This is a genomic window from Planobispora rosea (assembly GCF_014648175.1).
Classification (GTDB): domain Bacteria; phylum Actinomycetota; class Actinomycetes; order Streptosporangiales; family Streptosporangiaceae; genus Planobispora; species Planobispora rosea.
On record NZ_BMQP01000001.1, the window covers coordinates 172,316 to 285,978 of the forward strand.

At 72.0% G+C, this 113,663-nt stretch carries 101 protein-coding genes and 1 pseudogene (1 of these 102 cut by a window edge); 67 read left to right on the plus strand and 35 right to left on the minus strand.

Annotated features, from left to right (window positions below; genetic code table 11):
• The first annotated feature begins 109 nt into the window (after positions 1–109).
• A complete protein-coding gene (locus tag IEZ08_RS00735; protein WP_068921964.1) occupies positions 110–2,464 on the plus strand; it encodes a polyribonucleotide nucleotidyltransferase in 2,355 nt (784 codons plus the stop codon).
• A complete protein-coding gene (locus IEZ08_RS00740; RefSeq protein WP_068921965.1) occupies positions 2,464–3,774 on the plus strand; it encodes a M16 family metallopeptidase in 1,311 nt (436 codons plus the stop codon). Before IEZ08_RS00735 ends, IEZ08_RS00740 begins: the two co-directional genes overlap by 1 nt.
• Before the next feature lie 464 nt (positions 3,775–4,238).
• On the opposite strand, the gene IEZ08_RS00745 is transcribed toward IEZ08_RS00740, so the two are convergent.
• Complete coding sequence (locus IEZ08_RS00745) at positions 4,239–5,507, minus strand: MFS transporter (RefSeq protein ID WP_189241448.1); 1,269 nt, start codon at positions 5,505–5,507, stop codon at positions 4,239–4,241.
• Between the two features lie 187 nt (positions 5,508–5,694).
• Here IEZ08_RS00745 and dapB point away from each other — a divergent pair, with 187 nt between their 5' ends.
• Genes dapB through IEZ08_RS00760 form a run of 3 tightly spaced genes read left to right on the plus strand, consistent with a single transcriptional unit; the run spans position 5,695 to position 7,126 of the window.
• On the plus strand, positions 5,695–6,432 hold the full coding sequence (dapB, locus tag IEZ08_RS00750; protein WP_068921966.1) for a 4-hydroxy-tetrahydrodipicolinate reductase: 738 nt from the start codon (positions 5,695–5,697) through the stop codon (positions 6,430–6,432).
• A 39-nt stretch (positions 6,433–6,471) separates the two neighbouring features.
• Entirely contained in the window at positions 6,472–6,648 is a 177-nt protein-coding gene (locus IEZ08_RS00755; protein WP_176728414.1) for a zinc ribbon domain-containing protein, read from the plus strand.
• Entirely contained in the window at positions 6,617–7,126 is a 510-nt protein-coding gene (locus IEZ08_RS00760) for a GNAT family N-acetyltransferase (RefSeq protein ID WP_068921967.1), read from the plus strand. The genes IEZ08_RS00755 and IEZ08_RS00760 overlap by 32 nt, the downstream gene beginning before the upstream one ends.
• Positions 7,127–7,195: 69 nt before the next feature.
• Here the strand turns inward: IEZ08_RS00760 and IEZ08_RS00765 are convergent, their stop codons facing one another.
• The 4 genes from IEZ08_RS00765 to IEZ08_RS00780 all read right to left on the minus strand — a co-directional run bounded on the left by IEZ08_RS00765 (position 7,196) and on the right by IEZ08_RS00780 (position 10,994).
• Positions 7,196–8,065, minus strand: coding sequence for a 1,4-dihydroxy-2-naphthoate polyprenyltransferase (locus IEZ08_RS00765; protein ID WP_068921968.1), 870 nt, complete (start codon positions 8,063–8,065; stop codon positions 7,196–7,198).
• A 94-nt stretch (positions 8,066–8,159) separates the two neighbouring features.
• Positions 8,160–8,771, minus strand: coding sequence for a GNAT family N-acetyltransferase (locus tag IEZ08_RS00770; protein WP_068921969.1), 612 nt, complete (start codon positions 8,769–8,771; stop codon positions 8,160–8,162).
• Between the two features lie 101 nt (positions 8,772–8,872).
• Positions 8,873–9,517 (minus strand): CGNR zinc finger domain-containing protein, encoded by a 645-nt coding sequence (locus IEZ08_RS00775; protein ID WP_068928493.1) that lies wholly within the window; start codon positions 9,515–9,517, stop codon positions 8,873–8,875.
• 64 nt (positions 9,518–9,581) lie between these two features.
• Positions 9,582–10,994 carry an aminotransferase-like domain-containing protein gene (locus IEZ08_RS00780; protein ID WP_229802852.1) on the minus strand — a complete coding sequence of 471 codons (1,413 nt, stop codon included), beginning with the start codon at positions 10,992–10,994 and terminating at the stop codon, positions 9,582–9,584.
• A 187-nt stretch (positions 10,995–11,181) separates the two neighbouring features.
• Between IEZ08_RS00780 and IEZ08_RS00785 the strand changes: the two genes are divergently transcribed.
• Both IEZ08_RS00785 and IEZ08_RS00790 read left to right on the plus strand, forming a co-directional pair.
• Positions 11,182–12,072: a DMT family transporter gene (locus tag IEZ08_RS00785; protein WP_229802826.1), complete on the plus strand. Its 891-nt coding sequence runs from the start codon at positions 11,182–11,184 to the stop codon at positions 12,070–12,072.
• A 58-nt stretch (positions 12,073–12,130) separates the two neighbouring features.
• Entirely contained in the window at positions 12,131–13,153 is a 1,023-nt protein-coding gene (locus IEZ08_RS00790) for a hypothetical protein (protein ID WP_068921971.1), read from the plus strand.
• Between the two features lie 91 nt (positions 13,154–13,244).
• Here the strand turns inward: IEZ08_RS00790 and IEZ08_RS00795 are convergent, their stop codons facing one another.
• The gene (locus tag IEZ08_RS00795; RefSeq protein ID WP_141703687.1) at positions 13,245–13,541 is read right to left on the minus strand and encodes a hypothetical protein; all 297 of its coding nucleotides are present in this window, start codon (positions 13,539–13,541) and stop codon (positions 13,245–13,247) included.
• A gap of 159 nt (positions 13,542–13,700) precedes the next feature.
• On the opposite strand from IEZ08_RS00795, the gene IEZ08_RS00800 reads away from it, so the two are divergent.
• The 4 genes from IEZ08_RS00800 to IEZ08_RS00815 all read left to right on the plus strand — a co-directional run bounded on the left by IEZ08_RS00800 (position 13,701) and on the right by IEZ08_RS00815 (position 16,408).
• Entirely contained in the window at positions 13,701–14,657 is a 957-nt protein-coding gene (locus IEZ08_RS00800) for a phosphotransferase family protein (protein WP_068921973.1), read from the plus strand.
• Positions 14,658–14,795: 138 nt separating this feature from the next.
• Positions 14,796–15,311, plus strand: a complete 516-nt coding sequence (locus IEZ08_RS00805) for a MarR family winged helix-turn-helix transcriptional regulator (RefSeq protein ID WP_203863205.1) — start codon at positions 14,796–14,798, stop codon at positions 15,309–15,311.
• Positions 15,308–15,670, plus strand: a complete 363-nt coding sequence (locus IEZ08_RS00810) for a hypothetical protein (RefSeq protein WP_189241451.1) — start codon at positions 15,308–15,310, stop codon at positions 15,668–15,670. The genes IEZ08_RS00805 and IEZ08_RS00810 overlap by 4 nt, the downstream gene beginning before the upstream one ends.
• Positions 15,671–15,934: 264 nt before the next feature.
• Positions 15,935–16,408 carry a peroxiredoxin gene (locus IEZ08_RS00815; protein ID WP_068921976.1) on the plus strand — a complete coding sequence of 158 codons (474 nt, stop codon included), beginning with the start codon at positions 15,935–15,937 and terminating at the stop codon, positions 16,406–16,408.
• Positions 16,409–16,420: 12 nt separating this feature from the next.
• Here IEZ08_RS00815 and IEZ08_RS00820 read toward each other — a convergent pair whose 3' ends face one another.
• Together IEZ08_RS00820 and IEZ08_RS00825 are read right to left on the minus strand one after the other, a co-directional pair.
• Positions 16,421–16,924 carry a GntR family transcriptional regulator gene (locus IEZ08_RS00820; protein WP_189241452.1) on the minus strand — a complete coding sequence of 168 codons (504 nt, stop codon included), beginning with the start codon at positions 16,922–16,924 and terminating at the stop codon, positions 16,421–16,423.
• A gap of 86 nt (positions 16,925–17,010) precedes the next feature.
• Positions 17,011–17,490 carry a GntR family transcriptional regulator gene (locus tag IEZ08_RS00825; RefSeq protein ID WP_189241453.1) on the minus strand — a complete coding sequence of 160 codons (480 nt, stop codon included), beginning with the start codon at positions 17,488–17,490 and terminating at the stop codon, positions 17,011–17,013.
• Positions 17,491–17,597: 107 nt separating this feature from the next.
• Here IEZ08_RS00825 and IEZ08_RS00830 point away from each other — a divergent pair, with 107 nt between their 5' ends.
• Entirely contained in the window at positions 17,598–17,921 is a 324-nt protein-coding gene (locus tag IEZ08_RS00830; protein ID WP_203863204.1) for a hypothetical protein, read from the plus strand.
• Between the two features lie 368 nt (positions 17,922–18,289).
• On the opposite strand, the gene IEZ08_RS00835 is transcribed toward IEZ08_RS00830, so the two are convergent.
• Entirely contained in the window at positions 18,290–18,946 is a 657-nt protein-coding gene (locus IEZ08_RS00835) for a JAB domain-containing protein (RefSeq protein ID WP_068921979.1), read from the minus strand.
• 176 nt (positions 18,947–19,122) lie between these two features.
• On the minus strand, positions 19,123–19,848 hold the full coding sequence (locus tag IEZ08_RS00840) for a GntR family transcriptional regulator (protein ID WP_189241454.1): 726 nt from the start codon (positions 19,846–19,848) through the stop codon (positions 19,123–19,125).
• A 361-nt stretch (positions 19,849–20,209) separates the two neighbouring features.
• On the opposite strand from IEZ08_RS00840, the gene dapA reads away from it, so the two are divergent.
• From dapA to IEZ08_RS00870, 6 genes are all read left to right on the plus strand, one after another.
• Positions 20,210–21,136 carry a 4-hydroxy-tetrahydrodipicolinate synthase gene (gene dapA, locus IEZ08_RS00845; protein WP_068928496.1) on the plus strand — a complete coding sequence of 309 codons (927 nt, stop codon included), beginning with the start codon at positions 20,210–20,212 and terminating at the stop codon, positions 21,134–21,136.
• A gap of 209 nt (positions 21,137–21,345) precedes the next feature.
• Positions 21,346–23,031 (plus strand): ribonuclease J, encoded by a 1,686-nt coding sequence (locus tag IEZ08_RS00850; RefSeq protein ID WP_068921981.1) that lies wholly within the window; start codon positions 21,346–21,348, stop codon positions 23,029–23,031.
• 209 nt (positions 23,032–23,240) lie between these two features.
• On the plus strand, positions 23,241–24,068 hold the full coding sequence (gene kduI / locus IEZ08_RS00855) for a 5-dehydro-4-deoxy-D-glucuronate isomerase (protein ID WP_068921982.1): 828 nt from the start codon (positions 23,241–23,243) through the stop codon (positions 24,066–24,068).
• Positions 24,068–24,823 (plus strand): 2-dehydro-3-deoxy-D-gluconate 5-dehydrogenase KduD, encoded by a 756-nt coding sequence (gene kduD / locus IEZ08_RS00860; RefSeq protein WP_068921983.1) that lies wholly within the window; start codon positions 24,068–24,070, stop codon positions 24,821–24,823. Before kduI ends, kduD begins: the two co-directional genes overlap by 1 nt.
• A gap of 17 nt (positions 24,824–24,840) precedes the next feature.
• Positions 24,841–25,605 carry an IclR family transcriptional regulator gene (locus IEZ08_RS00865; protein WP_176728415.1) on the plus strand — a complete coding sequence of 255 codons (765 nt, stop codon included), beginning with the start codon at positions 24,841–24,843 and terminating at the stop codon, positions 25,603–25,605.
• A 150-nt stretch (positions 25,606–25,755) separates the two neighbouring features.
• Positions 25,756–25,941: a tautomerase family protein gene (locus IEZ08_RS00870; protein ID WP_068921984.1), complete on the plus strand. Its 186-nt coding sequence runs from the start codon at positions 25,756–25,758 to the stop codon at positions 25,939–25,941.
• Positions 25,942–26,043: 102 nt separating this feature from the next.
• On the opposite strand, the gene IEZ08_RS00875 is transcribed toward IEZ08_RS00870, so the two are convergent.
• Positions 26,044–27,540, minus strand: coding sequence for a sodium:solute symporter family protein (locus tag IEZ08_RS00875; RefSeq protein ID WP_068921985.1), 1,497 nt, complete (start codon positions 27,538–27,540; stop codon positions 26,044–26,046).
• 204 nt (positions 27,541–27,744) lie between these two features.
• Here IEZ08_RS00875 and IEZ08_RS40475 point away from each other — a divergent pair, with 204 nt between their 5' ends.
• The 7 genes from IEZ08_RS40475 to IEZ08_RS00910 all read left to right on the plus strand — a co-directional run bounded on the left by IEZ08_RS40475 (position 27,745) and on the right by IEZ08_RS00910 (position 36,020).
• Positions 27,745–29,067, plus strand: a complete 1,323-nt coding sequence (locus tag IEZ08_RS40475; RefSeq protein ID WP_203863202.1) for a pectate lyase — start codon at positions 27,745–27,747, stop codon at positions 29,065–29,067.
• Between the two features lie 118 nt (positions 29,068–29,185).
• Positions 29,186–31,756, plus strand: a complete 2,571-nt coding sequence (locus IEZ08_RS00885; protein ID WP_068921987.1) for a DNA translocase FtsK — start codon at positions 29,186–29,188, stop codon at positions 31,754–31,756.
• Between the two features lie 214 nt (positions 31,757–31,970).
• Positions 31,971–32,729 carry a helix-turn-helix domain-containing protein gene (locus IEZ08_RS00890; RefSeq protein ID WP_068921988.1) on the plus strand — a complete coding sequence of 253 codons (759 nt, stop codon included), beginning with the start codon at positions 31,971–31,973 and terminating at the stop codon, positions 32,727–32,729.
• 69 nt (positions 32,730–32,798) lie between these two features.
• Positions 32,799–34,208, plus strand: coding sequence for a 30S ribosomal protein S12 methylthiotransferase RimO (gene rimO, locus IEZ08_RS00895; protein ID WP_068928498.1), 1,410 nt, complete (start codon positions 32,799–32,801; stop codon positions 34,206–34,208).
• Between the two features lie 25 nt (positions 34,209–34,233).
• The gene (gene pgsA, locus IEZ08_RS00900; RefSeq protein ID WP_068921989.1) at positions 34,234–34,845 is read left to right on the plus strand and encodes a CDP-diacylglycerol--glycerol-3-phosphate 3-phosphatidyltransferase; all 612 of its coding nucleotides are present in this window, start codon (positions 34,234–34,236) and stop codon (positions 34,843–34,845) included.
• Between the two features lie 29 nt (positions 34,846–34,874).
• Positions 34,875–35,414 carry a CinA family protein gene (locus IEZ08_RS00905; protein WP_068928499.1) on the plus strand — a complete coding sequence of 180 codons (540 nt, stop codon included), beginning with the start codon at positions 34,875–34,877 and terminating at the stop codon, positions 35,412–35,414.
• 207 nt (positions 35,415–35,621) lie between these two features.
• Positions 35,622–36,020, plus strand: a complete 399-nt coding sequence (locus IEZ08_RS00910; RefSeq protein WP_068921990.1) for a helix-turn-helix domain-containing protein — start codon at positions 35,622–35,624, stop codon at positions 36,018–36,020.
• A 66-nt stretch (positions 36,021–36,086) separates the two neighbouring features.
• Here the strand turns inward: IEZ08_RS00910 and IEZ08_RS39245 are convergent, their stop codons facing one another.
• Together IEZ08_RS39245 and IEZ08_RS00920 are read right to left on the minus strand one after the other, a co-directional pair.
• Positions 36,087–36,995, minus strand: a complete 909-nt coding sequence (locus IEZ08_RS39245; RefSeq protein ID WP_229802827.1) for a DNA-formamidopyrimidine glycosylase family protein — start codon at positions 36,993–36,995, stop codon at positions 36,087–36,089.
• A gap of 17 nt (positions 36,996–37,012) precedes the next feature.
• Positions 37,013–37,462 (minus strand): RrF2 family transcriptional regulator, encoded by a 450-nt coding sequence (locus tag IEZ08_RS00920; RefSeq protein ID WP_068921991.1) that lies wholly within the window; start codon positions 37,460–37,462, stop codon positions 37,013–37,015.
• Positions 37,463–37,633: 171 nt separating this feature from the next.
• Between IEZ08_RS00920 and IEZ08_RS00925 the strand changes: the two genes are divergently transcribed.
• Positions 37,634–38,812 carry an ROK family transcriptional regulator gene (locus tag IEZ08_RS00925; protein WP_068921992.1) on the plus strand — a complete coding sequence of 393 codons (1,179 nt, stop codon included), beginning with the start codon at positions 37,634–37,636 and terminating at the stop codon, positions 38,810–38,812.
• Positions 38,813–38,933: 121 nt separating this feature from the next.
• Here IEZ08_RS00925 and IEZ08_RS00930 read toward each other — a convergent pair whose 3' ends face one another.
• The 4 genes from IEZ08_RS00930 to IEZ08_RS00945 form a co-directional block, all read right to left on the minus strand.
• The gene (locus IEZ08_RS00930; protein WP_068921993.1) at positions 38,934–40,388 is read right to left on the minus strand and encodes a glycoside hydrolase family 3 protein; all 1,455 of its coding nucleotides are present in this window, start codon (positions 40,386–40,388) and stop codon (positions 38,934–38,936) included.
• A gap of 107 nt (positions 40,389–40,495) precedes the next feature.
• The gene (locus IEZ08_RS00935) at positions 40,496–41,347 is read right to left on the minus strand and encodes a carbohydrate ABC transporter permease (protein ID WP_068928500.1); all 852 of its coding nucleotides are present in this window, start codon (positions 41,345–41,347) and stop codon (positions 40,496–40,498) included.
• Between the two features lie 65 nt (positions 41,348–41,412).
• Positions 41,413–42,423 (minus strand): carbohydrate ABC transporter permease, encoded by a 1,011-nt coding sequence (locus IEZ08_RS00940; RefSeq protein WP_068921994.1) that lies wholly within the window; start codon positions 42,421–42,423, stop codon positions 41,413–41,415.
• Between the two features lie 2 nt (positions 42,424–42,425).
• Positions 42,426–43,751 carry an extracellular solute-binding protein gene (locus tag IEZ08_RS00945; RefSeq protein WP_068928501.1) on the minus strand — a complete coding sequence of 442 codons (1,326 nt, stop codon included), beginning with the start codon at positions 43,749–43,751 and terminating at the stop codon, positions 42,426–42,428.
• Between the two features lie 222 nt (positions 43,752–43,973).
• On the opposite strand from IEZ08_RS00945, the gene IEZ08_RS00950 reads away from it, so the two are divergent.
• Together IEZ08_RS00950 and IEZ08_RS00955 are read left to right on the plus strand one after the other, a co-directional pair.
• Positions 43,974–45,143 carry an ROK family transcriptional regulator gene (locus IEZ08_RS00950; protein WP_068921995.1) on the plus strand — a complete coding sequence of 390 codons (1,170 nt, stop codon included), beginning with the start codon at positions 43,974–43,976 and terminating at the stop codon, positions 45,141–45,143.
• 11 nt (positions 45,144–45,154) lie between these two features.
• Entirely contained in the window at positions 45,155–45,814 is a 660-nt protein-coding gene (locus IEZ08_RS00955; protein WP_229802828.1) for a M15 family metallopeptidase, read from the plus strand.
• A 30-nt stretch (positions 45,815–45,844) separates the two neighbouring features.
• On the opposite strand, the gene IEZ08_RS00960 is transcribed toward IEZ08_RS00955, so the two are convergent.
• The 3 genes from IEZ08_RS00960 to IEZ08_RS00970 are packed head-to-tail and all read right to left on the minus strand — an operon-like array spanning position 45,845 to position 49,576.
• A complete protein-coding gene (locus IEZ08_RS00960; protein ID WP_189241456.1) occupies positions 45,845–47,797 on the minus strand; it encodes a N,N-dimethylformamidase beta subunit family domain-containing protein in 1,953 nt (650 codons plus the stop codon).
• 49 nt (positions 47,798–47,846) lie between these two features.
• On the minus strand, positions 47,847–49,220 hold the full coding sequence (locus tag IEZ08_RS00965; RefSeq protein WP_189241457.1) for a condensation domain-containing protein: 1,374 nt from the start codon (positions 49,218–49,220) through the stop codon (positions 47,847–47,849).
• 59 nt (positions 49,221–49,279) lie between these two features.
• Positions 49,280–49,576 carry an acyl carrier protein gene (locus IEZ08_RS00970; RefSeq protein WP_229802829.1) on the minus strand — a complete coding sequence of 99 codons (297 nt, stop codon included), beginning with the start codon at positions 49,574–49,576 and terminating at the stop codon, positions 49,280–49,282.
• A gap of 426 nt (positions 49,577–50,002) precedes the next feature.
• Here IEZ08_RS00970 and IEZ08_RS00975 point away from each other — a divergent pair, with 426 nt between their 5' ends.
• The 14 genes from IEZ08_RS00975 to IEZ08_RS01040 all read left to right on the plus strand — a co-directional run bounded on the left by IEZ08_RS00975 (position 50,003) and on the right by IEZ08_RS01040 (position 66,961).
• Entirely contained in the window at positions 50,003–51,562 is a 1,560-nt protein-coding gene (locus IEZ08_RS00975) for a class I adenylate-forming enzyme family protein (protein ID WP_229802830.1), read from the plus strand.
• On the plus strand, positions 51,559–53,028 hold the full coding sequence (locus IEZ08_RS00980) for a condensation domain-containing protein (protein ID WP_189241458.1): 1,470 nt from the start codon (positions 51,559–51,561) through the stop codon (positions 53,026–53,028). Before IEZ08_RS00975 ends, IEZ08_RS00980 begins: the two co-directional genes overlap by 4 nt.
• 137 nt (positions 53,029–53,165) lie before the next feature.
• Positions 53,166–53,405 carry a phosphopantetheine-binding protein gene (locus IEZ08_RS00985; RefSeq protein ID WP_068921999.1) on the plus strand — a complete coding sequence of 80 codons (240 nt, stop codon included), beginning with the start codon at positions 53,166–53,168 and terminating at the stop codon, positions 53,403–53,405.
• Positions 53,406–53,410: 5 nt separating this feature from the next.
• On the plus strand, positions 53,411–54,355 hold the full coding sequence (locus IEZ08_RS00990) for a thiamine pyrophosphate-dependent dehydrogenase E1 component subunit alpha (protein ID WP_084779678.1): 945 nt from the start codon (positions 53,411–53,413) through the stop codon (positions 54,353–54,355).
• Positions 54,346–55,335: an alpha-ketoacid dehydrogenase subunit beta gene (locus tag IEZ08_RS00995; protein WP_068928504.1), complete on the plus strand. Its 990-nt coding sequence runs from the start codon at positions 54,346–54,348 to the stop codon at positions 55,333–55,335. The genes IEZ08_RS00990 and IEZ08_RS00995 overlap by 10 nt, the downstream gene beginning before the upstream one ends.
• Positions 55,328–56,560, plus strand: coding sequence for a 2-oxo acid dehydrogenase subunit E2 (locus IEZ08_RS01000; protein ID WP_068922000.1), 1,233 nt, complete (start codon positions 55,328–55,330; stop codon positions 56,558–56,560). Before IEZ08_RS00995 ends, IEZ08_RS01000 begins: the two co-directional genes overlap by 8 nt.
• Before the next feature lie 248 nt (positions 56,561–56,808).
• Positions 56,809–58,857, plus strand: a complete 2,049-nt coding sequence (locus IEZ08_RS01005) for an ATP-binding protein (RefSeq protein WP_268249304.1) — start codon at positions 56,809–56,811, stop codon at positions 58,855–58,857.
• 109 nt (positions 58,858–58,966) lie between these two features.
• Positions 58,967–60,418, plus strand: a complete 1,452-nt coding sequence (locus IEZ08_RS01010) for an FAD-dependent monooxygenase (RefSeq protein WP_189241460.1) — start codon at positions 58,967–58,969, stop codon at positions 60,416–60,418.
• Between the two features lie 96 nt (positions 60,419–60,514).
• Positions 60,515–61,081: a TetR/AcrR family transcriptional regulator gene (locus IEZ08_RS01015; RefSeq protein WP_229802832.1), complete on the plus strand. Its 567-nt coding sequence runs from the start codon at positions 60,515–60,517 to the stop codon at positions 61,079–61,081.
• 103 nt (positions 61,082–61,184) lie between these two features.
• Entirely contained in the window at positions 61,185–63,014 is a 1,830-nt protein-coding gene (locus IEZ08_RS01020; protein WP_189241461.1) for an MFS transporter, read from the plus strand.
• On the plus strand, positions 63,014–64,417 hold the full coding sequence (locus IEZ08_RS01025) for a carotenoid oxygenase family protein (protein WP_229802833.1): 1,404 nt from the start codon (positions 63,014–63,016) through the stop codon (positions 64,415–64,417). The genes IEZ08_RS01020 and IEZ08_RS01025 overlap by 1 nt, the downstream gene beginning before the upstream one ends.
• 59 nt (positions 64,418–64,476) lie before the next feature.
• Positions 64,477–65,034: a hypothetical protein gene (locus tag IEZ08_RS01030; protein ID WP_189241462.1), complete on the plus strand. Its 558-nt coding sequence runs from the start codon at positions 64,477–64,479 to the stop codon at positions 65,032–65,034.
• On the plus strand, positions 65,034–65,405 hold the full coding sequence (locus tag IEZ08_RS01035) for a hypothetical protein (protein WP_189241463.1): 372 nt from the start codon (positions 65,034–65,036) through the stop codon (positions 65,403–65,405). The genes IEZ08_RS01030 and IEZ08_RS01035 overlap by 1 nt, the downstream gene beginning before the upstream one ends.
• Positions 65,402–66,961, plus strand: a complete 1,560-nt coding sequence (locus tag IEZ08_RS01040; RefSeq protein ID WP_189241464.1) for a multicopper oxidase family protein — start codon at positions 65,402–65,404, stop codon at positions 66,959–66,961. The genes IEZ08_RS01035 and IEZ08_RS01040 overlap by 4 nt, the downstream gene beginning before the upstream one ends.
• A 119-nt stretch (positions 66,962–67,080) precedes the next feature.
• Here IEZ08_RS01040 and IEZ08_RS01045 read toward each other — a convergent pair.
• Positions 67,081–67,719, minus strand: a pseudogene (locus IEZ08_RS01045) (transposase); the annotation flags it as partial.
• 175 nt (positions 67,720–67,894) lie between these two features.
• The gene (locus IEZ08_RS01050) at positions 67,895–72,727 is read right to left on the minus strand and encodes an Lhr family helicase (protein ID WP_189241465.1); all 4,833 of its coding nucleotides are present in this window, start codon (positions 72,725–72,727) and stop codon (positions 67,895–67,897) included.
• 248 nt (positions 72,728–72,975) lie between these two features.
• On the opposite strand from IEZ08_RS01050, the gene IEZ08_RS01055 reads away from it, so the two are divergent.
• Both IEZ08_RS01055 and IEZ08_RS01060 read left to right on the plus strand, forming a co-directional pair.
• Complete coding sequence (locus tag IEZ08_RS01055) at positions 72,976–74,313, plus strand: pyridoxal phosphate-dependent decarboxylase family protein (RefSeq protein WP_203863197.1); 1,338 nt, start codon at positions 72,976–72,978, stop codon at positions 74,311–74,313.
• Positions 74,314–74,390: 77 nt separating this feature from the next.
• Positions 74,391–74,879, plus strand: a complete 489-nt coding sequence (locus IEZ08_RS01060) for a VOC family protein (RefSeq protein ID WP_189241466.1) — start codon at positions 74,391–74,393, stop codon at positions 74,877–74,879.
• A 37-nt stretch (positions 74,880–74,916) separates the two neighbouring features.
• On the opposite strand, the gene IEZ08_RS01065 is transcribed toward IEZ08_RS01060, so the two are convergent.
• Positions 74,917–75,132 (minus strand): hypothetical protein, encoded by a 216-nt coding sequence (locus IEZ08_RS01065; protein ID WP_068922003.1) that lies wholly within the window; start codon positions 75,130–75,132, stop codon positions 74,917–74,919.
• A 145-nt stretch (positions 75,133–75,277) separates the two neighbouring features.
• Between IEZ08_RS01065 and IEZ08_RS01070 the strand changes: the two genes are divergently transcribed.
• Positions 75,278–75,472, plus strand: coding sequence for a DUF3046 domain-containing protein (locus IEZ08_RS01070; protein WP_068922004.1), 195 nt, complete (start codon positions 75,278–75,280; stop codon positions 75,470–75,472).
• Between the two features lie 71 nt (positions 75,473–75,543).
• Here the strand turns inward: IEZ08_RS01070 and IEZ08_RS01075 are convergent, their stop codons facing one another.
• Complete coding sequence (locus IEZ08_RS01075) at positions 75,544–75,849, minus strand: hypothetical protein (RefSeq protein WP_141703691.1); 306 nt, start codon at positions 75,847–75,849, stop codon at positions 75,544–75,546.
• Positions 75,850–76,124: 275 nt separating this feature from the next.
• Here IEZ08_RS01075 and recA point away from each other — a divergent pair, with 275 nt between their 5' ends.
• The 3 genes from recA (at position 76,125) to rny (ending at position 80,198) form a co-directional block, all read left to right on the plus strand.
• Complete coding sequence (gene recA, locus IEZ08_RS01080; protein WP_068922005.1) at positions 76,125–77,228, plus strand: recombinase RecA; 1,104 nt, start codon at positions 76,125–76,127, stop codon at positions 77,226–77,228.
• Positions 77,229–77,241: 13 nt separating this feature from the next.
• A complete protein-coding gene (gene recX, locus IEZ08_RS01085) occupies positions 77,242–78,234 on the plus strand; it encodes a recombination regulator RecX (protein WP_189241467.1) in 993 nt (330 codons plus the stop codon).
• Positions 78,235–78,512: 278 nt separating this feature from the next.
• Entirely contained in the window at positions 78,513–80,198 is a 1,686-nt protein-coding gene (gene rny, locus IEZ08_RS01090) for a ribonuclease Y (protein WP_068922006.1), read from the plus strand.
• Between the two features lie 28 nt (positions 80,199–80,226).
• On the opposite strand, the gene IEZ08_RS01095 is transcribed toward rny, so the two are convergent.
• From IEZ08_RS01095 to IEZ08_RS01115, 5 genes are all read right to left on the minus strand, one after another.
• The gene (locus tag IEZ08_RS01095; RefSeq protein WP_068922007.1) at positions 80,227–82,164 is read right to left on the minus strand and encodes a S9 family peptidase; all 1,938 of its coding nucleotides are present in this window, start codon (positions 82,162–82,164) and stop codon (positions 80,227–80,229) included.
• Between the two features lie 257 nt (positions 82,165–82,421).
• Positions 82,422–83,309 (minus strand): amino acid ABC transporter permease, encoded by an 888-nt coding sequence (locus IEZ08_RS01100; protein ID WP_068922008.1) that lies wholly within the window; start codon positions 83,307–83,309, stop codon positions 82,422–82,424.
• Entirely contained in the window at positions 83,306–83,974 is a 669-nt protein-coding gene (locus IEZ08_RS01105) for an amino acid ABC transporter permease (protein ID WP_068922009.1), read from the minus strand. The genes IEZ08_RS01100 and IEZ08_RS01105 overlap by 4 nt, the downstream gene beginning before the upstream one ends.
• Positions 83,975–84,055: 81 nt before the next feature.
• Positions 84,056–84,952 carry a glutamate ABC transporter substrate-binding protein gene (locus tag IEZ08_RS01110; RefSeq protein ID WP_068922010.1) on the minus strand — a complete coding sequence of 299 codons (897 nt, stop codon included), beginning with the start codon at positions 84,950–84,952 and terminating at the stop codon, positions 84,056–84,058.
• A gap of 47 nt (positions 84,953–84,999) precedes the next feature.
• A complete protein-coding gene (locus IEZ08_RS01115) occupies positions 85,000–85,755 on the minus strand; it encodes an amino acid ABC transporter ATP-binding protein (RefSeq protein ID WP_176728417.1) in 756 nt (251 codons plus the stop codon).
• Between the two features lie 319 nt (positions 85,756–86,074).
• On the opposite strand from IEZ08_RS01115, the gene miaB reads away from it, so the two are divergent.
• Positions 86,075–87,598: a tRNA (N6-isopentenyl adenosine(37)-C2)-methylthiotransferase MiaB gene (gene miaB, locus IEZ08_RS01120; RefSeq protein WP_068922012.1), complete on the plus strand. Its 1,524-nt coding sequence runs from the start codon at positions 86,075–86,077 to the stop codon at positions 87,596–87,598.
• Positions 87,599–87,608: 10 nt separating this feature from the next.
• Here the strand turns inward: miaB and IEZ08_RS01125 are convergent, their stop codons facing one another.
• Positions 87,609–88,190 (minus strand): hypothetical protein, encoded by a 582-nt coding sequence (locus IEZ08_RS01125; RefSeq protein ID WP_068922013.1) that lies wholly within the window; start codon positions 88,188–88,190, stop codon positions 87,609–87,611.
• 226 nt (positions 88,191–88,416) lie between these two features.
• On the opposite strand from IEZ08_RS01125, the gene IEZ08_RS01130 reads away from it, so the two are divergent.
• On the plus strand, positions 88,417–89,091 hold the full coding sequence (locus IEZ08_RS01130) for a class III extradiol ring-cleavage dioxygenase family protein (RefSeq protein WP_068922014.1): 675 nt from the start codon (positions 88,417–88,419) through the stop codon (positions 89,089–89,091).
• Positions 89,092–89,143: 52 nt separating this feature from the next.
• Here IEZ08_RS01130 and IEZ08_RS01135 read toward each other — a convergent pair whose 3' ends face one another.
• Positions 89,144–90,067 (minus strand): ribonuclease Z, encoded by a 924-nt coding sequence (locus IEZ08_RS01135; protein WP_189241468.1) that lies wholly within the window; start codon positions 90,065–90,067, stop codon positions 89,144–89,146.
• Between the two features lie 19 nt (positions 90,068–90,086).
• Between IEZ08_RS01135 and IEZ08_RS01140 the strand changes: the two genes are divergently transcribed.
• The 13 genes from IEZ08_RS01140 (at position 90,087) to IEZ08_RS01200 (ending at position 106,897) form a co-directional block, all read left to right on the plus strand.
• Complete coding sequence (locus tag IEZ08_RS01140; RefSeq protein WP_229802834.1) at positions 90,087–90,602, plus strand: methylated-DNA--[protein]-cysteine S-methyltransferase; 516 nt, start codon at positions 90,087–90,089, stop codon at positions 90,600–90,602.
• A 26-nt stretch (positions 90,603–90,628) separates the two neighbouring features.
• Positions 90,629–91,558, plus strand: coding sequence for a tRNA (adenosine(37)-N6)-dimethylallyltransferase MiaA (gene miaA / locus IEZ08_RS01145; protein ID WP_189241531.1), 930 nt, complete (start codon positions 90,629–90,631; stop codon positions 91,556–91,558).
• Positions 91,559–91,653: 95 nt separating this feature from the next.
• Complete coding sequence (locus tag IEZ08_RS01150) at positions 91,654–93,072, plus strand: hypothetical protein (protein WP_189241470.1); 1,419 nt, start codon at positions 91,654–91,656, stop codon at positions 93,070–93,072.
• Positions 93,073–93,096: 24 nt separating this feature from the next.
• On the plus strand, positions 93,097–93,903 hold the full coding sequence (gene dapF / locus IEZ08_RS01155; RefSeq protein WP_189241471.1) for a diaminopimelate epimerase: 807 nt from the start codon (positions 93,097–93,099) through the stop codon (positions 93,901–93,903).
• Positions 93,904–93,988: 85 nt separating this feature from the next.
• The gene (locus IEZ08_RS01160; RefSeq protein ID WP_229802835.1) at positions 93,989–94,747 is read left to right on the plus strand and encodes an SCO6745 family protein; all 759 of its coding nucleotides are present in this window, start codon (positions 93,989–93,991) and stop codon (positions 94,745–94,747) included.
• 124 nt (positions 94,748–94,871) lie between these two features.
• On the plus strand, positions 94,872–97,148 hold the full coding sequence (locus tag IEZ08_RS01165) for an ATP-binding protein (RefSeq protein ID WP_189241472.1): 2,277 nt from the start codon (positions 94,872–94,874) through the stop codon (positions 97,146–97,148).
• Between the two features lie 63 nt (positions 97,149–97,211).
• A complete protein-coding gene (locus tag IEZ08_RS01170; RefSeq protein WP_189241473.1) occupies positions 97,212–97,970 on the plus strand; it encodes an SDR family NAD(P)-dependent oxidoreductase in 759 nt (252 codons plus the stop codon).
• A 109-nt stretch (positions 97,971–98,079) separates the two neighbouring features.
• Positions 98,080–98,442 carry a phosphomannose isomerase type II C-terminal cupin domain gene (locus IEZ08_RS01175; RefSeq protein WP_068922022.1) on the plus strand — a complete coding sequence of 121 codons (363 nt, stop codon included), beginning with the start codon at positions 98,080–98,082 and terminating at the stop codon, positions 98,440–98,442.
• Positions 98,443–98,535: 93 nt separating this feature from the next.
• The gene (locus tag IEZ08_RS01180; RefSeq protein WP_189241474.1) at positions 98,536–101,079 is read left to right on the plus strand and encodes a GcvT family protein; all 2,544 of its coding nucleotides are present in this window, start codon (positions 98,536–98,538) and stop codon (positions 101,077–101,079) included.
• A 91-nt stretch (positions 101,080–101,170) separates the two neighbouring features.
• Positions 101,171–102,382 carry a sarcosine oxidase subunit beta family protein gene (locus IEZ08_RS01185; protein WP_068922024.1) on the plus strand — a complete coding sequence of 404 codons (1,212 nt, stop codon included), beginning with the start codon at positions 101,171–101,173 and terminating at the stop codon, positions 102,380–102,382.
• Positions 102,383–102,428: 46 nt separating this feature from the next.
• Positions 102,429–102,704, plus strand: a complete 276-nt coding sequence (locus IEZ08_RS01190) for a sarcosine oxidase subunit delta (RefSeq protein WP_068922025.1) — start codon at positions 102,429–102,431, stop codon at positions 102,702–102,704.
• Positions 102,701–106,006, plus strand: a complete 3,306-nt coding sequence (locus IEZ08_RS01195; protein WP_203863196.1) for a 2Fe-2S iron-sulfur cluster-binding protein — start codon at positions 102,701–102,703, stop codon at positions 106,004–106,006. The genes IEZ08_RS01190 and IEZ08_RS01195 overlap by 4 nt, the downstream gene beginning before the upstream one ends.
• A 228-nt stretch (positions 106,007–106,234) precedes the next feature.
• Positions 106,235–106,897, plus strand: a complete 663-nt coding sequence (locus IEZ08_RS01200) for an HNH endonuclease family protein (RefSeq protein ID WP_189241475.1) — start codon at positions 106,235–106,237, stop codon at positions 106,895–106,897.
• An 18-nt stretch (positions 106,898–106,915) separates the two neighbouring features.
• On the opposite strand, the gene IEZ08_RS01205 is transcribed toward IEZ08_RS01200, so the two are convergent.
• A complete protein-coding gene (locus IEZ08_RS01205; protein WP_229802836.1) occupies positions 106,916–107,269 on the minus strand; it encodes a PepSY domain-containing protein in 354 nt (117 codons plus the stop codon).
• A gap of 198 nt (positions 107,270–107,467) precedes the next feature.
• On the opposite strand from IEZ08_RS01205, the gene IEZ08_RS01210 reads away from it, so the two are divergent.
• The 3 genes from IEZ08_RS01210 (at position 107,468) to IEZ08_RS01220 (ending at position 110,631) form a co-directional block, all read left to right on the plus strand.
• Positions 107,468–107,851: an STAS domain-containing protein gene (locus tag IEZ08_RS01210; protein ID WP_189241476.1), complete on the plus strand. Its 384-nt coding sequence runs from the start codon at positions 107,468–107,470 to the stop codon at positions 107,849–107,851.
• A gap of 321 nt (positions 107,852–108,172) precedes the next feature.
• Positions 108,173–108,571, plus strand: coding sequence for a response regulator (locus IEZ08_RS01215; protein WP_068922027.1), 399 nt, complete (start codon positions 108,173–108,175; stop codon positions 108,569–108,571).
• Positions 108,568–110,631 carry a sensor histidine kinase gene (locus IEZ08_RS01220; RefSeq protein WP_189241477.1) on the plus strand — a complete coding sequence of 688 codons (2,064 nt, stop codon included), beginning with the start codon at positions 108,568–108,570 and terminating at the stop codon, positions 110,629–110,631. Before IEZ08_RS01215 ends, IEZ08_RS01220 begins: the two co-directional genes overlap by 4 nt.
• A gap of 13 nt (positions 110,632–110,644) precedes the next feature.
• Here the strand turns inward: IEZ08_RS01220 and IEZ08_RS01225 are convergent, their stop codons facing one another.
• Both IEZ08_RS01225 and IEZ08_RS01230 read right to left on the minus strand, forming a co-directional pair.
• Positions 110,645–112,015, minus strand: coding sequence for a sensor histidine kinase (locus IEZ08_RS01225; protein ID WP_189241478.1), 1,371 nt, complete (start codon positions 112,013–112,015; stop codon positions 110,645–110,647).
• Positions 112,012–112,692, minus strand: a complete 681-nt coding sequence (locus tag IEZ08_RS01230; RefSeq protein WP_068922030.1) for a response regulator transcription factor — start codon at positions 112,690–112,692, stop codon at positions 112,012–112,014. Before IEZ08_RS01230 ends, IEZ08_RS01225 begins: the two co-directional genes overlap by 4 nt.
• Before the next feature lie 103 nt (positions 112,693–112,795).
• On the opposite strand from IEZ08_RS01230, the gene IEZ08_RS01235 reads away from it, so the two are divergent.
• On the plus strand, positions 112,796–113,308 hold the full coding sequence (locus IEZ08_RS01235; RefSeq protein WP_189241479.1) for a septum formation initiator: 513 nt from the start codon (positions 112,796–112,798) through the stop codon (positions 113,306–113,308).
• A 2-nt stretch (positions 113,309–113,310) separates the two neighbouring features.
• Here IEZ08_RS01235 and IEZ08_RS01240 read toward each other — a convergent pair whose 3' ends face one another.
• Positions 113,311–113,663 carry the 3' portion of a PepSY domain-containing protein gene (locus IEZ08_RS01240; RefSeq protein WP_189241480.1) on the minus strand. It continues 28 nt past the right edge of the window, so only the last 353 of its 381 coding nucleotides appear in the window; its start codon lies off the right edge, out of view — the gene reads right to left on this strand; its stop codon occupies positions 113,311–113,313.

Genomic DNA, 113,663 nt, shown 5'->3' on the forward strand with positions numbered 1-113,663 from the left:
TTCGATCGAAGACCGGCGCTGCACCTACGGGGAAGCGGCAACAAAGACGACCCTGGCACGACACGCGTGTCCGGGCGGACGCGGGTGACCGACCACAAGGAGGTCCCCCGTGGAGGGTGTCCACAGCAGTGAAGCCGTCATCGACAACGGCTCTTTCGGCACGCGCACCGTCCGGTTCGAGACCGGCCGGCTCGCGCGCCAGGCGGCGGGTTCCGCCGTCGCCTACCTGGACGACGAGACGATGGTCCTGTCCGCGACCACCGCGTCCAAGTCCCCCAAGGAGAACCTCGACTTCTTCCCCCTGACGGTGGACGTCGAGGAGCGGATGTACGCCGCGGGCCGCATCCCCGGCTCGTTCTTCCGCCGTGAGGGCCGTCCCTCCGAGGACGCCATCCTCACCTGCCGCCTGATCGACCGGCCGCTGCGCCCGTCGTTCGTCAAGGGCCTGCGCAACGAGATCCAGGTCGTCGCCACGATCATGGCGCTCAACCCCGACCACCTCTACGACGTGGTCGCGATCAACGCCGCGTCCCTGTCCACCCAGCTCGCCGGGCTGCCCTTCTCCGGCCCGATCGGCGGCGTGCGCGTCGCGCTGATCGAGGGCCAGTGGATCGCCTTCCCGACCCACTCGGAGCTGGAGAACGCCACCTTCGACATGGTCGTGGCCGGTCGCGTCCTGGAGGACGGCGACGTCGCGATCATGATGGTCGAGGCCGAGTCCACCCGCGACACGCTCAAGCTCGTCGCCGAGGGCGCGGTCGCGCCGACCGAGGAGACCGTGGCCGAGGGCCTGGAGGCCTCCAAGCGGTTCATCAAGGTGCTGTGCGACGCGCAGTCCAAGCTCGCCCAGGTCGCCGCCAAGGAGACCGCCGAGTACCCCGTCTTCCTCGACTACCAGGACGACGTCCTGGAGGCCGTGACCGGCGCGGTCAAGACCGAGCTGGCCGCCGCGCTGACCATCGCCGGCAAGCAGGAGCGCGAGGCCGAGCTCGACCGGGTCAAGACCCTGGCCGCCGAGAAGGTCGCCCCCGACTTCGAGGGCCGCGAGAAGGAGGTCGGCGCCGCCTTCCGCTCGCTGACCAAGAAGCTCATGCGCGAGCGCGTCATCAACGAGGGCGTGCGCATCGACGGCCGCGGCGCCAAGGACATCCGCCAGCTGACCGCCGAGGTCCACGTGGTGCCCCGGGTCCACGGCTCGGCCCTGTTCGAGCGCGGCGAGACCCAGATCCTGGGCATCACCACGCTCAACATGCTCCGCATGGAGCAGATGATCGACACGCTGAACCCCGAGCGCACCAAGCGCTACATGCACAACTACAACTTCCCGCCCTACTCCACCGGTGAGACCGGCCGGGTGGGCTCTCCCAAGCGCCGGGAGATCGGCCACGGCGCGCTCGCCGAGCGGGCGCTCCTGCCGGTCCTGCCCACCCGCGAGGAGTTCCCCTACGCGATCCGCCAGGTGTCGGAGGCTCTCGGCTCCAACGGCTCCACCTCGATGGGCTCGGTCTGCGCCAGCACGATGTCGCTGCTGGACGCGGGCGTGCCGCTGAAGGGCATCGTCGCGGGCATCGCGATGGGCCTGATCAACGAGGGCGACCAGTACGTCACGCTGACCGACATCCTCGGCGCCGAGGACGCCATGGGCGACATGGACTTCAAGGTCGCCGGCACCCGGGACCTCATCACCGCCCTGCAGCTCGACACCAAGCTCGACGGCATCCCCGCCTCGGTCCTGGCCGCCGCGCTGAAGCAGGCCAAGGGCGCCCGTCTGGCCATCATCGACGTGATGCAGGAGGCCATCGACTCCCCGGCGGAGATGAACGTCACCGCCCCGCGCATCATCACGATCAAGGTCCCGGTCGACAAGATCGGCGAGGTCATCGGCCCGAAGGGCAAGATGATCAACCAGATCCAGGACGACACCGGCGCCGAGATCACGATCGAGGACGACGGCACCATCTACATCGGCGCCACCGACGGCCCGTCCGCCGAGGCGGCGCGTTCGGCCATCAACGCCATCGCCAACCCGCACATGCCGGAGGTCGGCGAGCGCTACCTGGGCACGGTCGTCAAGCTCGCCGCCTTCGGCGCGTTCATCTCCCTCATGCCGGGCAAGGACGGCCTGCTGCACGTCTCCCAGATCCGCAAGCTGCACGGCGGCAAGCGCATCGAGAACGTCGAGGACGTCATGAACGTCGGCGAGAAGATCCAGGTGGAGATCGCCGAGATCGACTCCCGCGGCAAGCTCTCGCTCGTCCCGGTCGAGGTCATCGAGAAGGAGGCCGAGGCCAAGGGCGAGGCCGGCACCCCCGAGTCGGGCGAGTCGGACGCCGCTCCCGCCGCCCCCACCTCCGCCTCCGCCGCCTCCGCCGAGGACAAGCCCGCCGAGGACAAGCCCCGTCGCACCCGCGTTCGGACCCGCAGCAGCGGCGGCAACCGTGGGGGAGAAGACCGCAACTCGTGATGACCACCACTCTGCACCCCGGCAAGGACGGCGCCGGGGTCGTGCAGCGCACCGTCCTCCCCGGTGGGCTCCGGGTGGTGACCGAATCCATGCCGACCGTGCGATCCGTCGCGGTCGGCATGTGGGTCGGCATCGGATCGAGGGACGAGGCCCCCGAGCACATGGGGGCCTCCCACTTCCTTGAGCACCTGCTGTTCAAGGGAACCCCCACGCGGGACGCCCTGGAGATCTCCGCGGCGATCGAGGGCATCGGCGGTGAGATCAACGCCTTCACCGCCAAGGAGTACACCTGCTACTACGCGCGGGTCCTCGACGAGGACCTGCAGGTGGCGATCGACGTGCTCGCCGACGTGGTGACCTCCTCGCTCATCACCTCCGACGACGTCGAGGCCGAGCGCGGCGTGATCCTCGAGGAGATCGCCATGCACGACGACGACCCGTCGGACGTCGTGCACGAGCAGTTCTCCGCGGAGCTGTACGGCGACACGCCCATCGGCAGGCCGATCCTCGGCACGGTGGAGTCGATCAACGCGATCGACCGCGACCGGATCGCCGAGTACTACCGGACCTACTACCTGCCCACCCGCACGGTGGTGTCGGTGGCGGGCAACGTCACCCACGAGCAGGTGGTGGAACTGGTCGCCGCCGCCTACGAGCGGGCCGGGGCGCTGGGCGGGAACGCCACGCCGATCCCGCCGCGCGTGACCGGCGAGGGCGTCGAGACCCGCTCCGGCATCCGGGTGCTGCACCGCCCGACCGAGCAGGCCAACCTGGTCCTCGGCACGACCGGCATCACCCGCACCGACGACCGCCGCTTCGCCCTCGGCGTGCTCAACGCGGCGCTCGGCGGCGGCATGTCGTCGCGCCTGTTCCAGGAGATCCGGGAGAAGCGCGGCCTGGCCTACTCGACGTACAGCTACACCTCCCAGTACGCCGACACCGGTCAGTTCGGCATCTACGCCGGCTGCCTGCCCTCCAAGATCGACGACGTGCTGGAGATCTGCCGCGAGGAGATCCTGCGGGTGGTCGCCGAGGGCATCACCGAGGACGAGATCGTCCGCGGCAAGGGCCAGATGCGCGGCGGCCTCGTCCTCGGCCTGGAGGACACCGGCTCCCGCATGTCCCGGATCGGCAAGGGCGAGCTCGTCTACGACGAACTGCTCTCGGTCGACGAGGTCCTGGCGCGGATCGAAGCGGTCACCCCCGAGGAGATCACCGAGATCGCCCGCGACATCTTCACCCGCCCTCTGACCCTCGCGGTCATCGGCCCCTACGAGGACAAGGACTTCAGCCGGGCACTGTCCGTCTGACGTCACGGGTCGCGCCGTACCGGCGCCGGTACGGCGCGCAACCCGGGCTGGGCGGGTCCGGGGCAGGGGAGATGTCGTGGCCTCGTGTTGCGGTGGGGTCTTCTGCCGGGGTCATGGTCGTGCTGTGCGGGCGGATCGTCCGGCCGGCCGTCGGGGTTGCTGTCTGGTATCTCAGGCCTCCGGCCTGGCGGGCGCGCGGGGTCCTGGCACGGTCTTACGCCGGCCGGCCAACCCGCCCGCTCCGCACTCCTCGCGCTCCGCCGTACCGGGTGCGGGCCGTAGGCGGGTGACTCTCCGGCCGCCCGGTGATCTCGCCGCGGCTGAAGCGTGAACGCGGGACTGTTCGGAGCCGGGCGCCGTCGCCCGCGGCCACCCTGTCGGAAAGGAGCGCAGGGCGGGCCGCCGTAGCTGCGCCCATCGGACAAAGGCCGGGCCGGAGCGGTCACCGGCCGTCACCGACAGGCTCAGCCAAACGGTGATCTGTCGCAAGGAAGGCGCCAGGGCGGTATGTCCTCGACATCGCGCACGGTACGGAGGGCCGTGCAGACCGGTAGCGGGGACAGAACAATGATCATGGAGGCCAGACAGAGCGTCGGCCGCAGCCCGATCAACTCTCCGAGAGCTCCCCCGAGCAGGGCACCGAGAGGGAACAGACCCATCATGAGAAAGCGCATGGTGGCGTTGGTCCTGCCGAGCATCCGTTCGGGACACAGCCGTTGACGCAGGCTGACGTTGGTGATCGCATAGATGATCTGCCCCAGCTCGCCGGCGGCCGTACCGAGCACGATCAGACCGGCGAGCCCGCCCGGCTGAGCCAGGGGACCGAGCAGCGTGACGGGGCCGGTGACGGCCAGAGACAGCCAGACGATCCTGGCCGAGCCGACGCGCCGGGCCAGGCGAGGCGTGAGGGCGGCACCGAGCATGGCGGTGAGCGCGCCGAGCGAGAGAACGATCCCGACCGCGGCGGCGGACAGACCGATCTCACGGACCATGAAGATGAAGCTCACCGCCGAAGCCATGGCGAAGGAGGAATTGCAGGCGGTGCTGGTGAGGGCGGTGGCGCGAAGAACCCTGGTCCGCGCGACGAAGACCAGGCCCTCCTCGATCTCCGCCGCGAGCCGCGTCTGCCGCGGGGGACGCACCGCATCCGGCTCACGCGTCCTGATCGCGAGAAGTGACGCGGCGGATGCGACGAACGCGGCGGACTGGATCAGCACGACGTTCGCGGCTCCCCACAGCGTGACCGACCAGCCCCCGAGTCCCGGCCCGGCTGCCTGGCCGAGAGCGCGGACGGTCTCCATCGCCGAGTTCCCGGCGAGCACGTCGCCCTTCCCGGTGACGGACGGGATATAGCTCTGGTAGCCGACATCGAAGAAGACCCTGGCGATGCCGGTCAGCAACGATACGAGCACCAGCTGCGCAATGGTCAGGTTCCCGAGCAGCGCTGCCAGAGGGATCGTCGTCAGGAGACCGGCACGCACCAGGTCACTCGTGATGAGGATCGGCCGGCGGCGCCAACGGTCGACCCACGCACCGGCCGGCAGGCCGATCAGTGCGAACGCGATCGTTCCCGACGCGGTGACGAGGCCGAGTTGCAGCGGTGACGCCTGGAGGGTCACGACGGCCAGCAGCGGGATCGCCACACTGCTGACCTGGGTGCCGAGCTGGCTTGTGATCTGTCCGAGGAGAAGAAGCCGGAAGTCGCGGTGCCGGAACGGTGAACCACGGGGCACGGAAGCCTCCAGAGAACCGGTGGGCGGACCCCACCCCGCAGCTCCGAAGGCGTCGCCAGGGGAGGGAGACGTTACCGGCCCTCCTCCAGAGGGTCAAGCCGTACGGCTGACCACAGCCGTACCGGCGCCGGCTCCTTGCCCGGGTGCGCCCCGTACCGTCAACCGCGGACGGTATACCCTGGGGCGCGTGATCAGGGTAGGGGTTCTCGGCGCCCGCGGGCGCGTCGGCGTGGAAGTGTGCAGGGCCGTCGAGGCGGCGGACGACCTGGAGCTGGTCGCGGCCGTCAACAGTGACGACCCGATCGAGCGGCTGGACGGCGCCGAGGTGGTGGTCGACTTCACCCACCCTGACGTGGTCATGGACAACATGCGCTGGTGCGTCGAGCACGGCATCCACCCCGTGGTCGGCACGACCGGCTTCGACGCCGACCGGCTCGCCGCGGTACGCGGCTGGCTGGACGCCAACCCCGGGGTCAACGCGCTGATCGCGCCGAACTTCGGCATCGCCGCCGTGCTGATGATGCACTTCGCCCAGCAGGCCGCCCGCTACTTCGACTCCGTCGAGATCGTCGAGCTGCACCACCCGAACAAGGCGGACGCGCCCTCCGGGACCGCCCGCCGTACGGCCGAGCTGGTCGCCGAGGCGCGGCGCAAGGCCGGGATGGCCGCGATGCCCGACGCGACGAGTTCGGCGCTGGAGGGTGCGCGCGGCGCGGACGTGGACGGCGTCCACGTGCACGCCGTACGGCTGGCCGGGCTGATCGCGCACCAGGAGGTGATCCTGGGCGGTGACGGGGAGATCCTCACCATCCGGCACGACACCATGAACCGGGCGTCGTTCACGCCGGGTGTGCTGCTGGGCGTGCGCCGGGTCCGGGAGGTCCCGGGCCTGACCATCGGGCTGGAGCACCTGCTCGACCTCTGAGGGGCGGAACTCCCGGGACGGGTCGCTCGTCCTGGAAATATGGAGCGTCCCGAACTCGTCTGCCCGCTCTGCGGCAACGCGGAGTTCCAGCAGGAGCACGGCCGGTTGGACAGCCGGTGGGGGGTCACCTCCCACCGGGTAACCCTGATGATCTGCACGCGATGCCGCTATATCCTCCATTTCTATGACAAGCACTCCATCTTCGACTTCGACTGAGGTCCGCTGGGCCGAGGCGGCGGAGCTGCCGGGGCTGGTGGCGGTCGAGGTCGCGGCCGACGGGGTGTTCTCCCAGGTGGGGATCGTCTTCCCGGCGGGCACGACGATGATCGAGGAAGTCGGCGATCCGTCCCGGGTGCTCGTCGCCGGGGACCCGCCGGCAGGGTTCGCCCTGTTCGGCTGGGTCGATGGGAACGTTCACCTCGACCAGCTCGCGGTCCACCCGGACCACGGACGGCGGGGCGTCGGCGGGCGCCTGGTGGAGGCGCTGTGCGCGCACGCGGCGGCGGTCGGGGCGCGGGCCGTCACGCTCACCACCTTCCGCGACGTCCCGTGGAACGGGCCGTGGTACGCGCGGCGCGGTTTCACCGTGCTCGATCCGGCCGAGTGGGGGCCGGAGCTGGCCGCACTGGTGGACCACGAGCGGGAGCTGGGCATCGAGCTCGCACCCCGCGTGGTGATGCGCCGCCTCCTGTGACGGGCGCCGGGCGTCACGGCCCCGGTGACCGGTCGCCGCCGGCCTCGGCACGGGTGGCCGCGGGCGGCTCTAAAGGGCCAGGCCGACGGTGAACAGCAGGCCGAAGACCATCTGCAGGCGGCCGGTCTGCTGGAGCGTGGTGATCAGCGCCGGACCGACGGCGCCCGCCCGGACCGCCCGGACCGGGTCGATCGCCAGCGGCGCGGCGAGCACGCCGAGCGCCGCGAACGGGTGCCAGGGGGCCAGGGCGGGGGCGATGACGAGCGGCAGGATCAGGCAGAGGGCGTAGAGCGTGCGGGTACGGCTGTCGCCGAGGAGGACGGCCATGGTGCGCTTGCCCGCCGGGCCGTCGGTCACGATGTCCCGCAGGTTGTTGATCACCAGCATCGCGCAGGCCAGCAGCCCGACCGGGACGGCGGCGGCCACCGCGGTCCAGGGCACCCGCTCCAGCTGGACGAACGTGGTGCCGGTGACCGCGACCAGGCCGAAGAAGACGAAGACCGAGATCTCGCCCATCGCGCGGTAGCCGTACGGGCGGGAGCCGCCGGTGTAGAACCAGGCCGCGGCGATCGCCGCCGCGCCGACCGCCAGCATCCACCACGCCCGGGTCGCCACGACCAGGACCAGACCGGCCAGCGCGGCGGCCAGGAAGCAGCCCAGCGCCGCGGCCAGCACCTGCCGCGGGGCGGCGGCCCCCGATCCGACCAGGCGCATCGGGCCGACCCGGTTGTCGTCGGTGCCGCGCACGCCGTCGCTGTAGTCGTTGGCGTAGTTCACGCCGATCTGCAGGGCGAGCGCCACGAACAGGGCGAGCAGCGCCCGCCACCACACCGCCCCGCCGTACCCGATGGCGACGCCGGTGCCGACGGCGACGGGGACGACGGCGGCGGGCAGGGTGCGCGGGCGGGCACCGGCGATCCACTGGCTCGGGGTGGCCATGGCGTTGCGGTCTTCCTCTCGGGGGTCCGGAAAGCGGTCCCGGATCCGTCGGGGACAGGGTCTTTCCGGTCCCCCGGAGCCGGGGCGGCCGCTGCTAGCTGATGTCGGTGGCCAGGCGGATCATCCGTACCGGCCGGCCCATGTCGAGGACCCGCTCGGCCCCGTCCTCGCCCCAGCCCGCCGACTCCAGGAACCCGAGCAGCGGGTGGTTGTCGGCGAACACCCAGGTCACGATGGTCCGGTAGCCGTCCTCGCGCAGGTAGTCGACCGTGGCGTTGAGCAGGCGGCTGCCGTGGCCGCGCCGGATGTAGTCGGGGTCCACCAGGAAGGTGAGCAGCTCGGACGCGACGGTGGGGTCGAGATCGGGGTCCTCGGCGGGGGCGTGGGAGGCCAGTCCGACCACGCGCTCCGCGCCCTGCATCGCGGCCAGGGCCTCGATACCGCCGGGACCGAGCGCGGGGAACGCGTCGGTGTCGAGGACGACCTGCTCCACCGCGACAAGCACGCGGTGCCGGGAGGTCGGCGGGGAGACGATCGCCTCGTCCCACTGCCGCCGCCACATGTGTTCGGCGGCCGGGCCGGTCATCTGCTCCAGCGGTCCCTCGGGCAGGAACTCCCGGTAGCCGTGCCGCCAGGCGCGGATCTGGGTGCCCGTCACCGCGTCGACATCATCGTGCCGAGCCGCCCGCACGCCTACGTCTGCCATCTCGGCCCGCTCCTTATCTGCCGTACACCGCCAGGACACGCTGCCCATGGGCCCGTTCCGCGCGAGCGGGCGTCAGGCGGGTGGACCCGTGAGGCAGGCAGTTACACCGTATCGGGGAATCTGGCTCCCAGATGACGCGAACTCGTCTCCGACTGACGTCGCGCCCGGTATGCCCTGGTCTTGGTGCGGTTACCGCAGACCTTCATCGAGCACCAGGAACGCGAACGGTTTTTGGAGGAGTCGAGGAACGCCCACTGGCAGGTGCTCTCGGTGCACACCTTCAGCCGGGGCCAGTTCCCCTCGGCGTGGACCGCCATCACGGCGGCGGCGATCCTGGCCAGTCCGGCGAGGGCTCCCGTCACCGCCGGTTCCAGGGCGGGGGTCTCACCGGTCAGTGTGAGCGTGAGCGGCAGCCGGTCGAGCGCGCGGGAGAAGCGCAGCTCGTCGGCCGCGCCGTTTCCGCCGTCTCCGTTTCCGTCGGCTGTGTTCCCGCCGGTTGCGTTCCCTTCACCGCCGGGGCCGCCGCCGGGGCCGCGGCCGTGGTGGAGGCGGAGGGCGGCGCGCAGCCCCTCGCGCAGATCGACGGCTGTGGCGAGGTCCGCCGCGCTCGCGGTGTCGTCGGGGCCGGTGAGACCGCGCCTGCCCAGCCACGCGACGAGGGCGGCGGGAGAGGGGATCGCGTCGGTGCCGCTCTCGACGTCGTAGCTGTTGACGAAGTCGCACACCAGGGCGGCAGGGCTGATCATCAGGATGGACCACCTCTTCGTGACCACTGTACGCGAGTAGGAGGTTGCTCTCGTCTCGACGCCTTCACACGGGGTTCGACGGTGCTCCCGCAGTGGAGTTCACCCGCTCGACGGCCAGTGCCAGCCGTCTGACCCCCTCGGCCAGCTCGGGAAGGTGGGCCGCCGCCACGTGGGTGAGACGGATCCGGGGGCCGGGCGGCTCGGCGGGATAGTAGATCCGCCCCGGGCTCACCAGGACCCCCTGGCGGCGCGCCTCCTCGACCACGGTCTCCTCGTCGAGGTCCTGCGGGAGCCGTACCCACAGGTGCAGGCCGCCCCGGGGGACGAGGTGGATGTCCGCGGCGGGCACGCGGGCGGTGACGGCGGCGGCCAGGGCGTTCCTGCGGGCCGTCAGCTCGGTGCCGAGCGCGGACAGGTGCCGTGGCCACGCGCCGGAGCTGACGAACTCCAGCGCCGTCTCCTGGAGCGGTCTGGCGACGAAGAACGAGTCCACCAGGCGGCTCGCCCGGATCCGGTGGGCGGCCGGTCCCCGGGCGATCACCCCGGCGACGCGCATGCTCGGGGCCAGCACCTTGCTCAGGGAGTTGACGTGGACCACGGTGCCGTGGGCGTCGAGGGCGACGAGCGGCGGGGGGACGGGCGCGCTCGTGAAGTAGCGCGCGTAGTCGTCCTCGATCACGAACGCCCCCGCCGCCCGCGCCACCGCGAGCACCTGCTCGCGGCGCTCGCGCGTGAGCGTCGCGCCGGTCGGGTTGTGCAGGGTCGGCTGGCAGAGGAAGACCCGGGCGCCGGTGACGGCGAAGGCCTCGGCGAGGAGTTCGGGCCGCACCCCGTCCCGGTCCATCGGTACGGCGGTCGCCCGGAGCCCGGCGGCCCGCGCGGCGGCGAGCGCGCCGGGGTAGGCGGGAGTCTCGACGAGCACGGGAGTGCCGGGAGCGGCGAGGGCGCGGAGGGCGTGGGTGAGGGCCGACTGCCCGCCGCTGACCACGAGGACGTCGGAGGGCGTGATGTCGCCCCCGGCCTCCCGGGCGAACCATCCGCGCAGTTCCGTCAGGCCGGTGAGCGGCGGGAGCGCCCAGACGTCGGGGCGGCGCAGGGCGCGCGTAGCGGCGGCGTTGAGCGCCTTGGACGGGCGCAGGGCCGGGTTGAGATAGCCGCCGGTGAGGGGGACGACGCCGTCGGGCGGGGGTGTGAGCAGGCCGCTCACGCCGGTGTCGTCCACCACCCGGTCGCCCAGCGCGACCGTCTGCCAGGAGAAGTCGGCGGGGCCGTCGGCGCGGGCCGGACGGTGGGCGACGTAGGTCCCGCTCCCCGGCCGGGTCACCACCCGGCCCTCGGCCGCCAGCCGCCCGAGGGCACGGGAGACGGTCACCGGGCTGACGCCGTGCAACCGGATGATCTCCCGGCTGGAGGGGAGGCGGTCGCCGGGCCGGAGCCGCTCGGTCTCCTCGCGGAGGATGGCCGCCAATCGGACGATACTGCTATCGTCATTCATGAGAGATAACGATAGCGCTACTGTGACGGGCCGGATAGCGGATCTCCGGCCCGCTTCCGCGCCCGGTCTTCCCCGCCGCCCCGCTCCGGCGCCATCGGCCCCGGCCTCGGATTCCGCTCCGCACCCTGACGAAGGTTCTCCGGCAGTGGGGAGGACGGAACGGCGAGCGGTGCGGCGAGGGGCGGTCCGGCGGAGAGCGGCGTGGCGGGGGACGGCGCTGGCGAGTCTCGGGGTGCTGGCGTTCTCGGGGTCGTTCCCCGCGACGGTGTTCGCGATGGAGGGGTTCGACCCGTACCTGGTGGCGATCGGGCGGGCCGTACTGGCCGGTGCCATAGCTCTGGTCTTCCTGGCGGTCGCCCGGGCGCCGCTGCTGCCTCCCCGGGAGCGGCTGGGGTCGTACCTCGTCATCGTCGCCGGGGTGGTCTTCGGCTTCCCCGTCTTCAGCGGCCTCGCCCTCGACTCCGGGGCGAGCGCGTCCCACGCCGCGGTGGTCGTCGGGCTGCTGCCCGCCGCCACCGCGGTCTGCGCCGTCCTGCGGGCGGGGGAGCGGCCCCGGGCGCTGTTCTGGGTGTCCTGCGGTCTGGGCGCCGTCTGCGTCACGGCCTTCACCCTCAGCCGGGGCGGCGGCCACGTCACCGGGGCCGACCTGCTCCTGGTGGCGGCCCTGGTCTCGGCCGCCGCCGGGTACACCGAGGGCGGTCGCCTGGCCCGGGAGACCCCCGGCTGGAGGGTGATCTCGTACGCCCTGGTCGTGGCCCTGCCGCTCACCGTCCCGGCGACCGCCGTACTGGCGCTGACCACCGAGGTGCGGCCCGGCGTGGCCTCCCTGGCCGGGTTCGCCTACGCCGGGCTGGTCTCCATGTTCCTCGGGTTCATCCCCTGGTACGCCGGACTGGCCACGGGCGGGATCGCCCGCGCGGGGCAGACCCAGCTCGTCCAGCCGCTGCTGACGCTGTCGTGGGCCTGGCTCCTGCTCGGCGAGCGCTTCGGGCCGGTCACGGTCGCGGGGGCGTTCGCCGTACTGGCGTGTGTCGCCATGACGCAGCGCGCCCGCTCTTGAAAGATGTGACATCGAGGAGCAGTGTGTGAGCTATCGGTGTCACAAAAGGGGTGCAGACATGGCGGACCTGACCATTCCCGAGGGCGGTTTCTGGCCGGCTCCGGAGATCCCGCAGCCCAACATCTACCCGATGGAGTGGCGCGTGGAGACCGAGAAGCTCGCGGCCATCTACGAGAAGTCCAAGCGCATGCTCTGGAACCCGGCCGATCTGCCCTGGGACGGCCTCGATCCGGCCGACTTCACCGTCGAGCAGCGCCTGGGCATCATGTACTGGTTCTCGGTCCTGGCCAACTTCGACGCCTCCGGCCCGGCCGTCTTCGCTCGCGCCACCATCCAGGCCTTCGAGAAGCACGAGGAGGACCCGGTCAGGAAGTGCTTCTTCTCGATCACCCGCGACGAGATGAACCACGAGGAGTGCTGCCAGCGGACCATCGCCAAACTCTGGCCGGGCGGCCCGCTGAACTGGACTCCCGAGACCGATCTGGAGAAGGCGGCACACAACAACATCGGCTGGCTCTACCACAACGGCGGCCGCTACTGGAACGGCTACACCACCGCCGTCGGCAAGTACACGCTGCCGGTGCTGTTCACCAGCTTCATGATGGGCGAGATGGCCGCCTCCACCCTCTTCCGCGGCATGGCCGGAGGCACGCGGCACCCGGTCTTCAGCGAGATGTTCCAGCGCATCGGCCGGGACGAGTCCCGCCACCTGCAGATCTGCATGACCATCCTGGAGAACGAATGGCCCGGCCTCACCGATGACACCCGCTCCCTCATCACCCGCCAGCTCCGCGCCGGGTTCGTCTTCCTCTCCATGATCCTGTGGGAGCCGCCGGGGGGCTTCTGGGAGCTGCCGCCGTACTTCCTGCACAACCACCGCGTGCTGATGGACCACGCCCGCGACGGCGGGCTGGGGGTGCTGTCGTACGAGGAGCAGGCCGAGAACTGGCGGGTGGCCATGGCCCGGGTCCGCGCGATCGTGGAACGCTGGGGCATCGAGTTCCCGGCGATCCCGGAGCTGGACATCGAGGGCGTCGAGGTGGACTTCCTCGACCCCGAGGACATCATCCCGGTGTTCTGACCGCCGCGACTCCTCCGCTTCCTCTGCGCGCGCGGCTTCGTCCTCGAACCCGGCGGGCTGGTCTGTCTGACTGATCCGCCTTCCGCGGCGCTCAGGCGAGGACGCGGACGACGCCGTCGGTGTGCTCGACCCGGTGCCCGGCGCCGGTCAGCACGCTGATCACGGCTTCCCGCACCATGGCGTGGATCCCCGGGTAGGAGGCGGTGCCGTCCAGGGTGAGGCCGGAGGCCGGACGCCGCCAGACGACGCGGAGCCCTCCGGCGGGGTCGGGATACACCCGCATCCCGTGGTCGTCGTCGGCCTCGGCGAGGTCGTCGCCGAAGCCGGTCTGCGCCAGCAGGTGGCGGACCCGCACCTCTAGGTCATGGAGGGCAGGAGGGACATCCATACTCCGTTATATCCGACCGTCGCGCCGCCGGTGACGGATACGCGGCTCCGCTGCGGATGCGGCGGTCCGTGCGAGGGGCGCCGCACACCGTACGGCCTCCGTGCGGGAGGCGCCGTTATCCGCTCGCTCCCCGTCCGCCGCCTCCTGCAGGATGGGGCGATGAACGTGCCCGCGACCGGCGCGCGCCTTCCCTGGCACGCCGTGCCCGAACAGATCCGCCGAGCCGTCGAGACGCATCTCGGTGCGCCGGTGGCCGAGGCGGTGACCCAGCACGGCGGGTTCTCGCCGGGTGCCGCCGTACGGCTGACGCTGACCGACGGGCGGCGCGCGTTCGCCAAGGCCGTGGGGCCCGAGCCCAACCCGCTCAGCGCCGGGATCCACCGGAACGAGGCCCGGATCGCCGCCGCGCTCCCCGCGGACGTGCCCGCGCCGCGGCTGCTGGCCTCGTTCGACTCCGAGGGCTGGGTGGCGCTGCTGTTCGAGGACGTGGACGGCCGGGTGCCCGCCGACCCGTGGCGGGCCGACGAACTCGATCGCGTGCTGGAGGCCCTGGGCGGTCTGGCCGCCGCGCTGACCCCGTCCCCGGTGCCCGCCCCGGCGGCGGAGGAACATCTCGGTGAGCAGTTCCGGGGATGGCGGCGGCTGGCCGAGGCCCGCGACACGGGCGCGGACGACCTGTCGGGGCTCGACCCGTGGGCCGCACGCCACCTGGACGCGCTGGCGGAGCTGGAGGCGGGCTGGGAGGAGGCGGCCAGGGGCGACAGCCTGGTCCACGGTGACATCCGGGCGGACAACCTGCTGCTCACCGCCGACGCGGTGATGATCGTCGACTGGCCGTGGGCGTTCACCGGCCCGGCCTGGTTCGACCTGCTGCAGATGCTGCCCAGCGTGCGGATGCAGGGCGGCCCGCCGCCCGAGGAGGTCTTCACCGCCCACCCGCTCGGGCGGGCGGCCGACCCGGCGGCGGTGACCACGGTGCTGGCCGCGATCACCGGCTACTTCGTGCGCCAGTCCCGGCAGCCGTCCCCGCCCGGCCTGCCCACCCTCCGCGCCTTCCAGGCCGCCCAGGGCCGGACCGCGCTGGAGTGGCTCCGTACACGCGTGGACCGTCCCTGACGGCAGGGATTCCCGATCCAGGGGCTTACACCCTCACCGATCGGGCGGGCTCATGTCCGCCGTACCGATTCTCATTTATGGAAGTACGTAATAAAGTAGCCCTTCATGGAGAAGGAAGTATCTAAATCTTTGATGGACATGGACGGCCTGCTTTTCGATCCTGAGACCAGGACCGCCATGGCCCGTTTCATCGGCAATGAGGACACCCTCGCGCTGGAGGCCGCCGCCGCCGTCCGCATCGCCTTCCGCGCGGTCGAGCGCATGCGCGCCCACGGCGCCGAGGGGCGCGGGCTGAGCTCGGGGGCGCTGGACATCCTGCTGCGGCTGAGCGCCTCCGAGCACGCGGTCAGCATCGGCGACCTAGCCCAGTCGGCGGGGGTCAGTTCCCGCAACGTCACCGGACTGGTCGACACCCTCGAACGCGACGGCCTGGTGCGGCGGGCACCCGCCCCCCACGACCGGCGTTCCGTCCTGGCCGAGATCACCCCTGCGGGACGGGAATGGATCGAGAACTTCAGGAGACCGACCCAGGCCGCCATGGCCGCGCTCTTCCGCGGCTTCAGTCCCGACGATCTGCGCCGGCTACGCCATCTGTGCCTGCGCCTGACCGACAACCAGAACAAGCTCGCCGAGCATCTGAACGGAGCCCGATGACCACCGAGCAGACCGTCCGCGGCTATCACGAGGCGAGGTTCCGGGGTGACGTGGCCGCCGCGGCCGCCTGCCTGGCGGAGCCGTTCACCTTCCGCAGCCCGTTCATCACCTCGACCGACCCGGCCGGCCACCTGGCCGGGCTGCCGGGATTCGTCCAGGTGGTCACCGGCGTCGACATGATCAGTGAGTTGTACGGCGATGCGGAGGCCACCCTCGTCTACGACGTCCACACCGCCACCCCGGCCGGCACCCAGCACACTGCCGAGCACTTCCGCCTCGATCCGACGGGCAGGATCACCTCCATCAGCCTCATCTTCGACGCCGCGCCATGGCGGTCGATGGCGGCGCTGATCACCTGACGCCCAGGTGGGACGGCCGTGCCGAAGAGCTCTCCCTCAAGCTCGGTTTCCGCCCCACGGGCAGGGCTTCGAGGGGGAGATCGCCGGGGAACTCTTGCCCCACTGATCCCGACACGTCATCCTTGAGCCTGTTCCGCACGTTTTCCCGCACCACCGTACGGCGAGGCGGCGTGCCGTGAACGAGTCCCACTGACATCGACCTCCGGTCCCGCCGCAGACCGCGGCCGCCGGAGGCCTCTGCGTGGCTACCGGGAGGGGTCTGAAATGGCAGTAACCGCCGCGGTCGGGGATGTGGTCGAGGACTTCGAGCTTCTCGACGAGACCGGGACGCCGCGCAAGCTCAACGAGCTCCTGGAGAACGGGCCGGTGGTGCTGTTCTTCTACCCTGCCGCGATGACCTCGGGCTGCACGCTGGAGAGCTGCCGCTTCCGCGACCTGGCCGCTGAGTTCGCCGCGCTGAAGGCCACCCCGGTCGGCATCAGCCGCGACGCCGTGCCCCGGCAGAAGCGCTTCGCCGACACCTACGGCCTGGGCTACCCGCTGCTGTCCGACCCCGACGGTGTCGTCGCCCGCTCCCTCGGCGCCCGCCGCAGCTACGCCGTGGGTCCCTTCCTCACCCGCCGGGTGACCTTCGTCATCGACGTCGACCGCCGCATCCTCGAAGTGATCCACAACGAGGCCAGCATGGAGATCCACGCCGACCGCGCCCTGGAGGTCCTCCGCGCCCGCGCCTCCTGACCCGGGCGCCGCCTATCGAGCTTCTCTTCCCGTCTCTCCGGGCCACTGTTCGGGTGTGGAGACGTAACTGCCGCGCTGAGGAACGGTGTAGACCCAGCCCTCCTCGCGGAGAATCCTGATCGCATGCCGTACCGTCATGCGGGCGACGCCGTGCCGTTGGACGAGCGCGGTCTCGCTCGGCAGGGGGCGGCGTGGTCGGAGATCGCCGAGGACGATGGAACGGACGAGGTCGTTCGCGATCTCTCGGTACATCGGCACGGGCCCGTTCCGGTGCCGGGCTCTGCCGGGAGGGCCGACGAACGTGCCTTCGCCTTGTGCGACGTAGACGAGCCCTTCGTCGCGAAGTATCCGGATCGCTCTGCGGGCGGTCGTCCTGGCGACGCCGAACTCGTCACAGAGTTCCGCCTCGCTCGATACGGCTTGGCCGGAGGGGATGCCCCCGCTGCTGATCCGCTTTCTGATGAGGTCGGAGATCTGGATGTAGAGGTGGGTGCGCCTTCGTGATCGAGCACTCACGCATCGTAAATTAAAACAAATCGGTGGGGAGGGGATAGACCAGAGGGATTATCCCCTGTACTAGGGGAGACGTTTCTCGGGATATATCAGGACTGGGGCCACTTGTCGCAGGGTGAGACGTATGTGCCCCGGTAGGGAATGGTGAACACCCACCCCTGCTTGCGGAGGAACTCCATGGCCTGGCGGACGGTCGCTTTGGCGACGCCGTGCTGCTTCATGAGGTCTTTCTCGCTCGGCACCCGCCGGTTCGGCGCCAGTTCGCCGCGGAGTATGCGCTCCCGAACACCCGCTGCGATCTGCTGGTACACCGGAGTCTGATCGTCCGGTCGAGGGGTGCCGGGTTCTCCGACGAACGTCCCCTCTCCCTGGACGGTGTAGACGAGGCCCTGCTCGCGAAGCTCTCGCGCCACTCGTCGTGCGGTTGTCCGGGCGATGTCGTACTGGATCTCCAACTGGGCCTCGCTGGGCACCGGTTCGCCCGGCCCCAGTTCGCCTGACCGGATGCGTGCGTGAATCTCTTCGGCGATCTGTTTGTAGACCGGGACCGGCCCCTCACGGTCAAGCATGCCCGAATGATAGACCAAACGGTACGTGTTGGTGTAAAAGGTACATCTACTTAACCAATGTATAGGTGTACTAGACCAGTGGTATCGAGGTGACCTATTGTTGATGGGTGGCCGACCGGGAGGTGGAGACCGACGGGGTGATCGTGACGCCGGTGAGCCGGTACCACAGTCGCCACGTGGGGGTCCTGCAGGCGGAACACGAGAAGATCGAATGGAGGGCGGAACGGCCGAGGGCGGATCGGGTGCGGGTCAGGGAGCACACGTGCGACTGCAAGGCGACGTTCTACGAGCTCTGTCAGGCGGGCGGGCTGATGTTCATCCGGCGGACCCACCGCGTGATGGGGAAGGCGACGGTGAGCGAGTCGCCGTGGGTGCTGGCGAAGGAGGCGCAGGAGCTGTGGCTCGGGCTGCTGATGGGGAGCGCCCGATGACCGGTCGATGACAGACATGCCCGGTGGCGTGGGGTGGGACAGACCCCACCGCCGGGCCGGGACGTCCCGGCGGACGCCTGCGGGCGATCCCATCATCCGCCGGGCACGGAGCCCGGTGGGCGGGTCCACCTGCGAGGGCGCGTGGACCCGCCCACCGGATCAGAGCACCCCGGCAGGTTGACGCGCCCCCTGCCGGGGGTCGACGTGGCCTCGTTCCGGGAGGGAGACGAGGTCACTGCCGGCCGTCGCCGTCTGGAGGGCTCGGTGGCGGCCGGCCTCATCCGGTGGGATCCCGGTCCTGCCCGGTGTCGCCTGTCCGGTGGCATCTGCTGAGTGGCATCTGCTGGGTGGCATCTGCTGGGTGGCATCTATCCGGCGACGCGGCGCCAGGCCGTGTCGGTGACGATCACGTGGTCGAGGAAGCGCAGGCCCACCGTCTCGGCGGCCTGGCGGAGGCGGGCGGTGACGTCGAGGTCGGCGGGGCTGGGGTCCAGGGAGCCGCTGGGATGGTTGTGGGCCAGACCGAAGGAGGAGCCGCCGGAGGTGAGGACGGTCGTGACGATCTCCCGGACGGGGGCGATGGCGTGATCGCTGCCGCCCTCGCTGACGATCGCCCTGCGGAGCACGGCGCCGCCCGAGTCGCAGACCACGGCGACCACGCGCTCGTGACTGAGACACCGCAACATCGGGGAGACGACGGCGGCCAGGTCTCCGGAGCAGGTGACGCGGCGGCGCTCGGGCTCGCTCTGCGCCTGCCGTACGAGATGGAAGGCGGCCACGATGCGCGCCGCCTTGGCCGGGCCGATGCCCGGGACGGACATCAGGCGGTGCGGGTCGGAGCGGGCCAGGCCGCGCAGGTCCCCGCAGTGGGCGATCAGGTGGGAGGCCAGCTCGACCGCGTTGGTGCCCCGGCCGCCGGAGCCGAGCAGTAACGCCAGGAGCTCCCGGTCGGCCAGAGCCGTGGCCCCGATCGAGAGGAGCCGCTCACGGGGCTGGTCGGTCGGGGGCATGTCCTTGACACGCAATCGGCACCTCCGGTGTGGGAACCTGCGACGGTTCTACCAGGGAGCGCCGACAATCCGTCGCCGGCCGATCACGCGGTGTCCGCGGGGGAGGGCGTGGAGTTCCGCTGCGCAGGAGCCCGTCCCCGCGGGGTGCCTTCCTGCCGCCGGACGGCTCCGGGAACCGCCGGGCGGGATGGTCAGGGATGCAGCGGGTGGGCGTAGACCAGGCGGAAGCGGTCGCCGGGGATGACGATGTCGCTGGTCTCGACCGGGCGGTCGCCGGCCCAGTGGGTGCGTTCCACGTGCAGGACGTGGGTCCCGGCGGGCAGGGCGAGGAGATCGCTCTCGGCGGGCTCGGGAATCCGGGTGTGAACCTCCTCGACCACCTCGGTGATCTTGGCCCCGTGGGCGGACATGCGGCCGATGAGGGCGCGCGGAGCCTCGTCGGGGGCGGGCTCGCCGAACCCGGCGGGCTCGTAGGAGGTGGTGAGCTGGACGGGCTTGCCGTCGCCGCGGAAGACGTAGCGGGTCAGGGTGACGGGGGCCGGTTCCTCCAGGCGCAGGCGCTGGGCGATGTCGGGGGTGGCCCCGACGACCTCGCTGCGCCGGTCCCAGGTGGTGCGGATGCCCTGCGCGTGCAGATCGGCGCCGAACGGGACGTGGTGGTCGTGGAACCGCCAGCGGTGCAGGGGCAGGAGCACCGGTTTGGCCCGCACGTAGTGGCCGGAGCCGATCCGGGCGACGATCAGGCCCTCGGCGGCGAGCACGCGCAGCGCGTGACGCGCGGCGGTCTCGCCGACGCCGTATCTCCGGGTGAGCTGGGCCCGGGAGGGGATCGGGGCGTCGGGGGGCAGCGAGCCGTCGAGGATCTGACGGCGGATGTCGGCGACGACGCGGAGGTAGACCGGATCGGAGCTTGCCACGGGGGCCATCCCAGGGTTCTAGGTGTTGCCCCATCCTGACGTATCCGAGGGAAAACCCAGGGTGATGGTACGAGTTTGGAGCTCCAACTTTACGGGCTTCGCGCCGATGTCCCCACGGGAGGGAAAAAATCCGAAGAAGCATGTAACGAGTCCCGGAGCAGCGTCGATTCAACGGTAGAGGTCGTCGATGTGTGTACCCCCGAGCACATATCGGCGGCCTCTTTCGTGTTCTGCTCCCATGTTCGGATTCGTGACCCGATCCCTGATCGAGGAGCGCGACGCGGTCCGTTCCGGTGCCGCCGAGGCGCGGAGCGGGGTGGCGGAGTCCACCGCTTTCCCGGATCCGGGTACCGTTCCGTCTATGGCAGCGCCAACGACAACCTCCGACGCCCCCTTCGGCCGCATGCTGACCGCCATGGTCACCCCGTTCACCCCGGACGGCGCGGTCGACTACGAGGCGGTGCAGAGCCTGGCCACCTACCTGGTGGACGAGCAGCGCAACGACGGCCTGGTCGTGAGCGGTACGACAGGCGAGTCGCCGACCACCTCCGACCAGGAGAAGGAGCGCCTGGTGCGCGCGGTCGTGGAGGCGGTCGGCGATCGCGCCGTCGTGGTGGCCGGGGCGGGCAGCAACGACACCCACCACAGCGTCGAGCTGGCCCGGACCGCGGAGCGCGCCGGGGCCCACGGCCTGCTGGTGGTGACGCCCTACTACAACAAGCCTCCGCAGGAGGGGCTCTACCGGCACTTCACCGCCGTGGCCGACGCCACCGGGCTGCCGGTCATGCTCTACGACATCCCGGGCCGCAGCGGCGTGCCGATCCGGCCCGAGACCCTGATCAGGCTGGCGATGCACGAGCGCATCGTCGCCGTGAAGGACGCCAAGGCCGACCTGTTCGCCGGATCGCAGGTCATGCTCGCCACCGATCTGGTCTTCTACTCGGGTGACGACACCCTGAACCTGCCGTGGATCTCGGTCGGAGCAGCCGGGTGCGTGAGCGTCGTGGGCCACGTGGTGGGCGCGGACATCGCCGAGATGATGGCGCTGCACCGCTCCGGTGACGTCGCGGGCGCGCTGGAGATCCACCGTAGGCTGCTCCCGGTGGTCTCCGGGATCATGATGCAGGCCGGTGGCGCGATCATGGCCAAGGCGGCGCTGGCGATGGTCGGGCGCCCGGCGGGCCCGGTGCGCCCGCCGCTGGCGGAGGCCACGGAGCGGGAGCTGGCGATCCTGCGTGCGGACTTGGCGGCGGGCGGCGTGAAGCTGTCCGACGGAGATGTGACGTGAGAAGGAAGACCGGGGCCGGTCCCGAGCGCGGTGAGACCGCGGCCGGGACCGGTCTCAGGTGGAGCGCGGTCGGGAATGACTGCATTGGGGAGGAAAGACGGTTTGAACGTTGCAAGCAGAGACCCTCTTGTGGGGTGCGGAGTGCTCGGCGAGGGAGCAGTCCTGCCGCGTGGGAGGTTCGCCGACACACGTGAGAGAGGTGTGACTGCATGAGTCACCCCCATCCCGAACTCGGGCCCCCGCCGCCGCTGCCCGAGGGCGCGCTGCGCATCGTCGCGCTGGGCGGCCTCGGGGAGATCGGCCGCAACATGGCGGTGTTCGAGTTCGACGGGCGCCTGCTGATCGTGGACTGCGGTGTGCTGTTCCCCGAGACCGAGCAGCCCGGCGTGGACCTGATCCTGCCCGACTTCGACTACATCCGCGACCGGCTGGACCGGGTCGAGGCGGTCATCCTGACGCACGGGCACGAGGACCACATCGGCGCCGTGCCGTACCTGCTCCGCGAGCGTCCCGACATCCCGGTCGTCGGCTCCAAGCTGACGATGGCGCTGATCGAGGCCAAGCTGACCGAGCACCGCATCCAGCCGGTGAAGGTCGAGGTCGTCGAGGAGGAACGGCACCGGTTCGGGCCGTTCGACTGCGAGTTCTTCGCGGTCAACCACTCGATCCCGGACGCGCTGGCGGTCGCGATCCGCACCCCGGCCGGCATCGTGCTGCACACCGGTGACTTCCGGATGGACCAGCTGCCCAGCGACGGCCGCCTGACCGACCTGGGAGGCTTCGCCCGGCTCGGCCGGGAGGGCGTCGACCTGCTGATGTCCGACTCCACCAACGCCGAGGTCCCGGGCTTCGTCACCAGTGAGCGGGAGATCGCCCCGGTCATCGACGAGGTGATCCGTACGGCGAGCAAGCGCGTGATCGTGGCGAGCTTCGCCTCCCACATCCACCGCGTGCAGCAGGTCATGGACGCCGCCCACAGGCACGGCCGCAAGGTCGCGCTGATCGGCCGCTCCATGGTCCGCAACATGGGCGTGGCGCGCGACCTCGGCTACCTCCACGTCCCGCCGGGCCTGATCGTCGACTCCCGGGAGATCGAGGAGTGGCCGCCGGAGGACGTGGTGCTGATCTGCACCGGCTCCCAGGGTGAGCCGATGGCGGCGCTGTCGCGCATGGCCAACCGCGACCACGCGATCCGGATCGCCGAGGGCGACACCGTGCTGCTGGCCTCCTCGCTGGTCCCCGGGAACGAGACCGCCGTCAACAAGGTGATCAACGGGCTGACCCGGTGGGGCGCCCGGGTGGTGCACAAGGGCAACGCCAAGGTGCACGTCTCCGGGCACGCCGCCGCGGGCGAGCTGCTGTACGTGCTCAACCTGACCCGGCCGTCCAACTTCATGCCGGTGCACGGCGAGTGGCGGCACCTGCGGGCGCACGCCAAACTGGCCGCGCTGACCGGGGTGCCCGACGACCACATCGTGATCGCCGAGGACGGCGTCGTGGTGGACCTGGTCGACGGCCGCGCGCGGATCGTGGGCGCGGTGCAGGCCGGCTACGTCTACGTGGACGGCATCTCGGTGGGCGACGTCACCGAGTTCGCCCTGAAGGACCGGCGGATCCTGGGCGAGGAGGGGTTCATCTCGATCATCATCGTGGTGGACACCGCCACCGGGAAGCTGGCCGCCGCCCCGGAGATCCACGCGCGCGGCTCGGGCATCGACCCCGACCGGTTCGACGAGGTCATCCCGCAGGTGGAGAAGGCCCTGCAGGACAACGCCGCCGACGGGGTGGTGGACATCCAGCAGGTCCGCCGGGTGGTCCGCAGGACCGTGGGCCGCTGGGTGAGCGACGCCTACCGCCGCCGTCCGATGATCGTCCCTGTGATCATCGAGGTCTGAGGAGTGAGCTCCGGGGGCTGACCTCCTGGCCGTAAGGCCGGTCCGGCCCCCGGCCGTACGGCGGCGCCGGCGCCGCCGTACGGCCGCCTCCGCGATGTGATTTCCGTACACCGCCGTCTCCGGCCGATGCGCCGGGGGCGGCCTCGATGTATGCTCCTATTGTTCTATATAGCGAATTTTAATTTCATGTAACAGAACAGGGAGGGGTCATGGAGGTACGGCACGCCACGGCACCGGACCAGATTCCGGGCGCGACGACCGAGTGGTTGCGCGCCAGGTTCCTGGTGGAGGACCTGTTCTCTCCCGGAGAGGTGCGGCTGGTCTACTCGCACGAGGACCGGATGGTGGTGGGCGGCGTGACGGGGCCCGCGGTCCTGCCCGCCCCCGATCCGCTCCGCGCCGAGCGCTTCCTGGACCGGCGCGAGCTGGGCGTGGTCAACGTGGGCGGGGAAGGGGAGGCGGGCGAAGGGGAGACGGGCACGGTCACCGTGGACGGCACGCCGTACGAGCTGGCTCCCAAGGAGTGCCTCTACGTCGGCCGGGGCAGCCGGGAGGTGAGCTTCGACGGCGGATCGTTCTATCTCGTCTCCACCCCCGCGCACGCCGACCATCCGACGGCGAAGAGCACGCTGGAGGACGCCGAGCCGGTACGGCTGGGCGGGAGCGAGGGCTCCAACGACCGTACGATCTACAAGCACATCCACGCCAAGGGGGTGCGGAGCTGCCAGCTCGTACTCGGCGTGACCGTGCTGGAGCCGGGCAGCATGTGGAACACCATGCCCTGCCACACCCATGAGCGCAGGACCGAGGTCTACTTCTACTTCGGCCTCCCCGAGGACCAGCGGGTGATCCACCTGATGGGCCGCCCCGACGAGACCCGCAACCTCGTGGTCGCCGACCGGCAGGCGGTCATCTCGCCGCCGTGGTCGGTGCACTGCGGCTTCGGCACGCGCAGCTACTCCTTCGTCTGGGCGATGGGCGGGGAGAACCAGGCCTACGACGACATGGAGCAGGTCGCGATCGGAGAAATGCGCTGATGCCCGCCCCGGAGGAGATGTTCTCGCTGGAGGGCAGGACCGCGCTCGTCACCGGGGCCCGCACGGGGATCGGCCGGGCGATCGCGCTGGGGCTGGCGGAGGCCGGGGCCGACCTGGTGCTGCACGGCCGCGACGGCGACCTGGACGAGATCGAGGCCGAGGTCCGCAAGACCGGCCGGCAGGTCTCGCGGTGGGTCCTGGACCTGTCGGACCCCGCGCGGATCCCCGGGGCGGCGGCCGGGCTGGGCCGCGTCGACGTGCTGGTCAACAACGCCGGGATCATCCGCAGGGCGCCCGCGGCCGAGCACTCCTACGCCGACTTCCGCGAGGTGCTCGACGTCAACCTCGACGCGGTCTTCCTGCTCAGCCAGGTGGTCGGGGCGGGGATGCTGGACCGCGGCACCGGGAAGATCATCATGATCGCCTCCATGCTCTCCTTCCAGGGAGGCGTCAACGTGCCCGGCTACACCGCGGCCAAGCACGGGGTCGCGGGTCTCACCCGGGCCCTGGCGTGCGAGTGGGCCGGGCGCGGAGTGCAGGTCAACGCCATCGCCCCCGGCTACATCGCGACCGCCAACACCGAGCGGCTGCGGGCGGACGCGGTGCGGGAGGCCGAGATCTCCGGGCGCATCCCGGCGGGCCGCTGGGGCCTGCCGGAGGACCTCGTGGGCGCGGCGGTCTTCCTGGCCTCGCGCGCGTCCGACTACGTGAACGGACATGTGCTGGCGGTGGACGGGGGCTGGTTGGCGCGCTGACCAGTAGGCTCACGGGCGTGGCTAGGGAAGGCAGTTCCATTGACAAGGCGCTGACGGTGCTGGAGGCGATCGCCGAGCACCACCGCGTCACCGACATCGCCGTGGCGACGGGAGTCTCCAAGTCGACCGTCCACCGGATCCTGCAGTCGCTGGTGGAGTGGGGGTTCGCGCGCAGCGACGGGAACGGGGGCTACGAGCCGGGTCCCCGCATCCTCACCCTGGCCGGCCGGGTGATGAACCGGTTCGACCCGGCCAGCCAGGCCTCGGGGGCGCTGAACGCGCTCCACGAGCGGATCGGTTTCACCACGCACTTCGCGATCCGCAGCGGGGACGAGGCGGTCTACGTCTCCAAGCTGGAGGGGCGCAGGCCGTACCAGATGCCCTCCCGGGTCGGGATGAGCCTGCGCCTGCACTGCACCGCGATCGGCAAGGCCATCCTGTCCTGCCTGCCCGCCGACGAGATCCGCGGCATCTGCGACCGTACGGGCCTGCCCGGCCGGACCCCGAACACCCTCACCACGGTCGAGGACCTCATGGCCCACCTGGCCGGGGTCCGCGCGCGGGGGTACGCGGTCGACGACGAGGAGAACCTGCCGGAGGTCCTGTGCGTCGCGGCCCCGGTCTTCGACCACACGGGCCGTGTCTTCGGCGGCATCTCCGTCTCCGCGCTCAAGATGGACATGACGCGCGAGGAACTGGAGCGGCTCGCCCCCGAGGTCGTCTCCGCCGCGCGCGAGGTCTCCGCCGCGCTCGGCGCCCCCGCCGGCATTCCCGGCCGGTGACTCCCGGCCGGTGACTCCCGGCGGGTGGCGCTGAGCCGGGCCCTCCGCCGGTGACTCCCGGGAACGTCGCCGACGACTCCTGCTGCCTCCTTGTTTCATGTAGTGGAATATGGTCTCATGTGATGCAACAGTATTGATCTGGAGGACAGCATGCCGAACATCACCGTCGAACTGCTCTCGGGGCGGACCATGGACCAGCGCCGGGAATTCGTCGCCGCGGTGACCGACGCCGCGGTGGACGTCCTGAAGGCCCGCCGCGAGGCGGTGCGGATCGTCTTCACCGAAATCGAGAAGTCCGACGTGGCCAACGGCGGCGTCCTGGAGTCCGACAAGTAAGCCGTGGAGCCCGGCAGGTAAGCCCTGGAGTCCGGCAGGTAAAGGGCACCGGGAAGGGGGACCGGGTGGATCCGGTCCCCCTTCTCCGTGCCGGTTACGGCCTCAGGCGGTCACCCTGGCCCGGTCCTCCTCCGGGTCGGTGTCGAGCGAGTCGACCATGGCGTCCCGGTCCGGCCGGTTCTCCGGCTTCAGGAAGCCGATCGCCACGTAGAGGATCAGTGACGTGACCAGCGGCACGCCCACCACCATCGCGGTGTCCTTGGACTCGATGATCCATTTGATGGAGGCCCACACGCCCAGGCCCGCGGCCCACGACGCGATCGCGGCGGTCGGGCCGCTCCGCTTGAACCAGGGGAGCAGGCCCAGCATCAGCGGGATCGAGATCGGACCCATGGTGGCCGCGACCAGATCGACGACGATCTTCAGGACGACGCCCTGGCCCTCGGTGGAGATCGCGATGGCCATGCTGATCAGCACGAACACGAACGTGGTCACCCGGGCGAAGGTCAGCTCCGCCCGCGTGGACAGCTCCCGCACCTTGCGGACGAGCACGGGGGCGATGTCCCGGGTGATGACCGAGGAGATCACGTTGGCGTCGGAGGCGACCATGGCCATGGTGTGGGAGAAGAAGCCGGCCAGGACCAGGCCGATCACGCCCTGCGGGAGCAGGGTCTGCGCCAGCCGTACGTAGGCGTCCTCCGCGTTGGCCAGCCCCGGGACGATGAGCGGGGCGGCGAACATCGGGATGAACAGGATCAGCGGCCAGACCAGCCAGAGCGCGCTGGACAGCAGCGCCGAGCGCTTGGCGGCCGAGCCCGAGGGGGAGGCCATGTAGCGCTGGGCGAGGTTCCACATGCCGCCGTTGTACTCGAAGGTCTTGATGAACAGCATGGCGAGGAAGAACGTCGTGGTGTACGGCCCGGCGAACGGGTCGCCGTGTCCCTCGGGCAGCTTGTCCCACATGGTCCACAGTGTCGCGACGCCGTCGAGGTGGGACATGATCGCGATGAACATGGCGACGCCGGCGATGCCCTGGATGACGAACTGGCCGAAGTCGGTGAGCACGTCGGCCCAGAGGCCGCCGGCGGTGATGTAGACGAGCGTGACGGCCCCGGTGATGAGGATGCCCCAGCCGATGGGGATCCCGGCGAAGCCGCGCAGCAGAACCGCGATCGCCACCCACTTGGCCGCGATGTCCACGACCTTCAGCAGCGCGCCGCTGTAGGCCAGCACCTGCTGGGTGGGCAGGTTGTAGCGCCGGGCGAGGTACTCCAGGGGAGAGGCCACGCCGTGCTTGGACCGGAGCCGGTTCCACCGGGCCGCCCAGACGAAAGCGCCGATTCCGACTCCGAGACCGATGGTCAGCGCCCACCAGACGTACATGGCCAGGCCGTAGTTGTAGGCGACGGCCGCGAACGCCACGAACATGATCGCGCTGTAACCCGACATGTGGTGCGAGATGCCGGAGAGCCACCACGGGATCCTGCCACCCGCGGTGAAGAAGTCCATCACGCTTCTGATGCGGTTCTTCGACCAGACGCCGATACCAACCATTACTAGGAAGTAAGCGCCCAGAACGGACCAGTCGAGTGCTGACATGGTCTCTCCTCCCAACCGTCTGCTTGGGAGGAGGTTCTACTACATGGAACGCTATGTCAATACATAGGACGGAAGGCGCTTTCCGAAAACCCCGTCCGTTCACCCGTCCGCGGTTCCGGTTGTCGAGATCTTGTTCTACGGTGTGGAGCGACCTTTCCGGCCAAACCGATATTTCGGACAGGCCAGACATAAAGGGAGATGAAAGTGTTGAGCAACATCACGGTCCGGGTACGCCTCGCGGTGTGCGCGGCCGCGGCCCTCGCGGGTGCCACGCTCGCGGCGGCCCCGGCGGCGGCGTCCTCGTCGGTGGCGTCCTCGGTTGCCCCGGCGGCGGGCTCGTATATTTTTGTTAACGCTAACAGTGGCCTCTGCCTGGAGGTCGCGGGCACGACGGAGGGCGCGCAGCTCGTCCAGCAGTCCTGCGGCCGGTCCGGCCAGACCTGGATGCTCTCGAACGTCTCCGGCGGCCAGCGCCTGACCGCGGCCGGCGGCAAGTGCGCCGGGATCGCCGGGGACGGCACCTCGGCGGGCAGGGCGGTGACCCAGCAGACCTGTAAAGTAAGCGCTTTCCAAACCTGGGAGCTGAAGGCCGTCAGCGGCTCGATCCACCAGGTCGTCAACACCGGCAGCGCCAAGTGCCTCAACGTCAAGGACAGCTCCAAGGCCGCCGCCGCGCCGGTGCAGCAGAACTCCTGCGACACGGCGGCCGGCAAGCGCTGGACGCTCAAGGCCGCCGGATCCGGTTCCACCCCGGCGCCTGCTCCCACTCCGGTGCCGACCGCGACGGTCAAGCCGACGCCCGCCCCGGCGCCGACCGCGACGGGCGGCCCCGCTCCGCTGCCGGGCTGGCCCACCGCCGACGGCCGGCAGCCCGTCACGGCCACCATCTCCGTCAGCGGCGTCCGCGACGGAGGCATGAAGCGCTTCTACGGCTCCGGTGACCTGGGCGGCGGCGGCCAGAGCGAGAGCCAGGGCCCGCTGTTCCAGCTGGCCGACGGCGCCACGCTGCAGAACGTCATCCTCGGCGCCCCCGCGGCCGACGGCGTCCACTGCCTGGGCACCTGCACGCTGAAGAACGTCTGGTGGGAGGACGTCGGCGAGGACGCCGCCACCTTCAAGGGCACCTCCGCCTCCCAGACGATGACCGTCGACGGGGGCGGGGCCAGGGCCGCCTCCGACAAGGTCTTCCAGCACAACGGCCCCGGCACCTTCGTCATCAAGAACTTCCAGGTGGCGAACTTCGGCAAGCTCTACCGCTCCTGCGGCAACTGCTCCAAGCAGTACGCGCGGCACGTCGTGGTCTCCAACGTGCAGGTGACCGCTCCGGGCAAGTCCCTCGTGGGCATCAACTCCAACTACGGCGACACCGCGAAGCTCTCGGCTGTCACGATCATCGGCGACTCCAGCAAGAAGATCGCGATCTGCGAGCGGTACAAGGGTGTGACCAGCGGCGAGCCGAGCAAGACCGGCAGCGGTGCCGACGGGGTGAGCTGCGTCTACAGCGCCTCGGCCATCGCCTACAAGTGACTCCCGCGGGACCCGGCGCGGCCGGGTCCCGCCGAAGGCGCCGGTTCCGGCGAGGGAAGGGGGCCGGTCCCCGGCGAGCCTCCGCCTCCCCGGCGGCCACTGTCGTTAGCCTCCTACCATGGCCACCCGTACGTCTAAAGGCGCCTCAGGTAAAACTCCGGCCAAGGGAGGCTCCGGCCGGTCGAGGTCCACCCCTGCCCGTACGGCCTCCGCCAGGCGGGCGCCCGCCTCCCGGGCGAAGTCCGCGTCGCCGCCGCGCCGCCCCTCCGGTTCCCAGCCCGATCCGATCGGCTGGGTCCTCACCATGATCGGCAAGCTGTTCGTGGGGATCTGGATGCTGATCGCCGGCGGCATCGGAAGCGCCGCACGGGCTCTGGGGCGCAACGCGCGGGAGCTCGACCCGGTGCACCGCCGCGACGGGCTGGGCCTGGCCGTGTTCGCCGGGGCGATCGTGCTGGCCGCGATGACCTGGCGGACCGCCACGGGCACGGTCTCCGAGGTGGTCAACACCGTCATGCGCGGCGTCTTCGGCTCGCTGACCTGGCTGATCCCCATCCTGCTGACGTTGCTGGCCTGGCGGCTGCTGCGTCACCCCGACCAGAACACCGACACCGGCCGGATGATGATCGGGTGGGCCGCGCTCACGACCGGCGTGCTCGGCATCGTGCACGTCGCCAACGGCACGCCGTACCCCTCGGGCGGGCCCTCCGACGGCATGGACAAGGTGTCGGCGGCCGGCGGCATGATCGGGTTCATCATCTCCGCGCCCCCGGACAGCATTCTGCCGATCTTCATCACCATCCCGCTGCTGCTGCTGCTGTCCGGCTTCGGCGTGCTGGTCATCACCGCCACCCCGGTGCACCGGGTCCCCGAGCGGCTGGCGGAGATCAGGCATATGATCTTCACCCGCGAGGCCCTGCCGGCACGCGCCCCCCGGACCGCCGCCAAGCGCCCCGCGCGGAGCAGGCAGGGCGGGGAGAAGCCGCGCTCCGGCCCCGACGCCCCCGAGGGCTCCGGGGACGCCGGAGACGGCGTCAAGCCGTACGACACGCCCGTGCTCGCAGAGACGGCGGGCAGGCTCGCCGACCACTCCCCGGAGATCGTGCCCGGGCTGGTGGCCGAGGAGCCGGAGGTCGCGGAGCCCGCGGAGCGCCGATCGGCGCCGACGCCGCCCGACCCGACTCCGGCGCCGCGCAAGGTGGAGCAGCTCGTGCTCTCCCCGCAGGCGGGGCCGTACACCCTGCCCGATGCGCAGTTCCTGAAGCCGGGCAGCGCTCCCAAGCCGCAGACGAAGGCCAACACGGTCGTGGTCAACGCGCTGACCAGCGTGCTGGAGCAGTTCTCGATCGACGCCCAGGTGATCGGCTTCACCCGGGGGCCGACCGTGACGCGCTACGAGATCGAACTGGGTCCGGCGGTGAAGGTCGAGAAGGTGACCGCGCTCACCAAGAACATCGCCTACGCCGTCAAATCGGCCGACGTGCGCATCCTGTCGCCCATCCCGGGCCGGTCGGCGATCGGCGTCGAGATCCCCAACAGCGACAAGGACCTCGTCTCGCTGGGCGACATCCTGCGCTCGCAGGTGGCCCAGGCCGACCACCACCCGATGATCGTCGGCCTCGGCAAGGACGTCGAGGGCCGCACCATCGTGGCCAACCTCGCCAAGATGCCGCACCTGCTCATCGCGGGCGCCACCGGCGCGGGCAAGTCGGTCTGCGTCAACGGGCTGATCACCTCGATCCTGATGCGCGCCACCCCGGACGAGGTGCGGATGGTGCTGGTCGACCCCAAGCGGGTGGAGCTGTCGGTCTACGACGGCATCCCGCACCTGATCACGCCGATCATCACCAACCCCAAGAAGGCCGCCGAGGCCCTGGAGTGGGTGGTGGGGGAGATGGACCGCCGCTACGACGACCTGGCGGCCAGCGGATTCCGGCACGTGGACGACTTCAACAAGGCGGTGCGCGCGGGCAAGCTCGTGCCGCCCCCGGGCAGCGAGCGGGTCTACCAGCCCTATCCGTACCTGCTGGTGATCGTGGACGAGCTCGCCGACCTGATGATGGTCGCCCCGCGCGACGTCGAGGACTCCATCGTCCGCATCACCCAGCTGGCCCGCGCGGCGGGCATCCACCTGGTGATCGCCACCCAGCGTCCGTCGGTGGACGTCGTCACCGGTCTGATCAAGGCGAACGTGCCCTCGCGGCTGGCGTTCGCCACCTCCAGCCTCGCCGACAGCCGGGTCATCCTCGACCAGCCGGGCGCCGAGAAGCTGGTGGGCCAGGGCGACGCGCTCTTCCTGCCGATGGGTGCGAGCAAGCCCATGCGCCTGCAGAACGCCTTCGTCTCCGAGAAGGAGATCATGGAGGTGGTGGCGCACTGCAAGGCCCAGATGCAGGCCGAGTACCGCGAAGACGTGGCCGCCGCCGCCACGGCGAAGAAGGAGATCGACGAGGACATCGGCGACGACCTCGAGCTGCTGATCCAGGCGGCCGAGCTGATCGTGACCACCCAGTTCGGCTCGACCTCCATGCTCCAGCGCAAGCTCCGGGTGGGCTTCGCCAAGGCCGGTCGCCTGATGGACCTGCTGGAGAGCCGGAACGTGGTGGGCCCGAGCGAGGGTTCGAAGGCCCGCGAGGTCCTGGTCAAGCCCGACGACCTTCCGGGGCTCCTGGCCGAGCTGCGCGGCTGACGGCCGGTCCGGCGGCCCGTACGGCCGCCGGGCCGGTTGGGGCACCCCCGCGTGATGCGCCCGAATCGTCACTGATTGAATGAGCGTCACTACGTAACGTCAGATTCGGGGGAGGCGTGCGACGGTGAACGAGGAGGGCCGCCGGAGACGGCGTGGGCGAGAAGACGCGGGCCGAGGGGGCGCGGACCGGGGAGAGGCCGGGCGCGGCGCCCGGATGGGCGTCGGCGCCAGGCTGGCGGAGGCGCGGGAGGCGGCGGGCCTGTCGGTCGAGGAACTGAGCAGGTGCACCCGCGTGCGCGAGGCGCTGATCAACGCCATCGAACGGGACGACTTCTCCCTGTGCGGGGGCGACTTCTACGCGCGGGGGCACGTCCGCAACCTGTCCACGTTCCTCGGGATCGACGCCGAGGCCATGGTGCACGAGTTCGACCAGATGCACGGCGGCGTGCCGCTGCCGGTGCGGGCCTCCGGGGTCTTCCAGGCGGAGAGGCCCATCAAGATCCGGGACCGTCACGCGCTCAACTGGACGATGGCCATGGGGGTCGCGCTGGTCGTCGTGGTGGTGTTCGGCGTGGTGAAGACGATGGGCGGTGACGGCGACACCACGACGGCGGAGGTCCGGGAGATCTCGGTGCCGGCCCCGTCGCCGTCCACCTCCATCGTCAAGGCGCCCGAACCTTCACGGAAGGAGGCCTCGCTCTCGAAGCCGGGCAACGGCACGGTGGTCTTCCAGGTCAGGGCGGAGCGCTCCACCCGGCTCACCGTCAGGGACGCCGGAGGGCGCCGCCTGTTCTCCGGCACGCTCCCGGCGGGTAAAACCTCCGTGTGGCGGGCGAAGAACGGGGTGCGGGTCACCTTCGCCGACGCGGGGGCGGTCTCCCTGCTGGTGAACGGGAAGGAGCTCGGCGTCCCCGGGCGTCCGGGGCAGAGCCTCAAACGCTTCTACGGCGCCTCCGCCGGGTCCGGGAGGTAGCCCGCGGGGGCCCGAAGCGGGGGGAGGTGCACCGGGTAGTGGCCAACTCCCGATACCGTAGTGTTCACCATGTCATCCCGCCGAACCGCATCGCTGATCACGCTGGGCTGCGCCCGCAACGAGGTCGACTCAGAGGAGCTCGCCGCGCGCCTTGAGGCTGCCGGCTGGCAGCTGGGCGACGACGACCCCGACGTCGTCGTCGTCAACACCTGTGGCTTCATCGACTCAGCGAAAAAGGACTCCATCGACACGCTGCTCGCCGCCGCCGACTCGGGGGCCAAGGTGGTCGCCGCGGGGTGCATGGCCGAGCGCTACGGTGACCAGCTCGCCGAGGCCCTGCCCGAGGCGGCGGCCGTCATCTCCTTCGACGACTACACCGAGATCGGCGAGCGCCTGGACGACGTGCTGGCGGGCAGGCCGCTGGTCCCGCACAGCCCACGCGACCGCAGGACGCTGCTGCCCATCTCCCCGGTCGAGCGCGCCGCCGCCGCCAAGACGGGCATCCCCGGCCACGGGGAGCTGCCCGAGGGGCTCGCCCCGGCCAGCGGTCCCCGGCCGCTGCGCAAGCGCCTGGGCGACGGGCCGGTGGCCTCGCTCAAGCTGGCGTCCGGCTGCGACCGGCGCTGCACTTTCTGCGCCATCCCGGCGTTCCGCGGCGCCTACGTCTCGCGCGGCGCCGCGGAGCTCCTCGGTGAGGCGGCGTGGCTGGCCGAGCAGGGCGTCAAGGAGCTCGTGCTGGTCAGCGAGAACTCCACCTCCTACGGCAAGGACCTCGGCGACCTGCGGGCGCTGGAGAAGCTGCTGCCCTCCCTGGCCGCGGTCGAGGGGATCGAGCGGGTGCGGGTCAGCTACCTGCAGCCCGCCGAGCTCCGTCCCGGCCTGCTGGAGGCGATCGCCCGGACCGAGGGCGTGGCCCCGTACTTCGACCTGTCCTTCCAGCACGCCAGCGGCTCGGTGCTGCGCCGGATGCGCCGCTTCGGCGATCCCCGGCGCTTCCTCGACCTGCTGGAGAGCGTCCGGGCGGTGGCCCCGGAGGCGGGCGTGCGCTCCAACTTCATCGTGGGCTTCCCCGGAGAGACCGAGGAGGAGTTCGCCGAGCTGGTCGACTTCCTGCAGGAGGCCAGGCTCGATGTGATCGGTGTCTTCGGTTACTCCGACGAGGAGGGTACCGAGGCCGCGGCGCTGCCCGGCAAGCTGGACCAGGAGACCGTGGACGCCCGAGTGGCCGCGCTCACCGAGCTCGCCGAGGAGCTCATGGCCCAGCGGGCCGAGGAGCGGATCGGCACCGAGGTGGACGTCCTCATCGAGGAGGACCTGGGCGACGGCGGTTACGAGGGCCGTGCCGCCCACCAGGGTCCCGAGGTCGACGGCTGCGTCACGGTCCAGGGCATCGGCCTGGTCCGCGGCCAGATCGTCCGGGCCGTCGTGGTCGACTCCGAGGGGGTCGATCTCATCGCGCGCATCAAGGCCGCCCCGTGAGCGCGCCGCCGGGCCGGGAGAGCGTATGACCAACACGCCAGAGACGGGCACCGACGCGACGTCGGCGCACGGGCACCCGCCGAAGGTGAGCCCGTGGAACATCGCCAACGTCGTGACGGTGACACGACTGGCGATGGTCCCGTTCTTCGCGGTCTGTCTCTTCCTGCCGGGCACCGGCTGGAGGGTCACCGCGCTGGTGGTGTTCCTGGTGGCCTCGCTCACCGACCTCCTCGACGGTGAGCTGGCCCGCCGGTACGGCCTGATCACCGACTTCGGGAAGATCGCCGATCCGATCGCCGACAAGGCCCTCATCGGCGCCGCGCTCATCAGCCTGTCCCTCCTGGACGAGCTGGGCTGGTGGGCCACCATCGTGATCCTGGGCCGGGAGATGGGCGTCACGCTGCTGCGGTTCGCGGTCATCAAACACGGTGTCATCCCGGCCAGCTACGGCGGGAAGGTGAAGACGGTCCTGCAGATCTTCGCCATCACCTGCTACATGTGGCCGGGCGTGCCCGATCTGATCCGCTGGATCGCGATGGGCGCGGCGATCCTCGTGACCGTGGTCACCGGGCTGGACTACGTGGTCCGCGCCGTGAAGCTGCGCCAGGTGGCCAAGCGGGCACGGGCCGGCCAGTGAGCCGCACCGTGGACCCCGCGAGGTCCGTCATCCCGGAGTCCACGGGGCCCGTCGGTCCGGAATCCACGAGGTCCGCCGCCCCGCGGGCCGCCGGGGTGCTCGCGCTGCTCGTCCGCCGGGGCGAGACCGTGGCCACGGCCGAATCGCTGACCGCCGGGCTGATCGGCGCGGAGCTGACCGTCCCGCCGGGGGCCTCCGCGGCCTTCGCCGGCGGAGTCCTCGCCTACGCCACCGCGCTCAAGCACCGCCTGCTGGGCGTCCCCGCGGCGCTGCTGGAACGGGAGGGGGCCGTGCATCCGGAGGTGGCCGCCGCCATGGCGGACGGTGTGCGCGAGCTCACCGGCGCGACGTACGGCGTGGCCGCCACCGGAGTGGCCGGGCCCGACCCGCAGGACGGGAAACCGGTCGGCACCGTTCACCTGGCTGTTAGCGGCTCCGGTGGGCGGGTATGGCACCGGGATCTGCGGTTGGATGGCACGCGCGAGGAGATCCGGCGATGGACCGTGAACGAGGCAGTGGATCTGCTCCGTGAGGTTCTGGAGTCGAACTCGGGGGAACAATCAGGATGATTACCGCGTTACGTCCCCAGCGAACATGCTCACGACGGTCTGCCGCGGTGTCGGTGGATACGGGTACGGTGGAGCTGTGAGTGAGGGCAGCGTCAAGCAATGATGACGGCGAGGCGAATGTACGAAGGGTCGCGTTCAAAGAACGGGCGGCACGAACCGGCTGCGCGGAGCGTCGTCAAGACGTCCGCGCCGGGGAGGGAGCGACAGATGGTTCTGCTGCGTCAGCTGCTCGGTGACGTGCTGCGGCGGCTGCGGGTGCGGCAGGGCCGCACCTTGCGCGAGGTGTCCACGCTGGCGCGGGTCTCCCTCGGTTACCTGTCCGAGGTGGAGCGCGGCCAGAAGGAGGCGTCATCCGAGCTGCTCGCGTCGATCTGCGGTGCTCTGGGCGTTCCGCTCTCCCAGGTGCTCCGCGAGGTCTCCGATCAGTTCGCGCTGGCCGAGCTCCAGCACGCCCCGGTGCTCGCCGACGTCCCCGAGCGGGAACGTCTGCCGATCCCCGAGACCGTGCCTGGGACGTCCCTGCCGGAGGACGCGTTCGAGGGCTTCCGGACGGTGGTCCCGCCCATCGAGCACACCCCCGACGTCAAGGACATGGTCGCCGCCTGACGGTCCGCAGACGCCTGACGTTCGTCCAGGCGCGATGGTCGCCGCCCCGCGGCGGGTCACCTGCCCTCAGATCGATTGGCACCGGGGACACCAGTAGATCAGGCGTTCCTGCGTGCGCGCCCCCATCTCACCGCGGCTGATCCGGCCGCCGCAACGCAGGCAGGCCCGCCCCGCCCTGCCGTAGACCCACATGCCCCGTCCCGGACGGAGATCCCCGGTGGTCGTCCGGTTCTCCGGCCGGTCCTTGTTCGCCTCCAGCAGCTCCCGCGCGAGCTCCACGAGCCCGACGAGCCCTCCGGCGCCGCGCCCGCCTCCTGCGGGCCTCCGGGCGCTCCGCCCGCCTGTGCCGTCCCCGCGGCCTGCATCCGCGTCGCCGCCCGCGCCCGTATCCGCGTCCGTGCTCACGCCGTCGCCCGCGTCCGCGACGGCCTCCACCGGCCGCCACGGCCAGATCCCCGCGAGGAACAGCGTCTCCGCCCGGTAGATCGTGCCGATCCCGGCCAGGTTGCGCTGGTCGAGCAGGGCCTCCCCGATGGTCCGTCCGGGATCTTCCAGCAGCCGCCGTACGACCTCCCGGGCGTCCCAGTCCGGTCCCAGCGGGTCGGGGCCGAGGTGCCCCACCACCCGGTGCTCCTCGCCGGTGCGGAGCAGGTCCACCATGCCGAGCCGTACCCCCACGGCCTGCCATTCGGCGTTGGCCAGCACCAGGCGGACGAGATCACCCTGGGGGACGCGGCGGCCCGCGGGGGAGATGTGCCAGGCCCCCTCCATCCGCAGGTGGGTGTGGACGGTCAGGCCGCCCTCCACGCGGGTGAGCAGATGCTTGCCCCGGGGGACGGTCTCCAGCACGATCCGGCCGGTCAGGTCGGCGGTGGCGTGGCGGGGCACGCGGAAGTCGGACCGGGTCAGGGGCCGGCCGTCGAGCGCCCGGCCGAGCCGCTCGGCGGTCCGGTGGACGACGTCACCCTCGGGCATGACTCGGGCGGACCGGGTCAGTCCCAGGCGGAGGGGTCGGAGGCCAGCTCGCGCACCCGCGGAGGGAGCGCCCCGCTGGCCACGCTGGCGAGGGTGACCTCCTCCAGGATGGCCCGCTCGCTGGCGCGCAACGCGATCCAGACCTGCTGCAGCGACTCGGCGGGCCCCCGGTAGCCGACATGCTCCGGGCGTTCGCCCCGCACGTTGGCCAGCGGGCCGTCAACGGCGCGGATCACGTCGGCGAGGCTGATCTCATCGGCGGGCCGGGCGAGCACGTAGCCGCCCTCCGGGCCGCGCTGACCGCGGACCAGGCCGGCGCGGCGCATCTGGAGCAGGATGTTCTCCAGGTACTTGGGAGGCATGTCCTGTTCCTTGGCCAGCTCGCCCACGGTGGTTGGGCCGTCGCCGGCGGCGGCGAGTTCGGCGGCGGCACGCAAGGCATAGTCGACACGGGCGGATAGGCGCATGCGATCGATTATCCCGGCTCCCGCCCACTGCTCAGTGCCGGGCCCCGCCTGGAGCGGGGATAGCGGGACGGTCTCCCTTCCACGCTAAACTATCAGGAACCCTTATTAATGAATGTGGCTATTCTGCGAATGTAATAGCGACGGGGAAACGGCGGACAAGAGAGCATGGGTATGGAGCGACGTCCTGGCGTGCCCAGGCTGCTGCGGCAGATCAACGACCGGGCCGCCCTGGAGCTGTTGCTCACCTCCGGGCCGCTGACCCGAGGCCAGATCGGCGAGCTCACCGGCCTGTCCAAGGTGACGGCGTCGCAGACGCTGGCCCGGCTGGAGGAACGCGGTCTGGTCGAGGTCGCCGGGGAACAGGCGGGAGGGCGAGGGCCCAACGCGGCGCTTTACGGAATCGTCCCCTCCTCCGCCTACGTGGCGGGCCTGGACGTCGGCCCGGAATTCGTCACCACCGCCATCGCCGATATCCACGGGGAGATCGTCGCTGAGGTGACGGTCGCGCCCGACGAGCACGACGATCCGGTCGCGGTCGTGCACAACGCCGTGGTCAAGGCGTGCCGCTCGGCCAAGGTCGCGCTCTCCAAGCTGCGCGCCGTCGTGATCGGCACCCCGGGCGTGGTCGACCCGCGCACCGGTGACGTGCGGTTCTCCTTCGACCTGCCGGGCTGGCACGAGGGCATCCACGAGGCGCTCGCCCGCGACCTGCGCCGCGACGTGAAGATCGAGAACGACGTGAACCTCGTCGCCGTCGCCGAGCGCACGCTCGGCGCCGCCCGCGGCGCGGACGACTTCGTGCTGCTCTGGGTGGGTCGCGGCATCGGCCTGGGGGTCGTGCTCGGCGGGCGGCTGCACCGCGGCCGGTCCGGCAGCGCGGGCGAGATCGGCTACCTGCCGGTTCCGGGGGTGCCGCTGGCCGGGGACGTCCGGGCCGTTCCCGGGCGGCTGCCCTCGCTCGCGGGCGGCCTGCAGTCCCTGGTGAGCGCCGAGGCGGTGACCGAGCTGGCCGCCTCGTACGGCTTCGCCGGGCGGAGCGGGGCCGAGTGCGTGGCGGCCGCGGTCGAGGCCGGCGAGCGCGGGAAGCCCCTGCTGGACGACATCGCGGGCAGGCTGGCGCTGGGTGTGGCGTCGGTGTGCGTGGTACTCGACCCCGGGCTGGTCGTGCTCGCGGGTGAGGTCAGCCAGGCGGGCGGGAGCGTGCTCACCGGCCGGATCGAGGAGGCCGTGGCCCGGATCTGCCCGGTCCGCCCGCAGGTGGTGGCCAGCGAGGTGGACGGCAACCCGGTCCTGCGCGGGGCCGTCCTGGCGGCGCTGGAGCAGGCCCGCGAGGAGATCTTCGCCTCCTGAGAGGCAGAGACCTCCTCGCGGACAGGACGGGCGGCCGGACGGGCGGCGGAGGAGCGAGCGAGCGGACAGGCCGGCAGCCGAGCGGGCTGGCTGACGGCCGGGTGGACGAGTCGGCCGCAGGTCAGACGCCGAGGAGTTCGGCCGCGGCCTGGGCGTTCGCCCGCGCGGCCCCGTACGTGGCCAGGTAGGCGGCGGCGTCCGGACGCCAGATCGGCAGGCCCATCTCCACGACGGTGGCGTCGGGGCGGGCGGCCAGCAGCGCCGACACCACCGCCTGACTGAGCTCGTAGCGGTGCGCGTCCTTGACGACGACGACCAGGGACCGGTTCGCGGCACGCTCCACGAGCCCCGGGACGTCGGCCGCCTCGGGCTTGACCCGGACGATCTCCGCCTGGGAGAGCCACGGGGTGAAGCCCCACGGCACGTCGCCCACCGCGATGGTGGGCGGGGTGTCAATCTCGATCACCAGGGGATCGACCAGCGGAGCGGCCGAGCCGGTCAGGGTGACCGCACGCCGGGCCGCGGTCAGGCCGATCACGTTCTCGCCGTCGGTGACCTGCCGGGGTTCGCCGAACCAGGCGCGGAGGCGGGAGACGCGCTCGGCGGCCTCCTCCAGGCGGGACACGGGGAGACGGCCGTCCCGCACCGCGGCGACGATCCCGGCGATGATCGCGTGGACGTCGTCCTCGGTGGGAATCGGGCCGAGGCAGAGCAGATCCGTCCCCGCGGCCAGGGAGAGCACCGCGCCCCCGGCCAGCCCGTAGGCGTCGGTGATCGCCTTCATGTCGAGGGCGTCGGAGATCACCACGCCGTCGTAGCCCAGCTCGCCGCGGAGGAGGGTGGTGAGCGCGGCGGGCGAGAGCGTCGCGGGCAGGTCGCCGGTGAGGGCGGGGACCCGGACGTGCGCGGTCATGACGGACATGGTCCCGGCCTCGATGGCGGCGCGGAAGGGAACGAGCTCGCGCTCGTGCAGCAGGTCCATGCAGGCGTCGACGAGGGGGACCTCCAGGTGGGAGTCCTGCCGGGTGGCGCCGTGGCCGGGGAAGTGCTTGACGCAGGCGGCCACGCCCGCGGACTGCAGGCCGTGGACGGCGGCGACGGTGTGCCGGGCGACGAGCGCGGCCTCGGAGCCGAACGAGCGGGTGCCGATCACCGGGTTGTCGTCGGCGGTGTTGACGTCGGCGTCCGGGGCCATGTCCAGGTTCACGCCGCAGCGGGCCAGGTCGTCGCCGATGGAACGGTAGACGCTCCGGGTGAGCTCGACGTCGTCGACGGCGCCGAGGGCCGCGTTGCCCGGGTAGGGGCTGCCGACGTGGTAGGCGAGCCGGGTGACGTCGCCGCCCTCCTCGTCCAGCGAGACGACGGGCTCGCCCGCCGTGCGCAGCCGCGCGGTCAGCGCGGAGAGCTGGTCGGGGTCGGCGACGTTGAAGCCGAAGAGGGTGACGCCGCCGAGGCCGCTGTCCAGCTCCCGGAGCACCCACTCGGGAACGGCGGTCCCCCGGAAGGCGACGAGCAACGTGCCGGCCGCGAGGCGGTACAGCCCCTGCTCGCTGGGGCCCGTGATGAACTCGGACATGGCGCTGGAGCGCTCCTTATCTGAGGAGGGATTCGGATACGGGCGGGGCGGGGCGGGGCGGGGCACGGCCCGCGCCTCGTGGGCGCAGGCCGTGCCGGCACCGGGGGTCAGCCCTTGACGGCGCCGGCGACGAGGCCGGAGACCATCCGCCGCTGCACCAGGAGGAAGAAGACGACGACCGGGATGGTCATCATCGTGGAGCCGGCCATGATGGCGCCCCAGTCGGTGCCCCGCTGCCCGAAGAAGAACTGCAGCGCGACGGGCATCGTGTAGCCGGAGGAGTCCGACATGAGGATGAGCGCGAAGATCAGCTCGTTCCAGGCGGTGATGAACGAGAAGATGCTCGTCGCCACCAGGCCGGGGGCCACCAGGGGGAACAGGACCTTGCGGAAGGTCGTGAACCGGCTCGCGCCGTCGATCCAGGCCGCCTCCTCCAGCGACTTGGGCACCGCGGCGACGAACGTGCGCAGCATCCAGATGCCGAAGGGGAGGGTCAGGCCGACGTTGATCACGATCAGGCCGAGCAACTGGTCGTACAGGCCGAGCCGTCTGACGTTGAGGAAGAGCGGGATGAGCAGGGCCTCGGCCGGGATCATCTGGACGATCAGCAGGGTGATCAGGAAACTGGTGCGGCCCCGGAACCGGAAACGCGCGATGGCGGTGGCGGCCAGCAGCGCGAAGACGGCGCCGATGAGCACGGTCCCCAGGGCCACGATGGCGCTGTTGCGCATGTAGACCCAGATGGAGTTGCCGGCCACGCCCTCGGTGAGCACCCGGTCCAGGTGCTCGAAGGTGATCTCCGTCGGGATGGGGATGAAGTCCGTCGTGAAGATCTGGTCGTTGGTCTTGAACGCGGTGGAGACCATCCAGTAGACGGGGAAGGTCGCGAACAGGAAGACCAGGACGCCGGCCGTGTTGAGCGCGATCACACCGAGGCGCTTGCGGGTACGGGGATCCATCCCCCCGCGCGCGGCCGGCCGGGTGCGGGGGGAGGCGTCCGGCTTGCCGCCGGTGAGCGAGGTCGTCACATCTCCTCCGTCTTCACGATCTGCCGGACGTAGAAAGCGGTGACGACGAGCAGCAGCAGCGTGAGCACCACCGCGATCGCCGCGCCGCTGCCCATCTTCGGCGGGCTGCGGAAGGCCTCGGCGAAGGAGAACATCGACAGGTTGAACGCCTCGCGGTTGTTCGGCCCGCCCATCAGCACGTACAGCTGGCTGAAGACCTTGAAGTTCCAGATGATCGACAGGATCGTCAGCACCGCGAAGACCGGCCTGAGCAGCGGAAGCGTGATCTTCCTGAAGGTCCGCCAGGCGCCGGAGCCGTCGACCCGGGCCGCCTCGTACAGCTCGGCGGGGATGCCCTTGAGCCCGGCCAGCACCGAGACCGCGATGAACGGGAACGAGGCCCAGACCACGCAGACGATCAGGACGAGGTAGATGGTGAAGGCGTCGTTGAGCCAGGGCTCACCGGTCCAGTCGGACCGCCCGAACAACAGCTCGGAGAACCAGTCGGGCAGCAGGTTGAGCACCCAGTTGATGATGCCCGCGTCGGCGTCGAAGAGCCACCGCCAGATGACGCCCTGGGCGACCGGCGGCACCGCCCAGGCGGCCATGATGCCGACGACCACGAAGGTGGACATCTTCTTGCTCAACCTGTTGAGCAGGGTGCCCACCGCGGTGCCGAGGATCAGGGTGAGGGCCACCGTGACGACGGCGAAGGTGACGGTGTTGCGGAGCGAGGACCAGAAGATCTCGCTCTCGAAGATCTGGGTGTAGTTCTCCGTGCCCACCGACTCGGCCGGCACGCCGCGGATCTGGCGCAGTCCGACCTTCTGGAAGGACATGATGACCATCTGGATCGTCGGGTAGAGCAGCAACCCGGCGATGACCAGCAGGCCGGGGATGAGAAGGACGTACGGGATGACCCACTCGGGCATCCCGCTGGCCTTCGCCCGGCGCCTGGAGCGCGTGGGGGGCCGCCCGGAGGCGGGGGGGTTGCCCCCGCCCCGGGCGAGCGTCGACGTGTTCGCCATGGTTACTGCTGGTTCAGGATCTCTTCGAGTTCCGTGTTGGCCTTGGCCAGGGCCTCGTCAGCGGTGGCCTTGCCCTCGATGACCGACCGGGCGGCGTTCTGCAGCACGGCCTTGGTCTCGCCGGCCTCGGTCCAGTTGGAGTCGGCCGGCAGGGCCTTGGCGTTGGCGAAGGCCTCGGCGAACGGAGCCTGCGCCGGGTCCTCCTTCAGCTTCTCGAGCTGCTCGGGGTAGATCGGCAGCAGGCCGCCCTCGGAGGCGTACCGGCCCGCCCACTCCTTGGTGGTGGCGAACTTCACGAACTCGGTCGCCAGGTCCTTGTCCTTGGCGTCGTTCCAGACGGCGATGTCGTTGCCGCCGAAGAAGGCCGGGGTCGCCCCGCCGCTCTTGGACGGCAGCGGGAAGAACGCCATCTGGTCCTCGGCGACCTTGCCCGAGCTCTCCTCCTTGATCGTGGCGATGTCCCAGCCGGCGGTCAGGTACATGCCGACCTTGCCGTTGGCGAAGCGCGTACGGATGTCGGCCGAGTTCTGCCCGAGGCGGGACTTGCTGGACAGGCCCTCAGTGACGATCTTCGTGTAGGTGTCGAAACCGGCCTTGAACGCCGGGTCGGTCAGCTTGCCGACCCACTTGTCGCCCTCCTTGAGGGCGTACTCGCCGCCCTCGGACCAGGCGAACGCGCCGAGGAGGTGGTTGGCGTCGGAGCCGCCGTTGAAGGCGAAGCCGTCGACGTCCTTGCCCTTCTCGGCCTGGATCTTCTTGGCCGCGGCGACGACGTCATCCCAGGTCTTCGGGGTCTCGATCTTGAGCTCGTCGAACCAGTCCTTGCGGTAGAGCACGGCGCGGGTGCCCATGCCCCACGGCGAGGCGTAGATCTCGCCGCCGTCGGTCTCCAGGGAGAGCAGGTTCTTCGGAATCTGCGCCTGGTCGCCCTCGCCGAACACCGGGGTGATCGGGTGCAGGGCGTCCTGGCTGCGCCAGAGCGGCACCTGGTCGTTGCCGATCTCGGTGACATCCGGGCCGGCGCCGCCCGCCGCGGCGGCGGTGAACTTGTCGTTCACCTGGGGCCACGGGATCCACTCAACCTTGGTCTTCGCGCCGGTCTGCTGCTCGAAGGCGGCGACCAGGGCGTCGGTGTACTTCTGAGCGGCCGGGTTGCTCTCGCCCAGACGCCACAGGGTGAGCGTCTTGCCCTCGAACTTCTTGCCACCGGCGGAGGCGTCGGCCTTCGGCGCGGTCTCCGTGGCGGGCTCGCTGGAACCACAGGCGGCGAGGCCCAGAGCCAGGGCGGCGGTAGTGGCCGTGACAACGGCAATCTTCGTGAACTTCACTTTGGGGTTCTCCCTTCCCGGCTTCGCGTCGGGGTCGCGCTTCGGGTGCCGGCCGGTCCCCATGCCGGGCCGCACCTGGTCGAAGACGCCCTCCATACGGTCGGCGCTCTGACATCCCGCGGCGTTCTCGTGCCCTTGCCGCCGGGCTGACTGCGGCTAAACTAACAAGAAACTTTCTTAAAAGAAACGATCGTTAGCGGATCGTGACGGGGGAGGCAGACTGTGCCGAGACGTCCGGGAACACCCCGGTTGTTGCGCCAGCTCAACGACCGCGCGGCGCTGGAACTGCTGCTGTCCAGCGGTCCGCTCACCCGGGCTGAGCTGGGAGAACACACCGGGCTGTCCAAGGTGACCGCCGGTCAGCTGTTGTCCAGGCTGGAGGAGCGCGACCTCGTCGCGGTGGTCGGCGAGCAGGCCGGCGGGCGCGGCCCGAACGCCGCGCTCTACGGCGTGGTGCCCTCCTGCGCGTACGTCGCGGGCCTGGACGTGCTGCCGGACCGCATCAGCGCGGGGATCGCCGACATCACCGGAGAACTCGTCGCGGAGGTCTCGGCCGACCCCAGCGGGTACGAGGACCCGGTGCGGCTGGTGCGCGGCGTCGTCGAGAAGGCCTGCGCGTCGGCGGGCATCGACCTCGCGCGGCTGCGCGCCTTCGTGATCGGCACGCGGGGCGTCGTCGATCCCCGGACCGGCGACATGCGCTTCTCCTTGGACCTGCCCTCCTGGCACGACGGCGTGCTCGCGGCTCTCCGCCGCGACCTGCACGTCCCGGTGACCATCGAGAACGACGTGAACCTGGCCGCGCTGGCCGAGCGCTCCCACGGCGCGGCCCGGGACGTGGACGACTTCGTGCTCGTCTGGGCCGGGATCGGCCAGGGCCTGGGAGTCATGCTCGGCGGGCGGCTGCACCGCGGTTTCACCGGGGGCGCGGGCGAGATCGGCTGGCTCCCGGTCCCCGGCGAGCCGCTCCCGACCGATGTGCACGAGCCTCAGTCGGGCTCCTTCCAGCGCCTGGTCGGCGGGGACGCCGTCACCAGCCTGGCGGGCGCGTACGGCGTCGGCGGCCGGTCGGTGGGCGAGCGGGTCCGTACGGCCGTCGCCGACGGCTCCGACGGCTCGGAGGGCTTCCTGGACGAGCTCGCCGGCCGCCTGGCGGTCGGTGTGGCGGCGGTGGCCGTCGTCCTGGACCCCGGCCTGATCGTGCTCAGCGGCGACGTCGGCCGTGCCGGGGGCGAGGCGCTGGCGACCCGGGTCGAGGAGGCCGTGGCCCGGATCTGCCCGAGCCGGCCCCGGGTCGTGGTGACCGAGGTGGACGGCAACCCGGTGCTCCGGGGCGCCCTGGTCTCCGCCCTGCAGCAGGCCCGGGAGGCCGTGTTCTCCGACACGGTGTGACAATTGCCCATATGCGGGAAGCCCATATGCGGGGAATCGTGCTGATCTCCGACCCCCGAGTCGTCTCGATCCCGGTCGAGGAGAGCGGAGAACCACTGGTCGACATCCGCGGCCGGCTGCGCGTCGACGACCGGCTCGCCGATCCCGAGGGCGCCTACGCCCACCTGCGGGAGGGGCTGCTGACCCGGCTGGAGGCGGCCCAGGACCAGCTCCCCGGCGGCTACCGGCTGATGGTGGTGGAGGGGTACCGGCCGGTCGCGACGCAGCGGCAGATCTTCGACGACTACTCGGCCTCCCTGCGGGAGGAGTTCCCCGGGATGTCGCCCGAGGAGCTCCGGTCGGCGGCCAGCCGCTACGTCTCGCCCGTCGAGGTCGCCCCGCACACCGCGGGCGCGGCGGTGGACCTGACCCTGTGCACCGAGGACGGCGCCGAGCTGGACATGGGCACCCCGGTCAACGCCACCCCCGAGCAGAGCGGCGGCGCCTGCTACACCGCCGCCCCCGGCCTGTCCACCGAGGCCCGCCACCACCGCAAGCTCCTCGCCGCGGCGCTGGAACCGGCGGGCCTGGTCAACTACCCCACCGAGTGGTGGCACTGGTCGTACGGCGACCGCTACTGGGCGCTGGTCACCGGGGCCTCCGTAGCCCGTTACGGTCCGCGCGAACCGTGATCCTCGCCGCGTGAACCCGCCGCCGGGTCCTCAGGACGCCGGAGCGGACACGCAGGCGCGCCAGGACAGGGGGAGACCGGGACCGGTGGCGATCAGCCGGCCGGCGTGGGCCGTCAGGACGGTGGCGCCCGCGGCGTCGCACAGGTCGGTCCACTCGGCCGCGGCGGCCAGTGGCAACCGGGTGCGGACCCGGCCGGTGGCGTCGGTGGCGTAGAGGCGGCCGTTCGCCGACGTCAGGGCGGTCATCGCGGGGAGGGCGTCGACCGGGTCCCAGCTCCCGTCCTCCTCGGACCGGCGCCACAGGGTCCCGGAGGCGGCGGCGAACAACTCGCCGTTGACCAGCGCGAGGCCGGTGGCGCCGGCGGGGGCGTCGCCGAGCGTCGTCCAGGACCCGTCCGGCTCGCGGTAGACCAGGCGGCCGTCCCCGGTGAGGCCGTACAGGCCGACGGGGCGGGTGGCGGTCGCCTCCCGCGGTACGGCCAGGGCGCTCACCCCCGGGGCGGGGCCGGCCTGCCGCCAGCGCAGGTTCTGGCCCGACAGCTCCCGGGCCAGCAGCATCCCGTCCGCGTCGGCGCCGTACAGGACCGGGCCGAGGACCGCCATGGCCCGCAGCGGGCCCGCGGGGCCGATCACCTCCCAGCCGTCCTCCGGCCCGGACAACCGGTCCAGCACGTTGCGGGTGATCCGCTCCACGTGCCGCTCGTGCAGGGCGTTCCCCCAGTTCACGGTGGCGGCGGTGAACACCGTCCCGGCGCCCAGGCGCATGGTGCCCATGGTCGCCATGCCGCCCTGGCCGTACCGGTGCCAGTGGCGCAGGTCCGCGGTGGCCAGGATCACGAAGGACGGCGGCGTGCCGTCGCGGCCGGTGGCCGCCGGGACACCGTCGATCTCGGTGAAGTCGCACGCGTCGGTCTCGTAGCCGAGCGCGCCCCGGCCGAACTTGTCGCCCTCGCCCAGCCCGGTCCCGGCGAAGGCCCAGTGCTCGGGGAAGCGGACGACGTAGGACTCCTCGTGCATCCGCTGCATGTACGGTCCCCAGGTGCCCGCGCCCCGCCGGAAGCTCACCCCGATCATCGAGTTCTCCGGCCGGTCCACCGGGGAACTGGACCACTCGACCGTGGTGAGCGCCGGGTCCACCGCGGCCACGGGGTCCGCCGCCGCGTCGCGGTAGCAGACCATGGTGCGCCCGCCGTCCTCCAGCCGGAACTGCCACCAGCAGGTGTTGCCCGAGAAGACCGCGAGGTTGCCGCCCCGGCGGACGAACTCCTCGACGGTGTCGCGCATGCCCGCCGACCAGTACTCGTCGTGACCGTTGACCACCAGCAGGCGGTATCCGGCCAGCAGCTCCCGGCCGTCGTGCAGGTCGAGGGCGGAGCAGTAGTCGACGTCGTACCCGGCGGGCCCCAGCCAGCGGATCATGCCCTCCTCCCAGCGCTCCGGGGGCGGGCCCCCGCCGGGCCGGTCGAAGGAGACGCGGGCGGCCCGGGTGGGGTGCTCAGCCCAGTAGAGCCCTTCGCCGGGGATGCCCGCCCGGTTGTACGCCTGCCAGGTCGGGAACGGGATCGACAGCAGGATCGGCGAACCGGGCCGGGCGGCACGGACCGCGAAGTACACCTCGCAGTCACCCTCCTCGGCCGTCTCGACAGCGGGCTCAGAAGCGGGCTCAGAAGTCGGCATGAGCTCGCGGGACGCAGCGGGCTCAGAAGTCGGCATGAGCTCGCGGGACGCAGCGGGCTCAGAAGTCGGCATGAGCTCGCGGGACGCAGTGAAAACCGCCCGGTAGAGCGAGCTCGCCCAGTCACCGGGGATGTCGAGCGTCCAGCGGGGCCCGTCGAAGACGCCGTCGAACACGCGCAGGCCGGAGGCGACGTCCTCGACGACCACCGAGCCGTGCAGCGGGGCCCGGGAGGTGTGGTCGAGGTGGAAACCGAGCCGCTCGCCCTGGGCGCAGGAGGTGGACTCGGCGTAGGCGTAGACGGTCATCGCATCTCCTTCGGCGGGGACGTCCCCGGCTCCGGCGCGGGAGGGAGGGTCACCCGACGAGCTCCGGCGCCTCGGCGAAGGCGGCCTTCACCAGCGCTGACTCCAGATCGAGCAGGTAGCGTTCCATGGCCGGCCGGGACAGGAAACGGGTGTCGGCGGTCACCGAGACCCCCAGGCCGCCGGGCTCGGTGGTCAGGTGCAGGCAGAAGCGGCAGTTGAGCCGGTCCTGGCGGAGCGGCCAGGTCAGCGTCGTCTCGGCCAGCGCCCGCCGTACGGCCGGTTCGTCGGGGGAGGCGTCGGCGCGGTCGGTGAAGCGCATGTCGTTGAAACAGCAGTACGGATGGATCGTTGCTCCCCGCTCCCGGCTGATCCCGGCCACGAGCCGGTCGCGGTCGCGAGGATCGTGGTAGGCGGAGCGGTAGGCGCGCAGCGCGGCCGGTTTGGCGGCCCGCAGCAGCCCGGTCACGTCATTGTGGCCCGCTTCGAGCACGAACAGGCCCTCCTGGGACAGCGTGGTGACCGCGTTCACGGTGTCACCGCGGAAGCGGTTGCCCGCGATCGGCAGCATCGCGCACACCTCGTGCCCGGTCACCTCGGCGACCAGGGAGGACGCGAGGGCCAGCAGCACGGTCGAGGTGCTCGTGGCGTGCAGGGCGGCGATCCGCTGGGCGGACAGGTCCATCGCCCGGGACACGAGCTTCGCCCGCCACACCGGCGGGTCCGCCACGTCTCCCGAGGGGCGGTCGAACATGGTCGGCGGGATGCGCCGGTACTCCCGTTCCCAGTGCTCGGTGGCGAGCCGGGCCACACGCCGGCCGGGCTCGGACTCCTGCCAGCGGGCCAGGTCCAGCGGTTGCGGCGGGACGGGGCCCGGTACGGCGCCGCGCGTCAGCAGCAGCCGCAGATCGCGCAGGGCGACCTCGGCGCCCAGTCCGTCGGCGGCCAGGTGGCAGAAGGCGAGCACCAGGTGGGTCACCTCGCCGCCGTCGACCACCAGCCCGGCCCGGAGCGGCCACTCGGCAGCGTAGTCGAAGGCGGTCGCCGTCAGCTCGCCGAGCAGCCGCTCCGGATCGCCGGTCGCGACGGTGACCGGGAGCGTGCCCGCGGCCTCCAGCACCTGCCACGGTTCGGGGACCTCCAGGAGCCGCGAGGCGGTGGCGCGCGGCGGGTGCGGCCGGGCCCGGTCCTGCTCCGCCGCGCCCAGCCGGGTCCGCAGCGACTCGTGCCGCTCCACCAGGGCGCCGAGCGCCCGGGCGGCGCGCTCCGGGGTCAGCGGCCGGACCCGGTCGGGGACCGGCAGGATCTGGCCGAAGTTGAAGTAGCGGTCGTCGGGGGCGGTCTTGCGGACGGTGTCCCAGATGGCCCGCTGGCCCCAGGTCAGCGGGGCGGTCCCCGATCTGCCCCCGGAGAAGCGGATGTCCATCCCTCCTGAGGAGCGGGCTGAGGAGCGGGAGTCCTTCCCGCCGGGGGAGCGCACGCCCATCACGCGGCCTCGGTGATGCGGCGCTCCAGGGCCGTCAGGTCGTTCAGCACGTCGACCGTGTCGTCCGAGAAGTCGAACTCGATCCCGAACTCCCGCTCCACCGCGTCGATCAGCCGCATCTGCGCGAGGGAGGTGACCCCCAGCGCGGACAGCGGCACCGTGGCCGCCAGCGCCTCGGCGGCGCTGACCGTCCCGTCCGAGGCCCAGGCCACCATCGCGGCCAGCCGTTCCCTGAGCGCCGGGGCTTCCTGCATCGAATGCTGCTCCTCGTGGTCGGCCACGACGGGGTGGTTCATCTCAGCCCTCGTTTCACTGAGGCGTGCCGTCCCTCCCGGCACCGTGGCCTGCGGTTCCACCGGCCGATCTTCCAGCCGGTAGACATGGGATGTGTCGCCGCGCTGACCGGCCGGATCGCGGCGACGGAAGGGGCGGAGCCGTTGCTGAACGTACTTCCGGAAAGGAACCCTTCCGGAAAGAAACCTTTCAGTTGGGTGGGGTCTGTCAGTGTTACACCTCCGTTCAGGGCGCGCAAGGCCCTGTGGGTGCAGGATCCCGCTCTAGCTGAAGGGATGTGGCAAAGGGCTTGCGCCGCTCTTTCGATCATGTAAGACTGGCGCTCGAATCGGAATAGTAAAGATTCTTTCCTGTTGTGGTCCTGGTATCCAAGTGCCCGAGGCCCATATACATCCGATCTTTCGGGCGATCTTTTGGAGGTTCACCCGGTGAACCTGACCGTCACTCAACTGCTGAGAGACCGGGCGCTCGCCGATCCCGAGGGGGTCGCGCTGATCGTGCAGGGCTCGGCTCCGCTCACCTACGGCCAGTGGGAGGCGCGCTCCACCGAGCTCGCGAACGGCCTGGTGGGACGGGGCGTCGTCGGTGGCGACCGGGTGGGCCTGGTGTTCGGGAACGGGGACTGGACGGACTACGCCGTGGCGTTCCTCGGGGTGCTCAAGGCGGGAGCGGCGGCCGTACCGCTGTCGGACCGCCTCGCCCCCGGCGACCTGCGGTTCATGCTCGGCCACTGCGGCGCCGTGGGAGCCGTCCACGCCGAGGGCCTGGACGTGCCCGTGGAGGGCTGGACCGCGACGCCGGAGATTCTGACGAACCCAGAGGCCGATATGAGCCCGCGGGGGAACACGGCGGGGGAGACGTCCTACGAGAAGGCCGACCCCGGTCCCGGCGATCTGGCGCAGATCCTCTACACCTCCGGCACCACCGGACGTCCCAAGGGTGTGGCGGCCACCCACGCCAACCTGGCGTACGGCTGCGGCGGCAGGCGGCGCCCGTTCGCGCACTCGCGGCACCTGGTCCACGCTTTCCCGGTGGGCACCAACGCCGGCCAGATGATGCTGATCAACGCCCTCGACGCCCACCCCGCCGTGGTCACCCTGCCCCGCTTCACGCCCGGCCGCTTCGCCGCGCTGATCGAGTCCTACCGCGCCGGGACGGTCTTCCTCGTCCCGGCGATGGCCATCGAGCTGCTCAACGCGGGCGTCGCGGAGCGGCACGACCTGTCCAGCGTGCTGCTGCTCGGCTCGGCCGCCGCGCCCCTGCCCTCGGCGGTCGCCGAGGCGCTGACCGGGGCCTTCCCCAAGGCGACGATCACCAACTACTACACCTCGACCGAGGCGGCCCCCGCTCAGACGGTCATGATGTTCGATCCGGAGCGGCCCGGCAGCGTGGGCCGGGCGGTGGCCGGGGGACGGATCAGGATCGCCACCCCGGAGGGGGAACCGCTGGCGCAGGGGGAGACCGGCGAGGTCTGGATGCGCTCCCCGGCCGCGTCGCGCTCCTACTACGGCGATCCCGGCAGCGGGACCTTCCGTGACGGCTGGGTCCGCATGGGAGACCTCGGCTACCTGGACCCGGACGGCTACCTGTACCTCGTCGACCGTGAGAGCGACGTGGTGAAGTCCGGCGCCTACAAGGTCTCCACGCTCCACGTCGAGGAGGCCGTGTTCGGCCATCCGGCCGTGGTCGAGGCGGCCGCGTTCGGGGTGCCGCACCCGGTCCTGGGGACCGTCGTCGCCGTCGCCGTGGTCGTCCGCGAGCCCCTGGCGGCCGAGGAACTGCGCGTCTTCCTCTCCGGCCGGCTCGCGCCGCAGGAACTGCCCGCCCACGTGGTCACGGTCGCCGCGCTGCCTCGCAACACCGGCGGCAAGGTCGACAAACGGGCCCTGCGCGAGGCTCTCGTCCCCGGTACGGCTCCGGTTCCCGATACGGACCCGTTCTCCGGAGTCTCCGCGGCCCCCGGCGCCGTCGAGGAGGCTCCGGCATGAGCGTGATCCCGCCGTCCCCGTTCTCCGATCCCGCACCGCCCGCCAGTGATCTCGCGCTGCCGGTCCCCGGCCCGGACGGCGCCGAGGTCACCTTCCTCCAGCAGGGGATCTGGGTGACCGAGCAGACGGGGACGGCGGGAACCGCGTACCACATGCCGCTCCTGGTCCACCTGCGCGGCTCGCGCGGGATCACAGCGAGCTCAGAAGTCGGCATGAGCTCGCGCGGGATCACAGCGAGCTCAGAAGTCGGCATGAGCTCGCGCGGGATCACAGCACTCCTGGAGGCCTGCGCCGCCGTCGTGGACCGGCACGCGATGCTCGGCTCGGTGGTGGCCGAGGCGGGCGGCGGCCTGCGGCTGGTCCCCGGTGCTCCGGTGCCGGTACGGCACATGCGGGTGGTCTGGCCCGAGGCCGATCGTGTGCTCACGGGCGGGGACGCGGCGGGTGCCCCCGGTATGGACACCGCCGCGGGTGGTTCCGGAGCGGGCGGTCACGCGGTGGGGGACCCGGAGACCTGGCCCGAGGCCGTACGGCGGGAGCTCCTCGCCCCGTTCGACCTGGACGGGGGACCGCTGTCGCGGTTCATCCTCATCGAGACCGGCCCCGGACGGCACACGCTCGCCTTCACCGCCCACCACCTGGTCTTCGACGGTCACTCCAAGGACATCCTGGTGCGCGACCTGGCCGCCCTGCACAACGGTGAGCGGCTCGCCCCGCTGCCCGCGCTCGACCACGGCCGGGCCGAACGCGAGCGGGTCGCCGCCGAACTGCCGGCCGCCCGGGAGTTCTGGGGCGCCCGGTGGCGGGAACCGGGCGAGACGGTGGTGCGCGGCCGGGCGCTGCGCTCCCGCCGGGCGGCCGGGGGCCGTACGCTCCGGTTCACCGTGAACCCGGTGCCCGTCACCGGGCTCACCCGGTTCGAGACGTTCCTCGCCGCGCTGCACGTCCTGCTGGCCGGGTACGGCAACCCCGTCGTCACCACCGCCGTGGACCTGTCCACCCGGCCCGCCGAGGCCGCCGGGCACATCGGCGTGTTCGTCAACGAGCTGCCCGTCGCCTCGTGCCCGGATCCGGCGGACACCTTCCGGGAGTTCGCCGCGGGACTGCGGGCCGAGTTGCGGGAGATCTACCGGTTCCGCCGGGTCCCGCTCAGCCGGGCGCTGCCCCGCCTGCGGCCGCACGCCGCGCTGGTGCCCGTCTCGGTCAGCTACCGCACCCGTGCCGTCCCGGACCCCGTCTTCTCCGGCCTGGACTGCGCGGTGGACCGGACCGTCCCCAACGGCTCCGTCCGCGGCGCGCTCCACCTGCAGTGCGTGGACGGGCCGGAGGGGCTCACCGTGGCCCTGCGCCACGACCCCGAGGCCGTGCCGGACGCGGGAGAGGTGGCCGCCGATCTGCGCCTGCTGCTGGAACGGGCGGCCCGCGATCCCGGCCTGCGCCTGCGCGAGCTGAGGGACGCCCGGTGAATCCTTCCGCCCGCCGTGGTCGCCCGAGCCGGGCGCGCCGCGGCTGAGCGACTCCGTCCCGCCGCCCGCCGCCGCACCCGACATCCGACATCCGAGATCCACCGAAGAACCGCACGCAACACTCTCTGGAGTACGACATGGGTTCCGTCACCACCCGTACCGACCAGATCCGCGAGCTCCGCGAGATCTGGGAGGAGGTCCTGGGCGTCTCACCGATCGGCGACCACGACGACGTCTTCGACCTCGGGGGGCACTCCCTGACCATCACGCAGATCATCGTCCGGATGCGCAAGCGCCTCGGCGTCGAGGTCGAGCTGGACGACTTCTTCGACAACCCCACGATCGCCGGGATCGTCAAGCTTCTCGGCGACGACTGAGACAGATGACCGAGACACTCGCCCCGGCCCTCGATCCGGACACCGGCCGGCCCCGGCTCTCCCGCCTGGCCGACGACGACCTCGAACTGCTGCTGCTGATCCGGCACTTCGAGCTGAAGCTGCTCCAGCTGTACGGCAGGGGGGAGCTGAACGGCACCACGCACACCTGCCTGGGCCAGGAGTACGTGCCGGTGGCGCTGCGCCCCCTGCTGGGTGCCGCCGACTTCGTGTTCAGCAACCACCGCGGCCACGGCCACTACCTGGCCCGGTTCGGCGACGCGCCCGGGCTGCTGGCGGAGATCATGGGCCGGGAGGGCGCGGTCTGCGGCGGGGTGGGCGGCAGCCAGCACATCCACCGCGACCGCTACCTGTCCACCGGGGTGCAGGGCGAGAGCCTGCCGGTGGCCGCCGGCGTCGCCATGCACCTGCGGCGGACCGAGCCCGGCGCGCTGGCCTGCGTGTACATCGGCGACGGGACCTGGGGCGAGGGCGCCGTCTACGAGGCGCTCAACCTGGCCGCGCTCTGGCGGCTCCCGCTGCTGATCGTCGTGGAGAACAACGGCATCGCCCAGTCCACGCCCACCGCCGCGCAGATGGCGGGCACCGTCGCCGGCCGGGCGGCGGCGTTCGGCGTCGACCACCACCTCGTGGTCTCGGGCGACGTCAACGAGATCCGCACCGGACTGGAGCCGCTGGTCGCGCGGGTCCGGGAGGGCCGGCCGCTGGTGGCGGAGTTCGTCACCCACCGCCTGGGCCCGCACAGCAAGGGCGACGACACCCGCCCGCCGGAGGTGATCCGGGCGGCGGAGGAGAACGACTGGTACGCCCGCTACGCCCAGGACCACCCCGAGCACTTCCACCGGTTCGACGGCCCGGTCCGGGCCCTGGTCGAGGGCGTGGCCGACGACGTCGCCGCCCGCCCGCCGTCGAGGTGGTCGCCGTGCGCGTAGCCGAGAACCTCAACGCCGCCCTGCACGGGCTGCTCGACGACGACCCCACGGCGTACGTGCTGGGCGAGGACGTCCTCGACCCGTACGGCGGCGCCTTCAAGATCACAAAAGGGCTGTCGGCCCGCTTCCCCGACCGGGTGATCACCACGCCGATCAGCGAGGGCGCCCTCACCGGGGTCGCGGCCGGGCTCGCGCTGACCGGCAACACCGCGGTGGCCGAGATCATGTTCGGCGACTTCGCCACGCTCGCCTTCGATCAGCTGTGCAACTTCGCCGCCAAGTCGGTGTCGATGTACGGCTCGCGCCTGCCGCTGCGGATGGTCGTGCGCTGCCCCACCGGTGGCGGCCGGGGCTACGGCCCCACGCACAGCCAGAGCCTGCAGAAGCACTTCGTCGGCATGCCCGGCCTGGCGCTGTACGAGATGTCGCCCTTCCACGACAACCGCGAGGTGTTCGCGGCCATGGTGGACCGGGGCGAGCCGTGCCTGTTCTTCGAGGACAAGATCCTCTACACCCGGCCGATGGGCCAGGCGGACCCGCTGTTCGCGGTGCGCCGCGACGGTGAGCTGGCCGTGGTGGACCCCGTCGTGCCGGAGCTGGCCGCCCGCCCCGACTGCGTGATCGTCGCGCCCGGCGGGACGGCGCACCGGGCTCTGGAGGCGATGCGCTCGCTGCTGATGGAGGAGGAGATCTCCTGCCGGCTGCTGGTGCCGTCCCGGCTGTACCCGCTGGACGTCGAGGCGCTGCTGCCGTACCTCGGCGAGGTCGTGCTGGTCGCCGAGGAGAGCACCGCCGGCGGCACCTGGGGAGGCGAGGTCGCCCACCTGGTCCACCAGCGCGTCTGGGACCGGCTGCGCGGCCCGGTCCGCCTGGTCTGCTCCGCGGCGTCGGTCATCCCCACCGCCGCTCACCTGGAGCGGGAGGTCCTCATCACCGGGTCCGCGATCCACCGCGCCGTACGGGAGGCCCTGCGTGACTGACGTCCTCGTTCCCAAGCTGAACAACCAGGACACCGAGTACCTGATCGTGGAGTGGCTCGTCGGCGACGGCGAGCCGGTGCGCGCGGGCGAGGCGGTGGCGGTCCTGGAGACCTCCAAGGCCGCCGACGAGATCGAGGCGGAGGCCTCCGGACGGCTGGTCCACGCCGCGGCCAAGGACACCTGGATCGCCCCGGGCGCCGTACTGGCCCGCGTCCTCTCCGAGGACGCCGTTCCGCAGGGGCCGTCCGGCGACGCGTCCGGAACGCCCGCCGGAGCGGCCGGCTCCCTGATCACCGCTCCCGCCCGCGCCGCGATGCGGGAACTGGGAGTCGCCGAGGACCGCGTGCTGGCCCTGGGGCTGCCGCTGGTCCGCCGGGCCGACGTCGAACGCCTCGCCGCCGCGAGCGCCTCCGCAGGCGGTACGGAGACGGAGGACTCGGGGGTAGGCGGCGCTGACGCGGACCACACGGAGCCCGACGGCACGGGGGCGGGCGGCGCGAACGCGGACCACACGGAGACGGACGGCGCGACGGGGAGCACGGCCGGCAGGCACGGGTTGTCGCGGGTGCAGCGGGCCGTGGCCCGCGCCGTGACCCTCTCCCACCGGACGATCCCATCCGCCTACACCGTGATGCGCTTCGACGTCGGCCCGGCTCTGGAACGGGCCCGTGCGCTGACCCGCGAGGTGCGCCGCCCGGTCGGGCTGCCCGAACTGTTCGTGCGGGCGGTGGCCGGGCTGCACGGGAGGTTCCCGCTGCTGTTCGCCTCCGTCGGAGAAGAGGCGGGGGGCGCGTCCGGCGGCCCGGCCGGGCCGGTGGTCCGGCTGTCGGACGCCCCGCGCGTCGGGGTCACCTTCGACCTGGGCGAGGGCCTGTACGTGCCGGTCATCCACGAGACCGGCTCCCTGCGCGACATCGCCGCCACGATGATGCGCCACCGGCTGGCCGCCGCCACCGGCGACTTCCGGGAGAAGGACCTGACCGGGGCGAACATCACCGTCACCCTGCACACCGACGCCGACGTGGTCCTCGCCGTCCCGATCGTCCTGCCCGGCACGGCCGCCGCCCTCGCGGTGACCTCCCCCCGGCCGGAGACCGTCCTGGCCGCCGACGGCTCGGTGACGACGCGGACCGTCGCCGACATCGGCCTGGCCTACGACCACCGCCTGGTCAACGGCCGGGACGCCGCCCTCTTCCTCGCAGCCCTCCGCGAGGAACTGGACTGACATGGTCAGACGCCGTATCGGGAACCGGACGGAGTGAACAGCTCTGTCCTGTATGCCCACCGCCGTTGTCCCTTTTCCGGCGTACTTAGTCTGCCCCTCGCCTGCTGACGCGGGATCGGCGGAGGCCGTTTCCGTCCCGGATCGCCGACGGCCGAGGCGGGCGGGGGTGGGGCTTGAGATTCATGCGGAGATCACGCTGGCGAGGTGCTGGTGTCATGGAGGAGGGAGATGGCCTCTATATTGCGCCAATGAGCATTGAATCGGGCAGCTTAGCGGATCGGTTGAGGTGGGCCCGGGAGCGGGCGTTCGTCGGCCGTTCGGGGGAGATCGAGCTTTTCCGTCGTGCTCTGGCGGGGATGGAGGGCGCTCCGGCGGTCTTGTTCGTGCAGGGACCGGGTGGGGTGGGCAAGTCAACGCTGCTGCGGCGTTTCGCGGATGAGAGCCGGGATGCGGGCAGGCCGGTCGTGGAGGTGAACGGCCGGCTCATCGATCCTTCTCCTGCTGGTTTCGAGGCCGAGGTGGCGGGGATGCCAGCGGACGCCGTGCTTCTGATCGACGCGTTCGAGCATTGCCAGGGGCTGGAGGCGTGGCTGTATGACCGGTTCCTTCCCTCGTTGTCGCAGCGGACCTTGGTGGTGCTGGCGGGGCGGGAGGGGCCGAGCCTGGCGTGGACGTCGCATCTGGGGTGGAGTGAGGCTCTGGCGGTGGTTCCGCTGAGGGATCTCGACCGGCCGGAGGCCGAGCGGCTGCTGGAGTTGCGAGGGGTGGCGGAGGGGGTGCGCGGGCAGGTGATCGGCTTCGCCGGCGGCCATCCGCTGGCGCTCAGCCTGGCCGCGAGCGTCGCGGCGAACGGAGACGGCGTGAGCTGGACTCCGACTCCGGACGTGCTGACCGGGCTGCTGTCGCAGATGGTGGGGGAGGTGCCCAGCCGGGTTCACCGGCTGGCGTTGGAGGTCGCCGCTCATGCGATGACCACCACCGAGGGGTTGCTGTGCGCTGTCGTCGGCGGGGAGCGGGGCGCGGAGATGTTCACCTGGTTGCGTCGGCTGCCCGTCGCCGACTGGGGCAGGCAGGGCATGTTCCTGCACGACCTGGTCAGCGACGCGATCGACGCCGATCTGCGCTGGCGCGATCCGCAGGGGTATGAGGAGATGCACCGGCGGGTCGGGCACCACCTGCTGGAGCAGGCCCGGACCGCGCCGCCGGCGGCGGCGCTCGTGGCGATCCGCGAGCTGAGCTATCTCAAGCGGTACGGGCCGATGGGACCGTACTTCCAGATGCGGCGGGAGGGCGACTTCTACGAGGACACCCTGCATCCGGGAGACCACGACGCGGTGCGGCGGTTGATCATGGAGGCCGAAGGGCCGCAGTCCGCGGCGATCGTGGACTTCTGGCTGGAGCGCCAGCCGGAGGCGTTCTGGATCTACCGGGACGCGGTGACGGGCGAGGCGGTCGCGTTCATGACGTGGCTGCGCCTGGCGGAGCAGCGCGCGGAGGAGACGGCCGCCGATCCGGTGCTGGCCCAGGCGTGGGAGCATGTGGCCGGTACGAGCCCGCTGCGGCCGGGCGAGCACCTCATGCTGGCCCGCTTCCTGATCTATCCGCCGGCCTACTACGAGATCTCGCCGGTGCTGCACCTGATGCAGCTGCGCATCTGCGCCGACTGGATCCGTTCGTCCGGGCTGGCCTGGTCGTTCATCATCAGCCCCTACCCGCGGTTGTGGGAGAGGCTGATGGTGCACCTGGGCCACGTGCCGGCCACCGAACTGGACTGGTCCAACGGGCACACCTACACGCTGTTCGCCTGCGACTGGCGCACCACGCCGCTGTCGATCTGGTTCGACCGGACCCAGCCGGGCGGCCTCACCGGCGAGCCGCCCTCCCCCGCCGCCGACCCCGCCGTCTCCCTGCTGACACGTGCCGCGTTCGACGCCGCCGTCCGTGACGCGCTGCGCGACTGGCACCGCGAAGACGCCCTGGCGACCAACCCGCTGTGCCAGGCGCGAATGATCACGGTCCAGCCCGGTCACGCCGCCGATCACGCCCTGCCCATGCTCCGGGAGCTGCTCACCGATGCCGTCGACGCCCTGAGCGCCGACCCGCGTGAGGCCAAACTCCACAGGGTGCTGGCCACGACCTACTTCCACCGGGTGCCCAACCAGATGATCGCGGCCGAACGGCTGAACCTGCCCTACAGCACCTACCGCCGCCATCTGCAACGCGGGCTGGAGCGGGTGTGCGAGCTGCTGTGGAAGCGCGAGACCGCCGAACGCTCCCTGCCCGCCCCGCACCCGTAGGGCGAGGTGAGCGCCGGTTGAGTAACAGGTGAGCACCCGCCGGTCTCGCAGGTGAGCAACGGCCCGGACCACAGTGGGCTCCGACAGACGAACGTCTGAAGGAGGTCGAATGTCACACCCGGACGTGATCGTGATCGGGGCGGGCCCGGTTGGTCTGGCCGCGGGGATGGTCCTGGCCGGCCAGGGCATGGCCGTCACCGTGCTGGAACGCGACGGCGAGTGCCCCGCCGGCACGGACACCGGCGGCCCGGCTACCGCAGCGCGGGCGTGGCGGGAGTGGCGCAGGCCCGGGGTCAACCAGTTCCGCCAGCCGCACATCCTGCTGCCCGCCGGCGCCGCCGTGCTGCGTTCGGCCCTGCCGGGCGTGCTCACCGAGCTGCGGGAGCTCGGTGCGCTGCCGCTCAACATCCTCGCGGGCGCATGGGGGCTGCCCGCGATCGGCGGCCGCCGCCCGGGGGATGATCGCTATGACACCCTCACCGCCCGGCGGCCGGTCCTGGAGGCCGCGTTCGCCGCGGCTGCGGCCAAGACGCCCGGCCTCACGGTCCGCCGCGCCACCGCGGTGAGCGGCCTGCTGGCCGGCGCCGAGCAGATCCCGGGGCGTCCGCACGTCGTCGGTGTCACCACCCAGCACGGGCAGGAGATCCACGCACCGCTGGTGGTGGACGCGGGCGGCAGGAACTCGCCGGTGGGCGCCCTGTTGGCGCGGCTGGGCGGGCCGCCGCCGGCCAGCGAGCGGATCGAGGCCGGGTTCGTGTACTACACGCGGTCCTTCCGCAGCTGTGGCGGGGCCACGCCCGCCCAGGTCCCCTGGCCGCTCACTCATCACGACGGTGTGTCGGCCATCGTGCTGCCGGGCGACGGCGGCACCTGGTCGCTGGGCCTGATCATCTCCAGCCGGGACCGCGCGCTGCGGGCCCTGCACGACGCGCGGGCCTGGGAGCGGGCCGCAGCGCTGTTCCCGGCGCTGGCCGAGCGCATGCACGCCGAACCGATCACTGGGATCCAGGCGATGTCAGGCCTGAACACCCGCAGCCAGATGACAGTCGTCGACGGCACCCCCGTGGTCACCGGGCTGCTGAGCGTGGGCGACGCGCGGGCGGCCAGCGACCCCCAGTTCGGGCTCGGCCTGTCGGTCGGGCTGGCGCACGTGATCGCGCTGGCCGAGGTGGTCACCGGCGGCGGCCTGAACGACGCGGTCAAGCTGGCGCTGCGGTTCGACGAGGCCACCGAGCAGACCGTCATGCCGGTCTACCGGCGGCTGCGCCGCTGGGACGCCCACCGGATGGCGGAGATCGACGCGCTGCTGGCGGGCCGCCGGTATGACACCGACGACCCCGGCTGGCATCTGGGCAACACCCTGGACGCCCTCAAACTGTCGAATCCCGACGTGCTGCGCGCGATGGCCGACGTCGCCTGCGGGCTCGCCGTCCCCGAGACCGCGTTCAGCGCGCCCGCGGTGCGAGCCGCCGCAGCAGCCGCCACGGGTGCGGGAAGCCCGCCCCGGCCGGGCCCCACGCGCGCCGACGTCCTGGCGGCGATCCAGGGCGGTCCACGATGAAGGCCGCAACGGCGGGGCCGGCGCGAGCCCCCGATCCGGGGTGGCGGCCGGGTGGTCCGCCTTGACATCAGAAACTGTGAGTGGTTTATTACTCACATGATGACGAGCCGAGCGCGACAGCTGTCCACCGCCGAGGAGCGCCGGGAGACGGTGCTCGCCACCGCCATCGGCGCCTTCGCGGCCCGCGGCTACTGGGGCACGACCACAACGGAGGTGGCCAAGGCCGCCGGAATCTCCCAGGCCTACGTCTACCGGCTGTTTCCGAGCAAGGAGTCCCTGTTCGTGGCAGTCGTCGAGCACTGCTTCGTGAAGGTGCGCGGCGCGCTGGAGCAGGCGGTGGCCACCCACGGCGGCGGCTCGGCCGAGACCGTCCTGCACGCGATGGGCGACGCCTACGCGCGACTGATCAGTGACAACGACCTGATGCTGATCCAGCTGCACGCCCAGGCGGCGGCGGTGTCCGAGCCGGCCGTGCGCGAGGCGGTTCGGCAGGGCTACGCCCGGCTGGTGGAGTACGTGCGCGGCGCCTCCGGCGGTGGTGAGGCCCAGGTCCAGGACTTCTTCGCCCGGGGCATGCTGTGCCACCTGCTGGTGTCCACCGGCGCCGACGAGGTGCAGGCACCCTGGACGCGGACCCTCTCGGCGGGCATCACGCACTACTGAGCCCTCCCGGGCGATCCGCCCGGGGTGACGCCGGCGGGGCTCGAGCCCCGCCTTCCTTTCCACGCAATAGTGAGTGGTTAACCACACATATTTGGAGTCGGAGATGCGTAAGACAGCCACGGGCCCGGCGCTCGCGGCCTTGGCCGCGGCGCAGTTCCTCGTCGTGCTCGGCAACTCGATCGTCAACGTGGCGCTCCCGCAGATCCGGGACGGCGCCGGCCTTTCCGACGGCGGCACACCCTGGGTCGTCAACGCTTACGGGCTGGCGTTCGGCGCCCTGCTGCTGGCCGGCGGGCGGGCCGCGGACCTGCTGGGCCATCGCAGGCTCCTGCTGGGCGGGCTGGCGGTCTTCGGGACGGCCTCTGCCGCGTCGGGTCTGGCGTCCTCGGCGGGTGTGCTGATCACGGCCCGTGCCGTGCAGGGGATGGGAGCGGCGGCGATCGCCCCGGCTGCGCTGGCCGTGGTGATGGGCCTGTTCCCGCCCGGCCCCGGCCGGGGCCGGGCGCTGGGGGTGTGGGGCGCGGTCTCAGGCGCCGGCGGCGCCGCCGGGGTGCTCTTGGGCGGTCTCCTGGCCCAAGCGTGGGGCTGGCGGGCGCTGTTCTTCGCCGTCACCGCCGGTACCTTCGCGGTGCTGGTCGCCGTCGCGCTCGGCACCCCGCACGCTCAGCCGCGCCGCGGCGGCCGGTTCGATCCGCTCGGCACTCTCACGATCACTCTGTCCCTGACCGGCCTGGTCTGGGGGCTGAGCACAGCCCGTGCGCAAGGCTGGACCGACGGGCGCGTCCTGGGCGCCCTCGCCCTTGCCGCCGTCCTCGGCGCGGTGTTCGTCCTGGTGGAACGGCGTCACCCCGATCCGCTGGTGCCGCCGCGGCTGGTGCGGGGCGGCCGGGTGGCTGCGGGCAACGTGCTGATGGCCCTGTTCGGATCGGTGTGGCTCGCGCTGTTCTTCTTCCTGCCGCTCTACCAGCAGGAGGTTCTCGGCGAGAGCCCGCTGCTCACCGGTCTGGGCCAGCTTCCGCTCGCCGGCGCCATCATGGTCGGTTCCGCTTTGTCCCCCCGACTCACCGCCGGGCTCGGATCCCGCCGGACGCTGCTGTCCGCCCTGCTCGTGCAGGCCGCCGGGACGCTGTGGCTGGCGCGGATCAGCGCCGGAAGCTCCTACCTCGCCGACGTGCTCGGTCCAAGCGTCCTGATCGGGCTCGGTCTCAGCGTCGCCTTCATCCAGCTCACCGACCTGTCCATGAACGAAGTCGCCAAGGAGGACTCCGGAACGGCCGGCGGGCTGGTGAACACCAGCCGCCAGGTCGGCGGCGCGATCGGTCTGGCCTTCCTAGCCACGTTGGCCGGGTCGGTCACCGCAGGCTCCTCTTCGCCGCAACTGCAGGCCCTCACCGACGGCTACCGCGCGGCGTTCGCCGCCTCGGCCGCCGTCCTGCTCGCCACGGCCGTCCTGGCCGCCTATCTGACCCGTTCAACCGGAAGGAACCCCGAAATGCGCACCATCGACGAGACCGCCCCGGTGATCGTCCGTCTGTCCACCACCATCGACGCCCCGATCGAGCGGGTATGGGCGCTGCACACCGGCATCGACGCCTGGCCAAGTTGGAACGGCGACATCGCCATCGCCACACTCAGCGGCCCGGTGGAGCCCGGCAGCTCCTTCCGGTGGACCACCCACGGCCTGGACATCACCTCCACCGTCTTCGAGGTCGTGCCCGGCGAGCGGATCGTGTGGGGCGGCCCGGCCGGCGGCATCGACGGCGTGCACGTGTGGACGTTCACCGCCGACGGCGACCGCGTCACCGTGCGCACCGAGGAGTCGTGGGCCGGGGCGCCCGTCGAGGCCGCCGCCGAGCAGCTAGGCCAGGCCTTGCACGCCTCACTCGAATCTTGGCTCGCGGCCCTGAAGACCCGCGCCGAGCAGCCCGCCTGATGACGACCCGTCTCACCGCACAACACTCCAACCACATCAAGGAAGAGGAATTCGCCATGACCGCCAAGCCCTACCTGACCGGCCACTACACCCCCGCCGTCGACGAGATCACCGCGACCGGGCTGACCGTCGAGGGCCACCTGCCGCCCGAGCTGAACGGCCGGCTGATCCGCAACAGCCACAACCCCAAGCCGGGCGTCACCCCGACGCACTGGTTCAAGGGCAGCGGCATGGTCCACGGGATCAGGCTGCGGGACGGCCGGGCCGAGTGGTACCGCAACCGGTGGGTCCGCACCCCTGCCCTGGACGGCGCCCCCTACATGACCGAGCACGGCCCGGACATGACCGCCAGCCCCGCCGGCACCCACGTCATCGAGCACGCCGGACGCCTGCTGGCCCTGTGCGAGGCGAACTTCCCGTTCGAGCTGGACGCCGAACTGGAGACCGTCGGCGCCTACGACTTCGACGGCAAGCTGCGCAGCGCGATGACCGCCCACCCCAAGACCGACCCTGCCACCGGCGAGCTGCACTTCTTCGGCTCCTCACCGTTCCCGCCCTACCTGATTTACTACATCGCCGACGCCAAGGGCCAGATCGTGCACAGCGCCGAGATTCCCGACGCCACCGCCTCCCTCAAGCACGACTTCGCGATCACCCGCCACCACGTGGTCTTCGTCGAAGGCTCGGTCACCTTCGACCCGACCGAGCACTCCGGCATCCCCTACGGCTGGAGCGACGCCCAGCCCTCCCGCATCGGCGTCATGCCCCGCACCGCCGACGGCGCCGCCAAGATCCGCTGGTTCGCCATCGAGCCCGGCAACATGCTGCACGCCGCCAACGCCTACGAGGACACCCAGGGCCGCATCGTCCTGGAAGGCCCCACGGTCGACCGGGAGGGCTTCCAGCTGTCGTGGAATTGGTGGGTCGGCGCGCCGGGCCGCGGCACCGAGCCCAACACCCGCTCCTACACCCGCCGCTGGGTCGTCGACCTCGCCCAGGGCAGCGTCGACGAGCAGACCATCGACGACCTCGCCGTGGAGTTCCCCACCCTCAACGAGGACTACCTCGGCACCGACAACCGCTACACCTACGCCATCTCCTTCCCCGACCAGGACGGCTTCGGCGGCTACGGCGTCGTCAAGTACGACCGCGCCACCGGCGCCCGCCGCCTCCACCAGGCCGGCGACGCCCGCCTGCCCAGCGAGGCCGTCTTCGTCCCCGCCGAAGGCGCCACCAGCGAGGACGACGGCTACCTGCTCACCGTCGTCTCCGACCTCAAGCAGGACGCCTCCCAGCTCCTGGTCCTGGACGCCACCGGCCTCGACCGGATCGCCACCGTCCACCTGCCCCGCCGTGTCACCGGCGGCATCCACGGCTCCTGGATCCCCGACACCGACCAGTAGCCGAGTCTTCGGGGCGGCCCTCACCGGGCCGCCCCCCATCGCGAGAAAGGAACGTCCCGATGTCCCTCGACGGAATCCTCCTGGCCGCGCACGTCGCCGCCGCCCTCACCATCCTCGCCAGCCTCATCACCGACTGGATCGGCGTGGCGACCCTGCGGGCAGCCACCACCACCGGCCACGCCCGCGAAGGCATCAAGGCCCTGAAAGCCTCGGCCGCCTTCGGCGTCTGGGGCAGGCTCGGCTCCCTGGCCGCAGGGCTCGCGCTCGCCTTCACCGCCTGGTCGTGGGAAGGCTGGATCATCGCCGGGCTTCTCGGCTGGGTCGTGCTCGTGCTGCTCGGCGAACCGCTGACCGGCAAGGACCTGCGCGCCATGGTCGAGGACGCCCGCCAAGCCGGGCCCGAACTGCCCGGCCCCCTGGCGGCCCGCATCCACGATGCGCGCCTGTGGACCTCCGTCCTCACCCGGACCGGCGTTATCGGCGGGATCTTGTACTGCATGTTCGGCAAGCCGAACCTCCTCACCGGACTGGCCGCGCTCGCCTGCGGTTACCTGGCCGGCCTCGCCGCCGCCAAGCTCACCTCCCGCCGCGTCCCCAGCCCGGCCGGAGCCCGCTGATGCTCATCGCCCTGCGCGTCACCGCGATCGTCCACGTCCTGGCCTTCGCCCTCCAGCCGATCCTCGCCGGCATGTTCCTGTCCGGCCGCGACGAGGCCATCGGCAGCCACGGTGACACCGCCGCCGTCGTCTCCACCCTCGCGCTCGTGCTGGCCGTCATGGCCGCCATCGCCCGCCGCAAGCGCCTCGTCGGGCCGCGCGTCCTGCCGCTCACGGCCGCGGTCTTCGTCCTGGAGATCGTCCAGCTCACCGCCGGCATGGACCACCGCATGTGGCTGCACATCCCGCTGGGCGTCGGCCTGTTCGCCGTCGTCATCGCCTCCCTGCCGCTCCTGTTCGCCGCCCCGCCCGCCCAGGAGAACCCCGCATGACCGGCCCCACCCGCCGCGATCTATTCAAGATCGCCGGCCTCGCCCTGGCCCCCGCCGCCCTCACCGCCTGCGCGGGCGACGGCGGGACGGTCGGACCCGGCACCCTCACCAGCGCCGCCCGACTCCCTGAGCCCTACACCCTGCCCCTGCCGATCCCCGTTCCCGCCAGGCCACTTCGCTCCGGACCCGACGGCGATCACTACGACATGACCATCAAGGAGTCCACTGCCGAGATCCTTCCTGGCTACTCCACCCGGATCTGGGGCTACGACGGGACCTTCCCCGGCACCTACCTGGAAGCCCGCTCCGGCACCCCGTTGATCGTCCGCCAGACCAACCTGCTCCCGGTCCCCGTCGCCACCCACCTGCACGGCGGCATCGCCCCGCCCTCACAGGACGGCTTCCCCACCGACCTGCTCTACCCCCGAGGCCTCGCCCACCTGGCCACCGGCCACGCGGGGCACGGCGCGCACGGCGGCCACGCCGTGATGCACGATCCGCACGCCCAGGTCAGCATCCATCACCGCACCTATGCCTTCCCCATGCGGCAACGCGCCGCCACCCTCTGGTACCACGACCACCGCATGGACTTCACCGGCGCCCAGGTCTGGAAGGGCCTGGCCGGCCTGTGCGTCGTCCGCGACGACGAAGACGACGCGCTCCCGCTGCCGCGCGGCGACCGCGACATCCCCCTGCTCATGTGCGACCGGGCCTTCGACGCCGACGGCCAGCTCGCCTACCCCGCCATCGACCCGACCCTGCTCGGAGCCCCCGGCATGGCCGAATCCATCATGGGCGGCGCCCAAGGCGACGTCATCCTCGTCAACGGAGCCCCCTGGCCGTACCTGGAAGTCGACGCCGCCCGCTACCGGCTCCGACTGGTCAACGGCTCCAATGCCCGCCGCTACGAACTGCGGCTCGACGGGCCGGCCGACAGCGAGTTCACCCAGATCGGCGGGGACGGAGGCCTCCTGCCAGCGCCCGTCCGTCACGCCACCCTCCGCATCTCACCGGCCGAACGCTTCGACGTCGTCGTCGACTTCTCCCGCTACCCCGCCGGCTCCACCGCCACCCTCGTCAACCTCGCCAGCACCGGCGGCGCCGGCCAGGTCATGCGCTTCCACATCACCCGCCGAGCCACCGACGACTCGGCGATCCCCGACCGGCTCTCCGACATCCCCGAGCTCACCCCCGGCGGCGCCCACCGGCAACTCGTCTTCTCCCGCAACGGCTCCCAATGGCAGATCAACGGAAAACCGTTCAACCCCGCCGTCCCCCACCTGCGCCCGGCCTTCGGCACCACTGAACACTGGACCGTCCTCAGCGTCGAACGCCACCCCTTTCACCTGCACGGCGCGTTCTTCCAGGTCCTCGGCCGCGATTCCGCTGGCCCCGGCCCCTACGACGCAGGCTGGAAGGACACCGTCGAACTGGCACCCGGCGCCGAAATCCACCTCGCCGTCCGCTTCGACGCCTACCGCGGCCGCTACCTCGCCCACTGCCACAACCTCGAACACGAGGACATGGCCATGATGGCCACCCTCCAAGTCGGCTGACCCCACGCGGTCAGAGATGTCCGCGGACATCTCTGAGTACAAAGGTGAGTACAGGTAAACGTGCAAGATCTTGACAGGAGTATTCTCGCCTTCCGCAAGTGAGAATCTGCAGGTCAGCAGCGGCGGCGCAGGTGGTCGCGGTAGGGATCGACCAGGGTGGGCCGATAGAGCGGGGCGCGCTGCAGACGCTGGGGTTCGGGCACGCGAGCGTAGCGTTTGACGGTATTGAGGGCCAGGTTCAACCGGCGGGCGCATTCCAGCAGCCCGACCCCCTTGCTGAGCAGGTCGTGGACCTGCTGCCAGCGCTCACGGGTGGTTTGTGCGCGCGTGCCGTCCTTGATCGGTGGGCCGGCTTTGGCCCAGCAGGCGCTATGGGCGGCTGCTTCTTTCAGCACGGCCTGGCCGAAGTTGTGCCACAGATGCCAGCGATCGGCGACCTGGACGGCATGCGGCAGGGCTCGGCGGATCGCTTCGGCATAGGCACCCGAGCCGTCCCGGCACACGATCTGCACTCCGGGATAGGCACGCAACCATGCCTCCAGCACCTCCGTGGTGCGGCCGGGCAGCACGTCGATGCGCTGGCGGGTGGCGGCGTTGATCAGCACGGTGGCATAGCGGTGACGGCGGCGCAGGGCAAAATCATCCACGCCCAGCACCCAGGGCACCGAGGACTGGGCCACGGGCAGGCGCAGCAGCAAGCGCACGGCGCTATGTCGGGAGGTGGGCACGGCCAGCGCGGATAAGACCCGCACGCTGGCACAAGCCCGAAAACACCGCGCTCACGAGTTCGTTGACACCATGCATGACCTACCGTGACGCGCAAGGGCGTTCCGTTACCACCGAATCTGCGACAGAGCCGTTCACCACTGGACAGACCCCCACTCGGGAAGAGCTCGTTCGTGCCGCTTGACGAACCATGGGAGCATCCGGATGTCAGGGCCGCAGGCGCAGGCCCCTGGGGGTCGGGTGGAACCCGGCGGCCTCCAGGGCGGCGGCGAGGGGGGAGTCGCCGACGGCGGTGCCGTCGGCCCGCTCCACGGTCAGCTTCCCGAGCGCGCCGTCGCGCACGGCCAGCGCCAGCGCGTCCACGGCGGGCTGGAGGCGGTCGTCGTCGGTGAAGGACAGCAACGTCTTGCCGCCGCGTTCGACGTACAGGATCAGGTGGCCGTCCACCAGCACCACCAGCGCACCCGCCTTCCGGCCCGGCTTGTGGGACACGTCCCCGGGGTGGGCCGGCCAGGGCAGCGCGGCGCCGTAGGGGTTGGCGGGATCGGTCGCCGCCAGCACCACGGCCCGCCGCCCGGCCGCCGCGCCTTCGGAACCGCTCCGCCATCCGCCCGCGCCCGCCGGACCGCCCGGCTCACCCGGCCGTCCCGGTCCGATCCGGCCGGAGGCGCCCTCCCACGCCTCGCCTGACCCCGGAGGGACCTGCCAGGGCAGGGAGGCCGGAGGCGAGGCGGTCGCGCGCATCCGGTCGACGGCGCCCGGCAGGGCGAACTGGGCGCCGCCCAGGCCCTCGACGAAGTAGCCGCGGCGGCACCGGCCGCTCTCCTCGAACACGCGCAGCACCTGGTAGACGGCGGAGAACCCGCCCGGCATCCGCTCGGCCGTGACCGCGCCCCGGGTCACCACGCCGTGCCGCTCCAGCAGCACCTCCGCCTGGGCGTGGGCGCGCTGGGTGGCGTCGCCGGACGGCGCGGGCAGCAGCCACCAGCGCCCGCCCACGGTGGGCGGGCCGCTCCGGCTCGGCAGCACCGCCCGGCGCCTGCGGGTGGAGGCGGGCCGGTGCGCGGGCCGTCCGGTGCCGAGCGTCGCGCGCAGCGGGGCCAGCGTGTCACCGGTGATCCGCCCCGCCCAGACCAGATCCCAGACCGCCGCCACGAGCGTCGTGTCGTCGGGGGTTCCGGAGGCGGTGGAGACCGCGCCGACGCGGGCGCCCAGCTCGCGGAAGAACAGGGCGCCCCCGCCGCCGAGGACCTCCAGGACCGCCTCGTGCACCGGAGTCATGGTGATCTCCAGTGGGTCGGGCATCAGCAGGGGGGCGGTGTCGGCGAAGTACAGCGCGACCCAGCCGTCCCCGCCGGGCAGCGACCCCTGCCCGGCCCAGACGACCTCGCCGGAGGAGGTCAGCTCGTCCAGTACGGACGGGTCGTAGCCGGGCACCCGGGAGGGCAGGATCAGCGTCTCCAGCGCCGAGGCGGGCACCGGCGCGCCCTGCAGCCGCTCGACGGCGTCCACCAGCGCGTCGATCGGCGGCCTGCGCCGCCCCGGGGCACCGGTGATGCCGTGCCAGGCCGGGGAGAAAGCGGCCAGCGTCTCGGCGGGGACCGGTTCCACCTCCTTGCGGAGCCGGGCCAGGGATCTGCGGCGCAACATCCGCAGCACCCCGGCGTCGCACCACTCCTCGCCCCGGCCGCCGGGACGGAACTCGCCGCTCACCACCCGGCCGGAGGCGGCCAGGCGGCGCAGTGCGTCGGTGACGACGGCCGGGCCGAGGCCGAACCGGGCGGCGGCCGTACTCGCCGGGAAGGGCGTGCGCGTGCGGGCGTGCCGGGCGAGGAGGTCGCCGAGCGGATCGTCCACCGGCTCCAGGAACGCGTGCGGCACCCCCACCGGGAGCGGCACGCCGAGCGCGTCGCGCAGCCGGGCGGCGTCCTCGATCGCGGCCCACTGCTCCTGCCCGGCGATCCGCACCCTGATCGCGCGCCGGGCGGTCTCCAGCCCGGCCAGCCACGCCGGGTCGCCCTCGCGCAGGCTCACGTCGTCGGCGAGCAGCGGGCCGTGGGACCTGAGCAGGTCGGCCAGGTCCTCGGCGTCGCGCAGCGGCCGGTCCAGCCGGGCCAGCTCGCGCTCGGTGTCGGCGATCACGTCGGGGTCGAGCAGCTCGCGCAGGTCGGCCTGGCCGAGCAGCTCGGCCAGCAGGCTCGTGTCGAGGGCCAGCGCCTGGGCGCGGCGCTCGGCCAGCGGGGCGTCCCCCTCGTACATGAACGCGCCGATGTAGGTGAACAGCAGGGACGCGGCGAACGGCGACGCCTGCGACGTCTCCACCTCCACCAGCCGCACCCGCCGGGCCGCGATGTCCCGCATGAGCCCGACCAGGCCCGGCACGTCGAACACGTCCTGCAGGCACTCGCGCATCGTCTCCAGCACGACCGGGAACGAGCCGTAGCGGGAGGCCACGCCCAGCAGGTGCGAGGCCCGCTGCCGCTGCTGCCAGAGGGGGGTCCGCCGGCCGGGACTGCGGCGCGGCAGCAGCAGGGACCGGCCCGCGCACTCGCGGAACCGGGCCGCGAACAGCGCCGAGCCGCCCAGCTCCTCGGTGACGATCCGCTCGATCTCGTCGGCGTCGAAGACCGCGACGTCCGAGGGCGGGTCCGACAGCGTGTCGGGGATGCGCAGCACGATCCCGTCGTCGGAGTGCAGGGCCTGCACGTCGACGCCGTAGCGCTCGCGCAGCCGCCGCCCGATCGCCAGCGCCCACGGGGCGTGCACGCGGGCGCCGTACGGCGAGTGCACGACGACCCGCCAGTCGCCCAGCTCGTCGTGGAAGCGCTCGACCAGGAGCGTGCGGTCGTCCGGGACGTATCCGGTGGCCTCGCGCTGCTCGGACAGGTAGGACAGCAGATTGGCCGTCGCGAACTCGTCCAGGCCGGCGGCCCTGACCCGGGCCCGCGCGGCCTCGGGGCCGGACTCGGACAGCTCGCGGAGGAAGGCGCCGATCGCCCGGCCCAGCTCGGCGGGACGGCCCGCCGTGTCGCCGTGCCAGAAGGGCAGCTTGCCCGGCTTGCCCGGGGCGGGGGAGACCAGCACCCGGTCGGCCGTGATGTCCTCGATCCGCCAGGAGGTCGCGCCGAGCACGAAGACGTCCCCGGCCCGGGACTCGTAGACCATCTCCTCGTCCAGCTCGCCCACCCGGGAGGCCTTCTCCCCGACCAGGAAGACGCCGAACAGCCCCCGGTCGGGGATGGTGCCGCCGCTGGTCACGGCCAGCCGCTGGGCACCCGGCCGGCCCTGGAGCGTCCCGGTGACCCGGTCCCAGACGACACGCGGGCGCAGCTCGGCGAACTCCTCGCTGGGATAGCGCCCGGCGAGCATGTCGAGCGTCGCCTCCAGCGCGCTCCGGGGCAGCGTGCGGTACGGCGCGGCGCGGCGGACCACGGTCTCCAGCTCGTCGACCGTCCACTCGTCGAGCGCGGTCATCGCGACGATCTGCTGGGCGAGCACGTCGAGCGGGTTGCGCGGGTAACGCAGCTCCTCGATCTCGCCCCGTCTCATCCGCTCGGCCACCACGGCCGTCTGGACCAGGTCGCCGCGGTACTTGGGGAAGATCACGCCACGGGAGACCGCGCCCACCTGGTGCCCGGCCCGGCCGATCCGCTGCAGGCCGCTGGCCACGCTCGGCGGCGCCTCCACGCACGCCACCAGGTCGACCGCGCCCATGTCGATGCCCAGCTCCAGGCTGGAGGTGGCCACCACGGCGGGCAGCCGCCCCGACTTGAGCGCCTCCTCGATCTGGGCGCGCTCCTCCTTGGACACCGAGCCGTGGTGCGCCCGCACGATCTCCGGGACCGCCCCCGCGCTCGCACCGGCCTGGGCCATCATCGCGGCCGGGGTGGCGGTCGAGGCGGGCGGCCGGGGAGGTCCTCCGGGAGACCCCCCGGGAAACCCCCGGGGAAACCCCTCGGCCCAGTGGACCGGCCCGCCCCCGGACTCGCCGGACTCGCGGAGTCCGGGACCGCCGTCCGCCGGGGGGAGGAGCCAGGGATCGTCGCCCGCCGGGCCGGCGTCGCCCCGGCCCCCGAGCTCCGCGGCGCGCCGCTCCCAGGCCAGCTCGTTGAGGCGGGTGCACAGCCGTTCGGCCAGCCGCCGGGAATTGGCGAACACGATCGTCGAGGAGTGCCCGCCGATCAGGTCGAAGAGCCGCTCCTCGACGTGCGGCCAGATGGACCGCCGCGTCTGCTGCCCGGTCAGCCACGCGTCGTCGTCCTGGCTGGGGCGGGGGGCGGTGTCGAGCTCGGTCATGTCCTCGATCGGGACGACCACCTCGATCTCGATCTCCTTCTCCGAGGGCGGCTGCACCACGACCGCCGGACGCGGCCCGCCGAGGAACTCGGCCACCTCGCTCACCGGCCGGACGGTGGCCGACAGGCCGACGCGCTGGGCGGGGCGGGGGAGCAGGGCGTCGAGCCGCTCCAGGCTGAGCGCCAGGTGCGCGCCGCGCTTGGTGGCGGCCACCGCGTGCACCTCGTCGACGATGACCGTCTCCACGCCGCGCAGCGCCTCGCGGGCCTGGCTGGTCAGGATCAGGAACAGCGACTCCGGGGTGGTGATGAGGATGTCGGAGGGCCGGGTGGCGAACCTGCGCCGCTCCTCGGCGGAGGTGTCGCCGGACCGGATGGCCACCGAGATCTCCGGCACCGGCAGCCCCAGCCGCCGGGCGGTCTGCCGCAGCCCGGTCAGCGGCGCCCGCAGGTTGCGCTCGACGTCCACCGCCAGGGCCTTGAGCGGCGAGACGTAGAGGACCCGGCACCGCCTGGGCCGTTCGGCGTCCGCCGCCGCCTCGATCTGCTCGGCGGCCAGCCGGTCGAGCGACCACAGGAACGCGGCCAGGGTCTTACCGGACCCGGTGGGCGCGACCACCAGCGTGTTCTCGCCCCGGGAGATCGAGGCCCACGCCCCCTCCTGGGCCGCGGTGGGCGAGGCGAAGGCTCCGGTGAACCACTCCCTGGTCACCGGTGTGAAGTGGGCGAGCGCTGATCCGGTCATCGTTCCATGGTGCCCCGTGCCACCGACAGAACCACACCGGGCGTGACCTCACAGGAGTCGCGGGCGGCGGAGACCGTGCGGGGCGCGGCCCCATGCGGGCGGCGGAGACCGTACCGGACACGACCCGTACGACGTGTGCGCGAGGGAGCCGTGCCGGACGTGACCTGTACGGAAAGGCCAAAAACACCGAGCAGACGATCCAATACATCGATTGTCTGCTTTACCCGCTTTATCCTCATACTTCTTGTGTGCACAGCTACGACGAGCGCCTGACGAGCCTGGTCTTCGACTACATGAAGGACCGGCTCTCCCTCGATCCCGTCCCCCTCGACAACCCCGGGGTGAAGGACAAGCTCGAGGCCGCCCTGACGGGGATCATCAGCCCCGGGGGCACCGACCCGGAGAAGGTCCTGGACCTGTACGCCGACCAACTGGCCCCGGCGGTCATCTCCGCCGACAGCCCGCGCTTCCTCTCCTTCATCCCGGCGGCCCCGACCAAGGCCGCCCTGCTGTTCGACATGGTCGTCTCCTGCGCCTCGCTCCAGGGCATCTCCTGGCTGGAGGCCTCCGGCGCGATCGCCGCGGAGAACCAGGTGCTCCGCCTGCTCGCGGACCTGGCCGGAATGCCCGCGAGCGCGGGCGGCTGCTTCGTCTCGGGAGGCTCGGCGGCCAACCTGTCGGCGCTCGTCGTCGCCCGCGACACCGCCCGGCGCCGGCTCCCCGAGGGCCGCCTGCGCGTCGCGGTCAGCGATCAGGCGCACTCCTCGATCTCCAACACCCTGCGCATCATCGACGTGGACGCCCTCGTCGTCCCCTCACGGGACCACCGTCTCACCGGCACGTCCCTGCGCGCCGCTCTGGAGGCCGACCCCGACCCGTCCAACGTGATCGCCGTGGTCGCCACCTCGGGCACCACCAACGCCGGGATCATCGACGACCTCGCCGGCATCGCCGAGGTCGCCCGCGAGCGCGACCTCTGGTTCCACGTGGACGGCGCGTACGGCGGCGCGGGACTGTTCGCCCCCTCGGTCCGGCACCGCTACGCCGGGATCGAGCACGCCGACTCCTTCATCGTGGACCCGCACAAGTGGCTGTTCGCGCCCTTCGACTGCGCGGCCCTGCTGTACCGCGAGCCCCGCCTGGCGCGGGCCGTGCACACCCAGGACGCCTCCTACCTCGACGTCCTGCACACGGAGGGCGACGAGTGGAACCCCACCGACTACGCCTACCACCTGACCCGGCGCGCGCGGGGGCTCCCGCTCTGGTTCTCCCTGGCCGTGAACGGCACCGACGCCTACACCGAGGCCATCGAGAAGGGACTGCGGCTCGCGCGCGAGACCGCGGCCCTGATCGACCGTACCGACCATCTGGAGCTGATCCGCGAGCCGGAGTTGTCGGCCGTGCTGTTCCGCCGTACCGGCTGGACGAGCCGGGACTATCACGACTGGTCGGAGCGGCTGCTCGCCGGGCAGATCGGCTTCGTCACGCCGACCGGCTGGGAGGGCGAGACCGTCGCGAGGTTCGCGTTCCTGCACCCGGGCACGTCCATGGAGATCGTGCGGGAGATCCTCGACACCATGGCGTGACGGCACGGACAGGTTGGGTGACCGCGCCCAGGGAGATAGCTCAGACGAACGTTCGCATACTGAACGGCGGGTCAGCAATGAGCATCGACTATCCGGCCATCAAGACGACACGTGAGCGGATCAGGGCGGAGCGGTTACGGGGACACCGCCCGCCGAGCAGTGCGAGGGGCCTGCACCACTTCGCTCTGATCTCCTCCGACATGGAGAAGACGATCGCCTTCTACGAGGACCTGCTGGAGTTCCCCTTGACGGAGATCGTCGAGAACCACGACCACGAGGGTTCCAACCACTTCTTCTTCGACGTCGGCAACGGCAACCTGCTGGCCTTCTTCGACTTCCCGGGATTGGACCTCGGCCCCTATCGGGAGATCCTCGGCGGGCTCCACCACGTCGCCGTCTCGGTGGACCCCTCGACGTGGGAGCGGCTGCGGGGGAAGCTGGAGGCCGCGGGCGTGCCGCACCGGATCGAGAGCGGTGCCTCGATCCACTTCAGAGACCCCGACGGGGCCCGTCTGGAACTGCTCGCCGACCCGCTCGGTGAGATGTACGGCCTGCGCGTGCTCTGAGGCGTCCCGGCGGGAGACCTGCGGGACGCGCGGCTCCTCACCGCCGGGAGGGACGCCGGCTGCGCGGTTCCCCCCTGCGGGGCGACTGCGTCCGCGTGGCGTGCCGTTCGGCGCGTTCGGCCTTCTCCTTCTGTACGGCCAGGCGCAGCTGCAGCATGAACCTGCGGCGCCTGGCGCGGCGCTCGGCCTTCTGCGAGGGGGTCAGCTTGACCGCTGAGGCGAGGAGGACGACGGCGAGGGGGAGATTCGGCATCCTCCGAGTCTCCCCCCGCGCACCGGAGAGTGCCAGGCCCACTCCGCGCCGGATCCGTACGGAGCACCGGATCCGCGGGGGTGAGCCGGGGACGGGTGAGCCGGGAAGGGACGGCCGGGGTGCCGGAGGCCCCCATACTGGGGGCATGCGCCTGTCAGAGTTCTGGAGACGGATGAAGCTGCACTTCGGCGACCCCTATGCCGAGTCGTGGGCCCGCGACTACGTGATCGCCGAACTGGACGGGCGGACGGTGGTCCAGGCCCTGGCCGACGGCATCGCGGCCAAGGACGTCTGGGAGGCGGTGTGCCGGGTGACGGACGTCGCCTCCCGGCTCCGCTGACCGCGACGCGGCGAGGGCCGTGCACGGGGAGGGCGGCCGATCGTCCTGAGAGACCGGAGCACCGGAGGGCGTCAGGCGACCGGCGCGGCGTCTGGGGCGGGCCTCAGGAGCCTGCCGACCGAGTCCGCCACATGGCCGGGGTCGTCGGTGCTCTCCTGCCCGTTGGGCGACCACAGGAAGAGCCAGCCGTCCTTGGACGGGCTGGCGAAGACGATCGTCTGCTTGCCGCTGGTCGGATGCCACACCCACAACACGGGGTCGTCGCCGCCGAGCATGCGGCTGACCATCCCCCGGTCGGGCAACTCGGCGGCCAGGGACTCCAGATGGGCCAGACGCTGCTGGGCGAACGTGTTGGTCACGGCGGTTACCTCGGACACCTCTCGAAAATCATGTTGATCCCAGCGTTCCCCCAGGTCAGCGGGTGACACCTCGGGTACCGGAATGCCCAGGAATGTCATTTCTGTGACGGGCCGGGACGCCGGGCGCGGCCCGGACGACCCGTGGAACACGTGATGCGATTGAGGAACGATCGAACAGCCGTTCGGCTATATTGGGCGTGTCAGCCCTCGTGGCGTGCTCTCCGGAAAATGTCGGTGGCACCCCGTAGCTTTCTGGCAACAGATCCGACCCGTAACCCTCCAGGGGGCTCCCAATGGCAGCTAACGACCGCGAGAAGGCGCTCGAGACCGCCCTCGCTCAGATCGAGCGGCAGTTCGGCAAGGGCTCCGTCATGCGCCTCGGCGACGACGCCCGCGCGCCCATCGAAGTGATCCCCACCGGATCCATCGCCCTCGACGTGGCCCTGGGCATCGGCGGGTTCCCGCGCGGCCGCATCGTCGAGATCTACGGTCCTGAGTCCTCCGGTAAGACCACCGTCGCCCTGCACGCCGTCGCCAACGCCCAGCGCCAGGGCGGCATCGCGGCGTTCATCGACGCCGAGCACGCCCTCGACCCGGAATACGCGAAGAAGCTGGGCGTCGACACCGACGCGCTGCTGGTCTCCCAGCCCGACACCGGTGAGCAGGCGCTGGAGATCGCCGACATGCTGATCCGGTCCGGCGCCATCGACCTTCTGGTCATCGACTCGGTCGCGGCTCTGGTTCCCAAGGCCGAGATCGAGGGCGAGATGGGCGACAGCCACGTCGGTCTCCAGGCCCGTCTGATGTCCCAGGCCCTGCGCAAGGTCGCCGGCGCGCTCAACACCACCGGCACCACCGCGATCTTCATCAACCAGCTCCGCGAGAAGATCGGCGTCATGTTCGGCTCGCCCGAGACCACGACCGGTGGAAAGGCGCTGAAGTTCTACGCCTCGGTCCGTCTCGACGTGCGCCGGATCGAGACGCTGAAGGACGGCACCGAGCCCGTCGGCAACCGCACCCGGGTGAAGGTCGTCAAGAACAAGATGGCCCCGCCCTTCCGCCAGGCCGACTTCGACATCCTGTACGGCGTCGGCATCTCCCGCGAGGGCGGACTGATCGACATGGGTGTCGAGCACGGCTTCGTCCGCAAGTCCGGTGCCTGGTACACCTACGAGGGCGACCAGCTCGGCCAGGGCAAGGAGAACGCCCGTAACTTCCTGAAGAACCACCCCGACATGGCGAACGAGATCGAGAAGAAGATCAAGGAGAAGCTCGGCGTCGGCCCGCGCGTGGACGCGCCGGAAGCCGCGGCGCCCGCCGCCCCGGCCGCTCCCGCTCCCGCCGCCGCGCCCTCGGGCCGTGGCAAGGCCGCGGCCGCCAAGCCGGGTGACGTCTGATCCGGGCTGAGCGGTGACGACGGGACCCGACTCCGGTCCGGCCGGTGAGGCCGGACCGCGAGACTGGGGTGCATGGCCCGACCTCCCCGAATCCGGTGGCGAAGGCCGTCGCGGCTCGGGGACCCGCGGCGGTGCGGAAGACCGGGGCCGCTCGGGGAGGAGATCCTCGGGAGGTTCCGGCAGGCGATCCCGGAGGGGAGCCGAGGGCCCTTCCCGGGGAGAGCCCGCGGACGCTCTCCCCGACGGATCCGGCGGTTCCTTCTGGGAAGGGTCCGAAGGCGTTTTCCCGGACGGGCCTGAGGGCTCCTTCCCCGGCAGGTCCGGTGAAGCTTCCTCGGACGGGCCTGAGGGCTCCTTCCCTGGCGGGTCCGGACGGCGGTCCCGGGGCGGAGCGGGGAGTTCCTCGCGGGAAGGGGCCGGGCGGCGGTCCCGGGGCGGGCCCCGGGGTTTCCTGCCGGATGGGCCGGTGGAGGGCTCCACGGCGAGTCAGGGGCCTCCGGCCGACCCGCAGGCGGTTGCGCGGGCCATCTGCCTGCGGTTGCTGACCATGGCGCCGCGCACCCGGGCTCAGCTCGCGGAGGCGCTGCGCAAACGTGAGGTGCCGGAAGACGCCGCCGAGGCCGTGCTGGAGCGTTTCTCCGAGGTCGGCCTGATCGACGACGAGGCGTTCGCCGCCGCCTGGGTGAGCTCACGCCACGCCGGCCGGGGTCTCGCCCGGCGGGCCCTGGCGTCGGAGCTCCGCCGGCGCGGGGTGGAGGAGGACACCGTCAAGGAGGCGGTGGAGCAGCTCGACCCCGAGCAGGAAGTGGAGACCGCCCGCAGGCTCGTGGCGCGCAAGCTCCCCTCCACCCGGGGGCTGGAGCCCTCCGCCAGGACGCGGAGGCTCGCCGGCATGCTCGCCCGCAAGGGATACGGACCGGGTCTCGCCTTCCGTGTCATTCGCGAGGCTCTTGAGAACGAAGAGGCGGAAGGTCCGGAATATCCGGAGTATCCGCTCGACTGGTGAAAACGCCCAGTCCCATGGGTCTTTGCTTGCTCGTTACCTGTTTGACGCTTAATCTCGACGGCAGTGAGGAGTTACTCCGCGCAGCGCGGATTGTCATAACGGTGAACTACGGACATGCAGGCTTGACGGCGCGGACCGGTGAAGGGCCGACGGGGGTCGGAACGGCGCCGGTTCTGGGTTGATATCTGTCCTGGTGGCGACACCGCGTGGACCTTCCGCGCCGTGCGTGTGACCCTCGTGTGCTCGATGTCGGCGACGCGAGGAGGGGTGGGGCGCGCATGGAGCCCGTTGTGATCGTCGTGCTGGCAGGGGCCATGGTGGTGTTCGCCGGAGTGACGATAACCGTGCTGGTCATGCTGCTCCGCCGTACCGGAGGGCTGGCGGGCAAACCGCTCGGGCCGACTCCCGAGCAACTGGCGGAGATCCACGCCGAGCTGGAGCAGGCCAGGCGCGAGGCGGCCGGGATCCGCGGCAGGGCCGAGGAGGAGGCGGCGGAGACCCTGCGCCGCTCCGAACAGGAGGCGGCGGAGACCCTGCGCCGCTCCGAACAGGACGCCGAGGTGATCCTGCGCCGCTCCGAGGCCGCCGCCGAGAGCGCCGCGCAGATGCGCAAAGAGGTCGAGGCCGAGACCCAGGTGCTCAAATACGAGCTCAAGGAGCTCCGCTCCGATCTGGAACGCCGCGAGAACCGGCTGGCCGAGCGGGAGCAGAGGCTCGACGAGGAGGCCAGGCGCCAGGCCGAGCGGGCGCGCAAGCTCGCCGAGACCGAGACGGAGCTGGCCGCCCGCCGTGAGGATCTCGACCGGCTCGCCCAGGAGCGCAGGGCGGTCCTGGAGCGGGTGGCGGGGCTCACCAGCACGCAGGCCAGAGCCGAGCTGGTCGGGGAGATCACGAACCAGGCCAAGCGTGAGGCGGCGCTGATCGTCAGGGAGATCGAGGGCGAGGCCCGCAAGGAGGGGGAGAAGCGGGCCACGAAGATCATCACCTTGGCGGTGCAGCGCATGGCCGCCGAGCAGACCGCCGAGTCCGTCGTCAGCGTGCTGCACCTGCCCGGGGACGAGATGAAGGGCCGCATCATCGGTCGCGAGGGCCGTAACATCCGCGCCTTCGAGTCGACCACCGGTGTCAATCTGATCATCGACGACACCCCCGAGGCGGTGCTGCTGTCGTGCTTCGACCCGGTCCGCCGCGAGACCGCCCGGCTGACCCTGGAGAAGCTCGTCCTCGACGGCCGCATCCACCCGCAGCGCATCGAGGACGCCTACGAGCGCAGCAGGGCCGAAGTCCAGGAACTGTGCGTGCGCGCGGGTGAGGACGCCCTGGTTGAACTGGGCATCACCGACATGCACCCCGAACTGGTCACCTTGCTCGGCCAGCTCCGTTACCGCACCTCCTACGGGCAGAACGTGCTGGGCCACCTCGTCGAGTCCGCGCACATCGCCGGGATCATGGCGGCCGAGCTCAAGCTGGACAAGGCGCTGCTCAAGCGCTGCACGCTGCTGCACGACATCGGCAAGGCGCTGACCCACGAGGTGGAGGGCAGCCACGCGCTGATCGGAGCGGAGATCGCCCGCCGGTACGGCGAGCACGAGGACGTGGTCCACGCGATCGAGGCGCACCACAACGAGGTCGAGGTCCGCACGGTCGAGGCGGTCCTCACCCAGGCCGCCGACGCGATCAGCGGAGGCCGTCCGGGCGCGCGGCGCGAGTCGCTGGAGGCCTACGTCAAGCGGCTGGAGCGGCTGGAGGAGATCGCCCAGTCGTACGAGGGGGTGGAGAAGGTCTTCGCCATGCAGGCGGGCCGCGAGATCCGGGTCATGGTGAAGCCCGACTCCGTCGACGACATCCAGGCCTCGGTGATCGCCCGTGACGTGGCCAAGCGGATCGAGGAGGAGCTCACCTACCCCGGCCAGATCCGCATCGCCGTCGTCCGGGAGTCCCGGGCCATCGAGTTCGCCCGCTGACCCGGCCCGATCAACTGACCCGGCCGGATCAGGTGTGGAAGATCTGCTGGTAGAAGGCGAACTCGGTGGCCAGGGCCGCGCTGCGGGTCTCGGCGCGGCGGAAGCCGTGGGCCTCCCCCTCGAAGGTGAGATAGGTGCAGGGGACGCCGCGCTCGGCGAGGGCGTCGGCGAAGGCCTGGGACTGGGCGGGCGGGACCACCGGGTCCGACAGACCCTGGAGCAGCAGCATGGGGCAGGTGACCCCGGCGACCTGGCCGAGGGGTTCGCGGGAGCCGTACAGGACGGGATCGGAGGGACCGACCAGCCACTCGACGTAGCGGGACTCGAAGTCGTGGGTGGTCTCGGCGAACTGGGCGAGGGAGCTGACCCCGTAGTAGGAGACGCCCCCGGCGAACACGTCGGACAGGGCGCAGGCCGCCATGACGGTCCAGCCGCCCGCGCTGCCGCCCCGGATCGCGATCCGCGCCGGGTCGGCCATGCCCCGCGCGGCCAGCCACTCGGCCACGGCGACGCAGTCCTCCACGTCGACGACGCCCCACTGCCCGCGTAGCCGGTCCCGGTAGGCGCGGCCGTAGCCGGTGGATCCGCCGTAGTTGACGTCGATCACGCCGATGCCGCGGCTGGTGAGGAACGCCTTCTTCAGGTCCAGCGCCGTCGTGCTGTGCCCGGTGGGGCCGCCGTGGACGAACAGGACGTACGGTGGCGCACCCTCGCCGGTGACCTCGGGGTTCGACGGCGGGTACACCAGCGCGTGCACACGCCGGCCGAACCGTCCCTGGACCTCCACGGCCTCGGGGCGCGGCAGGTAGGCGACGTCCGGCAACTCGTCGACCTCGCGCCGGAGCCCCTCCACCCGGCCGGTCACGGCGTCGATCCGGACGACCGAGAGGGGGACCGCCGGGCCGTACCCGATTCCGGCGACCATGCGCCCGTCGGAGGCCAGGGCGGGGGACCAGCCGCTGTAGGGGACGTCGAGGTCGGTCAGGACGCCGGAGACCGGATCGAGGATGCCCAGCCTCAGGTCGCCCTGGCCGTGCAGGACCGCGAGCCGCCCGTCGTCCAGCACGGCGTACGGCGCGCCGCCGAGTTGCCAGAGCGGCCCGGCGAACTCCTCCTCGGCGGGGTAGAGGGCCTGGTAGGACGTGCCGTACATCCCGATCTGGTAGAGGTTCCACCAGCCCGACCAGTCGGAGATCAGGTAGAGGGTCCGGTCGTCGCGCCACTGCGGGGCGAGCACGGACTCGGAGGCGCCGCCCTTGACGGTCCAGGAGTGGCCGTCGGACAGGCGGGTGATCCGCAGTTCGGTGCCGTTCCACGGCATGCGGGGATGGTTCCAGCAGATGTAGGCCAGGTGCTCGCCGTCGGGGGAGATCGCCAGGGAGGCGTAGAAGTCGCATCCGCCGACCCGTTCGCGCGGCTCGGCGCCGCCGTGCAGGGGGATGGAGACGATCGACCGGCTGACCTTGCCGTCATCGTGGTGCCGCTCCCGCACGCACCAGACCTGGCCGTCGTGGACGAGCAGGTCGGCGTAGCGGAGCCCGGCCTCCACGTCGGGCTCCGGGGTGATCGGCCGGGGCTCGGCGCCCGGGCTCAGCAGGTAGAGCCGCTGGTCGGCGAGGTTGGCGAAGACGACGCTCCCGCCGGAGCCGCTGCCCTCACCCGGGCCCGCGCCGGCACTCTCGTCGGGGACCACCGCGTAGGGCCGCCCGCCGTACTCGTGCACGCGGGTCCTGGCGCTCCACGGCGCGGCAAGCAGCTCGCGGCGCGCGCCGTCGGCACCCCGGTGCATGATCGTGGTCCGTCCCCCCTCGGCGGGGCGGTCCTCGATCCACCACACCTGCTCGCCCGCCATGGCGGGGAAGGACAGGCCCACTCCCGCGCGGGCGACATCCGAGGTGGAGATGGGGGACGGCCAGGCGGCGTACGGCACGGCATCGCGTTCCACGGCATCGCGCTCTGGGGACATGGCGTAATCCTGCCCGATAACCCGCCGCGTGTCGCCGGTATGGCGCTCATCGCGTTCTGGGCGTGTGGTGCCCATTTCCCAGGTTTCGGGCATCTCGGTGCCCAATGGCCGAACCGGTGGCCGGTGTCCGGTGCCTGACGGCCGAACCGGTGGCCGGTGCCCGACGGCCGGAAACGGCGGCGGGGCGGCCCCCTTCGGGTGACCGCCCCGCCGCCGGGACCGGACGAGTGCGACCGGTCGGGAAGTGCCGGGAAGGATCAGGCTCCCGCGGCCATTCCGCTGGTCTCCATGGCCCCTCCCGGCGGGACGACCGGCCGCGCCGAGGTCTTGCGGTTGCGGCGGCTCCACCCCTCCAGCCAGGTGGCCAGGCCGCTGAGCGCCATGTTGAGGCCGATGTAGATGATCCCGATGACGATCGCGGCGGGGATGCGGGAGCCGAAGTTGGTCGCGGGGATGATCTGGAATCCGATGTTCAGCAGGTCGGGGTAGGCGATGATGTAGCCCAGCGCCGTGTCCTTGAGCAGCACGACGAGCTGGCTCACGATCGCCGGCATCATCGCCGTGACGGCCTGGGGGAGCAGGACCAGCCGCATCACGCCGCCCTTGCGCAGGCCGATGGCGTAGGCGGCCTCCGACTGCCCGCGGGGCACGGCCCGCACGCCCGCCCGCACGACCTCGGCCAGCACCGACCCGTTGTAGAGGGTCAGCCCGGCCACCAGCGCGACCAGCGTGTAGTCGCCGGGGCCGAACACGTCGGGCGCCAGGAAGAAGAGGAAGAAGATCAGCAGGAGCAGCGGGATCGCCCGGAAGGTCTCCACGACGGCTCCGGCGGGGATCCTGACCCACCGGTGGTCCGAGAGCCGGGCGAGGCCGAAGACCGCGCCGAAGATCAGTGCGCACACGGCGCCGAGCCCGGCGGCCTTCAGGGTGTTGAGCAGGCCCGGGAGGATGTGTTCCGTCCAGGTGTACGGATTCAGGAACGGCTCCCAGATCCGCCCCTCCCACTGGCCCTTCTCGTCGAAGCGCGCGTAGACGACATAGAGGATCGCCGCGATCCCGACGACCCCGAGCAGGGTCAGGATGTTGTTGCGCAGCCGGGCGCGCGGTCCGGGCGCGTCGAACAGGACGCTGGCCCGGGCGCTCATCGGGCCACCGCCAGCCGGTTCGCCAGCCAGCCGGTGAAGAACCCGATCGGCAGCGTCACGATCATGAAGGCGATGACGATCCCGACGAAGATGGGGATCGACACACCGGTCTCGTCGAAGGTGTCCCTCATGACGAACGCCGACTCCGCCAGATATCCGGCGGCGATCGCCACCGTGGTGTTCTTGATCATTGCGATGATCACACTTCCCAGGGGTGCGACGACGGCCCGGAACGCCTGAGGAAGGATGATCATCCTCAGGGACTGGAAGAAGGTGAGCCCGATGGCCCGTGCCGCCTCGGCCTGTCCCATCGGGACGGTGTTGATGCCCGAGCGCAGCGCCTCGCAGACGAACGTCGCGGTGTACAGCGACAGCCCCAGCACGACCAGCCAGAAGCTGTTGGTGCTGGGCTCCTCGGAGAAGGTGACGCCCAGCGTGTCGCTGAGGCCGAGCGCGGAGAAGGCCAGGACCAGGGTGAGCGGCGTGTTGCGCACGATGTTGACGTAGGCCGCCCCCGCTCCGCGCAGCACGGGTGTGGGCGACACGCGCATGGCGACCAGGATCGTGCCGAATATCAGGGAGAGGATCGCGCAGATCACCGAGAGCTGAACGTTCTTCAGGAAGCCCGCCAGCAGGTCCGGCGCGTATTTGATCAGATCATCCATCGTGCTCCACCAAAGGTACGACAGGTACGGCAGCGGCCGGTGCCCCGGGAGGCCGGGCACCGGCCGCTGTGCAGGGCGGGATCAGGCGCAGGGCTCGAACTGCGGGGCGCTGGTCGGGGCCGTGAGGCCCTGGGTTCCGGCGAACCACTTGTCGAAGAGCTGCTTGGCGGTGCCGTCCTGGTACATCTTGGTGATGGCCGCGTTGACGGCCTCGCACGTCTTGGTGTCGCCCTTCTTCAGGCCGACGCCGTACTTCTCGTCGGTGAACGGCTGACCGAGGATCTTGAAGCCTCCGCCGGCCCCGGCGGCCTGCTTGGCGAAGCCGGCCAGGATCAGGTCATCGGTCGTCACCGCGTCGAGGTTGTTGCCGCTGAGCTTCTGCACGCAGTCGGAGTAGTTCGCGGCGCCGACGAGCTTGGCGTCCAGGTCGAGCTCGCCGTCCGGCGGCGGGTCGGTGATCCGCTTGTAGGAGTTGGACCCGGCGGCCTGGCAGATGCGCTTGCCCGCCAGGTCCTGCGGCTTGGTGATCGCGGTGTCGTCGGCGCGGACCATGACGTCCTGGTGGGCCACGATGTACGGCCCGCCGAAGGTCACCTTCTGCTTGCGGCTGTCGGTGATCGAGTAGGTCGCGAAGATGATGTCCACGGTGCCGTTGGCGAGGAAGGCCTCGCGGTTGGACGACGCGGACTCCTTCCACTCGATCTGCACGTCGGCGCCGCCCGCGAGCTCCTTGATGACGTATTTGGCGACGTCGACGTCGAAGCCCTCGGGCTCGGCGCCCGTCTTCAGGCCCAGGCTCGGCTGGTCCCACTTGGTGCCGACGATCAGTTTCTTGGCGCCCTTGGCCTTGTCGACGACCGTGGTGTAGGCGGCGGTGTCACCGCCGCCACCGCCGCCGTCGTCCCCGCCACAGGCCGCCAGGCCCAGGGTGAGGGCGCTCGCGGTGGCGAGCGCCACACCGATACGCGTTACTCGCATCTGTTCTGTCCTCTTCTTCATCTGGGGTGACCAGCCGGCCGAAAGGGTCAGTGCGTAAGGATCTTGGAGAGGAAGTCCTTGGCCCGGTCGGTCCGGGCGTTGGTGAAGAACTCGTCGGGAGTGTTCTCCTCCACGATCTGCCCGTCCGCCATGAAGACCACACGGTTGGCGGCCCGCCGGGCGAATCCCATCTCGTGGGTGACGACCATCATGGTCATGCCGTCACGGGCGAGTCCGATCATGACGTCGAGCACCTCCTGGACCATCTCCGGGTCCAGGGCGGAGGTCGGCTCGTCGAAAAGGATCATCTTGGGGTCCATGGCCAGTGCGCGGGCGATGGCCACCCGCTGCTGCTGGCCGCCGGAGAGCTGCGCCGGGTACTTCGCCGCCTGGGCGCCGATGCCGACCCGCTCCAGCAACTCCATGCCGCGCCGCTCGGCCTGGGCCTTGTCGACGCCCCGGACCTTGATCGGCCCGAGCGTGACGTTCTCCAGGATCGTCTTGTGCGCGAACAGGTTGAAGGACTGGAACACCATCCCGACCTCGGATCTCAACCTGGCCAGCGCCTTGCCCTCCTTGGGGAGCGGCAGGCCGTCGAATGTGATCGTCCCGCTGTCGATGGTCTCCAGCCGGTTGATCGCCCTGCAGAGGGTCGACTTGCCTCCCCCCGACGGGCCGATGACGACCAGCACCTCGCCGCGCGCGATCGTCAGGTTGATGTCGCGCAGCACGTGGAGGCTGCCGAAGTGCTTGTTGACGTCGTCCAGCACGACGAGAGGAGTCGAGTCCAAGGTCTCCTTCATAGATCACAACGTAGTTCTGTAGAGGGCAAGTCGTGCTAACCCTGTGGTACCGATCCGATCACGGGCGGCCAACGGCTGGGTCATCCACGTTTCGATCGGGGGAGCGGGGCGGCTTGCCATCACGAAAAATTCTCTAAGTATGGATATTTCATGAATCATCCCTGGTGGCGTGGGGAACCGGCCCGACGGGTCATATGTGACGCGGCCCTCCACCGGCTCCTCGTCGGCTCCCCGCCGGCGCTCCGGACCGGTCGCGCTCCGTGCGCTCCGCGAGAGCCGTACCCGGAAGTCGGCGGAGCGCCTACCCTTGTTCGTTGAGATGACTGTCACCGTGGAGAGCGCCCGCACGTACGAGGTTCGTACCTACGGGTGCCAGATGAACGTGCACGACTCCGAGCGCCTGTCGGGCCTGCTGGAGGAGGCGGGCTACGTCCCGGCCGCGGCCGGGGAGACGGCCGACGTGGTCGTGTTCAACACCTGCGCCGTCCGGGAGAACGCCGACAACCGCCTCTACGGCAACCTCGGCCACCTGCGCCCGGCGAAGGTGAGCAACCCCGGCATGCAGATCGCCGTGGGCGGCTGCCTCGCGCAGAAGGACCAGGGCGAGATCGTCCGCAGGGCGCCCTGGGTCGACGTGGTGTTCGGCACGCACAACATCGGCTCGCTGCCGGTCCTCCTGGAGCGCGCCCGGATCGCGCAGGAGGCCCAGGTCGAGATCAGGGAGTCCCTGGAGACCTTCCCCAGCACGCTGCCGACCAAGCGCGAGTCCGCCTACGCCGCGTGGGTGTCGATCTCGGTCGGGTGCAACAACACCTGCACCTTCTGCATCGTGCCGTCGCTGCGCGGCAAGGAGAAGGACCGCCGCCCCGGCGACATCCTGAACGAGGTACGGACCCTGGTCGGCCAGGGCGTCCTGGAGATCACCCTGCTCGGGCAGAACGTCAACACCTACGGCGTCGAGTTCGGCGACCGGCTCGCCTTCGGCAAGCTCCTGCGGGCCTGCGGCGAGATCGACGGCCTGGAGCGCGTGCGCTTCACCAGCCCGCACCCGGCGGCGTTCACCGACGACGTCATCGCGGCCATGGCCGAGACGCCCAACGTGATGCACCAGCTCCACATGCCGCTGCAGTCCGGCTCCGACCGGATCCTCAAGGCCATGCGCCGCTCCTACCGGGCCGAGCGCTACCTGGGCATCATCGAGCGGGTCCGCGCGGCCATGCCCGACGCGGCGATCTCCACCGACATCATCGTGGGCTTCCCCGGCGAGACCGAGGAGGACTTCCAGGGCACGCTGGACGTGGTGCGCGAGTCGCGTTTCGCCAACGCCTTCACCTTCCAGTACTCCATCCGCCCCGGCACGCCCGCCGCCACGATGGACGGCCAGATCCCCAAGGAGGTCGTGCAGGAGCGCTACGAGCGGCTCGTCGCCCTGCAGAACGAGATCTCCTGGGAGGAGAACAAGAAGCAGGTGGGCCGGGTCCTGGAGGTGCTGGTGGCCGAGGGCGAGGGCCGCAAGGACGAGGCGACCCACCGCCTGTCGGGCCGCGCCCCCGACAACCGCCTGGTGCACTTCTCGCCGGGTCCGGACAACGACGGGGACGGGCAGCCGCGCCCCGGCGACATGGTGACCGTGGAGGTCACCTACGCCGCCCCGCACCACCTGGTCGCCGACGGCCCCGTGCTCAAGCTGCGCCGCACCCGCGCGGGCGACGCCTGGCAGGCCCGCCAGGACGCGCCGGCCGGCGGCGCGGGCACGCCGGGCGTCATGCTCGGCATGCCGTCGATCGGCCGTCCGGCCGCTCCCGCGCGGCAGGAGGCGCCGGGCTGCTCCACCTGCCCCTGACCGGTCCCGCTCAGCGGTTCGCCAGCTCGCCGAGTACGGCGTAGCAGTAGGGCCGCCGGAAGTCGTCGAAGGTCGCGCACGGGTCGGGCATCCGGGGAGCCTGCCGGGGGCCCGGGCCCGGGCCCGGGACCGGAGCCGGGTTCGGTGCCGGGTTCGGGTCCGGGTCCGGAGGTTGCGGCGCCGGGCGCGGTCGCGGGGCGGGCGCCCGCGATGCCTGGGACCTCCCGTCCCCGCGCCCGCCCGTCATGACGGGGCCGGGTACGGCACGTCCGTCCTCCGGTGCGGCACGCCCGTCCTCCGGGACGGCGCGTGCGTGCGGCAGGACGGCGGGGCCGGACGGCGGCAGCGGGCCCGGGGCGAGGACGCGCCCGAGCGGGTCGCGGACCGGTGACGTGGACGCGGAAGGGGAGGCGGACCCTGCGGCGGGCTCGGCGGAGACCGGTCCCGGGACGGGGGAGATCCAGGACGACTCCCGGTGGCCGGGCGGATTGCCGGGGAGTATTCCGCCGGGCGCGCCGTTTCCGGAGGAGGAGTCGGAGGCGGTGCTCGCCATGATGAATGCGCCGATTCCGGCGACGCCGACGGCGGACATGGCGCTGATCAGGACATACGCCCGTGAAATTCTATTCGGCGCTTTAAAGCGTGACAATTCATAATCCCTTGTGATTATCGCGCGGGCATTTTCCTGTTCTCGCCAGTGTGGTTCGACGTCCCGGGAAGCGGTGGAGATTTCCCGTGAAAAGCCGGGGAGACGGTGGTGGCCGATGATGGCCGGCGGTGCCGGGGAGACGTGGGGCGGACTCGGTTAGGCTGGCGGCGTGATCGTCGCCGCGGCCGTGTGCCCGCATCCTCCGCTGCTGTTGCCCGAGGTGGCCGGTGCCGCCGCGGTCGAGCTCGACGGGCTCAGGGCGGCCTGCGCCGCCGCGGTCGGGAGGCTGGGGGCGGCGGAGCCCGAGGCGATCGTGGTGGTCGGCGGGGCGGAGACGGCCGGAACCTACGGGCCGGACGCGGCGGGCAGCCTCGCGCCGTGGGGCGTGGACGCCCGCGCCGGAACCGGCGAGCCCGTCCTGCCGCTCTCCCTCACCGTCGGCCGCCGGCTCGTCGAGACCGGCGGCCTGGCCGCCTCCGGGTTCCACGCGGTGCCGTTCGACGCCTCCCCCGCGGAGTGCGCGGCCCTGGGAGCGAACCTGGCGGCCGGGACCGGGCGGGTGGCGCTGCTCGTCATGGCGGACGGCTCCGCCTGCCTGACCGAGAAGGCCCCGGGCTACCTCGACCCCCGCGCCGAGCCGTACAACGCCGCGATCGTCGGCGCGCTCGCCCGGGGCGAGGCTCCCGGGCTCGACCCCGCGGAGGCGGCCGAGCTCCGGGTCGCGGGCCGGGCCGCGCTGGGGGTCCTCGCCGGGATCGCAGGCCCGTTCGGCGGCGAGGTCCTCTACGACGACGCCCCCTACGGGGTGGGGTACTTCGTGGCCTGCTGGAGCCCCGCCGGGTAGTCCTCGACGGCCCTCCGCGCCCCGCCACGGGGTCCCCGGAGCCGGGGAGACCTCAGGCGCGTCTCGGGACGGGGACGCGCGCCAGATCCTGGGCCAGGACGATGTCGCCGTCGAAGAACCGCCCGGCCTCCTCGACGAAGCGGGGCTCGTCGCCGATGCCGTACCGCTCGGAGATGTGGGTCAGCACCAGGCGGCGGGCCCCCGACTCGGCCGCGACCCGGCCCGCGTGGGCGGCGGTCAGGTGCCCGTAGTCCATGGCCAGGGACGTCTCCTCGGCCAGGAACGTGGACTCGATCACCAGCAGGTCCACTCCCTCGGCGAGCGCGAACACCCCGTCGCAGAGCCGGGTGTCCATGATGAACGCGGCGCTCTGGCCGGGGCGGGGCTCGCTGCACTCCTCCAGCCGTACGGTGGACCCGTCCGGCGCCGTCACCGTTCCGGCGCGCTGGAGCTCGCCGACGAGCGGGCCCGCGATCCCGCGTTCCCGCAGCCGCTCGGGGAGCATCCGGCGGCCGTCGGGCTCGTCGAGGCGGTAGCCGTACGCCTCGACGGGGTGGGAGAGCGGGCGGGCGGTGAGGGTCACCGGGCCCGCGTCGAAGGTCGCGACCTCGCCGGAGACCGGACGTTCGGCGATGACCCGGGTGTCGGCGAAGGCGGAGGCGTGCCGCAGGCGGCGCCAGAAGGTCTCACCGCTCGCCGGATAGGCGGCCTGGACGGGATGGGCGACGCCGTCCCTGGCGATGCGCTGGACGATGCCGGGGACGCCGAGGCAGTGGTCGCCGTGGAAGTGGGTGACGCAGATCCAGGTGATGTCGTGCGAGCCGACGCCCGCCCTCGTCATCTGACGCTGGGTGCCCTCACCCGGGTCGAACAGGAAGCCCTGACCATCCCATAGCAGGAGATATCCATTGTGGTTACGGTGACGGGTAGGGACCGCGCTGGAGGTGCCGAGGACGACGAGCTCACGAAGGGACACAGGGCCAATGGTAGGAACCGTGGCGTTCGGGAGCCTCGCGACACCCCTGGGGGAGATGACGGTCGCCGTCACCGAGGAGGGCGTGGCCGGCACGGGCTGGGGCGGCCGGCGGTGGCTGGCCGGGCGGCTGCTGGACGGGCTCGGGCTGGCCGAGGTGGACGATCCGGGGCGTACGGCTCCGGCGCTGGGCGAGCTCGCGGACTACTACGCCGAGCGGCTGAAGGCCTTCACCGTCCCGGTGGACTGGCGGCTGACCACGTCCGCGCAGCGCGCGGTGCTGGGCACGCTGTACGAGACGGTCCCCTACGGCCAGGTGGTGACCTACGGCGAGCTCGCCGCCCGGAGCGGGACCGGGATCCCCGCGCGGGCCATCGGCTCGATCATGGGAGCCAACCCGATCCCGGTCATCGTCCCCTGCCACCGGGTGGTGGCGGCGAGCGGCCTGGGCGGGTTCAGCGGGGGAGAGGGCGTCGAGTCCAAGCGGTGGCTGCTGACCCTGGAGGGCTACCTGCAGCCCATGCTCGACTGGAGCTGACCTCCCCGGCTGGGACACTTGTCTGCGTGCCTCAGCTACCCGTCATCGCCGTCGTCGGCCCCACCGCGGCCGGAAAGTCCGACCTGGCCGTCGACCTCGCCCTCCGGCTGGGGGGAGAGGTCGTCAACACCGACTCCATGCAGCTGTACCGGGGGATGGACATCGGGACGGCGAAGCTGTCGATGGAGGAGCGGCGCGGGGTCCCGCACCACCTGATGGACATCTGGGACGTGCGCACGACCGCGAGCGTGGCGGAGTACCAGGCGCTGGTCCGGCCGCTCATGGACGACATGCTGGCCCGGGGGGTGGTGCCGGTCCTGGTCGGCGGGTCCGGGCTCTACGTGCGGGCCGCGCTCGACCGGCTGGAGTTCCCCGGCACCGAGCCGGAGATCCGCGCCCGGCTGGAGGCCGAGCTGGAGCGGGCCGGACCGGCCCCGCTGTACGGGCGGCTCCGGGAGCTGGACCCGGAGGCGGCCCGGGTGATCCTGCCGAGCAACGGCCGCAGGATCGTGCGCGCGCTGGAGGTCATCGAGCTGTCCGGGCGGCCGTTCTCCGCCACGATGCCGTCCTACGACGCGGTCTACGACAGCGTGCAACTGGGCGTCGAGGTGCCCAGGGAGGTGCTGGACGAGCGGGTCGCGCTCCGGGTGGAGCGGATGTGGGCGGCCGGGCTGGTGGACGAGGTGCGCACGCTCATGGGACAGGGCCTGGCCGAGGGCCGTACGGCCGGCCGCGCGCTCGGCTACGCCCAGGTGATGCGCTTCCTGACCGGGGAGTGGACCGAGGAGCACGCCAAGCAGGAGACGATCCGCGCGACGCGCAGGTTCGTCCGCCGCCAGGAGTCCTGGTTCCGCCGCGATCCCCGCGTCGTCTGGCTCCCCCAGCAGGCCCCGGACCTCCTGGACCGGGCGCTCGCCGAGATCCTCGACCGCTCGCCGGGCACTCGGGGGCGTTAGCCGGCCGCGGCCCGCGTCGCCGGGCGGGACGATCTTCGTGGTGCGGGCCGCGCTAGGATGCCCCGGTTTCCTGAAAGCAGCCCGGAAAGTCTCTGATGCGTAAAGCGACGTTCTTCTGGTCGGCGGCGGTGCTGCTGTCGTTGTGGGAACTGTTCGGCGAGCCCGTGTTCGCCGAAGTGACGACGGTCGTCTGCACCAGCGGCGCGCCACTGGAGATGCCGCCGCCCGGTCCACTGGCCGAGGCGGCGGAATTCCTCGGCGACCGGCTCACCCTGCTCGAGCCCGTACTGCTGGCGATGGCCGCCTCCTGGGCGATCCGGTCGCGGGTGCGGCCCGGCGCCGCCATGCCGGGCCGGGCGCTCGCCACGTCTCCCGCCGTGCTGGGGCTGGCGGTCGCCCTGCTCCCCACCGCGCTGGCCGAGGCCGAGGACCGGCTGTCGCCCGAGCCGCCCTTCTGGTGGCGGGAGTGCCTGGAAGCCCAGCTGCCGTCGCCGTCCTACGCGGTGCCGCGCCTGCTGCTGGCCTGGCTGCTCTCCCCCGCCGCCATGGTCGTGCTGGCCGGGATCGCGGGTGCGGGGATCCGGCCACGCCTGACCGACCTGCGCAACGCCGGGACGGCGGCGGTGGCGATCGTGCTGGCCGCGTTGCTGCCCGGCGCGCTGGCCGGCCTGCCGGACAACGCCGACGGCACCCCGCGCTATGCGGTGGTCGGCGGGTGGGACAGGCCGTACGTGCTCGACCTGGAGTCCGGGGAGCCGGTGAGCCGGCTGCCCGGGGCGACCCGCACCTACGCCCGGTACGACCTCGTCGTCCGTGACACGGAGCCCGGTCACTACGTGGCGGCGCTCACCAGCCCGACGGGCCGCTACTTCCGCCTCTACCGGCTGACCATGGGGCCCGACGGCCGGGTCACGGTCGGCGAGCGGCTCACCCCCACGCTTGAGGGCACGGTCAACGGCCTGGCCGTCTCGTCCGAGGGCCGCATCGCCTACAGCCGGATGACGGACGGGGACGACTACGTGGGCACCCTGGAGCGCGAGTGGCCGGCCGGCGGCCACGGCCTCCAGTGGCTGGACGCCCGGACCCTCGCCCTGCCCGGGCACAGCGTTCCGGTGAAGACCCTGGCTGCTCTCGACGTCGGCACCGGTGAGATCCGGAACGTGGCCGCCCCGGCCGAGCACGAGTTCACCCGTCCGCTCCTGGTCCTCCCGGACGGACGGCAACTCCGTGCGCTCGGCTGGCCGACCCGCACGCTCGTCCTGCACGAGGGGACGCGGCTGGTCAGGAAGGTCCTCGCGCTGGACTGCGGCCACATCGAGTCGCTGGCGCTCGCCCCGACCGGCCGCCACCTGCTGGTCGGCGTCGACCGGGAGGCCGAGGAGATGGACAGGACGCCCCTGGCCGGACTGCCGCCGTGCGGCGGCGCCGCCTCCCAGCTGCTGCGTCTCGATCTCGAATCGGGCGACGCCCGGGTCGTTCCCGGTGAGCAGGAGCCCTGGGTCCAGGCCTGGTGACCGCTCCCCAATAGAGTTGAGGGCATGCGCTTCGCCAAGGGTCACGGCACCGAGAACGACTTCGTCATCCTTCCCGATCCGGAGGGGGAGCTGGAGCTCCCCGGGGCGCGCGTGGCCGCGCTCTGCGACCGCAGGGCCGGGATCGGCGGGGACGGCGTGCTGCGGGTGGTGCGGACCAAGCTCGTCCCGGAGGCGGCCGGCCAGGCGGGCGAGGCGGAGTGGTTCATGGACTACCGCAACGCCGACGGCAGCGTGGCCGAGATGTGCGGCAACGGGGTGCGCGTCTTCGCCCGTTACCTCGTGGACTCCGGGCTGGCGGAGGCCGGTGAGTTCGGCGTGGCGACGCGGGGCGGGGTCAAGCGGGTGCGGCTGGCGGAGACCGGTGACGTGACCGTGGACATGGGCATGCCCCGGGTGCTGGGAGAGAGCCGCGCGACGGTCTCCGGTGCGGAGTACGGCGGGCTCCGCGTGGACATGGGCAACCCGCACCTGGCGTGCGTCATCGACGACCCGGTGGCCGGGCTCGATCTGACCCGGCAGCCCGGGTTCGACCCCGCGGCGTTCCCGGACGGGGTGAACGTGGAACTGCTCAACGCGGTGGGCCCGCGCCGGGTGGCGATGCGGGTCTTCGAGCGGGGCTCGGGCGAGACGCGGTCCTGCGGCACCGGCGCGGTCGCCTCGGCCGTGGCCGCCGCCCGCCTGGCCGGGGAGGAGACCGGGACCTGGGAGGTCGAGGTGCTCGGCGGCGTCGTCACCGTCACCCTCGACGGGCGCACCAGCTACCTGGCCGGTCCCGCGGTCCTGGTGGCGTCGGGCGAGACCACTCTCTGAGATCCGGGCCGCCGGGTTGCCGACGGTTGTTCTGGTAGGGGAAGCTGGGTTCCTTCGGTAGACCGAGAGGGAGAAGGAGTCCGGTATGGCGGATCCGCAGGCGACGGCGGCGGCGGTCAAGGGGACGATCGGGAGGCTCGGCGGCGGGTTCATGATCTCGCGGGAGGTCAAGGCGCTGTGCGAGCGGACGGGCCTCGCTCCCCGGGCGATGTACTTCCGGGGCCGGTGCGGGGTGCTCGGCGAGGTGGACGCGGACGTGGTCCTGGCGGCCACAGTTTTCTTCCCCGCCGAGCACGTCAGGGAGAACTGGGAGGCGGGCCGGTCGCTCCCGGCCGGTGAGGCGGTCGAGCTCTACACCGGGGCCTGCCACGACTGGGGCCGCCGCAGGCTCGGCGGCTTCGCCGGGGCCGCGCGCCTGGCCGAGCTGCTGGAGCCGGTGGTGCACAACGCCGACGTGCTCGGCGCCCCGATCTTCGCCGGCTGGCGCCGCCTGCCGCTGCCCGGCGACGCCCCCGCCCGGGTCACGCAGCTCATGCACCTGGTCCGCGAACTGCGCGGCGGCCTGCACGCGGTGGCCGTACTGGCCGAGGGGGTGACGCCGCTGGAGGCCACGCTGCTGGCCGCGCACGACGGCACCCCGCTCGGGCTCTCGGCGGGGGAGGCCGTGGCGCGCTTCTTCGAGTGGCCGGAGCCGTACCCGGTGCCCGGACCGGAGACGGCCGAGCGCCGGGCGCGGTCCGAGGAGCTCACCGACCGGCTGATGGCGCCCGCCTTCTCCGTCCTGGACGAGAAGGAGGCCGCTGAGCTGGTGGAGCTGGTGCGGCTGGCCGACCGGGCGGGATAGTCCGCAGGCCCCTCGGGGCCGGAGGGGAGCGCGGGGCGCCCCGGGCGGGTCCGCGTGCCGCGGGCGGCGACCGGGCGCGCGAGCCGTTTGGGGCATCCTCCACGACCTGGCAGACTGGCGTCCCATGGACGTGGACATCTGGGCCTGGGTCGGCGAGATCCAGCGGCAACTGCACGAAGCCGGGAACACCGGTCTGGCGATGGCGATCGGCGACGTTCCCGCCCAGGCGCTGGAAGGCCGCTACGCGCAGCTCGACGTGCTGGCGCCGGCCATCGCGCAGCAGGCGGAGAACCTGGAGCTTCCCTGGCTGGAGTTCTACGCCCGCTACTGGCACCTGATCGGCCGCATCGGTGACCGGGCCCAGGGCGTGGTCGCCCTCGACGACGCCCGGACGCTGGTGGAGTTCGCCCGGCGGGAGGACGTCCGCGACTGCCCGTCCGCCCCGGGCGCCGTCGTGGCGCTGGCGATCGCCCAGGCCAACACCGACGGCTCCGGCTACGCGGCCGAGCGCCTGGAGGCCCTGGCGGCCCTGGCGGTCGAGCCCGGCTCACCGGCCTTCTCCGCCGTCGCCGAGCAGTACGTCGCCGCGCTGGTCGACGCCGGTCGCGCCGACGAGGCCGTCACGCACGCCGAGTCCGCCGTGGCGGCGCTGGGCGCCGCCGGACGCGAGGCGAGCTGGGAGCTGGGGGCGGCCTCCGTCCGGGCGCTGCTGGCCGCCGGCCGGGCGCAGGACGCGCTCACCGCGCTCGACGCCGCGACCGGTTTCAAGCCCGACGACCCGGTGGCCAAGGCGCACCGCGAGGGCGTGCTGCGCGCGCTCGTGCTCGCCACGCTGGAGCGGGTGCCCGAGGCCGTGGAGGCCCTGCCCGACCTCGACGTGGTCGGTGACCACCCCCGTGACTGGGTGGAGTGGGCGCACGCCGTCCGCGGGCTCGCGAGCTCGGCGCAGATCACCAACAGCTGGCAGCTCGGCCGGGTCCTCAAGCAGTGGGCCGACTACTTCGCCGTGATGGGCGGCTACCGCGCCCGCGTCGAGCTCGCCCTCGTCGCCGGCGACCTCGCCGTCGCCCGCAAGGGCGTCTGGCAGGCGCGGGCCCTGGCCGACCTGGCCGAGTCCGCCTCCGCGGAGCTGAGGAACCCGGGCGAGGCGACCGGCCGGATCGCCGCCCTGCGCGCCGCCGCCGACGCGACGACCCCTCTGGAGGCGCCGGGCCCGCAGGACGAGCTGGTCGGCTACTTCGACGCCGCCGACGGCTTCAACGCCGACCCCGAGCGCTGGGTGGGCTGGCTGGAGCCGCTGTCCGGACGGGACATCGAGGCCACCCGCCGCCACACGACCACCCTCGGCTTCCTCGGCTACCCGGCCAGGGGCGCGGACATCTACTGGAACGCTCTGGTGGAGACCGGCGCGGTCGAGACCGCCGAGGAGCAGGACGTCTCCTACCTCACCGGCCTGCTGATCGAGGCCCGCCAGGACGAGCGCCTGGAGCAGCTGGCCCAGCGGCTCCCCGAGGCCCTGCGCCACCTGACCCTGGCCCGCCTGCACCGCGCGCGGGAGCGCTGGGAGCAGGCGTCGGCCGAGGCGGAGGCCGCCGTCGCCGCGGGCGCCGGCCTGGAGGCGCGCCGCCTGTGGGCCGGCGCCGTCCAGCAGGGCGGAGACAACGCCAAGGGCGCCGCGATCATGAAGGAGATCCTCGACACCGAGGAGATCGAGGCGGAGGACGTCTGGCGGATGATCACCATGGCGACCGCCGCCGAGGACTGGGAGACCGTCCGGGCCGGAGCCGCCAAGATCGGAATGCCGCTCTCGTCGACCGAGGGGCCGATCGAGGAGGAGATGGGCCTGATCCGCGTGATCCTGCCCGCCCCCGACGGCAGCCAGCGCCAGGTCCTCAGCCTGCGCACCGGCCCGGCGACGGCCCGCCTGGCCATCCCGCAGCCCCCCGGCATGGACTACAACGCCGGTGACGTGGTCGTCTTCGACCCGACGTTGCTGGAGCCCGTCCCGGACGACCCCCAGGAGCAGGAGGGCTTCGTCCCGCCGTTCGCGGCGGTCAGCATGCTCCGTCCCGGCGGCTACACCAGCTGGTTCTTCGACGGCGCGGCGCCCAGTGAGGCCGACTGGACCGAGTTCAACGACGTCCTGGTCGAGCGCGGCTGGCCGATGTGGGTCTACAGCGACGAGAACTACAAGGTCACCCACCCGACCACGGGTGAGTCCCTGCCCGGTGTGTTCGGCTGGATCGCGATCCCGCCGGACGTCACCCCGGTCGAGCTGGACGCGGTGCTCGACGACGCCACCGAGCGCTGGGTGCACCCGTTGGCCTGGCTCGACCTGGCCAGGGCCGTGGACGTCGAGGTCGAGCGGCACGAGCGCATCGTCAAGGAGTACGGCCTGTAGGGAGCACGTGCCGTCCAGCTCTAGAATCTCGTTCGGTAGCTTCCCCGGGTGAAGGAGATTCGCATGCTGGACCGATTCCGGCTGGACGGCAAGGTCGCCATCGTCACCGGCGCGTCGTCGGGGCTGGGCGTCGCCTTCGCCAGGGGCCTGGCGGAGGCCGGTGCCGACATCGTCGTCGGCGCCCGCCGCAAGGACCGCCTGGAGGAGACCAGGGCGCTGGTGGAGGAGACCGGCCGCCGGTGCGTGGCGCTCGCCACCGACGTGACCCGGCCCGAGGACTGCCGGGCCCTGGTGGAGGCGGCGGTCGCGGAGCTGGGCGCGGTGGACGTCCTGATCAACAACGCCGGTGTCGGCACGGCGGTGCCCGCGCTCAAGGAGACGCCCGAGGAGTTCCGGCGGGTCGTGGACATCAACCTGAACGGCACCTACTGGATGGCCCAGGCCTGCGCCCGGGTCATGCGGCCCGGCTCCTCGATCGTCAACATCGGCAGCATCCTGGGGGAGACCACGGCGGGACTGCCGCAGGCCGCCTACAGCGCGTCCAAGGCCGCGGTCGTCGGCCTCACCCGGGACCTGGCCCAGCAGTGGACCTCGCGGCGCGGGATCCGGGTCAACTGCCTGGAGCCCGGATTCTTCGCCTCGGAGATGACCGAGCAGTACGCCGAGGGATACATGGCCTGGCAGTTGGAGAATCGGGTGCTGATGAAGCGTGCCGGAGACCCGGCCGAGCTGGTGGCGGCTGCTATCTTCCTGGCAAGTGACGCGGGATCGTACGTCACCGGGGCGGTGATCCCGGTCGACGGTGGGATTCTGGTCACGTGAACCGGGTTTCGGTCACCTGAATTAATCGGCTGGTTGCGTGAATAATGCGCATCTGTCATGTGCGCATGCGAAAATTTCTCTTACGCAATGGAGTAGATGGAGGGCAATCTTGCTGGAAGTCGACCGGCTCGGCGCCGTGGTGCGCGACGAGCGTCCGTGGGGTGGGTTCGAGCGGTTCACCCTCAACGAGCCGACCACCGTGAAGATCATCGATGTCGCCCCCGGCCAGCGCCTCAGCCTGCAGCGGCACGAGCACCGCGACGAGCTCTGGGTCGCCCTGGACCCCGGTGCGGTCTTCGAGATCGACGGAGTGCGGACGGAACCGGCCGTCGGCGACCGTGTCCTCATCCGCGCCGGCCAGACCCACCGGCTGAGCTCCTCGGGCCCGGCCACCCGGATTCTGGAGATCGCCTTCGGCTACTTCGACGAGGACGACATCGAGCGTCTCGAAGACTCCTACGGCCGCGCCTGATCCACGGCTTCCTCTTGTCCGGTATTCCTTCGCGCCTTATGTTCGTTGGGTAGTCCGGTGATTGTTGCGTATTAGGGGACACCCGGAGGGCGCATGGCGGGTCGGCCTCGTGTTGTGATCATCGGAGCCGGCATCGTGGGTTGCGCCCTCGCCGACGAACTCACCGCCCGGGGCTGGACGGACGTCACGGTTCTGGAACAGGGGCCGCTCTTCGCCGCGGGCGGCTCCAGTTCCCACGCGCCGGGCCTGGTCTTCCAGACCAATCCATCGAAGACGATGACGGATTTCGCGGCCTACACGGTTGCGAAATACCGGGATTTATCACTCGATGGCAGGCCATGCTTCACCCAGGTCGGCGGCCTGGAGGTCGCCACCACCCCCGAACGCTGGCGTGACCTGCACCGCAGGCACGGATGGGCCATCTCCTGGGGTGTCGAGAGCGAGCTGGTCGGTCCCGGCCGCTGCGCCGAGCTCTGGCCGCTGCTCGACACCGCACAGGTCCACGGCGGCTTCCACATCCCGTCGGACGGCCTGGCCGACGCGGTGCGCTGCGGCGAGGCCCAGGCCCGCCGGGCGATCGAGCGCGGCGCGCGCTTCCTGCCCGGTCACCGGGTGGTCGCGGTGGAGCACCGCGGTGGACGGGTCACCGGCGTCACGGCCGAGGTCCTCGCCGGGGTTCTCGCCGGGGTCCTCGCGGGCGGCCCGGGACCGGCGCTCCCCGGGGCGGGGACCGTCCTCGAACGCGTGACGGCGCCCGCGGACGTGGTGATCTGCGCGGCGGGGTTCTGGGGGCCGTCGGTCGGGGAACTGGCCGGGCTGACCGTGCCGCTGCTGCCGCTGGCCCACCAGTACGCCAGGTCCGGGCCGCTGCCCGCGCTCGCCGCGGCGGGGGAGGCCGTACTGCCCATCCTGCGGCACCAGGACCGCGACCTGTACTTCCGGCAGCACGGCGACCGGATCGGCGTCGGCTCCTACTCCCACCGCCCGATGCCCGTCCGGCAGGACGAGATCGCGGCGCGTGCCACGACCATGCCGTCGGTCCAGGCGTTCACCCCCGCCGACTTCGACCCCGCGTGGCGGGACGCGGCCGAGCTGATGCCCGCGCTCGGCGACTCCAAGCCCGAGGAGGGCATCAACGGGATCTTCTCCTTCACCCCCGACGGGTTCCCGCTGATCGGCGAGGCGCCCGGCCTGGCCGGGCTCTGGGTCGCCGAGGCGGTCTGGGTGACCCACTCGGCGGGGGTGGCCAGGGCGCTGGCGGAGTGGCTGGTGGACGGTCACTCCGCGTTCGACCTGCACGAGTGCGAGCTGAGCCGGTTCGAGCCGGTCCAGCTCGCGCCGGCCTACGTCGCCGAGCGCGGCGGGCGGAGCTTCATCGAGGTCTACGACGTCGTCCACCCGCTCCAGCCGATGGACTCGCCCCGGCCCCTGCGGACCAGCCCGTTCCATCCGCGCCAGCGCGAGCTGGGCGCGTTCTTCCTGGAGGCCGCGGGCTGGGAGCGGCCCCACTGGTTCGAGGCCAACGCCGCGCTGCTGGAGGACCCGGTACGGCTCGCGCCCGACGCCGAGGCGTTCATCGGCGCGGGGGCGCGCGACGAGTGGGCCGCGCGCTACTGGTCGCCGATCGCCGCCGCCGAGGCGTGGGCCACCCGGCAGCGCGTGGCGCTGTACGACATGACGCCGCTGAAGCGCATCGAGGTCACCGGGCCGGGGGCCGCGGCCTTCCTGCGGCGCATGACCACCAACATCGTGGACAGGCCGCCCGGCGCGGTCACCTATACGCTGCTGCTCGACCCCGGGGGCGGGATCAGGTCCGACCTGACCGTGGCCCGGCTGGGCGAGGAGCACTTCCAGGTCGGGGCCAACGGCAACCTCGACCTCGCCTGGCTGCGGCGGCACGCTCCGCCGGACGGGGTGGGCGTGCGGGACGTCACCGCCGGGACGTGCTGCGTCGGCGTGTGGGGACCGCGGGCCCGGGACCTGGTGCAGCCGCTCACCGACCTGGACCTGTCCAACGAAGGGTTCCGCTACTTCACCGTTAAATCGGGATATGTCGGTCAGGTGCCGGTGACGATGATGCGGCTCTCCTACGTCGGCGAGCTGGGCTGGGAGATCTACACCACCGCCGACCTCGGCCTGAGGCTCTGGGACCTGCTCTGGGAGGCGGGCCGCCGGTACGGCGTCGCCGCGGGTGGCCGGGCGGCCTTCAACAGCCTGCGGCTGGAGAAGGGCTACCGGCTCTGGGGCGTGGACATGACCCCGGAGCACCGGCCGGAGGAGGCGGGGCTGGGCTGGGCCGTACGGACGGGCGGGGACGGCGGGGACGGCGGGGACTTCGTCGGCCGGGACGCCCTTGAGGCCCTCGGCGGCGAGGTGACGCGCAGGCTGGTGCCGCTGCTCACCGAGCGGGTCGTCATGGGCAGGGAACCGGTCTTCCACCACGGGCGCGCCGCCGGGTACGTGACCAGCGCCGCCTACGGGCACACCCTCGGCCGGGCGATCGCCTACGCCTGGCTCCCGGCCGGCGCGGCGGTGCCGGGCACCGCCGTCGAGGTGGAGTACTTCGGGGAACGGGTGCCCGCGCGGGTGGCCGCCGAACCGCTCTTCGACCCGGAGATGACCCGGATCAAGCGATAGACCGTCACACACCGGATCGAGCGATAGGACCCCCATGCACCGGATCAGGCGATAGGGCCGCCATGGAGCGGATCGAGCGGCAGGGGCGCGGGTGAGCGCGCCGGTCCACCCGGACTTCCTCTGGCGGGACCCGGATCCCCGTCCCTCCTACGACGTGGTGATCGTCGGGGGCGGCGGGCACGGTCTGGCCACCGCCTACTACCTGGCGAAGAACCACGGGATCACGAACGTCGCCGTCCTGGAGAAGGGCTGGCTGGCGGGCGGGAACATGGCCCGCAACACCACCGTCATCCGGTCGAACTACCTGTGGGACGAGAGCGCCGCGATCTACGAGCACTCCCTGAAGCTCTGGGAGGGGCTCTCCGCCGAGCTGGACTACGACCTGATGTTCAGCCAGCGCGGGGTGCTCAACCTCGCCCACAGCCTGCACGACGTGCGCGAGGGACGGCGCCGGGTCAACGCCAACGTGCTCAACGGCGTCGACGCCGAGTGGCTGGACGCCGACGAGGTGCGCCGGTTCTGCCCGATCCTGGAGGTCGGCGCGCACACCCGCCATCCGGTGCTCGGCGCGACCCTCCAGCGCCGCGGCGGCATCGCCAAGCACGACCACGTCGCCTGGGGGTACGCGCGGGGGGCCGACGCGCTCGGCGTCGACCTCGTCCAGGGATGCGAGGTCACCGGGTTCGAGATCGCGGGCGGCCGGGTGCGGGCCGTACTGACCTCCCGGGGACGGATCGCGGCCGGGACCGTCGCGCTGGCCGCGGCCGGGCACACCAGCGTGCTGGCCGCCAGGGCGGGCCTGCGGCTGCCGCTGCAGTCGCACCCCCTGCAGGCGCTGGTCTCGGAGCTGCTGGAACCGGTGCTGGACTGCGTGGTCATGTCCAACGCGGTGCACGTCTACGTCAGCCAGGCGCACAAGGGCGAGCTGGTCATGGGCGCGGGCATCGACCCCTGCAACTCCTACGGCCAGCGCGGGTCCTTCCACGTCATCGAGGAGCAGATGTCCGCGGCGCTGGAACTGTTCCCGGTCTTCAACCGGGTGCGGGTGGTGCGCACCTGGGCCGGGATCGTGGACGTCTCCCCGGACGCCTCGCCGATCATCGGGACCACCCCGGTGGACGGACTGATGATCAACGCGGGCTGGGGGACGGGCGGGTTCAAAGCGACGCCCGGCTCCGGCTGGGTCTACGCCGACACGATCGCCTCCGGCAGGCCGCACCCGCTGGCCGAGCCGTTCGGCCTCGCGCGGTTCACCACGGGGGCGCTCATCGACGAGCACGGCGCCGCGGCGGTGGCGCACTGAACGCGTCCGGGGCCGGGCGCGGGACGGGAAAGGCGGTGGCGGGGCGGTGCAGCTGATCGAGTGCCCGTGGTGCGGCCCGCGCGACGAGATCGAGTTCCGGTACGGCGGGCAGGCCGGGATCGCCTATCCGGAGGACCCGTCGGCGCTGAGCGACGAGGAGTGGGCCGGGTACGTGTTCATGCGCGACAACCCCCGGGGCTGGTTCCACGAGCGCTGGTACCACGTCCACGGCTGCCGGACCTGGTTCTCGGTACGGCGGCACACCGTCACCCACGAGATCGGACGGGACCCGGAGTCTCCACGGCGCGAGGAGTTCGGATGAGACGGGAGAGCGGGGGCCGGATCGACCGCTCACGCGTGCTGCGCTTCACCTTCGACGGACGGGAGCTGACCGGGCACCCGGGTGACACGCTCGCCTCGGCGTTGCTGGCCTGCGGCGTGCGGACCGTCGGCCGGAGCGTGGACCTCGGGCGGCCGCGCGGGGTCTTCACCGCCGGAGCGGAGGAGCCGAACGCGCTGGTCCGGGTGGGGGACGACCCCATGGTCCCGGCGACGGTCGTGGAGCTGCGGGACGGCCTGGAGGCGTGGAGCCTGCGGGGCAGGGGCCGTCTCACTCCGGGAGCCCCGCCCGCCGAGACCCGGCATGACAAGGCGTACCTGCACTGCGACGTGCTCGTGGTCGGCGGCGGTCCGGCCGGGCTGGCGGCGGCGCTGGCGGCCGGGGAGGCCGGTGCCCGCGTCGTGCTCCTCGACGACCGGCCCGAACTCGGCGGCGACCTGCTGAGCAGCCGGACTCTCCTGGACGGGGCGCCGGCGCCGGACTGGGTCTCCTCGGTCGCGGCCCGTCTCGCCGCCCTGCCCGAGGTCCGCGTCCTGTCCCGGACCACCGCGATCGGTTACCACGACCACAACTACGTCGTCGCGGTGGAGCGGCGCGAGGCCGACGGGCACACCGCTCGGAGGGGCGGCGGGCGGAGAGGGCTCGACGGGTGCCGGTTGTGGCACTTCCGGGCGGGACGGGTCGTGCCGGCCACCGGCGCGCACGAGCGCTCGGTCGCCTTCCCCGGCAACGACCGCCCCGGCGTGATGCTGGCCTCGGCCGCGCGGACCTACGTCAACCGGTACGGCGTGCTCCCCGGCCGCCGGGCGGTGGTGTTCACCTGCACCGACTCCGGCCACGAGGCCGCCCGCGACCTGGCCGCCGCGGGAGTCGAGGTCGTGGCGACCGTGGACCCGCGCCGGGACGGCTCCCTGGTCACCGGGACGCTCGCGGACGAGGAGGGCGTCCTCACCGGAGTCGTGATCGGCGGCGGGACCGGGGAACGGGTGGTCGCCTGCGACCTGCTGGCCGTCTCGGGCGGCTGGAACCCGGCGGTCCACCTGTTCAGCCAGTCCCAGGGCAGGCTCCGGTTCGACGAGACCCTCCAGGCGTTCGTCCCGCACCTGTCCGCCCAGGCCGAGCGGTCGGCGGGGGCGTGCCGGGGCGTGTACGGCACGGCCGCGGCCATCGCCGACGGCTTCGCCGCGGGTTCCCGGGCCGCCGGTTCCCGGGCCGCGGGTTCCCGGGCCGGCGGGCCCGCCGGAGCCGGGGAACGGAAGGACTTCCGCGTCCCCGGGTGCGACGAGCCGGAACAGAATCCGCCCGCCGCCCTCTGGACGGTGGGCGGGGGTGACGCGGAGGCGTTCGTCGACCTCCAGCGGGACGTGACGGTGGCGGATCTCGTGCGGGCCACCGGGGCGGGCCTGCGTTCGGTGGAGCACGTCAAGCGCTACACCACCGCCGGGACCGGCGCCGAGCAGGGCAAGACGTCCGGGGCGACGGCCGTGGGGGTGGTGGCGGGGCTGCTCGGGGTGGAGCCCGGGCGGGTGGGGACGACGACGTTCCGCCCGCCGTACACGCCGGTGGCCTTCGGGGTGCTCGCGGGCCGGGACCGGGGGTCCCTGTCGGACCCGGTCCGGGTCACGGCCATGCACGACCTGCACGTCGCCCGCGGCGCCGTCTTCGAGGACGTCGGGCAGTGGAAGCGTCCGCGGTACTTCCCGCTCGGCGGTGAGTCCATGGCACAGGCGGTCGAGCGGGAGCGCCGGGCCGCGCGGACCGGGGTGGCGGCGATCGACGCCTCCACCCTCGGCAAGATCGAGGTCGTCGGGAGGGACGCGGGGGAGTTCCTCGACCGGATCCACCCGAACATGCTCTCCACGCTGCCGATCGGTTCCTGCCGGTACAGCGTGACGTGCGGGACCGACGGCATGGTCCTCGACGACGGGGTGATCACCCGCCTGGCGGAGGACCGCTACCTGGCGACCACGACCACCGGGAACGCCGCCACCGTGCTCGACCGGCTGGAGGAGTGGCGGCAGACCGAGTGGCCGGACCTGGACGTCTCGTTCACCTCCGTCACCGACCACTGGGCGGTCGTCGCGGTCGTCGGCCCCCGGGCCCGGCCCGTCGCCGAGGCGCTGGTGCCCGACGTCGACTTCGCCGACTTCCCGTTCATGACCTTCCGGGAGAGCCGCTTCGGGAGGGTCTTCCGGATCAGCTTCTCCGGCGAGCTGGCCTACGAGATCAACGTGCCCCGGTGGTTCGGCGCGGCGCTGTGGGAGGCGGCGCTGGAGCGGGGGGCGGTGCCGTACGGGACCGAGACCATGCACGTGCTCCGCGCCGAGAAGGGCTTCGCGATCGTCGGGCAGGAGACCGACGGAACCGTGACCCCGCAGGACCTCGGGATGTCGTGGATCATCTCCGCGCGCAAACCCGACTTCGTCGGCAAGCGGTCGCACAGCCGCCCCGACACCGCCCGCCCCGGCCGCAAGCGCCTGGTCGGCCTCGTCCCCGACGATCCCGGCGAGACCCTCACCGAGGGCGCCCAGCTCGTCGCCTCCCCCGGTGACACGCGGATGCTCGGCCACGTCACCTCGGCCTATCCCGGGGTCGCGCTGGCCATGGCCCGTGACGTCCGGGAGGGTGACCGTCTCGTCGCCTTCGACGCCCGGCGGGGCCGTGAGGTCCCGGTGACCGTGACGGCCCCGGTCTTCCACGACCCGGACAACACCCGCCGGGACGGCCTCCCCCCGGACGTCCGGCTGGAGCCCGTGAAGGGGTACGGGGCGAGGAGCGCGCTGGGCGGGTTCAGCGCTCGTTTCGTCGCGGCGCGCTCTTCCGGGGTGACGATCCGGGAGGTCCCGCTCGTGCCGATGGGGGAGGTCCGGGGGAGGGACCCGGGCGAGGGGCTGCGGCTGGGTCCCGACTGGTGGCTGGTCATGGGCGGGCCGCCGGGTGTCCGCCACACCGGTGTCCCGGCCCGGTCCGGGGACGCGGGCGCGGCGGGTGCGGCGGATACGGTGGGCGCGGCGGGTGCGGCGGGCGCCACCGGCGTGGACGTGTCGGCGCAGCGGGCCGTCATCGGGTTGTCCGGACCGCGGGTCCGGGACGTGCTCGTCACCGGTTGCCGGATCGACCTGCACCCGGCGGTGTTCGCCGTCGGCGCGCACACCCGGACCCTGCTGGCCCGCGTCCCGGTCGTCCTGCACCGGACCGGGCCGGACGTCTACCTGATCCTCGTCGACTCCTCCCTGGCGGAGTACCTCGCCGAGTGGCTGCTGGACGCGCTGGAAGGCCTGTGAGGCCACGGTGATCGGCGGCCCCCGGGCTCGCCGGGGCTCGCCGGAGTGCCCGCGCGGCAGGGCCGCCACCGGTGAGCTGGGACGGGAGACCGGACGCGGCTTTTACGGCTGGGATTGATTGTTTGGGTAGATTCTCGGTTTCCGGGTAGCCAAATTCATGTGAGAGACGAGGGAGAAGTGCAGGTGGGACGGGGGCGGCCGGGTGTCCGGAGGAGGACGGCCGCCGCGATGCTCGCGCTCGCGCTGACGGGGGTCTCGGCGGGGTGCGGCCTTTCCGGTGAGGCGCCTGACGGTTCCCCCCGGGAGGGGAACGGCAAACAGGAGGGCGGCAGGTCCGCCTCCGAGGCGCTCAAGGACCTGGAGAAGCTGCCGGTCAAGGGGCGCGCGCCGAAGACGGGCTTCGACCGGGACGAGTTCGGGCCGACATGGGCGGACGTCGACCACAACGGGTGCGACACCCGTAACGACATCCTCAAGCGGGATCTGAAGGACGAGACGTTCAAGGAGGGCACCCACGACTGCGTCGTGCTCACCGGTGTCCTGGAGGATCCGTACGGCGGCAAGACCATCGAGTTCACCCGGGGTGAGCGGACCAGCATGGAGGTGCAGATCGACCACGTGGTCGCGCTCTCCGACGCCTGGCAGAAGGGCGCCCAGCGGCTGAGCGAGTCCGAGCGCACGGAGCTGGCCAACGACCCGCTGAACCTGCTGGCCGTGGACGGCCCGCTGAACAACCAGAAGAGCGACGCGGACGCGGCGACCTGGTTGCCGCCGCGCCGCGCCTACCGGTGCCCCTACGTCTCCCGGCAGATCTCGGTGAAGCTCAAGTACGAGCTCTGGGTGACCGCGGGGGAGAAGGCCGCGATGGAGCGGGTGCTGACGTCCTGCTGACGTCCTGCCGGAGGGGGATCAGTCGTCGTACTCCTTCTTGAACTTGATGATCTTCCCGGTCTGCAGGGACACGTAGACGTCGTACTCCCAGTTCCCCCGCATCAGCTCCACCTTGCAGACGCGGTGGCCGTGCTCCCGTTCCCGCTCGACCTCGGTGACCCGGGCGCCCGGGACCCGCTTCTTCGCGATCTTCACGGCCTTCGCGCACGAGATGCCCGCGGTGGGGGCGGAGATCGCCGCCGGGACGGACGCGCCGGCCGGAGCGCTTGCGCCGCCGCTCCCGGCGAGGGCCGCGCCGCTCCCGGCGGACAGCAGGGCGACGGCTCCGGCCGTGGCGAGTGCGACTTTGGTGATCATGTGGGTCTTCGTCATGACCCAAGGTTCACCCGGCCCGCGATAGGGCCGCGCTAACCCTTCCCTAAGCCTCTCGTAGGGGTCGGGGGCGTGCCGCTCCGGTGACCGGTACGACGACGTCATCGGAGGAATATGTCTCACTTTTATGTGTTAGTGGACCTCTCGAAGAGGTAAAACACAAGGAATCCGGTCCTTCGTCCCGTTGGAGGGTCTGCCATGGCCACCCCCGCCCGCAGCAACCGACGGCTGATCGTCGCCGTCGAGACCGTCGCTGAGGGGATCGCGGTGATGCGGCTCCACGGGAATCTGGACATCAACTCCGTGCCGATCCTGGAGGCGTACCTGGAACCGCTGTGGCGGCAACCGGGACTCTCCGGGCTCGTGGTCGACGTCGCCGAGGTCGACTTCTGTGACTCCACCGGCCTGGGCAAGCTGATGGGGGCACGCAACCTCTGCGAGGGACGCGGCCTCGGTTTCGCCCTGGCCGGGGTGACCGGGATCATGCAGCGTCTGCTGGTCCTCACCGGCCTGTACCCGTACCTGGAGACCTATCCGGACACGGACACCGCCGTACGGAACCTGACCGGCACGCCCGAGTGACGGCGGAGACCCTCCGGCCGTACTCCTGATCGATCCCTGAACCGTCCGCGCCCGGGTGCGCGGGAGGCCGGTCCGCCGGCCCATGCCCCGGCAGGTCCAGCAATTGATGTGGGTTTGTCCAATTTTGTGGCCAAGTTCCGTGTATCGGCCGTGAGAGAGACGGGGACGGGAAGGTCTCATGCATGGTGAGGCCCGGACGCGTCGCGTCGGAGCGGTGTACGGGCGCCCGTGGAGCACCGGCTGCGGCCTGCGGCTGATCGCCGGCCGATCTGCGGTTGACCGGTCTCGGGCGGGGGCCGCGCGGGCAGCGAGGGGGGAGCCGTGGCTCGGTTGCTGGTGGTGGAGGATGAGCCGGACGTCCGTGAGCTCATCGTATGCCGGGTCCGCGATGACGGGCACCGGGTCCTGGCCGTCGACACCGCAGCCGCCGCGCTGGAGGCGGTGGGACGCCACGGCTCGCCCGACGCCGCGGTGCTGGACGTCGACCTGCCCGGCATGGACGGGATCGAGCTGCTGGAGCGGTTACGCCAGACCTCACCCGACCTGCCGGTGCTGTTCGTGACCGTGTGGTGGTCGGCCGGGGTGATCGGCCGCATCCAGGCGACCGGCTGTCCGTACCTGGCCAAGCCGTTCAGCCACGCGGACCTGCGCGCCGCGTTGCAGCGGGCGCTCTCCCCGGCCGACGGCGCGGACGGGGCCGGGAAGGAGGACCGGCGATGACGCCGAGCGCGATGGTGCTGCGTGTGGCCGGGTTCGCCTGCCTGTACCTGGCGGCGCAGTGGGCGGGCCGGGCGACCCTCATGGACACCGCCCAGCTGAACCTGATCTGGCCCGCCGCCGGTGTCGCGGCGCTGTGGGCGGCCACCTCGCCCGGTGCGCGGTGGTTGCGGGTGGACCTGGCGGCGCTGGCGGCCACGTCCGCGGCCGCCAACCTCGCCACCGGCGCCCCGGTGCCGGTGGCCGTGGCCCTCGCCGCGGCCGCCGTCATCCAGGCGCTGGTGTTCGTCCGGTCGTGGGACCGGTTGTCCCCGAACCGGCCGGCGGCCACCGGCGAGCCGTTCGCGGGCCTTGCGGACCTGCGGAGCTTCGTGCTGGCGGCCGCGGCGGCCGCGGCCTGCGGTGCCGCCTTGGGGACCGGCGCGGTGTGGCTGCTGACCGGATCGTGGTCCTGGCCGGGCGCCGCCGTCTGGCTGATCCGCAACGTGGTGAGCATCGTGGTGGTCGGCTCGGCGGGGTTGAGCCTGTACGGGGCCTTTCGCGGCCGGTCGGCGCGGGAGGCGTGGCCGGTGGTCCGCGACGCGCTCGGCGCCGGGATGAGGCCGCTGGCCGAGCGCACCGCGCTGGTGGTGGGGTCGGTCGCCGCCTACTGCGCGGTGTTCGGCACCCAGGGCGTACCGCTGGCGTTCTCGCTGATGGTGTTCACGGTGTGGGCGGCGATGCGGTGCGGCATCATGTTCGTGACCCTGCACAGCCTGCTCGTCAGCACGCTCGTGATCGTCTTCACGACGCGGGGCCGGGGCCCGCTGGCCGTCCTGGACACACCCGTCCTCCACGCCCTGACCGTGCAGACGTTCGTCGGCCTGGTCGCTCTCGTCGGCCTGGCTCTGAGCCTCGCCCGCGCCGAACGCGAGACGCTGACACGCAACGCCACCGCCGCCCGGCAGGAGGCCTGCGAGCAGGCCAGGCTGCTGACCGCCATCCTGGACTCCATGACCGAGGGCGTGGTCGTGATCGACTCCCGGGACCAGGTGGTGATGGGCAACTCGGCCGCCCACCGGCTGCTGGGCGCCGGCCACGGCCCCACGATCGCCCGGGATCCGGGCCACTACGGCCTGTTCCACCCCGACGGCAGGCCGCTGGCCGTGGAGGAACTGCCCCATGTGCGGGCCCTCGCCGGGGAACACGTGCAGGAGATGGACGTACTGGTGCGCGACCCGGCCCTTCCCGAGGCCCTCACCGTCAGCGTGAACGCCACGCCCATCCCGGACGGCGATCCCCGCGACCACCGCGCGGTGGTGGTTCTGCGCGACGTCACCGCCGAGCGCCGCCACCGCGACGAGCTGGCGGCGTTCGCCGGGGTCGTCGCCCACGACCTGCTCAACCCGCTCACCACGATCGACGGCTGGGCCGAGCAGGTGAGCGACGTCGCCACCCGCCATCCGGGCGGGCACGACATCACCGGCGGCCTGGCCCGGATCCGCCGCGCGGCCCTCCGCATGCGCCATCTGATCAACGACCTGCTCGCCTACACCACCGCGCGGGACGCGAGCCTCGCGCCGCGTGACGTACGCCTGCACGATCTGATCACCGAGATCGTCACCGCCCGTGCCGACACACCCGACGGGGACGCGCTGTCCCGACCCCGCTTCACCCTCGGCGACCTTCAGGACGTGCACGCCGATCCGGTGCTGCTGCGCCAGCTGGTGGACAACCTGATCAGCAACGCCCTCAAGTACACCCGACCCGGTGTCGCCCCGCACATCACCGTCCGTTCCGCCCACACCGCGGAGGGCCTGGTCCGGGTGGAGATCTGCGACAACGGCATCGGTATCCCCCCGGGCCAGCACGAAGCGATCTTCGGTAACTTCCACCGCGCCCACCGCACCGCCGGCTACACCGGAACCGGCCTGGGCCTGACGATCTGCAAGCGCATCGTCGAACGCCACGGCGGCACCATCACCGCCCGCGACAACCCCGACGACACCCACGGCGCCTGCTTCGTCTTCACCCTGCCCGCCGCCAGCCGCGTCCAGGGCAGGGCCGTCGCCATGTCCGTCTGAGCCGGGAGCGGTCTCACCTGACCGGGCGCGGCTTGGAGCAGGGCCGCGCCTGGGCCCGGCGGGGGAGGGCCAGGAACAGGGACACGCTCGCCCCGCCCTCGGGGGACGCGCCGAGGGTGAGCGCGCCGCCCGACGACTCGGCGGTACGGCGTGCGATGTCCAGGCCGAGCCCGGTCGACCCGGCCCCGCTCTCGCCGCGCTCCAGCGGGGCGGTCGTGCCGAACCCGGGCCCGGCGTCGGTGACCGTCAGAACCGCGCCGCCCGGGGCGGCCGCCAGCCGTACCCCGAGGGCGACCCCCTCGCCGGTGTGCGCGAACACGTTGCCCAGCAGGGCGTCCACACAGGCCGCGAGGTCGTCGGCGGCGACCGCGACGGGAATCGGGCCCGGGGCGAGATCCAGCTCCACGGCCCGCCCCTGGTCTTCGGCGAGCACCGACCAGAAGGCCACCCGGTCTCCGACCACCGCCACCGCGTCGCACTCGTCCCGTTCCCGCGTCCGCCGCCGGGCCTCGGTGATCACCGCTGTGACGGCCCGTTCCAGGGCGTCCACCCGGGCCTCGATCCTGGCCGCCTCATCCGGGTCGGACAGGGACTCGGCCTCCAGCCGCAGCCCGGTGAGCGGCGTGCGCAGCCGGTGGGACAGGTCGGCGGCGTTCTCCCGTTCCTCGGCGAGGAGGCCGGTGATGCGTCCGGCGAGATGGTTGAGCGCGAGGCCGACCGCGTGGACCTCGGGCGGGCCGCCGGGAACGGTCCGGGCGGTCATGTCGCCGGCGGCGAGCCGGTGCGACACCTTCGCCAGCGACGAGATCGGCCGGATCACCGCGCGGGCCAGCCGGTCGGCCACCAGGATGCCCAGCCCGACCAGGACCAGCCCGAGCACCAGCAACCCCGTCTGCACCCGCGTGACGCCCCTGGCCAGCTCGTCGTCCCCGAGGAACACCCGGACCACCGCCGTGCCGCCGGGCGCCCCCTCCACCGCGACCAGGATCTCTCTGCCGCCCGGGACCGCCGCGGTGACGCTGCGCCCCCGCGACGCCAGCTCCACCGCCGGGGACCGGTCCGCGCGGGCGCCGAGGACCCGGCCGTCGCCGAGGAAGACCGTGGTGGGGTGGGCGGCCCGTTCCACGGTGAGGCGCAGGGTTTCGAGGTCCGCGGCGCGGCCGTCCACGGCCCCGGCGCCGGGCTCCGTGCCGGGGCCCGCGGTGCCGGGCGTTGCGGCCTCCAGGGCGCCGACGGCGACGGCCACCGACTCGGCCTCGGCGCTCGCCCGGTCCACGGCGCCGCTCTCGGCGGCCGTGCGGACCAGCAGGACGAGCGGGACCAGCAGGGCGATGAGGACGAGAGAGGTGGTCGCCGCGACCAGCACGGCCAGCCAGCGTCTCATGAGGGCACGCTCAGCCGTACGCCCACACCGCGCACCGTCTGCAGGTAGCGGGGCTCGGCGGACGTCTCGCCCAGCTTGCGGCGGAGCCAGGAGAGGTGGACGTCCACGGTCTTGTCCGCTCCGCCGTACGGGATCTGCCAGACGTGGGTGAGCAGCTCACGCTTGCTGACCACCTCGCCCGGCCGGGCCGCCAGGTAGTGGAGCAGGTCGAACTCCCGCGGGCTGAGGTCCAACGGCACGCCGTCCAGGGTCGCCTCCCGGCTGCGCGGGTCGATCCGCAGACCGCCCACGGTCACCGAGCCGTCGGTACGGCTCTCGCCCGACCGCCGGAGCACCGCCCGGATCCGGGCGTCGATCTGGGCCGCGCTGAACGGCTTGACCACGTAGTCGTCGGCCCCCGCGTCCAGCAGCTCGACCATCTCCGCCTCACCGTCCCTGGCGGTCGCGACGATCACCGGGACGCGGCTGACCGCACGGAGCATGCGCAGCAGGTCCAGGCCGTCCATGTCGGGCAGGCCGAGGTCGAGCACGATGAGGTCGGGACGTTCCTCGACGGCGAGGCGGAGGCCGTCCAGGGCGGCGGGAGCGGACGAGACGGCGTGGCCGCGGTCGCGCAGTCCCCGGGTGAGCGAGGTGCGGATCGCGGGGTCGTCCTCGACGAGCAGCAGGTTCGGCATTTGCCGCCACGTTAGCCCGGCCGGGCCCATGGCGGAACCGGGGCGGAACCGCGTTAGCGGCCTCTTAACCCCGCCTTAGCGATGGGAGTGGCAGGGTGGGCGCATGCGCAGGCGTCTTCCTCTCGTCGTGGCCGGATGGCTGGTCACCGGCGCTCTCGCCACCGGGGCGGGGGTCGCGGTGATCGCTTTTCTGGGCGAGCCGCTGACGGCGTCCGCGCACCGTCCGCTCTCCTCCGCCGAGGTGGCCGACGCGCTCGCCCGCACCACCCCGTCCGTGAGCCCGTCCACGATCGCGACCCCGTCGACGACCGCGACCCCGCTCCCGTCCGGTGATCCCGTCCCCACCGGCGCGTCCACGCCCGCGCCCCCGGCCGCCGGGCCGTCCACCGGCCGGAGCCGGGTGATCGGCACGGCGGGCGGGAGCACGATCGCCCGGTGCGACGACGGCCTGGTCACGCTCCGGGCGTGGAGCCCCGCACAGGGCTTCCGGGTGGACGACGTGGAGCGCGGCCCCGCCGCCCGCGCCCGCGTCGAGTTCGAGTCGGACGAGACCGACGTCAAGATCGAGGTGTGGTGCTCGGCGGACGGCTCGCCGGTCCACCGGTCGCACGACTGAGGTCACCAGTTGTAATTGATCTTCAATCTGACGATCCTCCCGCTCTTGGTGGAGATGTAGAGGTCGTACCGCCAGACTCCCTCCTCCATCCGGACCCACCAGGTCCAGATCCCCTGCTCGTGCACGCGCTCGACGCTGATGACCTCGGCTCCGGGCGCCTTCTCCTTGGCGATCTCCACGGCCCGCTCCGAGGTGATCTCGTCGGCGGCCGGAGCCGGGACCGGGGTCGAGGTCGAGTCCGGGGCCGGAACCGGAATGGCAGCGGCCGGGGTGGTGGCGGTCGCCGCCCCGCCCGCCGCCTGGGCGGCGCCGCCCCCCGCGAGCAGGAGGGCGGCGGTCCCGGTGGCGAGGGCGG

Excerpts from the sequence above, each read along its gene's own strand:
- IEZ08_RS00740 (WP_068921965.1), top strand. The coding sequence starts at position 2,464 with ATGACCACCACTCTGCACCCCGGCAAGGACGGCGCCGGGGTCGTGCAG.
- IEZ08_RS00755 (WP_176728414.1), top strand. The coding sequence starts at position 6,472 with ATGGAGCGTCCCGAACTCGTCTGCCCGCTCTGCGGCAACGCGGAGTTC.
- IEZ08_RS00760 (WP_068921967.1), top strand. The coding sequence starts at position 6,617 with ATGACAAGCACTCCATCTTCGACTTCGACTGAGGTCCGCTGGGCCGAG.
- IEZ08_RS00765 (WP_068921968.1), bottom strand. The coding sequence starts at position 8,065 with ATGGCCACCCCGAGCCAGTGGATCGCCGGTGCCCGCCCGCGCACCCTG.
- IEZ08_RS00770 (WP_068921969.1), bottom strand. The coding sequence starts at position 8,771 with ATGGCAGACGTAGGCGTGCGGGCGGCTCGGCACGATGATGTCGACGCG.
- IEZ08_RS00775 (WP_068928493.1), bottom strand. The coding sequence starts at position 9,517 with ATGATCAGCCCTGCCGCCCTGGTGTGCGACTTCGTCAACAGCTACGAC.
- IEZ08_RS00790 (WP_068921971.1), top strand. The coding sequence starts at position 12,131 with ATGGCGGACCTGACCATTCCCGAGGGCGGTTTCTGGCCGGCTCCGGAG.
- IEZ08_RS00795 (WP_141703687.1), bottom strand. The coding sequence starts at position 13,541 with ATGGATGTCCCTCCTGCCCTCCATGACCTAGAGGTGCGGGTCCGCCAC.
- IEZ08_RS00800 (WP_068921973.1), top strand. The coding sequence starts at position 13,701 with ATGAACGTGCCCGCGACCGGCGCGCGCCTTCCCTGGCACGCCGTGCCC.
- IEZ08_RS00805 (WP_203863205.1), top strand. The coding sequence starts at position 14,796 with ATGGACGGCCTGCTTTTCGATCCTGAGACCAGGACCGCCATGGCCCGT.
- IEZ08_RS00810 (WP_189241451.1), top strand. The coding sequence starts at position 15,308 with ATGACCACCGAGCAGACCGTCCGCGGCTATCACGAGGCGAGGTTCCGG.
- IEZ08_RS00815 (WP_068921976.1), top strand. The coding sequence starts at position 15,935 with ATGGCAGTAACCGCCGCGGTCGGGGATGTGGTCGAGGACTTCGAGCTT.
- IEZ08_RS00825 (WP_189241453.1), bottom strand. The coding sequence starts at position 17,490 with ATGCTTGACCGTGAGGGGCCGGTCCCGGTCTACAAACAGATCGCCGAA.
- dapA (WP_068928496.1), top strand. The coding sequence starts at position 20,210 with ATGGCAGCGCCAACGACAACCTCCGACGCCCCCTTCGGCCGCATGCTG.
- IEZ08_RS00850 (WP_068921981.1), top strand. The coding sequence starts at position 21,346 with ATGAGTCACCCCCATCCCGAACTCGGGCCCCCGCCGCCGCTGCCCGAG.
- kduI (WP_068921982.1), top strand. The coding sequence starts at position 23,241 with ATGGAGGTACGGCACGCCACGGCACCGGACCAGATTCCGGGCGCGACG.
- kduD (WP_068921983.1), top strand. The coding sequence starts at position 24,068 with ATGCCCGCCCCGGAGGAGATGTTCTCGCTGGAGGGCAGGACCGCGCTC.
- IEZ08_RS00870 (WP_068921984.1), top strand. The coding sequence starts at position 25,756 with ATGCCGAACATCACCGTCGAACTGCTCTCGGGGCGGACCATGGACCAG.
- IEZ08_RS00875 (WP_068921985.1), bottom strand. The coding sequence starts at position 27,540 with ATGTCAGCACTCGACTGGTCCGTTCTGGGCGCTTACTTCCTAGTAATG.
- IEZ08_RS00885 (WP_068921987.1), top strand. The coding sequence starts at position 29,186 with ATGGCCACCCGTACGTCTAAAGGCGCCTCAGGTAAAACTCCGGCCAAG.
- IEZ08_RS00890 (WP_068921988.1), top strand. The coding sequence starts at position 31,971 with ATGGGCGTCGGCGCCAGGCTGGCGGAGGCGCGGGAGGCGGCGGGCCTG.
- rimO (WP_068928498.1), top strand. The coding sequence starts at position 32,799 with ATGTCATCCCGCCGAACCGCATCGCTGATCACGCTGGGCTGCGCCCGC.
- pgsA (WP_068921989.1), top strand. The coding sequence starts at position 34,234 with ATGACCAACACGCCAGAGACGGGCACCGACGCGACGTCGGCGCACGGG.
- IEZ08_RS00910 (WP_068921990.1), top strand. The coding sequence starts at position 35,622 with ATGGTTCTGCTGCGTCAGCTGCTCGGTGACGTGCTGCGGCGGCTGCGG.
- IEZ08_RS39245 (WP_229802827.1), bottom strand. The coding sequence starts at position 36,995 with ATGCCCGAGGGTGACGTCGTCCACCGGACCGCCGAGCGGCTCGGCCGG.
- IEZ08_RS00920 (WP_068921991.1), bottom strand. The coding sequence starts at position 37,462 with ATGCGCCTATCCGCCCGTGTCGACTATGCCTTGCGTGCCGCCGCCGAA.
- IEZ08_RS00925 (WP_068921992.1), top strand. The coding sequence starts at position 37,634 with ATGGAGCGACGTCCTGGCGTGCCCAGGCTGCTGCGGCAGATCAACGAC.
- IEZ08_RS00930 (WP_068921993.1), bottom strand. The coding sequence starts at position 40,388 with ATGTCCGAGTTCATCACGGGCCCCAGCGAGCAGGGGCTGTACCGCCTC.
- IEZ08_RS00935 (WP_068928500.1), bottom strand. The coding sequence starts at position 41,347 with ATGGATCCCCGTACCCGCAAGCGCCTCGGTGTGATCGCGCTCAACACG.
- IEZ08_RS00940 (WP_068921994.1), bottom strand. The coding sequence starts at position 42,423 with ATGGCGAACACGTCGACGCTCGCCCGGGGCGGGGGCAACCCCCCCGCC.
- IEZ08_RS00955 (WP_229802828.1), top strand. The coding sequence starts at position 45,155 with ATGCGGGAAGCCCATATGCGGGGAATCGTGCTGATCTCCGACCCCCGA.
- IEZ08_RS00960 (WP_189241456.1), bottom strand. The coding sequence starts at position 47,797 with ATGACCGTCTACGCCTACGCCGAGTCCACCTCCTGCGCCCAGGGCGAG.
- IEZ08_RS00965 (WP_189241457.1), bottom strand. The coding sequence starts at position 49,220 with ATGGACATCCGCTTCTCCGGGGGCAGATCGGGGACCGCCCCGCTGACC.
- IEZ08_RS00970 (WP_229802829.1), bottom strand. The coding sequence starts at position 49,576 with ATGAACCACCCCGTCGTGGCCGACCACGAGGAGCAGCATTCGATGCAG.
- IEZ08_RS00980 (WP_189241458.1), top strand. The coding sequence starts at position 51,559 with ATGAGCGTGATCCCGCCGTCCCCGTTCTCCGATCCCGCACCGCCCGCC.
- IEZ08_RS00985 (WP_068921999.1), top strand. The coding sequence starts at position 53,166 with ATGGGTTCCGTCACCACCCGTACCGACCAGATCCGCGAGCTCCGCGAG.
- IEZ08_RS00990 (WP_084779678.1), top strand. The coding sequence starts at position 53,411 with ATGACCGAGACACTCGCCCCGGCCCTCGATCCGGACACCGGCCGGCCC.
- IEZ08_RS01005 (WP_268249304.1), top strand. The coding sequence starts at position 56,809 with ATGAGCATTGAATCGGGCAGCTTAGCGGATCGGTTGAGGTGGGCCCGG.
- IEZ08_RS01010 (WP_189241460.1), top strand. The coding sequence starts at position 58,967 with ATGTCACACCCGGACGTGATCGTGATCGGGGCGGGCCCGGTTGGTCTG.
- IEZ08_RS01015 (WP_229802832.1), top strand. The coding sequence starts at position 60,515 with ATGATGACGAGCCGAGCGCGACAGCTGTCCACCGCCGAGGAGCGCCGG.
- IEZ08_RS01020 (WP_189241461.1), top strand. The coding sequence starts at position 61,185 with ATGCGTAAGACAGCCACGGGCCCGGCGCTCGCGGCCTTGGCCGCGGCG.
- IEZ08_RS01025 (WP_229802833.1), top strand. The coding sequence starts at position 63,014 with ATGACGACCCGTCTCACCGCACAACACTCCAACCACATCAAGGAAGAG.
- IEZ08_RS01030 (WP_189241462.1), top strand. The coding sequence starts at position 64,477 with ATGTCCCTCGACGGAATCCTCCTGGCCGCGCACGTCGCCGCCGCCCTC.
- IEZ08_RS01035 (WP_189241463.1), top strand. The coding sequence starts at position 65,034 with ATGCTCATCGCCCTGCGCGTCACCGCGATCGTCCACGTCCTGGCCTTC.
- IEZ08_RS01040 (WP_189241464.1), top strand. The coding sequence starts at position 65,402 with ATGACCGGCCCCACCCGCCGCGATCTATTCAAGATCGCCGGCCTCGCC.
- IEZ08_RS01050 (WP_189241465.1), bottom strand. The coding sequence starts at position 72,727 with ATGACCGGATCAGCGCTCGCCCACTTCACACCGGTGACCAGGGAGTGG.
- IEZ08_RS01060 (WP_189241466.1), top strand. The coding sequence starts at position 74,391 with ATGAGCATCGACTATCCGGCCATCAAGACGACACGTGAGCGGATCAGG.
- IEZ08_RS01065 (WP_068922003.1), bottom strand. The coding sequence starts at position 75,132 with ATGCCGAATCTCCCCCTCGCCGTCGTCCTCCTCGCCTCAGCGGTCAAG.
- IEZ08_RS01070 (WP_068922004.1), top strand. The coding sequence starts at position 75,278 with ATGCGCCTGTCAGAGTTCTGGAGACGGATGAAGCTGCACTTCGGCGAC.
- recA (WP_068922005.1), top strand. The coding sequence starts at position 76,125 with ATGGCAGCTAACGACCGCGAGAAGGCGCTCGAGACCGCCCTCGCTCAG.
- rny (WP_068922006.1), top strand. The coding sequence starts at position 78,513 with ATGGAGCCCGTTGTGATCGTCGTGCTGGCAGGGGCCATGGTGGTGTTC.
- IEZ08_RS01095 (WP_068922007.1), bottom strand. The coding sequence starts at position 82,164 with ATGTCCCCAGAGCGCGATGCCGTGGAACGCGATGCCGTGCCGTACGCC.
- IEZ08_RS01100 (WP_068922008.1), bottom strand. The coding sequence starts at position 83,309 with ATGAGCGCCCGGGCCAGCGTCCTGTTCGACGCGCCCGGACCGCGCGCC.
- IEZ08_RS01105 (WP_068922009.1), bottom strand. The coding sequence starts at position 83,974 with ATGGATGATCTGATCAAATACGCGCCGGACCTGCTGGCGGGCTTCCTG.
- IEZ08_RS01110 (WP_068922010.1), bottom strand. The coding sequence starts at position 84,952 with ATGCGAGTAACGCGTATCGGTGTGGCGCTCGCCACCGCGAGCGCCCTC.
- IEZ08_RS01115 (WP_176728417.1), bottom strand. The coding sequence starts at position 85,755 with ATGAAGGAGACCTTGGACTCGACTCCTCTCGTCGTGCTGGACGACGTC.
- miaB (WP_068922012.1), top strand. The coding sequence starts at position 86,075 with ATGACTGTCACCGTGGAGAGCGCCCGCACGTACGAGGTTCGTACCTAC.
- IEZ08_RS01125 (WP_068922013.1), bottom strand. The coding sequence starts at position 88,190 with ATGTCCGCCGTCGGCGTCGCCGGAATCGGCGCATTCATCATGGCGAGC.
- IEZ08_RS01150 (WP_189241470.1), top strand. The coding sequence starts at position 91,654 with ATGCGTAAAGCGACGTTCTTCTGGTCGGCGGCGGTGCTGCTGTCGTTG.
- dapF (WP_189241471.1), top strand. The coding sequence starts at position 93,097 with ATGCGCTTCGCCAAGGGTCACGGCACCGAGAACGACTTCGTCATCCTT.
- IEZ08_RS01160 (WP_229802835.1), top strand. The coding sequence starts at position 93,989 with ATGGCGGATCCGCAGGCGACGGCGGCGGCGGTCAAGGGGACGATCGGG.
- IEZ08_RS01165 (WP_189241472.1), top strand. The coding sequence starts at position 94,872 with ATGGACGTGGACATCTGGGCCTGGGTCGGCGAGATCCAGCGGCAACTG.
- IEZ08_RS01170 (WP_189241473.1), top strand. The coding sequence starts at position 97,212 with ATGCTGGACCGATTCCGGCTGGACGGCAAGGTCGCCATCGTCACCGGC.
- IEZ08_RS01180 (WP_189241474.1), top strand. The coding sequence starts at position 98,536 with ATGGCGGGTCGGCCTCGTGTTGTGATCATCGGAGCCGGCATCGTGGGT.
- IEZ08_RS01195 (WP_203863196.1), top strand. The coding sequence starts at position 102,701 with ATGAGACGGGAGAGCGGGGGCCGGATCGACCGCTCACGCGTGCTGCGC.
- IEZ08_RS01200 (WP_189241475.1), top strand. The coding sequence starts at position 106,235 with ATGCTCGCGCTCGCGCTGACGGGGGTCTCGGCGGGGTGCGGCCTTTCC.
- IEZ08_RS01205 (WP_229802836.1), bottom strand. The coding sequence starts at position 107,269 with ATGACGAAGACCCACATGATCACCAAAGTCGCACTCGCCACGGCCGGA.
- IEZ08_RS01210 (WP_189241476.1), top strand. The coding sequence starts at position 107,468 with ATGGCCACCCCCGCCCGCAGCAACCGACGGCTGATCGTCGCCGTCGAG.
- IEZ08_RS01220 (WP_189241477.1), top strand. The coding sequence starts at position 108,568 with ATGACGCCGAGCGCGATGGTGCTGCGTGTGGCCGGGTTCGCCTGCCTG.
- IEZ08_RS01225 (WP_189241478.1), bottom strand. The coding sequence starts at position 112,015 with ATGAGACGCTGGCTGGCCGTGCTGGTCGCGGCGACCACCTCTCTCGTC.
- IEZ08_RS01230 (WP_068922030.1), bottom strand. The coding sequence starts at position 112,692 with ATGCCGAACCTGCTGCTCGTCGAGGACGACCCCGCGATCCGCACCTCG.
- IEZ08_RS01235 (WP_189241479.1), top strand. The coding sequence starts at position 112,796 with ATGCGCAGGCGTCTTCCTCTCGTCGTGGCCGGATGGCTGGTCACCGGC.